This is a genomic window from Flavobacterium sp. 1355 (assembly GCF_017833415.1).
Taxonomy (GTDB): domain Bacteria; phylum Bacteroidota; class Bacteroidia; order Flavobacteriales; family Flavobacteriaceae; genus Flavobacterium.
Genome location: NZ_JAFICC010000002.1, coordinates 173,015 through 288,357, shown reverse-complemented (window position 1 = coordinate 288,357; position 115,343 = coordinate 173,015). Strand labels below are relative to the sequence as shown.

General features: G+C 32.9%; 112 protein-coding genes and 1 tRNA gene (1 of these 113 cut by a window edge). 49 read left to right on the top strand and 64 right to left on the bottom strand.

All coding sequences use genetic code 11. From position 1 onward, the window contains the following. Window positions 1–104 precede the first annotated feature (104 nt). On the bottom strand, window positions 105–1,205 hold the full coding sequence (gene dprA / locus JOD96_RS03705) for a DNA-processing protein DprA (protein ID WP_209562919.1): 1,101 nt from the start codon (window positions 1,203–1,205) through the stop codon (window positions 105–107). A gap of 227 nt (window positions 1,206–1,432) precedes the next feature. On the opposite strand from dprA, the gene JOD96_RS03700 reads away from it, so the two are divergent. Both JOD96_RS03700 and JOD96_RS03695 read left to right on the top strand, forming a co-directional pair. After that, entirely contained in the window at window positions 1,433–2,401 is a 969-nt protein-coding gene (locus JOD96_RS03700; protein ID WP_209562918.1) for an SPOR domain-containing protein, read from the top strand. 347 nt (window positions 2,402–2,748) lie between these two features. Next, on the top strand, window positions 2,749–3,222 hold the full coding sequence (locus tag JOD96_RS03695; protein WP_209562917.1) for a hypothetical protein: 474 nt from the start codon (window positions 2,749–2,751) through the stop codon (window positions 3,220–3,222). A 33-nt stretch (window positions 3,223–3,255) separates the two neighbouring features. Here JOD96_RS03695 and JOD96_RS03690 read toward each other — a convergent pair whose 3' ends face one another. From JOD96_RS03690 to JOD96_RS03655, 8 genes are all read right to left on the bottom strand, one after another. Next, window positions 3,256–4,020, bottom strand: coding sequence for a hypothetical protein (locus JOD96_RS03690; protein ID WP_209562916.1), 765 nt, complete (start codon window positions 4,018–4,020; stop codon window positions 3,256–3,258). Between the two features lie 137 nt (window positions 4,021–4,157). After that, a complete protein-coding gene (locus JOD96_RS03685) occupies window positions 4,158–6,437 on the bottom strand; it encodes a helix-turn-helix domain-containing protein (protein ID WP_209562915.1) in 2,280 nt (759 codons plus the stop codon). Window positions 6,438–6,534: 97 nt separating this feature from the next. Next, entirely contained in the window at window positions 6,535–7,110 is a 576-nt protein-coding gene (locus tag JOD96_RS03680; RefSeq protein ID WP_209562914.1) for an OmpH family outer membrane protein, read from the bottom strand. Between the two features lie 248 nt (window positions 7,111–7,358). Further along, window positions 7,359–8,207, bottom strand: a complete 849-nt coding sequence (locus tag JOD96_RS03675; protein ID WP_209562913.1) for a class I SAM-dependent methyltransferase — start codon at window positions 8,205–8,207, stop codon at window positions 7,359–7,361. Window positions 8,208–8,304: 97 nt separating this feature from the next. Next, window positions 8,305–8,769, bottom strand: coding sequence for a GNAT family N-acetyltransferase (locus JOD96_RS03670; RefSeq protein WP_209562912.1), 465 nt, complete (start codon window positions 8,767–8,769; stop codon window positions 8,305–8,307). A 281-nt stretch (window positions 8,770–9,050) separates the two neighbouring features. Beyond that, window positions 9,051–10,922, bottom strand: coding sequence for a tRNA uridine-5-carboxymethylaminomethyl(34) synthesis enzyme MnmG (gene mnmG, locus JOD96_RS03665; RefSeq protein ID WP_209562911.1), 1,872 nt, complete (start codon window positions 10,920–10,922; stop codon window positions 9,051–9,053). Between the two features lie 283 nt (window positions 10,923–11,205). After that, the gene (gene ybeY / locus JOD96_RS03660; RefSeq protein ID WP_209562910.1) at window positions 11,206–11,625 is read right to left on the bottom strand and encodes an rRNA maturation RNase YbeY; all 420 of its coding nucleotides are present in this window, start codon (window positions 11,623–11,625) and stop codon (window positions 11,206–11,208) included. Then, a complete protein-coding gene (locus JOD96_RS03655; protein WP_209562909.1) occupies window positions 11,622–15,035 on the bottom strand; it encodes a DUF4175 family protein in 3,414 nt (1,137 codons plus the stop codon). The genes ybeY and JOD96_RS03655 overlap by 4 nt, the downstream gene beginning before the upstream one ends. A 162-nt stretch (window positions 15,036–15,197) precedes the next feature. Here JOD96_RS03655 and gltX point away from each other — a divergent pair, with 162 nt between their 5' ends. After that, a complete protein-coding gene (gltX, locus tag JOD96_RS03650) occupies window positions 15,198–16,703 on the top strand; it encodes a glutamate--tRNA ligase (protein WP_209562908.1) in 1,506 nt (501 codons plus the stop codon). 33 nt (window positions 16,704–16,736) lie between these two features. On the opposite strand, the gene JOD96_RS03645 is transcribed toward gltX, so the two are convergent. Next, window positions 16,737–17,714: a hypothetical protein gene (locus JOD96_RS03645; protein WP_209562907.1), complete on the bottom strand. Its 978-nt coding sequence runs from the start codon at window positions 17,712–17,714 to the stop codon at window positions 16,737–16,739. Between the two features lie 142 nt (window positions 17,715–17,856). Here JOD96_RS03645 and JOD96_RS03640 point away from each other — a divergent pair, with 142 nt between their 5' ends. After that, window positions 17,857–18,840 (top strand): SPFH domain-containing protein, encoded by a 984-nt coding sequence (locus JOD96_RS03640; RefSeq protein ID WP_209562906.1) that lies wholly within the window; start codon window positions 17,857–17,859, stop codon window positions 18,838–18,840. 17 nt (window positions 18,841–18,857) lie between these two features. On the opposite strand, the gene JOD96_RS03635 is transcribed toward JOD96_RS03640, so the two are convergent. The 5 genes from JOD96_RS03635 to JOD96_RS03615 form a co-directional block, all read right to left on the bottom strand. Next, window positions 18,858–19,112 (bottom strand): DUF6327 family protein, encoded by a 255-nt coding sequence (locus JOD96_RS03635; protein WP_209562905.1) that lies wholly within the window; start codon window positions 19,110–19,112, stop codon window positions 18,858–18,860. A 4-nt stretch (window positions 19,113–19,116) separates the two neighbouring features. Further along, a complete protein-coding gene (locus tag JOD96_RS03630; RefSeq protein ID WP_209562904.1) occupies window positions 19,117–19,467 on the bottom strand; it encodes a competence protein in 351 nt (116 codons plus the stop codon). Window positions 19,468–19,537: 70 nt separating this feature from the next. Continuing rightward, entirely contained in the window at window positions 19,538–19,864 is a 327-nt protein-coding gene (locus tag JOD96_RS03625) for a YtxH domain-containing protein (protein WP_209562903.1), read from the bottom strand. Between the two features lie 90 nt (window positions 19,865–19,954). Beyond that, a complete protein-coding gene (locus JOD96_RS03620) occupies window positions 19,955–20,434 on the bottom strand; it encodes a hypothetical protein (protein WP_209562902.1) in 480 nt (159 codons plus the stop codon). Between the two features lie 852 nt (window positions 20,435–21,286). Then, a complete protein-coding gene (locus tag JOD96_RS03615) occupies window positions 21,287–23,404 on the bottom strand; it encodes a glutamine--tRNA ligase/YqeY domain fusion protein (RefSeq protein ID WP_209562901.1) in 2,118 nt (705 codons plus the stop codon). Between the two features lie 130 nt (window positions 23,405–23,534). Between JOD96_RS03615 and JOD96_RS03610 the strand changes: the two genes are divergently transcribed. From JOD96_RS03610 to JOD96_RS03595, 4 genes are all read left to right on the top strand, one after another. Continuing rightward, window positions 23,535–23,750 carry a hypothetical protein gene (locus tag JOD96_RS03610; RefSeq protein WP_209562900.1) on the top strand — a complete coding sequence of 72 codons (216 nt, stop codon included), beginning with the start codon at window positions 23,535–23,537 and terminating at the stop codon, window positions 23,748–23,750. Next, window positions 23,741–24,049 (top strand): type II toxin-antitoxin system RelE/ParE family toxin, encoded by a 309-nt coding sequence (locus tag JOD96_RS03605; RefSeq protein ID WP_209562899.1) that lies wholly within the window; start codon window positions 23,741–23,743, stop codon window positions 24,047–24,049. Before JOD96_RS03610 ends, JOD96_RS03605 begins: the two co-directional genes overlap by 10 nt. A 2-nt stretch (window positions 24,050–24,051) precedes the next feature. Then, a complete protein-coding gene (folB, locus tag JOD96_RS03600) occupies window positions 24,052–24,411 on the top strand; it encodes a dihydroneopterin aldolase (protein ID WP_209562898.1) in 360 nt (119 codons plus the stop codon). 93 nt (window positions 24,412–24,504) lie between these two features. Continuing rightward, a tRNA-Cys gene (locus tag JOD96_RS03595) sits at window positions 24,505–24,575 on the top strand. A 391-nt stretch (window positions 24,576–24,966) separates the two neighbouring features. Here JOD96_RS03595 and JOD96_RS03590 read toward each other — a convergent pair. Genes JOD96_RS03590 through rnr form a run of 3 tightly spaced genes read right to left on the bottom strand, consistent with a single transcriptional unit; the run spans window position 24,967 to window position 28,532 of the window. Then, window positions 24,967–25,644, bottom strand: a complete 678-nt coding sequence (locus JOD96_RS03590) for a LysE family translocator (RefSeq protein ID WP_209562897.1) — start codon at window positions 25,642–25,644, stop codon at window positions 24,967–24,969. Between the two features lie 14 nt (window positions 25,645–25,658). Next, entirely contained in the window at window positions 25,659–26,327 is a 669-nt protein-coding gene (locus tag JOD96_RS03585) for a head GIN domain-containing protein (RefSeq protein ID WP_209562896.1), read from the bottom strand. Window positions 26,328–26,351: 24 nt separating this feature from the next. After that, a complete protein-coding gene (gene rnr, locus JOD96_RS03580) occupies window positions 26,352–28,532 on the bottom strand; it encodes a ribonuclease R (RefSeq protein WP_209562895.1) in 2,181 nt (726 codons plus the stop codon). A 195-nt stretch (window positions 28,533–28,727) separates the two neighbouring features. Between rnr and JOD96_RS03575 the strand changes: the two genes are divergently transcribed. Beyond that, complete coding sequence (locus JOD96_RS03575) at window positions 28,728–28,961, top strand: DUF2007 domain-containing protein (protein ID WP_209562894.1); 234 nt, start codon at window positions 28,728–28,730, stop codon at window positions 28,959–28,961. A gap of 764 nt (window positions 28,962–29,725) precedes the next feature. Continuing rightward, window positions 29,726–30,157, top strand: a complete 432-nt coding sequence (gene rpiB, locus JOD96_RS03570; RefSeq protein ID WP_209562893.1) for a ribose 5-phosphate isomerase B — start codon at window positions 29,726–29,728, stop codon at window positions 30,155–30,157. 152 nt (window positions 30,158–30,309) lie between these two features. Here the strand turns inward: rpiB and JOD96_RS03565 are convergent, their stop codons facing one another. Then, on the bottom strand, window positions 30,310–30,579 hold the full coding sequence (locus tag JOD96_RS03565) for a DUF1294 domain-containing protein (protein ID WP_209562892.1): 270 nt from the start codon (window positions 30,577–30,579) through the stop codon (window positions 30,310–30,312). Window positions 30,580–30,753: 174 nt separating this feature from the next. On the opposite strand from JOD96_RS03565, the gene JOD96_RS03560 reads away from it, so the two are divergent. Next, entirely contained in the window at window positions 30,754–32,052 is a 1,299-nt protein-coding gene (locus JOD96_RS03560) for a Fic family protein (RefSeq protein WP_209562891.1), read from the top strand. Window positions 32,053–32,111: 59 nt separating this feature from the next. Beyond that, entirely contained in the window at window positions 32,112–34,235 is a 2,124-nt protein-coding gene (locus tag JOD96_RS03555; protein ID WP_209562890.1) for a Tex family protein, read from the top strand. A 167-nt stretch (window positions 34,236–34,402) separates the two neighbouring features. On the opposite strand, the gene JOD96_RS03550 is transcribed toward JOD96_RS03555, so the two are convergent. Beyond that, entirely contained in the window at window positions 34,403–34,585 is a 183-nt protein-coding gene (locus tag JOD96_RS03550; RefSeq protein ID WP_209562889.1) for a twin-arginine translocase TatA/TatE family subunit, read from the bottom strand. A 208-nt stretch (window positions 34,586–34,793) separates the two neighbouring features. Between JOD96_RS03550 and JOD96_RS03545 the strand changes: the two genes are divergently transcribed. The 8 genes from JOD96_RS03545 to JOD96_RS03510 are packed head-to-tail and all read left to right on the top strand — an operon-like array spanning window position 34,794 to window position 44,222. Then, complete coding sequence (locus JOD96_RS03545; protein WP_209562888.1) at window positions 34,794–35,297, top strand: peptidase; 504 nt, start codon at window positions 34,794–34,796, stop codon at window positions 35,295–35,297. Between the two features lie 11 nt (window positions 35,298–35,308). After that, the gene (locus JOD96_RS03540; protein WP_209562887.1) at window positions 35,309–36,793 is read left to right on the top strand and encodes a GH3 auxin-responsive promoter family protein; all 1,485 of its coding nucleotides are present in this window, start codon (window positions 35,309–35,311) and stop codon (window positions 36,791–36,793) included. Between the two features lie 42 nt (window positions 36,794–36,835). Then, complete coding sequence (locus JOD96_RS03535) at window positions 36,836–38,515, top strand: DUF6909 family protein (RefSeq protein ID WP_209562886.1); 1,680 nt, start codon at window positions 36,836–36,838, stop codon at window positions 38,513–38,515. Between the two features lie 9 nt (window positions 38,516–38,524). Further along, entirely contained in the window at window positions 38,525–39,517 is a 993-nt protein-coding gene (locus tag JOD96_RS03530) for a hypothetical protein (RefSeq protein WP_209562885.1), read from the top strand. A 36-nt stretch (window positions 39,518–39,553) separates the two neighbouring features. Further along, window positions 39,554–40,858 carry an MATE family efflux transporter gene (locus JOD96_RS03525; protein WP_209562884.1) on the top strand — a complete coding sequence of 435 codons (1,305 nt, stop codon included), beginning with the start codon at window positions 39,554–39,556 and terminating at the stop codon, window positions 40,856–40,858. A gap of 1 nt (window position 40,859) precedes the next feature. Next, on the top strand, window positions 40,860–41,888 hold the full coding sequence (locus tag JOD96_RS03520) for a glycosyltransferase family 2 protein (protein WP_209562883.1): 1,029 nt from the start codon (window positions 40,860–40,862) through the stop codon (window positions 41,886–41,888). Window positions 41,889–41,896: 8 nt separating this feature from the next. Further along, the gene (locus tag JOD96_RS03515) at window positions 41,897–42,961 is read left to right on the top strand and encodes a hypothetical protein (RefSeq protein WP_209562882.1); all 1,065 of its coding nucleotides are present in this window, start codon (window positions 41,897–41,899) and stop codon (window positions 42,959–42,961) included. Continuing rightward, window positions 42,933–44,222 carry an O-antigen ligase family protein gene (locus tag JOD96_RS03510; RefSeq protein ID WP_209562881.1) on the top strand — a complete coding sequence of 430 codons (1,290 nt, stop codon included), beginning with the start codon at window positions 42,933–42,935 and terminating at the stop codon, window positions 44,220–44,222. Before JOD96_RS03515 ends, JOD96_RS03510 begins: the two co-directional genes overlap by 29 nt. Here JOD96_RS03510 and JOD96_RS03505 read toward each other — a convergent pair. Next, window positions 44,172–45,281 carry a glycosyltransferase gene (locus JOD96_RS03505; RefSeq protein WP_209562880.1) on the bottom strand — a complete coding sequence of 370 codons (1,110 nt, stop codon included), beginning with the start codon at window positions 45,279–45,281 and terminating at the stop codon, window positions 44,172–44,174. The genes JOD96_RS03510 and JOD96_RS03505 overlap by 51 nt on opposite strands. Before the next feature lie 186 nt (window positions 45,282–45,467). On the opposite strand from JOD96_RS03505, the gene JOD96_RS03500 reads away from it, so the two are divergent. Both JOD96_RS03500 and JOD96_RS03495 read left to right on the top strand, forming a co-directional pair. After that, window positions 45,468–46,451: a UDP-glucuronic acid decarboxylase family protein gene (locus tag JOD96_RS03500; protein WP_209562879.1), complete on the top strand. Its 984-nt coding sequence runs from the start codon at window positions 45,468–45,470 to the stop codon at window positions 46,449–46,451. Window positions 46,452–46,534: 83 nt separating this feature from the next. Beyond that, the gene (locus tag JOD96_RS03495; protein WP_209562878.1) at window positions 46,535–47,302 is read left to right on the top strand and encodes a glycosyltransferase family 2 protein; all 768 of its coding nucleotides are present in this window, start codon (window positions 46,535–46,537) and stop codon (window positions 47,300–47,302) included. 123 nt (window positions 47,303–47,425) lie between these two features. Here the strand turns inward: JOD96_RS03495 and JOD96_RS22410 are convergent, their stop codons facing one another. The 3 genes from JOD96_RS22410 to JOD96_RS03485 form a co-directional block, all read right to left on the bottom strand. After that, window positions 47,426–47,590 (bottom strand): hypothetical protein, encoded by a 165-nt coding sequence (locus JOD96_RS22410; protein ID WP_245188338.1) that lies wholly within the window; start codon window positions 47,588–47,590, stop codon window positions 47,426–47,428. A gap of 69 nt (window positions 47,591–47,659) precedes the next feature. After that, window positions 47,660–47,869, bottom strand: coding sequence for an ORF6N domain-containing protein (locus JOD96_RS22405; RefSeq protein ID WP_245188337.1), 210 nt, complete (start codon window positions 47,867–47,869; stop codon window positions 47,660–47,662). A 41-nt stretch (window positions 47,870–47,910) separates the two neighbouring features. Further along, window positions 47,911–49,221: a phenylacetate--CoA ligase family protein gene (locus tag JOD96_RS03485; protein ID WP_209563019.1), complete on the bottom strand. Its 1,311-nt coding sequence runs from the start codon at window positions 49,219–49,221 to the stop codon at window positions 47,911–47,913. A 132-nt stretch (window positions 49,222–49,353) separates the two neighbouring features. Here JOD96_RS03485 and purD point away from each other — a divergent pair, with 132 nt between their 5' ends. Beyond that, window positions 49,354–50,628 (top strand): phosphoribosylamine--glycine ligase, encoded by a 1,275-nt coding sequence (gene purD / locus JOD96_RS03480; protein WP_209562877.1) that lies wholly within the window; start codon window positions 49,354–49,356, stop codon window positions 50,626–50,628. On the opposite strand, the gene JOD96_RS03475 is transcribed toward purD, so the two are convergent. Next, entirely contained in the window at window positions 50,620–50,850 is a 231-nt protein-coding gene (locus JOD96_RS03475; protein ID WP_209562876.1) for a DUF6341 family protein, read from the bottom strand. The genes purD and JOD96_RS03475 overlap by 9 nt on opposite strands. A 138-nt stretch (window positions 50,851–50,988) precedes the next feature. Here JOD96_RS03475 and JOD96_RS03470 point away from each other — a divergent pair, with 138 nt between their 5' ends. Further along, the gene (locus tag JOD96_RS03470) at window positions 50,989–51,918 is read left to right on the top strand and encodes a DUF6427 family protein (protein ID WP_209562875.1); all 930 of its coding nucleotides are present in this window, start codon (window positions 50,989–50,991) and stop codon (window positions 51,916–51,918) included. Here JOD96_RS03470 and upp read toward each other — a convergent pair. Beyond that, the gene (gene upp / locus JOD96_RS03465) at window positions 51,913–52,566 is read right to left on the bottom strand and encodes a uracil phosphoribosyltransferase (protein ID WP_209562874.1); all 654 of its coding nucleotides are present in this window, start codon (window positions 52,564–52,566) and stop codon (window positions 51,913–51,915) included. The two genes, JOD96_RS03470 and upp, sit on opposite strands and share 6 nt — an antisense overlap. 113 nt (window positions 52,567–52,679) lie before the next feature. Between upp and JOD96_RS03460 the strand changes: the two genes are divergently transcribed. Both JOD96_RS03460 and JOD96_RS03455 read left to right on the top strand, forming a co-directional pair. After that, entirely contained in the window at window positions 52,680–53,285 is a 606-nt protein-coding gene (locus JOD96_RS03460) for a DUF4254 domain-containing protein (protein WP_209562873.1), read from the top strand. A gap of 42 nt (window positions 53,286–53,327) precedes the next feature. Further along, on the top strand, window positions 53,328–54,335 hold the full coding sequence (locus tag JOD96_RS03455; RefSeq protein WP_209562872.1) for a glycosyltransferase family 9 protein: 1,008 nt from the start codon (window positions 53,328–53,330) through the stop codon (window positions 54,333–54,335). 103 nt (window positions 54,336–54,438) lie between these two features. On the opposite strand, the gene JOD96_RS03450 is transcribed toward JOD96_RS03455, so the two are convergent. Then, entirely contained in the window at window positions 54,439–55,491 is a 1,053-nt protein-coding gene (locus JOD96_RS03450; protein WP_209562871.1) for a ferredoxin--NADP reductase, read from the bottom strand. A 128-nt stretch (window positions 55,492–55,619) separates the two neighbouring features. Between JOD96_RS03450 and JOD96_RS03445 the strand changes: the two genes are divergently transcribed. The 18 genes from JOD96_RS03445 (at window position 55,620) to JOD96_RS03360 (ending at window position 74,473) form a co-directional block, all read left to right on the top strand. Continuing rightward, the gene (locus JOD96_RS03445) at window positions 55,620–57,089 is read left to right on the top strand and encodes a DUF5687 family protein (RefSeq protein WP_209562870.1); all 1,470 of its coding nucleotides are present in this window, start codon (window positions 55,620–55,622) and stop codon (window positions 57,087–57,089) included. Window positions 57,090–57,200: 111 nt separating this feature from the next. Then, on the top strand, window positions 57,201–57,896 hold the full coding sequence (locus JOD96_RS03440) for an ABC transporter ATP-binding protein (protein ID WP_209562869.1): 696 nt from the start codon (window positions 57,201–57,203) through the stop codon (window positions 57,894–57,896). An 87-nt stretch (window positions 57,897–57,983) separates the two neighbouring features. Then, window positions 57,984–60,593 carry a tetratricopeptide repeat protein gene (locus JOD96_RS03435; protein ID WP_209562868.1) on the top strand — a complete coding sequence of 870 codons (2,610 nt, stop codon included), beginning with the start codon at window positions 57,984–57,986 and terminating at the stop codon, window positions 60,591–60,593. A 4-nt stretch (window positions 60,594–60,597) separates the two neighbouring features. Next, window positions 60,598–61,008 (top strand): polymer-forming cytoskeletal protein, encoded by a 411-nt coding sequence (locus JOD96_RS03430; RefSeq protein WP_209562867.1) that lies wholly within the window; start codon window positions 60,598–60,600, stop codon window positions 61,006–61,008. Then, on the top strand, window positions 60,974–61,195 hold the full coding sequence (locus tag JOD96_RS03425; RefSeq protein ID WP_209562866.1) for an AtpZ/AtpI family protein: 222 nt from the start codon (window positions 60,974–60,976) through the stop codon (window positions 61,193–61,195). The genes JOD96_RS03430 and JOD96_RS03425 overlap by 35 nt, the downstream gene beginning before the upstream one ends. Window positions 61,196–61,712: 517 nt before the next feature. Next, entirely contained in the window at window positions 61,713–62,888 is a 1,176-nt protein-coding gene (gene atpB / locus JOD96_RS03420) for a F0F1 ATP synthase subunit A (protein WP_209562865.1), read from the top strand. A gap of 40 nt (window positions 62,889–62,928) precedes the next feature. Next, the gene (atpE, locus tag JOD96_RS03415; RefSeq protein ID WP_031453874.1) at window positions 62,929–63,129 is read left to right on the top strand and encodes an ATP synthase F0 subunit C; all 201 of its coding nucleotides are present in this window, start codon (window positions 62,929–62,931) and stop codon (window positions 63,127–63,129) included. A gap of 78 nt (window positions 63,130–63,207) precedes the next feature. Next, complete coding sequence (locus JOD96_RS03410) at window positions 63,208–63,699, top strand: F0F1 ATP synthase subunit B (protein WP_209562864.1); 492 nt, start codon at window positions 63,208–63,210, stop codon at window positions 63,697–63,699. A gap of 4 nt (window positions 63,700–63,703) precedes the next feature. Next, window positions 63,704–64,237, top strand: coding sequence for an ATP synthase F1 subunit delta (atpH, locus tag JOD96_RS03405; RefSeq protein ID WP_209562863.1), 534 nt, complete (start codon window positions 63,704–63,706; stop codon window positions 64,235–64,237). 37 nt (window positions 64,238–64,274) lie between these two features. Then, the gene (atpA, locus tag JOD96_RS03400) at window positions 64,275–65,852 is read left to right on the top strand and encodes a F0F1 ATP synthase subunit alpha (protein WP_209562862.1); all 1,578 of its coding nucleotides are present in this window, start codon (window positions 64,275–64,277) and stop codon (window positions 65,850–65,852) included. 89 nt (window positions 65,853–65,941) lie between these two features. Further along, a complete protein-coding gene (gene atpG / locus JOD96_RS03395; RefSeq protein WP_209562861.1) occupies window positions 65,942–66,802 on the top strand; it encodes an ATP synthase F1 subunit gamma in 861 nt (286 codons plus the stop codon). 577 nt (window positions 66,803–67,379) lie between these two features. Next, on the top strand, window positions 67,380–67,826 hold the full coding sequence (locus tag JOD96_RS03390; RefSeq protein ID WP_209562860.1) for a GNAT family N-acetyltransferase: 447 nt from the start codon (window positions 67,380–67,382) through the stop codon (window positions 67,824–67,826). 93 nt (window positions 67,827–67,919) lie between these two features. After that, window positions 67,920–69,380, top strand: a complete 1,461-nt coding sequence (locus tag JOD96_RS03385) for a lipopolysaccharide biosynthesis protein (protein WP_209562859.1) — start codon at window positions 67,920–67,922, stop codon at window positions 69,378–69,380. 52 nt (window positions 69,381–69,432) lie between these two features. Beyond that, window positions 69,433–69,867: a dUTP diphosphatase gene (gene dut, locus JOD96_RS03380; RefSeq protein WP_116752296.1), complete on the top strand. Its 435-nt coding sequence runs from the start codon at window positions 69,433–69,435 to the stop codon at window positions 69,865–69,867. A gap of 123 nt (window positions 69,868–69,990) precedes the next feature. Next, complete coding sequence (locus tag JOD96_RS03375; RefSeq protein WP_209562858.1) at window positions 69,991–71,007, top strand: sugar phosphate nucleotidyltransferase; 1,017 nt, start codon at window positions 69,991–69,993, stop codon at window positions 71,005–71,007. A gap of 42 nt (window positions 71,008–71,049) precedes the next feature. Further along, window positions 71,050–72,402, top strand: coding sequence for a tetratricopeptide repeat protein (locus tag JOD96_RS03370; RefSeq protein ID WP_209562857.1), 1,353 nt, complete (start codon window positions 71,050–71,052; stop codon window positions 72,400–72,402). A gap of 14 nt (window positions 72,403–72,416) precedes the next feature. Next, window positions 72,417–73,196, top strand: a complete 780-nt coding sequence (locus tag JOD96_RS03365; protein WP_209562856.1) for a DUF4292 domain-containing protein — start codon at window positions 72,417–72,419, stop codon at window positions 73,194–73,196. A gap of 23 nt (window positions 73,197–73,219) precedes the next feature. Then, on the top strand, window positions 73,220–74,473 hold the full coding sequence (locus tag JOD96_RS03360) for a murein hydrolase activator EnvC family protein (RefSeq protein WP_209562855.1): 1,254 nt from the start codon (window positions 73,220–73,222) through the stop codon (window positions 74,471–74,473). A gap of 46 nt (window positions 74,474–74,519) precedes the next feature. On the opposite strand, the gene JOD96_RS03355 is transcribed toward JOD96_RS03360, so the two are convergent. Further along, complete coding sequence (locus JOD96_RS03355; RefSeq protein WP_209562854.1) at window positions 74,520–74,939, bottom strand: CBS domain-containing protein; 420 nt, start codon at window positions 74,937–74,939, stop codon at window positions 74,520–74,522. A 228-nt stretch (window positions 74,940–75,167) separates the two neighbouring features. Between JOD96_RS03355 and rbfA the strand changes: the two genes are divergently transcribed. The 3 genes from rbfA (at window position 75,168) to JOD96_RS03340 (ending at window position 78,362) form a co-directional block, all read left to right on the top strand. Then, complete coding sequence (rbfA, locus tag JOD96_RS03350; protein ID WP_209562853.1) at window positions 75,168–75,560, top strand: 30S ribosome-binding factor RbfA; 393 nt, start codon at window positions 75,168–75,170, stop codon at window positions 75,558–75,560. A gap of 1 nt (window position 75,561) precedes the next feature. Next, window positions 75,562–76,761 carry an ABC transporter permease gene (locus JOD96_RS03345; protein ID WP_209562852.1) on the top strand — a complete coding sequence of 400 codons (1,200 nt, stop codon included), beginning with the start codon at window positions 75,562–75,564 and terminating at the stop codon, window positions 76,759–76,761. A gap of 173 nt (window positions 76,762–76,934) precedes the next feature. Next, on the top strand, window positions 76,935–78,362 hold the full coding sequence (locus JOD96_RS03340; protein ID WP_209562851.1) for an MATE family efflux transporter: 1,428 nt from the start codon (window positions 76,935–76,937) through the stop codon (window positions 78,360–78,362). A gap of 74 nt (window positions 78,363–78,436) precedes the next feature. Here the strand turns inward: JOD96_RS03340 and dusB are convergent, their stop codons facing one another. From dusB to hutH, 33 genes are all read right to left on the bottom strand, one after another. Next, window positions 78,437–79,429, bottom strand: a complete 993-nt coding sequence (gene dusB / locus JOD96_RS03335; protein ID WP_209562850.1) for a tRNA dihydrouridine synthase DusB — start codon at window positions 79,427–79,429, stop codon at window positions 78,437–78,439. A gap of 156 nt (window positions 79,430–79,585) precedes the next feature. Beyond that, window positions 79,586–80,875, bottom strand: coding sequence for an AMP-binding protein (locus JOD96_RS03330; RefSeq protein WP_209562849.1), 1,290 nt, complete (start codon window positions 80,873–80,875; stop codon window positions 79,586–79,588). 2 nt (window positions 80,876–80,877) lie between these two features. Beyond that, window positions 80,878–82,536, bottom strand: coding sequence for a C45 family autoproteolytic acyltransferase/hydolase (locus tag JOD96_RS03325; RefSeq protein WP_209562848.1), 1,659 nt, complete (start codon window positions 82,534–82,536; stop codon window positions 80,878–80,880). 9 nt (window positions 82,537–82,545) lie between these two features. Continuing rightward, complete coding sequence (locus tag JOD96_RS03320; protein ID WP_209562847.1) at window positions 82,546–84,063, bottom strand: phytoene desaturase family protein; 1,518 nt, start codon at window positions 84,061–84,063, stop codon at window positions 82,546–82,548. After that, window positions 84,047–87,745, bottom strand: coding sequence for a 1-acyl-sn-glycerol-3-phosphate acyltransferase (locus tag JOD96_RS03315; protein WP_209562846.1), 3,699 nt, complete (start codon window positions 87,743–87,745; stop codon window positions 84,047–84,049). The genes JOD96_RS03320 and JOD96_RS03315 overlap by 17 nt, the downstream gene beginning before the upstream one ends. Before the next feature lie 178 nt (window positions 87,746–87,923). Further along, window positions 87,924–89,102, bottom strand: a complete 1,179-nt coding sequence (locus JOD96_RS03310) for a DUF2062 domain-containing protein (protein ID WP_209562845.1) — start codon at window positions 89,100–89,102, stop codon at window positions 87,924–87,926. A gap of 16 nt (window positions 89,103–89,118) precedes the next feature. Next, window positions 89,119–89,604 (bottom strand): hypothetical protein, encoded by a 486-nt coding sequence (locus JOD96_RS03305; protein ID WP_209562844.1) that lies wholly within the window; start codon window positions 89,602–89,604, stop codon window positions 89,119–89,121. A gap of 2 nt (window positions 89,605–89,606) precedes the next feature. Further along, on the bottom strand, window positions 89,607–89,978 hold the full coding sequence (locus JOD96_RS03300) for a 3-hydroxyacyl-ACP dehydratase (RefSeq protein ID WP_209562843.1): 372 nt from the start codon (window positions 89,976–89,978) through the stop codon (window positions 89,607–89,609). 7 nt (window positions 89,979–89,985) lie between these two features. Then, window positions 89,986–90,600 (bottom strand): porin family protein, encoded by a 615-nt coding sequence (locus JOD96_RS03295; RefSeq protein ID WP_209562842.1) that lies wholly within the window; start codon window positions 90,598–90,600, stop codon window positions 89,986–89,988. Window positions 90,601–90,630: 30 nt separating this feature from the next. Further along, complete coding sequence (locus JOD96_RS03290; protein ID WP_209562841.1) at window positions 90,631–91,266, bottom strand: hypothetical protein; 636 nt, start codon at window positions 91,264–91,266, stop codon at window positions 90,631–90,633. After that, entirely contained in the window at window positions 91,232–91,858 is a 627-nt protein-coding gene (locus JOD96_RS03285) for an outer membrane lipoprotein carrier protein LolA (protein WP_209562840.1), read from the bottom strand. Before JOD96_RS03285 ends, JOD96_RS03290 begins: the two co-directional genes overlap by 35 nt. Before the next feature lie 108 nt (window positions 91,859–91,966). Next, window positions 91,967–92,749: a polysaccharide deacetylase family protein gene (locus JOD96_RS03280; protein ID WP_209562839.1), complete on the bottom strand. Its 783-nt coding sequence runs from the start codon at window positions 92,747–92,749 to the stop codon at window positions 91,967–91,969. Continuing rightward, window positions 92,746–93,807: a beta-ketoacyl synthase N-terminal-like domain-containing protein gene (locus tag JOD96_RS03275; RefSeq protein WP_209562838.1), complete on the bottom strand. Its 1,062-nt coding sequence runs from the start codon at window positions 93,805–93,807 to the stop codon at window positions 92,746–92,748. The genes JOD96_RS03280 and JOD96_RS03275 overlap by 4 nt, the downstream gene beginning before the upstream one ends. Next, complete coding sequence (locus JOD96_RS03270; protein WP_209562837.1) at window positions 93,804–95,006, bottom strand: beta-ketoacyl-[acyl-carrier-protein] synthase family protein; 1,203 nt, start codon at window positions 95,004–95,006, stop codon at window positions 93,804–93,806. Before JOD96_RS03270 ends, JOD96_RS03275 begins: the two co-directional genes overlap by 4 nt. A 137-nt stretch (window positions 95,007–95,143) precedes the next feature. Beyond that, a complete protein-coding gene (locus JOD96_RS03265; protein ID WP_017496902.1) occupies window positions 95,144–95,401 on the bottom strand; it encodes a phosphopantetheine-binding protein in 258 nt (85 codons plus the stop codon). A gap of 2 nt (window positions 95,402–95,403) precedes the next feature. Beyond that, a complete protein-coding gene (locus JOD96_RS03260; RefSeq protein ID WP_209562836.1) occupies window positions 95,404–96,021 on the bottom strand; it encodes a 3-oxoacyl-ACP synthase in 618 nt (205 codons plus the stop codon). Window position 96,022: 1 nt separating this feature from the next. Next, on the bottom strand, window positions 96,023–96,562 hold the full coding sequence (locus JOD96_RS03255) for a hypothetical protein (RefSeq protein ID WP_209562835.1): 540 nt from the start codon (window positions 96,560–96,562) through the stop codon (window positions 96,023–96,025). Beyond that, a complete protein-coding gene (locus JOD96_RS03250; RefSeq protein WP_209562834.1) occupies window positions 96,559–97,698 on the bottom strand; it encodes a beta-ketoacyl synthase N-terminal-like domain-containing protein in 1,140 nt (379 codons plus the stop codon). The genes JOD96_RS03255 and JOD96_RS03250 overlap by 4 nt, the downstream gene beginning before the upstream one ends. 232 nt (window positions 97,699–97,930) lie before the next feature. Continuing rightward, window positions 97,931–98,380 carry an acyl-CoA thioesterase gene (locus tag JOD96_RS03245; RefSeq protein WP_209562833.1) on the bottom strand — a complete coding sequence of 150 codons (450 nt, stop codon included), beginning with the start codon at window positions 98,378–98,380 and terminating at the stop codon, window positions 97,931–97,933. Beyond that, a complete protein-coding gene (locus JOD96_RS03240; protein ID WP_209562832.1) occupies window positions 98,355–99,638 on the bottom strand; it encodes an ABC transporter permease in 1,284 nt (427 codons plus the stop codon). The genes JOD96_RS03245 and JOD96_RS03240 overlap by 26 nt, the downstream gene beginning before the upstream one ends. Then, complete coding sequence (locus tag JOD96_RS03235; RefSeq protein ID WP_209563018.1) at window positions 99,628–100,326, bottom strand: ABC transporter ATP-binding protein; 699 nt, start codon at window positions 100,324–100,326, stop codon at window positions 99,628–99,630. Before JOD96_RS03235 ends, JOD96_RS03240 begins: the two co-directional genes overlap by 11 nt. A gap of 58 nt (window positions 100,327–100,384) precedes the next feature. Then, the gene (locus tag JOD96_RS03230) at window positions 100,385–101,383 is read right to left on the bottom strand and encodes a BtrH N-terminal domain-containing protein (RefSeq protein WP_209562831.1); all 999 of its coding nucleotides are present in this window, start codon (window positions 101,381–101,383) and stop codon (window positions 100,385–100,387) included. Next, complete coding sequence (locus JOD96_RS03225) at window positions 101,383–101,787, bottom strand: hypothetical protein (RefSeq protein ID WP_209562830.1); 405 nt, start codon at window positions 101,785–101,787, stop codon at window positions 101,383–101,385. Before JOD96_RS03225 ends, JOD96_RS03230 begins: the two co-directional genes overlap by 1 nt. 23 nt (window positions 101,788–101,810) lie before the next feature. Continuing rightward, complete coding sequence (locus tag JOD96_RS03220; RefSeq protein ID WP_209562829.1) at window positions 101,811–102,278, bottom strand: ABC transporter permease; 468 nt, start codon at window positions 102,276–102,278, stop codon at window positions 101,811–101,813. Window positions 102,279–102,285: 7 nt separating this feature from the next. Then, complete coding sequence (locus JOD96_RS03215) at window positions 102,286–102,714, bottom strand: hypothetical protein (protein ID WP_209562828.1); 429 nt, start codon at window positions 102,712–102,714, stop codon at window positions 102,286–102,288. Next, window positions 102,714–103,847 (bottom strand): beta-ketoacyl-ACP synthase III, encoded by a 1,134-nt coding sequence (locus tag JOD96_RS03210; RefSeq protein ID WP_209562827.1) that lies wholly within the window; start codon window positions 103,845–103,847, stop codon window positions 102,714–102,716. The genes JOD96_RS03215 and JOD96_RS03210 overlap by 1 nt, the downstream gene beginning before the upstream one ends. 14 nt (window positions 103,848–103,861) lie before the next feature. Beyond that, entirely contained in the window at window positions 103,862–104,764 is a 903-nt protein-coding gene (locus JOD96_RS03205; protein WP_209562826.1) for a dialkylrecorsinol condensing enzyme DarA, read from the bottom strand. A 130-nt stretch (window positions 104,765–104,894) separates the two neighbouring features. After that, window positions 104,895–105,776 carry a lipid A biosynthesis acyltransferase gene (locus JOD96_RS03200; RefSeq protein ID WP_209562825.1) on the bottom strand — a complete coding sequence of 294 codons (882 nt, stop codon included), beginning with the start codon at window positions 105,774–105,776 and terminating at the stop codon, window positions 104,895–104,897. Continuing rightward, window positions 105,776–106,030 carry an acyl carrier protein gene (locus tag JOD96_RS03195; RefSeq protein ID WP_209562824.1) on the bottom strand — a complete coding sequence of 85 codons (255 nt, stop codon included), beginning with the start codon at window positions 106,028–106,030 and terminating at the stop codon, window positions 105,776–105,778. The genes JOD96_RS03200 and JOD96_RS03195 overlap by 1 nt, the downstream gene beginning before the upstream one ends. Window positions 106,031–106,034: 4 nt before the next feature. Further along, entirely contained in the window at window positions 106,035–107,258 is a 1,224-nt protein-coding gene (locus tag JOD96_RS03190) for a beta-ketoacyl-[acyl-carrier-protein] synthase family protein (RefSeq protein WP_209562823.1), read from the bottom strand. A gap of 61 nt (window positions 107,259–107,319) precedes the next feature. Continuing rightward, on the bottom strand, window positions 107,320–108,051 hold the full coding sequence (fabG, locus tag JOD96_RS03185; protein WP_209562822.1) for a 3-oxoacyl-ACP reductase FabG: 732 nt from the start codon (window positions 108,049–108,051) through the stop codon (window positions 107,320–107,322). A gap of 89 nt (window positions 108,052–108,140) precedes the next feature. Continuing rightward, the gene (locus JOD96_RS03180) at window positions 108,141–109,370 is read right to left on the bottom strand and encodes a WG repeat-containing protein (RefSeq protein WP_209562821.1); all 1,230 of its coding nucleotides are present in this window, start codon (window positions 109,368–109,370) and stop codon (window positions 108,141–108,143) included. A gap of 33 nt (window positions 109,371–109,403) precedes the next feature. Next, a complete protein-coding gene (gene hutH, locus JOD96_RS03175; RefSeq protein WP_209562820.1) occupies window positions 109,404–110,924 on the bottom strand; it encodes a histidine ammonia-lyase in 1,521 nt (506 codons plus the stop codon). 101 nt (window positions 110,925–111,025) lie between these two features. Between hutH and JOD96_RS03170 the strand changes: the two genes are divergently transcribed. Further along, complete coding sequence (locus JOD96_RS03170) at window positions 111,026–112,276, top strand: NAD(P)/FAD-dependent oxidoreductase (RefSeq protein WP_209562819.1); 1,251 nt, start codon at window positions 111,026–111,028, stop codon at window positions 112,274–112,276. A gap of 134 nt (window positions 112,277–112,410) precedes the next feature. Next, the gene (locus JOD96_RS03165) at window positions 112,411–112,809 is read left to right on the top strand and encodes a helix-turn-helix domain-containing protein (protein WP_209562818.1); all 399 of its coding nucleotides are present in this window, start codon (window positions 112,411–112,413) and stop codon (window positions 112,807–112,809) included. A gap of 156 nt (window positions 112,810–112,965) precedes the next feature. Here JOD96_RS03165 and JOD96_RS03160 read toward each other — a convergent pair whose 3' ends face one another. The 3 genes from JOD96_RS03160 to JOD96_RS03150 all read right to left on the bottom strand — a co-directional run. Then, the gene (locus JOD96_RS03160; protein ID WP_209562817.1) at window positions 112,966–113,571 is read right to left on the bottom strand and encodes a hypothetical protein; all 606 of its coding nucleotides are present in this window, start codon (window positions 113,569–113,571) and stop codon (window positions 112,966–112,968) included. A gap of 117 nt (window positions 113,572–113,688) precedes the next feature. Further along, window positions 113,689–114,027, bottom strand: a complete 339-nt coding sequence (locus JOD96_RS03155; protein WP_209562816.1) for an L-rhamnose mutarotase — start codon at window positions 114,025–114,027, stop codon at window positions 113,689–113,691. A gap of 107 nt (window positions 114,028–114,134) precedes the next feature. Next, window positions 114,135–115,343 carry the 3' portion of a sodium/sugar symporter gene (locus JOD96_RS03150; RefSeq protein ID WP_209562815.1) on the bottom strand. The gene runs 477 nt beyond the window's last position, so the window shows 1,209 of its 1,686 coding nt (coding positions 478–1,686); its start codon lies beyond the right edge, outside the window — the gene reads right to left on this strand; its stop codon occupies window positions 114,135–114,137.

The window sequence follows — 115,343 nt, the reverse complement described above, 5'->3', positions numbered from 1 at the left end:
TTCAGGCTTTAAATATCTTTTTTGCATTGCTTGTATTATTTGTTTTATACAAATTGTATAAGCATTTTAAAGGAAAGCAATAAAAATAAGTAAGATTTTCTGCGTTAAATAGCTTCAAAAAGTTTTCCCGGTAGTGGGCGAATTACGCCCTTTAGCTCCATATTTATAAGAATTCCCGAAATTTTATAAATCGGGAAATTACATTGAAGCGCAATTGTGTCAAGCAATTCCTTGCCGTTTTTAAGGAGATATTCATAGATTATTTGTTCATCCTCTTCTAATTCTACGAATAACTGCTTTTGAATCGTTTTTGATTTGTTTTCAATGTCCCAATTTAGCATATATATTAAATCAGCGGCGTTTGTCAGTACATTGGCTTTTTGCATTTTTATCAAATTATTGCAGCCTTTACTGTACGTATCTGTAACGCGTCCGGGAACAGCAAAAACATCACGGTTATAATCGTTTGCAAAATTTGCTGTTATTAATGATCCTCCTTTATCGGCGGATTCTATTACAATAGTAGCCTCTGTCATTCCTGCTACAATACGATTTCTCCGTACAAATTTTTCTTTATCAGGATTAGATGAACTCCAGAATTCTGTGATAAATCCTCCATTTTCCATCATTCTCGCCACATATTTTTTATGAGTTCTGGGATAAATCTGATTTAGTCCATGCGCCAGAACACCAATTGTCTGCAGATTATTATCCATAGCAAACTGGTGAGCAACAATATCTACTCCATAGGCAAACCCACTTACTATCACAGGATTCAGTGGAGACAAATCTTCAATCAATGATCTGCAAAATTCTGTTCCGTAAGATGTTATTTGCCTCGTACCTACAATACTTATTATTTTTCTGTTTTTTAAATCTATGTTTCCGGATTTAAATAGTAATACAGGCGAATCAAAACAATGCTTAAGTCGATCAGGATAATGTTCATCCTGATAAAAAGAAACTTGTATATCGCCTGACTTTATAAACTCAAGTTCCTTATTTGCTTTTTCAAAAATTGTTTTATCCTTCAAGTTCTTTAACAGAAAAGATCCAACACCATCTATGGCAGCAAGCTGATTTGTTTTTGCTGAAAAAATTGATTCTGCATTTCCGCAATGGGTCAGTAATTTTTTGGCCATAATATCTCCTACTCCATCGACTTTTAATAAGGCTAATAAATAAAATAAATCCTGATCTGACATTGTTTGAAAATATTATGTAAAATAGAAGAAAGTTAGTTTCTGCAAATATCAATAAAATAAAGTAATTTCTTAATAAAATTAATAATTATAAAACGTTTGGTTTAGCTATTCAAATAATAAAAACAATTAACTATTTGGAAATTAATTGTCTATAAAATTATCCAGATTGTTAATAAAAATTGTGAATAAAATTTTGATAACTATATTCATTACATAACTTTGTTACTATGAAAATCGAAACTTATATATCGCAGTTATTGTACCGTTATCAGTGTGTAACGGTTCCGGGATTTGGTGCATTTCTTACCGAAACTCACCCGGCTAAGCTTAATGAAAGCTCGAATTCGTTTTTCCCTCCAAAGAAAACAATTGCTTTCAATAGTCTTTTAAAAAATAATGACGGGTTATTGGCAAATCATATTGCACAGGCAGAAAGCACTTCTTATGGTTTTGCTGTGAGTGCCATTGCATTTGAGATTTTGAATTGGAAAAAAACGTTGGAAGAAACTGGTATTCTGCATTTAAAGAATATTGGTGATATACGCTTAAATGCAGATCAAAACATGGTTTTTACCCCAAATGATCATGCTAATTATCTTTCAGCCTCTTTTGGTTTAAGCCCTTTTGTTTCGCCTTTGGTTAAAAGAGAACTATTTGAGAAAAAACTTGAGGAAATCGATCAAAGAGAAACGGTTAAATTATATGAAACCGAGGATGAAACAAGGCCTTCAAAATCATATTTGAAATATGCTGCCATTTTTGTACTTGGCCTTGGCATTACAGGTAGTATTGGATATCCTATTTATCAGCAACAATTAGCAAATGAAACACTTGTTGTTGAAAGTGCTGTTCAAAAAAAGGTTCAAAACAAGATTCAGGAAGCAACTTTCATGATTCAAAATCCGTTGCCGGCCGTAACTCTTTCTGTAGATTCATCTAAAACTGATTCTGTAGAAATTAAAAAAATGCCTTACCACATTATGGCAGGCGCTTTTAGGAGTGAGCAAAATGCAAGAAAAGCTTATAATCAATTGATAAAAGATGGTTATGAGGCCAGAATGCTGGGTGAAAATAAACACGGTCTTTTCCCTGTTTTATATGGAAGTTATGCCACAATGTCTGAAGCCGAAAAAGCTCAAAAAGAAATTCAAAAAGGAGAAAATCCAGATGCTTGGATCTTAGTGGAAGCACTATAAATTTCTTTTTTAATTACCAAAAAAAGCCTTTTTTCATTTGTTTGAAAAAAGGCTTTTTGTTTTTTTAAATAGTTAGGCTTTATAATAAAAAAGCTGTTAAAAATATTTTGCCGTATTAAAACATTAAAAACCTTCTTATTCCAAGCTTTTTCAATATAAAAAGGTTGAATACATAATTAGCGTAATAATGGCTTAAACGTAATAAAAATACGTTTTATACAAGTGCCCTACAACCTTCCAAAAGATAAACATTCAGTATAAATCGACATAAGATTATTTGTAATACAAATATTACAAAATGGAATACTATTTGCTATTGTTTCTGCAAAACATAAATAATTAGTACAATGAAACGCACGCAAAAATTAGTTTTATTTATTGGCCTGTTAATTTCATCACAGGTCTTTTATTCTCAAAAAATGGCTTTGAATAATGAAAATCAGGATATTGCCATTAGAAAAGAGAAAGCTATAACTGAACATTTGAGATTAGAAAAAGAGCAGACCGAGTTAAAAGATAGCAGCCAAAAATTAGAACAGCAGCAAAAACAACTGAAAGACGCACTGAAGAAAGTTGAAAAAAGAAAAGCTGAAATTGAAAAAGCTGAAAACAATATTGAAAAAACCACAAAAGATATTGCTAATAAACAAGATCAGACTCAGAGGTTGAGAAATGAAATAAGTACACGTGTGTTGCCAGAAGACAAAATTCGAAAAAATGAAATAAATTTGAAAGAGCAGGAAATAGAAATATTAAAACTCCAAAATAAGCTGGCCCAACAACAAAAAGATTTTGATAGCCTATTACAATCTAAGCAATAACCTAAAATCCTATTCAGATGAATAGGATTTTTTTTATTTTGAGATAATTTTTGCCTCTTGCGAAACGATTTTTTTGCCGTTTTGAGAAACCTCTAATGTTGCATCCGGAGAATTACTTTGGCCTAAAACTATGATGTAACATCTGTACAAAAAATTTCCTTTTTTAAAATCATAGTAATGGTTTCCCCCACTTCCATCAGCAAAGAATTTTCCTCTAGTAATAATCAAATCGGGCTTTTCGCTCATCTTCTGGTTTGGAGACCATGATGCGTATCTGTATGAATCATTACCCATATCATCGATTCTAATTTTGAATTTGGAAGTTTCCAAAACACAAACCGGCGTTTTGAATTTAGCTATTGAAGAATGCAGTTTACTTTTATCTGAACTTATTAATTTGGTTTTCAGATTCTTTTCATATTTCGATTGGTAATTGACAGCTGTCAAAAATCCGTCTTCATCTATCCAGATATCACCCTGATTGAGCATAATACCGCGCCAGCCAACTTGCGACCAGTCTTTTGCAGGATTAGAATCAATAATTTTATTTTTTAAGGCAGAGTCAAAAACCTGATCATATCTTTTTACAAATTCTGCTTTTGTCCTGATGGGAGGAATTGGATATTCCCTGTTCAAAGGATATTTAACAATCTTAGCAACAGCTTCTTTTCTGTTGTTTTTTATGCAATCAATAAAGTAAATAACCCCTTTTTGATATTCCTTTTTTAATTCCTGACCAACAGCAAGGTTTACAGAGAACGCAATTAGAACCAGATATATAAATTTAGCTTTTTTCATAAATAATAATTAATAATCCGTGTTTTACGTGGAACAATTCTCTTAAAGATACTGGTTATACTCGTTTAAAGACTATTGATTAAAATATATTTAACACGTTAATTACTTGACCTGATTTTCTAAAATAGAAGTTTGGATTAATTTATACTGGCTTTAAACATTTTTAGTTCGTCCCAGGTAAATTCGTCTCCGTGTTTTTCCTTCAGGCCGTTTAATGATTCTTCCTGATAAAACTCAAATGCTTCACGAAGTGCGAGGATTTTATCATACGGCAACACGTCTGAAATCTCGATTTTTTTAGCTTGAATTAATTTAATCAAATGTGTTTCAACAGTTTGTACGGTTAGTTTTCTAATTCTTGCAATTTCTTCGACAGAATTCTTTTCAATCCACAAATCGTACGTTTCTTCAACTGTGGTTTTTTTAGCCGCTTTCGGTTCGCTTTTATCCAGTTTCCTGGCTGTGTAACGAACTACAGGTTCATCAATGTTGAAAATATCAGTATTCGTCATTTTGTACTCTTCTCTGATCTTTTCAAGTTTATTTGATTTGAAATTTTTTATGGCCGGTGAAGTCAGTTTTTCTTTGCAGATCGTTTCTCCGGCAACGACAATTTCAATAAGTAATTTTGCTTTCATCAATTGCAAAACTGCTTTGGTCTGTAAATCATCCAGAAAAGCCAGTTCTTCATAAAACTCTTTTACCTTTTTAAATTTCTGAATTTCAGCCATTTTTTGCAGCAGATCTGTCACCAGTTTATCCATAGGCTTAAAGAAATAGTCATAGGCTGCTTCTACCCTTTCATTTACAAAAAACAGATCGACAGTTTCTTTATTGAAAATTTTATTTAGCTGATTAATGAATTTTTGCGAAGGATCTATAAGCTGCTCAATGGTGTCTAATCTTTTGTGAGCCCAAATGGCATGTTTTGCTTTTTCTGACGCTGCAGCATTTTCGTTGTAACTAAAGCGATGATTGCGCCATTCCTGAGCCAAATCTGTCCAGTTAAAACTATTAATCAAATAGTTATGAATAAAATTTTTAGTTTCAAAGTGCAATGATTTTTCCAGCGTGTCTTCTGTTGCCTTGTTCAGGGCATAATCCATCACATCCTGGTCATTAGAAATTCCATTCATCTGCATCGGAGAAAGCAAAATAAGCCCGTTTAAAGAACGCAAACGCGATAATGCTACATAGGCTTGTCCGGGAAGAAAAACTTGCGAAACATCCAGCGCAGCTTTGTCAAAAGTTAAACCCTGGCTTTTGTGCACTGTAATTGCCCAGGCAAGTTTGATTGGGTAATGGGCAAAAGTGCCCAAAACTTCCTCTTCTATTTCTTTTGTGAGCTCGTTTACTTTATAGCGTATGTTTTTCCATTCGTATTTTTCTACTTCAATAGTTTTATTCTCCTCTGGAAAATGTACAAAGATTTCTTCTGGCGAAAGTGATTTTATGACACCCATTTTTCCATTGAAATACCGTTTTTCAAAAGACAAATCGTTTTTCACAAACATCACCTGCGCTCCTACTTTTAACTTCAGATTTTCCTCGACCGGATAAATTTTTTCAGGAAAATCACTTACTATAAACGGCAGGTACAAATATTCATTTCCTGCTAAATCATTAATTGATTGTTCATTAATAGAATCTGCCTTGGCATTATGAGTGGTCAGAGTGATATAGCCTTCGTTGTTTTTTAAATCAAAATCAGGTTTTACAAACTGATTCAAAAACGCAACGTCTTGAGGAGAAATCTGGTTGTTGCGCAGGTTGTTTAAAACCGAAATAAAATCATCGTCGGTCTGACGATAGATCTTTGATAATTCGATATATAAAGGCGGGTTCTGCTGTATAACATGCGAATGAAAAAAGAATTTTCCTTTGTAATAATTACGCAAAGTTCGCCATTCTTCATCCCGAATTACAGGTGGTAATTGCAGTAAATCGCCAATAAAAAGCACCTGAACACCGCCAAAAGCATGTGAATTCCTTCGAACAGTCTGCATCATAAAGTCAATCGCATCAAGTAAATCTGCCCGTAGCATACTTACTTCATCAATAATCAGCAATTCCATGTTTTTGATCACATTTCGCTTGACATTATTCATTTTAAAATGCCTGCGTAATGTATCCTTATTTTCAAATTTTACAGTTTCTGTAAACTGAGGATTTGCCTCATATGATGGAATAAATGCCGAAAAAGGCAGCTGAAACATCGAATGTATGGTAACACCGCCCGCATTTAATGCTGCAATACCTGTAGGCGCCACTACGACAGTGTTTTTGTGTGTTGTTGCAATGATTTCTTTCAAAAGTGTGGTCTTTCCTGTTCCGGCTTTACCCGTAAGAAAGATAGACTTTTGTGTCTGATTGATGAATTGTAAAGTGTAAGCTGCTGCTTCTGAAACGTTTTGCATTGCGTAAAATTGAACTTTAAAAGTATCGCATTTTTATAAAATAAAAAACCTAAATCTGTAGTAGATTTAGGTTTTAAAATTTAGTTAGTTTGGTAGTTTATTTTTTAGCCTCTTCTTTTACAGGAGCTTTTTCTTCTGTTTTAGGTTGCGCTTTGTATTTGTCATTCAAAGCTTTGATGATCTCTTTTGTGATATCATATTTCTCTTCAGCATATAATACTGTTGCAGCATCTCCTGTTCCGTAAATATAAGAATAACCGTTTTTCTTACCGTAATCTTTAATAAATTTTTTAACTCCGCTTACAAGAGAATCCATTTCAACTCCACTTTCCTGCTGTAATTGTTGAGATAATTGTTGTTGGGCATAACCCAATTGTTGTTCTCTCTTTTGCAATTCAGCTCCTCTTTGTTGTGCCCAGGCCTGACCGTTTGCCTGTGCCTGACTTTGAAAATTAGCAGCGTCTTGTTTAAAACGAGTAATTTCCGCTTGTAACTGTCTTCCTTTTTCTTCTGCTTGCGCTTTGTATTTTGCTTCCAGATCTTTTGCTTCAGTGTACTCTTTCATTAAAACTGAAGTATCAACGTAAGCTGTTTTTACTTCCTTAACTTCTGCTGTTTTATTACACGAAACAACCAAAACTGAAAGTGCGATAATTACTAATGCTTTTTTCATTTTTAAATTTCTATTTTTTTTTAAATGTATTGAAGACAAAAATATAAAAAAATAAATAGCATCCACATAAAGTTTAAAAAATGAGACAATTTTATGATATTAGTTTTACTTATGATAGAAAAATGAGCCATAAGAAAACACTATTAAAACCGGCTTTAATAGCTCGTTTTAAAACGAATTTCTTAAAAAAAACGATATTTCTCCTCCTAAAGGCTGAAATATTAGCTTAAATAAGCTTAAAATACGTTTTAGCTGTTTTTAAGGACATAAATGTGTGATGAATACTCTTTTGTTGAAGATGCCTTTAAATTTGATTTTAAACCAATAAAAAACGCACGAATAAAATTCATTTTTCCGGTTTTATATTTTTCCGATAAAAGACTCACATAAAAAGAATCAAATTTCATCGGAAGCACTTTTTCTAATTTCATGCCTACATTTTCGAAAAGAGATTTTATGGCTTTTTTGGAGAAATGCCAAAAATGAATTGGCACATCATAAGCAGCCCAAAATTCATTATAATATTTTGCGTCGTAGGATTTAAAATTTGGAACAGCAATAATTAATGTTCCAGTTGGCTTTAATAAACGCTTTAATTCCTGAATCTGTAATTGCAAATTTGGAACATGTTCTAAAACGTGCCACATTGTAATTACATCAAAAGAATGATTTTCTAATTCGCTAATTTGTTCTACAAACGAGATTCCTTTTTTCTTTGCGATTTCTTTTGCTCTATCGCTTGGCTCCACTCCAACAGTTTCCCAGCCGTCATTTTTTGCAGTTAATAAAAAATCTCCTGTTCCGGCACCAATGTCTAAAATTTTTCCTTTTTGAGATTGCTGCTTATTGATCAGATTCAGTTTGTTTTTTAAGGCAATATTTTTTACAACATGATATGCTTTTTCAAATAAGGAACGTTTGTTATCAGTGTGCGAAATATAATCTTCGCTTTCGTAATATTTTCCAAGATTTTCTAAATCGGGTTGCGGAGATGTAATTAACATGTCCAAAGTTTCGTCATGATACAATTCGAAAATTTCTTTAGAGACAGAATGATCTTTTACAGTAAGAAAATGTTTTTTGTTTAAAACGTCCATTTTTTAATTTATAGGTATTTTGGTTTAATTTATGGCAAAACCCTAAAAGCTAAATTTTACTTTTAGGGTTTGATATTTTAGTTTTTATATTTTTATTTTAGCTTCTCCAATTTATTTTTACAGCCGACATTTTTTCATTTTCAATTCTTGTTTCTGTCAAAATTGTAAAACCATTTTTAATATAAAATGGCATCGGAGATTTATAAAATTCGTTGTTTTGTTTTACTTCGTTTTCCTGATCAATTACCCAACCATTCAAACTTGTTTTTTCTTTTTTAATTTCATTGATCAAAAGCGAACCATTTCCTTTTCCCTGAATTTTACTATTCAGAATTATCGCAAACCAATCTTCTCCATCTCTCAAAAAAGTGAATGTCCAACCAATAATTTTATCAGAATCATCAAACAGCAAATAATGTTTTGTATTCGAAATTCCGTTTAGATAAGACTCGAAATCTTCAATAGTTTTCAAATGTAATCTTGCCGGATATTCGTTATTCCAAAGTTCTCTTAAAACTTCTTTTTCTTCTAATGATAAAACTTCTTTTTCAACGATCTTCATAAAACAAAAATTTAGATTTCATCTTTTTTGTCATTCCGAGGAACGAGAATCTTCGCAAGAAACTCCACAATCAAAAACCAATCTTTGTAGATCTTACAACGGAGATTCCTCGTTCCTCGGAATGACAAACTTTATTGAATTCGTTTCACGTGGAACAAATATGATTTTTAGATTTCAAAATTTAGATCAAAACCTAAATACGTTTCACGTGGAACAATTTAATCATTTTATCTTTATTCACATTTTTATCGCTGAACACAACCTGAAACCTGAAACAAAATTTATCTTCCCATATAAATCAACAAAACCGAAATATCACTTGGTGATACTCCGCTGATTCTTGAAGCCTGAGAAATTGTTACGGGACGAATTTTGCTCAACTTTTGTTTTGCTTCAATAGACATTGATTTGATTTTATTATAATCGAAATTCTCCGGAATTTTTACTTCTTCTAAACGAGTTAGTTTATCTGCGTTGTTTCTTTCTTTTTCAATATAACCAGAATATTTGACCTGAATTTCGGCTTGCTCCAAAATTTCCTGATCAACATCATTCGCTTCAATATACTCTTTTACTTTTTCGAATTTCATCATATCCTCCAAATCAATTTGCGGACGAGAGAAAACTTTAAACATTTTATCGCCTTGTGTAATCGGAGCAGTTTCTTTTGCTTCTAAAATTGGATTTGTTTCTGCAACTGATACACTCGTCTCTTTAAAAAACTGAACCATTTTTTCTGACTCATTCAGTTTTTGTTCCATTCTTCGCAAACGCTTTTCAGATGCCAGACCAATTTCATATGACATTGGAGTCAGTCTGAAGTCGGCATTATCTTGTCGCAACAATGTTCTGTATTCTGCTCTTGATGTAAACATTCGATATGGTTCTTCTGTTCCTTTGGTAATCAAGTCATCAATTAAAACCCCTATGTATGCTTCATCACGTTTCAAAATTAATGGCGATTTCTCATGAACTTTTAAATGTGCATTTATTCCCGCCATCAAACCTTGCGATGCTGCTTCTTCATATCCAGTTGTTCCGTTAATCTGTCCTGCAAAATACAAACCTTCGATCAGTTTAGTTTCTAAAGTATGTTTCAATTGTGTCGGAGGAAAATAATCATATTCTATTGCATACCCCGGACGAAGAAATTTCACTTTCTCAAAACCGGCAACAGAACGCAAGGCTTTAAATTGAATGTCTTCTGGAAGTGAAGTTGAAAATCCGTTTACATAAACTTCACAAGTTTTCCATCCTTCTGGCTCAACAAACAATTGATGTCTTTCTTTATCAGCAAAACGGTTTATTTTATCTTCTATCGAAGGACAATATCTTGGACCAATACTTTTTATTCTTCCATTAAACATTGGAGAACGATCAAATCCTGATCTCAAAATATCATGAACATCAAGTGATGTATATGTCATGTGACAAGATCTTTGTTCAGTCAATGGAACAGTCAAATCAGAATAAGAAAATTTATCCGGTTTTGCATCTCCCTTTTCTTCATTCATTTTAGAATAATCCAAAGAACGTCCATCAACTCTTGGCGGTGTTCCTGTTTTCATTCTGCCGGATTCAAAACCCGCTGCAACCAAATCTTCGGTAATTCCGAAAGCGGCACTTTCGCCCGCTCTTCCTCCACCGAATTGTTTATCCCCGATATGAATCAATCCGTTCAAAAAAGTTCCGTTAGTGAGGACAACAGATTTGGACCGAATCTCAACTCCTAGCGAAGTTCTGATTCCTTTTATCTTTCCGTTTTCAATAATCAGTCCTTTTACCATTTCCTGATAGAAATCAAGATTTGGAGTTCCCTCCAACATCATTCTCCACTCTTCTGCAAAACGCATTCTATCACTTTGAACTCTCGGCGACCACATTGCCGGTCCTTTCGATTTATTCAACATCTTAAACTGAATCGCTGTTCTGTCTGAAACAATTCCGGAGTAACCTCCAAGTGCGTCAATTTCGCGAACGATCTGTCCTTTTGCAATTCCACCCATAGCAGGATTACAAGACATTTGTGCAATGTTCTGCAAACTCATTGTTACCAATAAAGTTTTTGATCCTAAATTTGCGGCCGCTGCCGCGGCTTCAGAACCAGCATGGCCAGCACCAACCACAATAACATCGTATTCTTCTAAAAACATTTGTTTTATTATTCTCTGGAAACCGGTTAAGTCAGCCTTCAGAATTAACTTCAATTCTTTTGTTCCACGTGGAACTATTTTATTTATTGTTTTTTTTACTTATAGTTACAGGTTAAAAAGATTAGCGTTCCACGTGGAACATCTAAACTTTCAATCTAAACTTATTGTTTCACGTGGAACAATATAAAAACTTTATATTAAATTTGTTTCACGTGGAACATATAATTACATCCTGTTAGAAAATTGTTTCACGTGGAACGTATCTTTAAATTTAAACAAACCTTTACTGTTCCACGTGAAACATCGCGATTTTTTCGTCTTCTTTTTGACGCATTAATTCTGCATCTTTATCAGTCTTGTCTTTGTATCCACAGTAATGTAAAATACCGTGGGCTAAAACACGTTTCAATTCTTCATCGAAAGAAACATTAAAATCTTTTGCATTATCTTCTACTCTCTCTACGGAAACAAAAATATCACCGCTTAATTCGTTTCCAACAGTGTAATCAAAACTAATTATATCTGTTAATGTATCGTGATCTAAATATTCAACATTGATTTTATGAAGATATTCATCATCACAAAATATATAATTTATCTCCCCTTCGTTTTTCTTTTCAGATACAATTACAGCACTCAGCCAATCAGAAAAGGCTTCCTCGTTATCTAAATTAAAATCTGTTTCGTAATTAAAATTGATCATTTTGTATTAAAATATTCTTGAACCTTTTGGTTAAAATTTGAGCGCAAAGGTAGTGATTGTCTATTTAAAATCTCTACACTGTTTAAATAATCCAATAATGAGCTTGGAAGCGCATTTGTTTTATTTGTAAATTCAGTCTTATTTGTTTCAGATTGACGCTTCGTATCTTGACCCTGCTGCTGAACTGCATTGTTTAGTTTTAATAATTCTTGTTGAATATTTAAGATTCTTTGTAGGTTCTCATTTTTAAATCCTTTGTTTAAAAGTTGTTTTTCTGATTGTTTCATTTGATCAATTACAGATCTTCCCTGAGAATCTAATCCTTTTTTTGCTAACTCTTTTTGCAAAGCTTCACGCAGTTTAACCTGCTCTTTGTAAATCTCCATTATAGCTTCAGCATCTCCTTCTCCATCCTCGCCTTCTTTTTCTTCTTTTTCCCCTTTACCATTCTTACCGTCTTTTCCAGAAGATCCTTTGTTTCCGTTTTTCCCCTGGCCTTCTTTTCCTTGTCCTTCTTTTCCCTGACCAGTTTGTCCTTGTCCTGATTTTCCGTCTTTTCCTTGTCCGGGTTTCTCGCCAGATTTATCTCCCGGTTTATCACCTGGCTTCATTCCATCTTTCATTTTATCAGCCAGACCTTTTTGTTTTTGAATAATATCCGGCAACTGCATTCCTTGTCCTTCTCCTTGTTTTGGTTTTCCTGCTCCTGGTTTAGACATTGACATTTGCATGTTGTTTAATAAATCGCTTAAAAAATCTGCCAACTTATTTGCAGAAGAAACTGCATACTGCTGGTGAGAAACTCCTTTTGGAACCTGAACATCTGTCAAAGACTCAATAGCTTTGTCTACGTTGTATTGTACATTTCCAATTTCTTTGGTTACATCTTCTGCCACTTTTGGGTTACGTAATGATAAAGCAAACAAACTATCATCTACATGTTTAAACTGTTGTTTTAGGTTTTGCTGTACTTTTATATTCTTTGTATATACAGAAGAACCAAGCTTCATAGATTTAAATTGTTTCATTACATCTTCCTGAGATAATGAATATGCCAGAAGATTATCCAGAATCTGACGAAGCATTGCTACATCTTCTTCTAGCTGCTCCTGCTCTCCACCTTCCATACTCGAATCCATTTGCTGAGCCATACTCTTCATTTTCTTTGAGGCACTTTTCTGTTTTGGTTTAGCCGAAGAAGTATTCTTTTTATTCAGTTCTTCTGATGCTTTTTGCAAATCATCTTTAAGATCTTTTTCTTTAGAAGCGTCTGAAGGAATATCTAGCGGAGACTTTAAGGTCTTATTTTCTTCTTTCAGGTCTTTTAAATCTTCCTGTATTTTTTCAAAAGCTTTATTAATTTCTTCCTGTTTGTCTGATGTGTTTTCTTTATCTTTATTAGAAAGCTCTTCTTGCTTCTCTGCCAGTTTATTTAATTTCTCTGCTACCTGTCCTGCTTTCTTTTCTACATAAAATCTTTTGGTCAATTCAACTAATTGTTCTAAATTTCTGGATTGATTTTTACTGATCTGTTTGAACTTTTCCATTTTATCAAACAGTTCTTCGCTGTTTAATTTATCATTCAGGTTCTTTAATTCTTCTAATAATTTCTGATTCTTTTCTAAATCCTTGTCTGCGTTCTCTAAACGCTTTTGCAAATCTTCGGCAGTTTTATCCTTTTTATCTTCTTTGAATTTATCCAAATTCTTGTTCATTTTCTCGGCAAACTGTTTCATCAATTCATCTTGCTGTTTCTGACGTTTGATAAATTCGTTAATCTTTTGCTGATCCTTAAACTCCAGATTATCTTTTTCTTTTCCTGTATTCTGGATCTTGTCCATTTCAGAAAATTGCTTGTTTTGATTCTTTAATGATTTTGCTAAACTATTGATGTTTTGATTTTGCTGTTGCAATTCTAAATCGTGAACTTCATCTGTAGTAGAAACTCTGTCTGAAAAAACAGAAGACTTTGTACTCTTAAAATGATGTGGGGCATCGTTATCAAAAACTTCAAAATAGTACTCATAAGACACTCCTTCTTCTACCGGCAGATTGCTTGGAAAAGAAAAAACAAATTGATCAAATACTGCCTGCTTTACCGGAACAGTTCCACGCTTTGCTGTTTGAGGTTTGTTACGTTCGTAGTAAACGATTTGCAATTTTGACAAACCATAATCATCTCCCAGTCTTCCCAAAACATAATTTTTATCCAGTTTCAAACTATCCGGTGCAGGTGCTACAGTAATTGTTGGGTGCTGATCTTTGATAACAGACAGCTGATAGTCTAGTTTTTCGTAATTTTTAACCTTATTATTAGAAGTAAGAATTTGATAATCTGTATTTTGAGCTATATTTTTACTCAATTTAAACTCATTTTCTGCTTTATTAAACTTTAAAGTTGTGTTTTCATCCTTCCAAACGATTTCCTGAGTGGCCTGTGTATTCATTTTCCAGGTTACCAAAGTACCTTCCGGAACAATCGCATTTCCGGTTCCCTGAATAGTTTCTGATTTCTTTTTTAAATAAGATGGAAAATTCAGAACCATTTCGAAGTTGGCAATTGATGGAACTGTGATCACTTTCAATTCGTATTCTGCAGATGAAACAGAATTTCCTTCAAAAGAAAATGAAATATTCTCAACCGGTTTTTCAATCTTGAATTCGAATTTTCCCGGTTGGGAAGATTCCATAAAATAACTTTCGTTACCAATATGGATCATGACATTTTCGGGAACGATGTTTCCAACAGATTCCATTTTTACAACAAAATCCTTATTTTGTTCTGTTTGCAAATTCTGATTTAAAACCACAAATTTGAAAGGTGCCGGAGGTAAAAATGTAGCATTGAAATGCACTACTCTATTTAAACTTTGAGAAATAATAGTACTGTTGCCCGAAATATAAAATACAGCAAAAAGCAAAACCGGAACAACTGCCAGCGGTAAATACTTTCTGTTTGAATTAAAATTAATGGCATTCCCAAACGGAATTGGCTGCAATGAATTTGCTTTTTGCTCAATCGAAGCCAACATTAATTCTGAACTTTCTGCTGAATTCTCAGTTGCCGAAAGCTGCAGGAAGTTTGTTAGCTTATCACTTACTTCTGTAAAATGATTTCCAATTATAGCCGAAGCCTGATTATAATCGATTCCTTTTTGAAGTTTGAATAACTTAAATATTGGAAACAGAATAAAACGGAACAAAAGAAAAACTTCTACTCCAATAAACAGCCAAAATAAAAGTGTTCTCCCAAGAGGTTTTAACCAAAGGAAATACTCAATAAAAAGCGTAATTAAAAAATACAAAAGTCCAAAACCGATAAAAAGAAGTACTCCTTTTATAAGTTCATTGGTGTAATATTTTTTAATAAAAGCTTCAAGCTTTAGATATATGGCAGACGTTGTTTTCAAAATAAAATCTCTTATGATTATAACCCATAAAAGTAGTAATTATAGTAATTGAAATTCCAAAAAAAAAAATTCCAAATTCCAACCTGAACTTCACCTTGTAGTTTGGAATTTAAAAAATTGGGATTTAACTAAAGTTGTATCTTTGCACCAAAATTTAAACAAATGTCAAAGCAAGTTCGTGTGCGTTTTGCACCAAGTCCGACTGGACCATTACATATTGGCGGAGTTCGTACTGCCCTATTTAATTATTTATTTGCAAAAAAGAATAATGGTATTTTCTATTTGAGAATTGAAGATACAGATCAGACTCGTTTTGTTCCTGGTGCTGAAGCTTATATTATGGAAGCTTTAGAATGGCTGGGAATTGCTCCTGAAGAAACCGTTGGGAAAAATGAAAAATTTGGTCCTTACAGACAAAGTGACCGTAAGCAATTGTACCAGCAATATGCTGATCAATTGATTAATTCAGGTTGGGCGTATTATGCTTTTGATACACCGGAAGCTTTGGATGCACATAGAAAACAACACGAGGCTGAAGGTAAAACGTTTATTTATAATCATCACAATCGTGAAAAGTTAGATACCTCTTTGGTAATTTCTGCAGAAGATGTTGCTAAAAGAATTGCAAATGGAGAACATTATGTAATCCGTTTTAAAACTCCCGTTAATGAAACTTTACACTTAAAAGATATCATCCGTGGCGATGTAAAATTTGAAACGAATCTACTAGACGATAAAGTATTATTTAAAAGTGACGGAATGCCAACCTATCATTTGGCCAATATTGTTGATGACCATTTGATGGAAACGTCACATGTTATTCGTGGAGAAGAATGGTTGCCATCGATGCCATTACACGTTTTATTGTACAGAGCTTTTGGCTGGGATGCACCGGAGTTTGCACATTTGCCTTTGATATTAAAACCAATTGGAAACGGAAAATTATCTAAAAGAGATGGTGATAAATTAGGTTTTCCTGTGTTTCCATTAGAATGGAAAACAGAAGAAGATGTTTTATCTGGCTACAGAGAAAACGGATTTTTCCCGGAAGCGGTTATCAACTTCCTTGCTTTGCTTGGATGGAATGACGGAACGGATAAAGAATTATTTTCTCTAGAAGAATTAGTAGAATCTTTTGATTTGAACCGAGTTCATAAATCGGGAGCAAAATTTGATCCGGAGAAAAACAAATGGTTTAATCACCAATACTTAATCAAACAAAATGATGCTGATTTAGCGAAAAGCTTCACTCCTATTTTAGTTGAAAAAGGCTTCTCGACTCCGCTCGAAGTGACAACAAGAATCGTTTCTTTGATTAAAGAAAGAGCACATTTCGTTTCTGAATTTTGGGATTTGACTGATTTCTTTTTTCAGGCTCCAAAATCTTATGATGAAAAAGCAAGCAAGAACTGGAAGGAAGAAACTCCGGCTTTAATGCAGGAATTGATTTCAACACTTGAATATATTGATGGATTTGATTCAGCAAATATCGAAGCAATCGTAAAAGACTGGTTAACCAAAAATGAAATTGGAATGGGTAAAGTGATGCAGCCTTTCCGTTTAAGTTTAGTTGGAGCTTTGAAAGGTCCTCACCTATTTGACATTGTTGAAATCATCGGAAAAGAAGAAACTATTTCGAGAATTCAGAAAGCAATCGCAACTTTATAAAAACAAAAAAGCTCCCAAATTGGGAGCTTTTTTTTATATAATTTTTAATTCTGCCATTACTTTAAATTCGCCTTCCGTTAATTGGTTTGACATATTTGCTCCCCAATTCATAGCTCCCGGCATATACAACCATAGAATTTCGTTTGTTTCACAATCTACAATAATTTTAAAATATACTATAGTAGACATCGAAACAAATGCTGCATTCGACTTCACAATACCATAAGGAGCAGTATATACAACAGCCGTGTTTTTAGCTTTATTAACCAACGCATCGTTTAATTCAGATTCAGATACAAACTTCAAATCTCCACCATAATTTTTTATCGCAGCTTCTTTTGTTCTGCCCTTCGCCAACATATTATCTTCTACTAATAATGTTTTCCCTTTTAATTTGGATACATTTTCTTTAGCCATTTTTTCAGCATACTTATCAAAATTCAAAACTTTATCATTGGCAATAATCCAATCAACATTAGCTTGCAAAATTGTTAAAGCATATTTATAATCTGCTTCCGATAAAGATTTATCATTATTTAAATTTCGTGATGGCAAATAAATCTTAGAATCTGTTTTAATAATATTACTTTCAATTCTTGTAAATGCTAATGCAGGAACGTTTTGATTTGTTTTAGTTCCCCAATAACCTTTATCATTTAACTGAACTAATCTTAGAACAGCATACGATTTATCCTTAGCTTTTTGCAAAGCCTTGATTTCAGTAACTGTTTTAAATTCCATTTTATCGGTAAATGACCAATACTTTTGCGCATAAATTTTAAAATCTTTATTAAAATCTACTACAAACTTTTTATAGTCTGCAAGATCTTCTGCAAATTTTGGTTTACTTAATTTCTTTAATACATCCTCATCTTCTTCAAGAACTTCAACAAGCAAAGGGCGTGTTTTTAATTGTTTTAGTTCATCAGGATCAGCATAAAAGCTAACATTAATCTGAGCTTTTGAAGCCAGAGAGCTTAATAATAAAAAATAAAATAGAATTCTTTTCATAAAATTTGTTTTTGGGTTAAAATTTAACCAAATGTAGACTAAATTTTAACAATTAAAATCTTCTAAAGAAATTAATAAGTAACCAATCTCATTATATTATTCGTATTTTTAAAAAATTAATAAAATCTAAATTAGTATCACCATGAACACAGCATTAATTATCCTTTTAGTCTTCGGATTTTTTATTTTTATGTCTTCATTTTTTACCGTAAAACAACAATCCTCTGTTGTAATCGAAAGATTTGGTAAATTTTTAAGCGTAAGAAATTCGGGTTTACAACTTAAAATTCCGATCGTTGACAGAATCGCCGGACGTGTAAATCTGAAAATTCAACAATTAGATGTTATCATCGAAACCAAAACCAAAGACAACGTTTTTATCAAAATGAAAGTCTCGGTTCAGTTTAAGGTTATTCAGGAAAAAGTATACGATGCTTTTTACAAACTGGAATATCCACACGACCAAATTACTGCTTATGTTTTTGATGTTGTTCGTGCCGAAGTTCCAAAACTAAAATTGGATGATGTTTTTGAAAGAAAGGATGATATTGCAATTGCTGTAAAAAGAGAATTGAATGAAGCCATGACTACTTATGGTTATGATATTATCAACACCTTGGTTACTGATATTGATCCGGATATCCAGGTAAAAAATGCAATGAACAGAATCAATGCTGCGGACAGAGAAAAAACGGCTGCCGAATTTGAAGCAGAAAGTTCAAGAATCAGAATTGTTGCAAAAGCAAAAGCTGAGGCTGAAAGTAAACGTTTACAAGGTCAGGGTATTGCAGATCAGCGTCGTGAAATTGCAAGAGGTCTGGTAGAAAGTGTTGAAGTCTTGAATAATGTTGGAATCAATTCCCAGGAAGCTTCTGCCCTAATCGTAGTGACACAACATTATGACACTTTACAGGCAATTGGTGCCGATGCTAATTCAAACTTAATCTTGTTACCAAATTCTCCGCAAGCAGGAAGTGATATGCTAAATAATATGGTTGCTTCATTTACAGCATCAAACCAGGTTGGTGAAATGATGAAAAAGAACAATAAAAAAGTAGAAAAAACAAAACCTATTCAACCACAATCTGGTTATGAAGATGACATTCAACCAGATGTACAACAATAATAAAACGAAAAAGAGGCTTAACTGCCTCTTTTTTTATTGATAAACCAACCGATAATATATGGTAAAACCGATTGCAAAATGCTTACATAAGAATTTGAGAAATAATCTTTATAAGAAGAAAAAATTCCATTAACAATGTTTTGAGGTGTTATGGACTCCTTAGTTCTCTGAAAACTTAAAACCAATTTCTGATAATTGATTTCCTTTTCAAGTTTTAAAATTTCAAGATCACGTTCGATCTCAGCATAAGAAGAATATTTTTTTGCTTCCATAAAATCAATCATTAAAAAATATTTCAGAAAATTTCTCCAGAATCGGGCCTTCAATCATTTTATCTTTTATAAAAAAAAGTAAAATGGTAAACACAAAATAGATTCCTCCTACTGCTAAAAACCCAAGCGCATTACTTTCAAACAAAGCACCAAAAGCATACGCTGCGGCAAAAGACCCAAAAATCATAACCATACTAAAACAAACCAAAATCAAAGTAAACTTAAAAATCAAGGTAGTAGATTTCATCGCCACTTTAAAACCCCATAGTTTATAATATGCCAAATGACTTTCTAAATAAACTCTAGCATTATCCTGAACAGCGTCTGTATTTTCCTTTATATCTTCAAAAGCCATATTTGTAATTTAAATTAAAAAGCACAAAACGCCCTTGTAAATAAGATTGTTTTGTGCTTTTGTGTTGTGATTATTTTTGCATTTTAGCGTTTTGCGCTTTTAATTCTGCTAATTTAGATTCTAAAAAAGTAATTACTTCTTCTGTCTTATGACTTACATTGGATAATAAATCATTTAAGGTTCCATCCAGATTTTGAGTGGCATTTGTGAATTTTTCACGAAGAACTTCAGAACTTGCTTCAAATGAATCTTGCAGATTGTGCTTCGCATCGTCAATTCCCTCTTTTAATTTTGCCCTTGTTTTAGATCCTTTGTCTGGTGCAAATAAAATTCCGATTGCTGCTCCGGCAGCTGCAGCAGCCAAAATTGCGGCCGCCGTATTTAAGTTCTTTGACATGATATTAAATTTAAATTGATACTAAAGGTAATCTTTTTTGAACTTATAAAATTCTCATTAATTGTAATTTATAAAAAATTAACAATATAATTAATACACATACGCTACAGCTTCATATCTGCCATTACCTTTTTCTACAATACTAACAAACGGATACCCACTAGATGCAGACTTGGTTTTGATTCTTAAAGCAGTCTGTTTTTGATTTGCAATAGGCGGCTCCCCTTTTGTCCTTGTCGAAACTCCTGTAAAACTAGCAGCCTGTTTTAATCCTATTGTCTTTTCCTGAGGCAAAACAGTAACCATTTTATAATCGTCTTTTGAATCTACAATTACTTTATCAGAAATTTTCTGAGTCTGTTTTGTTTGTTTATTGGTAATGGATGAAACGGCATGCTTACTGATTTTTATTTCTTCTGAACTTCCATTCAAAGAATAATAAACTAAACCATTTTCATTTTTAATGAAGTTAACATCAAGTTGTTCTCCATTGTGTTTTGTAATTTGATGTGTTTGGGAAATTGCAATATTTGCAAATAAAATAGCCAGAGTAAAAAATACATTTTTCATGATAATTAAATTTAAGGATTAAAAATTTCTTTGATCAAAATGAAAATCAAAATTTATAAATCACAAAACCAATTTCATGAAATTTGAAAATTATGTTATACTTTGAAAAAATGCTTTTACTAAAGTATTATCAAAATATAAACACAATTAGAATTGACCATAAAACCAATTTTCGGAATGCAGACTTAGAATAAAATCTAAAACAAAAATTGCATTTTTGCATTTAGAAAAAACTCAGATTTGATTCCTAAAGTGTCATTTTTAAAATTAAAAAATTTCAGATTGACCTTTGGATAAAAATAGCAACTTTATAAACAATTGTATGTTAATAACCCGTTAAACTGACAAAAATGACTTTAAAAATTAAAATAGAGACGTTATTTAAACAATAATTCAAAAAACGAGTTATATGTAGACAGAATTAAAATATTAGCTTAAAATCAATTTGTGACAGCTAATATTAATAATTAAAAACTATTAATTATATTTTTACTATCAATATTTATAATCATAATTAAAAACATTCCTTTCATGAAAATCATAGTTAAAATTGATTTATAATAAATTGTATGTTTATAGAAATGAATCTATTTTTAAAAAAATAGAAAAGTAAAAATTTGAATTTTTGTATTAAAATTTCATCTCAAAATATCAAAAAACTAAATAAAGCTTTCTGTTAAATGATTTTTAAAAAGATGAAAACTGAGTCGGAAGAATTAAAAAATTGTATTAAAATCAATTTATGAAAGTCACTTTTAATCTATAAAATTTATTAAAATTCAATATTAAATAGATAATGTAGATAATAAAAAAAAGCGCTTATAAAAGCGCTTTTAATAAATTTATCTGATATTACTTCTTTACCATTTCTGATAAAATTTCAATTTCTCTTTCTGATGCATTTTTTGGAGGATTTGAATATAATTTCAAAATTTCATCTTCAAATTGATTTCTGAAACTTTCGTTTTCAATATCTCTTAAATTTAAAAGTGCTTTCGATCGAACATAAGTCGATTCGCTTCTTAGAGACATAGTATATAATTTTTTAATATCGTCTTCTTCAAAATCTGTAGATTTCCAATTAGAATATTTTAAAAGAAATTGAGAAAATAACAACGAAGCCTTATTATTATTAATATTCTTCTTTAGTGAATTTTGTAATAAAGAAAAACTTGAAACATTTTTGATGCTCTCCCCTATTGCACTTTCAATTGCAATACGTTCTGGTTTTGTCTCAACTTTAAAATATTTATTAATTTCTTTTAAAGAATTATTAATGCTGTTTTCTTCTTTTTTACCTTTTTCTTCCCATGCATCTTTTAATCCAACAGTTTTGTTAAATACTAATTTTGAAGGAGTTGAGTCTTTATCAACAGTAAAATAACCTAAACGTTGAAATTGAAATTTATCTTCATTTTGAGCTGTTGCCAAACTTGGTTCAACAAATCCTTTGATAATTTCTAATGAATTTGGATTCACAAAATCTAAGAAATTTTTCTCCTTATAGCTGTCCGGTGCTTCATCTGTAAACAAACGATCGTACATACGAACCTCTGCTTCAATGGCATGAGCAATAGAAACCCAATGCAATGTTCCAGACACTTTTCTCTGACTTGCTTCTGTCCCGCTCCCGCTTAAAGAATCGGTATCATAAGATACATGAATTTCTGTAATATTACCTTCTGAATCTTTTATAACTGATTCTCCTTTAATGATATAAGCGTTTTTAAGTCGTACTTCTTTTCCTAAAGTTAACCGGAAATATTTAGCCGGTGCATCTTCTAAAAAGTCTTCTCTTTCTATATATAATTCACGGGAAAAAGGTACTTTCCTGAAACCAGCATTTTCATCTTCCTGATTATTTTCAGCTTCCAGCCACTCTTCTTTTCCTTCCGGATAATTTGTAATTACCAGTTTTACAGGATCTAAAACAGCCATTACACGAGGCGCAATTTTGTTTAAATCTTCTCTAATACAAAACTCTAAAACCGATACATTAATCAGATTATCACGTTTTGCAATACCAATTGTGTTAGCAAAATTACGTAAAGAAGCAGCAGTATAACCACGTCTCCTTAACCCAGAAATTGTTGACATTCTAGGATCATCCCAACCGTTAACATGCTTTTCCTTAACTAGTTGCTGTAATTTTCTTTTACTGACAACAGTATGTGATAAGTTACGTCTTGCAAATTCTCTTTGCTTTGGGCGAATCTGATTTTCATCAATAATTTGGTCTAAAAACCAATCGTACAATTCACGGTGAGGCAAAAATTCTAACGTACAAAATGAGTGTGAAATTTGCTCCAAATAATCACTTTGCCCGTGTGCCCAATCGTACATCGGATATATTTTCCATGCATCTCCTGTTCTATGATGATGCTTGTGCAAAATTCTGTACATAATAGGATCACGCATCAACATGTTTGTTGATTTCATGTCAATTTTTGCACGAAGAATATGTGTACCAGCCTCAAATTCACCATTTTTCATTCTTTCGAATAAATCTAAATTTTCTTCTACAGAACGATTTCTGTATGGACTATCAACACCTTCTGTGGATGGCGTTCCTTTTTGAATTGCCATATCTTCAGAAGACTGGCTATCAACATACGCTTTATCTTTTTTAATTAATAAAACTGCCCAGTCGTATAATTGTTGAAAATAGTCTGAAGCATAACATTCCTCAGCCCATTTATAACCCAGCCATTCCACATCTTTTTTTATAGCATCAACAAATTCCTGCTCTTCCTTTTCTGGGTTTGTATCGTCAAAACGTAAATTTACAGGAGACTGATAATCAATTCCTAAACCAAAATTCAAAGCAATAGAACTTGCGTGTCCTATGTGCAGATACCCATTTGGCTCTGGTGGAAAACGAAAATGAAGTTTGTTATTTGAAAGACCCGATTTTAGATCTTCTTCTATTATTTGTTCAATAAAATTGAGTGATTTCTCTTCTGATGCCATTATTTTATAGTAATTTTAGCAAAGATAAAAAAGTTTACAGTTTTCGGTTTACAGTTTACAGTTTTCTTTAGAAACTTCTCAGTAAACCTGAAACTAAATTAATTAGTATTTTTGTATAAATTTTAAAGTTATGAGACAATTAACTGTTACAATTCCAGACGATTTTTACGATACTTTTATCAGTTTTTTTAAACATGTTCCAGATGTTTCTATAAATGAAAACACTGAGAATGCAATTCCGATATGGCAACAAGAGATGGTTTTGGAACGATTGAAAAATGCTAAACCAGAAGATTTTATTAGCTGGGAAGATTTTGAAAAAGAAATGGATAAAAAATGGCTGTAAACAATTTTAAAATTAAAATTCTTTCACGAGCTAAACTTGAAATTGAAGAAGCAGCACAATACTATGAAACTAAAAGCAAAGGATTAGGAAAATTATTCTATTTAGAATTTAAAAGTTATCGCACAACATTAGAAAATATTCCTTTTTTCGAGGAAAAGTATAAAACGATTCGCACTTTACCTTTTAAAAAATTTCCTTATACAATACATTTTACAGTTGATGAAACAACAAAAATAGTTTGCATATTAGCTGTTACATCTAATTACCAAGATCCAAATATTACAAGAATAAAATTATAAAAATGGGAGTTATAAAACTAAAAAACATTCGAACTTTCTCCTACCACGGATGTTTAATCGAAGAGGGAAAAATAGGATCTGATTACACAGTTGATTTAAAAATTAAAACCAACTTACAGAAATCTGCCGAAACAGATCACCTTTTAGATACTGTTGATTATGTACATTTAAACAAAATTGTAATGGAAGAAATGGCAATACGTTCTCATTTATTAGAACATGTGGCCAAAAGAATCAACATTCGCGTCTTAAATGAGATTGAAACAGTAGTAAAAACTACAGTTTGGGTTTCTAAAATAAATCCTCCTATTGGTGGTGATGTTGAATCAGTTACTATAAAAATGACGGAAATCAGAAAATAATATTTTAATACAAAACACTAAATTTTTAAAATAGTTTACTTTAAACTTTTGAATTTTAAAGATTTTGGTTACTTTTGCCATCCGTTCAATTAAGGCGTCGTGGCCGAGCGGCTAGGCTGGGCTCTGCAAAAGCTCCTACTCCGGTTCGAATCCGGACGATGCCTCAAAACCTCTAAAGCAATTTAGAGGTTTTTTTTATGTTTAATTTTTTGAAAAAATTAGATAAAATATGTTCGAATCCGGACGATGTCTGTAAAACCTCTAAAGCAATTTAAAGTTTTTTTTATGTTTAATTTTTTGAAAAAATTAGATAAAATAATGTTCGAATCCGGACGATGCCTTAACACCTTCAAAGTAATTTTAGTGTAGTTTTTGCAATCTTGTCATTCTGAGGAACAAAGAATCACACAAGTGACTCGACAAAGATTGGCGACATTGTTTACGGAGCTTCTTGTGTGTTTCTTCGTTCTTCAGAATGACAAACTGTAACTTATAAACATAAAAAAACCTCTGAAATACAGAGGCTTAATTTATATTATCACAGTTATTAACAAACTACTTTTCAATTCTTTCAAAGGCATTTTTAACCATTTCTTTTTCTTTTGGAAACCATCCCTGAGTTATTAGTACTACTCCAAAAATCATTAATACAATACTAATAACTTTCTTAATTTTTAAAATATTATTAGGTGTCATTTTAGATTTTAATTGTTTAGCTAATAGAATCTTAATACAATCAACTAATAAATAAGTAATGATAACTGAAGTAAAAAAAGTAAACATTCTTGTATTTTGCATTTCTAATTTTGGTCCGACAGAAATAATTACCGCCAACCAAAAACCAAGAACCCCAATGTTGATAACATTTAATATAAAACCTTTTATAAATAAGCTTCCGTAATTTCTTTTAATGATATCACGATCTATTTCATCATCATCTATCTTTTCTTCATTTCTTAATCTTACAAAAGAAATTATTCCATAAACAAGCATAATAATACCTCCAAAAATAAATAAGGCAGGTTTATCTTTAAGACTCTGAATTAATCTGTAACTTCCTAAATAAGCAATTCCTATAAAAAAAATATCTCCTAATACTACACCAAGATCAAAAGCCATTGCTGCTCTGAATCCCTTTGTAATACTGGTTTCAAGAAGTATAAAAAATACCGGACCTACCATAAAGCTTAGGAAAAGTCCCCATGGCAGCCCAGTTAAAATATCATTTATCATTCAAATACAATTAGTTACTTAACCTGTTCAATTTTTCCGCCCAAAACTGTTTTTTGATTAATTTGTTTTGGTTTTCCATAAATGTAAATAGAGCCTCCTGCGCTCACTTTTGCATCAACAAGTGTAGAAGCATTCACATCTGCTTTTCCTCCCGCAGAAACGCTTACTTTAGTCTGAGAGGTTTCTAATTTACTTGCGAGCAAATATCCTCCAGCACCTAAACTTGCATCCTGATTAGAAGCTTTACCCGAGATCGTAATTTCACCTCCGGAAACAGAACTTACATTTAGTTTTTCAACGTGCAAATTTACGTTAATTTTTCCTCCTTCTTGCGCACTTACTTTAAAAGCTGTAGCTTTTATAGTTTCTTTACTGGTAACAATTGCACCTTCATTTACATCGATTAGTTCTATGTGTTTGTAATACACGGTAATATCTAAATCATCTCCGGATAAAAGTTTTGGGAAAGGCATTCTCAATTTTAGTAAACCTTTCTTATTAACAACTTCGACTTCAGATTCACGAGCACCTTTAATCACAATTTTGTTCTCTGAAGACTGAACTAATTTTACACTTAGTTTATCAAAAACTTTAACCGAATCAAAATCTCCCAACTCTTTGGTAACCTGACCAAAAGACAATTGTGCTACTAAAATTGCAGCTCCTATAATTAATTTTTTCATGTTTCTTTTTTTTAAAATTTAATACTATTCCGCTCTTCTTAAAAAATGAAAATCAAGCTGTTTTTTAACTAAATCTGCATTTTTTACCTTAACGAAAATTTCATCTCCTAATTGCAAAATACTGTTTGATGTCGCTCCTACCAAGGCATACTGCTTTTCATCAAAAGTATAATAATCATCTTTTATCTCTCTGATTCTAACCATACCTTCGCATTTATTAGAAACAATTTCAACATAAATTCCCCACTCTGTAACTCCTGAAATAACTCCCAAAAATTCTTCGTCCTGGTGATCCTGCATGTATTTAACCTGCATGTATTTGATACTGTCACGTTCAGCATTGGTTGCCAAACTTTCCATATTCGAACAATGCTGTGATTTTGTTTCATAAACTTCTTCATCTACAGATTTGCCTCCGTCAAGATAATATTGCAGCAAACGATGCACCATAACATCCGGATAACGACGAATTGGTGAAGTAAAATGGCTGTAATAATCAAAAGCTAAACCATAATGACCAATATTATCTGTAGAATATTTGGCTTTACTCATACTTCTAATAGCAAGAGTATCAATTAAATTCTGCTCTTTTTTTCCGTTTACTTCTTCCATCAAAGCATTTAATGATTTCGAAATATCTCCTTTATTTCTGAGATCAATTTTATAACCAAACTTAGAAATGACGGCTTGCATAGCAATTAGTTTATCTTCGTTTGGTTCATCGTGAATTCTATATACAAAGGTTTTCTTCTGTTTCCCAATATACTCAGCAACTTTTCTATTGGCCAAAAGCATAAATTCTTCAATAAGATGATTGGCATCTTTAGAAACTTTAAAATAAACTCCTTCTGGTTCTCCTGCAGCATCAAGGTTGAATTTTACTTCTACTTTATCAAAAGAAATAGCGCCATTGGCCATTCTTTTCTTTCTCAAAATCTTAGCTAATTCATCTAATTTTAAAGTTGCTTCAACAATTTCATCTGAAACAACATAAGATTCTCCTGTAATAGAAATATCAACCGGAATCGTATTGTCTTTTGTCTCAATAATATACTGTGCTTCCTCGTATGCAAAACGCTGATCTGAATAAATTACCGTTCTGCCAAACCATTGGTTAATAACTTGTGCAGCTGGAGAAACCTCAAAAACTGCAGAAAACGTATATTTCTCTTCATTTGGTCGCAGCGAACAGGCAAAGTTTGATAAAACTTCAGGAAGCATTGGCACTACTCTGTCTACCAAATACACTGAAGTCGCACGCTGATATGCTTCATCATCCAAAATAGTTCCTTCTTCAAGATAATACGAAACATCGGCAATGTGAATACCAATTTCGTAATTCCCGTTTTCTAACTTTTTGAAAGACAACGCATCATCAAAATCTTTTGCATCTTTTGGATCAATCGTATACGTAAGCGTATCACGCATATCACGACGTTTTGCAATTTCAGATTCCTGAATTGTTGTATCCAGCTTTTGAGCATAGACCTCTACTTCTACCGGAAAATCTGATGGCAAACCATATTCTGCCAGGATTGCATGAATCTCAGTATTATGTTCACCTGGTTTTCCTAAAACTCTAATTACAGATCCAAAAGGGCTATCTGCTCTTTTTGGCCAGTCTTCAATTTTAACTAAAACTACATCTCCATTTTCTGCTTCTCCAATTTTATCTTTTGGAATAAAAATATCCGTATACATCTTAGGGTTTGCAGTAGAAACAAATGCAAAATTGGCCTGAATGTCAATAACTCCGACAAATTCTGTTTTATCTCTTTCTATAACTTCAATTACTTCACCTTCAGGTCTTTTTCCTTTTCTTCTGTTATAAACATAAACCTTTACTTTGTCCTTATCTAACGCCCTGTTAAGATTATTGGTCGGAATAAAAACGTCTTCTGTAAATTCGTCACAAATAAAATATGCCGTTTTTCTGCTCGTCATATCAATTGTTCCTTCGTAATAATCCTGACTTACCGCTATTACTAAATATTTACCAGGCTCTGATTCAACTATTTTTTTAGAAGAAGCCAGAAGCTTTAAATCTTTTATAATCTGGTTTCTGCTTTTTGTATCGTCAAGTTCAAGCTTTGCTGCTATCTGTTTGTAATTAAATACTTTATTAGGGCTTTGCGATAAAATCTTCAGTATTTTTCCTAAAAAGTCCTTCTCATTTTTTATCGGCTTTCTAATTTTCTTATCCATATATCTTTTTCTTATAAAGTTTAAAATTACAAATAAGATATCAGATTACAGATTTTAACAATTAGAATTATTAAAATTATAACTTTCAATTGGAGATATTTACTGATTTTCAAAGGTCATTTGTAATCACATAGTAAAATAATACTCGAAACAAATTAATAATCCTCATTTCGTATCTTTACAAAAAGACCTTTTATGGAAAGCTTTAAAACGATAGCCATATTCAATTACGACCACGAAACGGTTATTCTTAAACACTTATTAGATCAGGAAGAGATTCCATACTACTTTGAAAACGAAATCACCTTATCAGTCGTTCCAATGTATTCTGCAGCGCTCGGCGGCATCAAACTCAAAGTTCATCCCAACGATTTCGATCAGGTTCAGGCAATTCTTGACAATCTTAACAATCCTCTCAAAATTGTCTGAATCCAAACTAAATTTAAATTCAAAAATATTTTTTTTGATTTTCAACTTTCAAAGTTTTCAACATATATTAAATACAACAAAAAAGAAATTTTAAATTTAATTAATTTTTGATGGTTATTATAGCGTGTTAATATGTCGAATAAATTTATTTTTTAATTCATTGAAATCTCGTTTTACTTATTTATTGGGAGTTATCAACATAGTTATTTTAGGTTAAAAGATTAATTTTTAAGCCTTTTCTTATTTTAATTAACAACGGTTAACAACCAAAAATGAATTCAAATTGTAGATAAGTTGACATGTTGATTTCTGTTGAAAATGATATTTTTGATATTGATAACTTTTCTAAAAATTCCTGAAACTTTATTAGGATTTTTAATTCCAATTTTGGATTAGGTTTTTTTCTGACACAACCAAAAAAAACTTCTAATTTTCTATCTGAACTTATTAACAAATAATGTTAAGTTAAAGTTAACTGAATATCAATGATTTATATTTCAGTATTAACAGTCCAAAATTTTAACAAAAATATTGTTTATTATTTATTGATTATCAGTATATTATGAGTTATCAAAATTGTTAATAACCAATAACGCTTTGATATGAAGTTAGTTATAAAAACATATTTTAAAACTCGAATTTTGGTAAAGCACATTAATTATAATTCTAAATAATAAAAAAAAATTTTGTGAAAATTAGTCAAATACATGGCGAACATTTATTATTTGAGTAAATTTGTATTACACAACTTAATAGTATATAAAATGAAAATTTCGATAGGAAACGATCACGCAGGACCAGAATATAAAAAAGCAATTGTTGAAATGCTAAAAGCAAAAGGATATGAAGTTACCAATTACGGAACAGACTCTGAAGATTCTGTAGATTATCCTGATTTTGGTCATCCGGTAGCAAACGATGTTTCTGAAGGAAAAGCTGATTTTGGAATTGTAATCTGTGGAAGCGGTAACGGAATTGCAATGACTGTGAACAAACATCCAAAAGTGAGAGCCGGATTATGCTGGACAAAAGAAATTGCATATTTGACCCGTTTACATAATGATGCTAATATTGTGAGTATTCCGGCACGTTTTACTTCTATTCATCAGGCTGTAGAAATTGTTGAAACGTTTTTAACAACTGCATTTGAAGGCGGAAGACACCAAAACAGAGTAAATAAAATCGCCTGTTCGTAAAAAGTCAAAAAAAAACGGGTGCTTCGCACCAATAAAATAGATAAGCCGGGCGGATTTTAAATTCATCCGGCTTTTTTTATGTAATAATTTAAAAATCAGCATGCTAATTTTTTAAAACATCCTGATTTCGGAGTTATTAACAATAAGATTGTTTAAATCTTGTGAGTTAATTTAAGATAAATCAATGCTATCTGAATCAATAAAATTGCGGAAAACTTCACAATAAAAGAAGTTTTACTCGTTTTATGATTAAAAAGTATCATGGCAAGTAATAAACCAATTGTACCGCCGATAGCTTCCAGAAAAAATAGTGTATTTTCGGGAATTCTCCTTTTATTTTTTCGTGCTAAATATTTGTCATAACCAGCAAGAACGAAAACGACGATGCTTATAAATAAAAAAAACAATAATAAAATATTCATTGGCTTAAAATTAGAGACAAAGATATTATTTTATCAGAATTATATTATAAAAATAGTATTAATTAATTTTCTAAAAAGGAGCAGTTATTGAAATATAAATTTAAAAGAAAGTAAATAACGCGAGATTCTCGTAAAATCTCGCGTTATTTATTACTTTAGCATAAAATTTTTTTTATGTTAGAACATCCACCAATATCGAAATACGATAATAATACGATAAGTTTACTTACTCAGCTTACATTGTCAGGTGAATTGAAAGAAATTAATGATGAATATTTATATTGGGATAAAGTTAAATATAAAACAAAAACTATTGAACCAGAACAATATTGGAATGCTGTTAAATTATCTCGATCACTAAATAAGCAAAATATTTTATTTGGAACATATTCTTTTAACTTTAATGTTACTGATTATATTCTTAGACTTTTACATCATTTTGATTTACATATTGGAGGAAATTTAGGAAGCAATATAGGTATAAATGATACCGATAAAAATAAATTCCTCATAAGTTCAATAATGGAAGAGGCTATTTCAAGTAGTCAAATGGAAGGTGCAAATACCACTAGAAAAGCGGCAAAGGAAATGATTCAAAAAGAACGTAAACCGAAAAATAAATCAGAACAGATGATTATGAATAATTATTTCACGATGAAATATATTGTTCAACATAAAAATGATAGTTTAACACCAGAGAATCTTCTTTACATTCATAAACTCATTTCTAATAATACGTTAGAAGATATTGAAGATGAAGGTAGATATAGAGAGAACAACGATATTTATGTTGTAAATTATTCAAATAGTGAAGTAGTACACACACCACCAAAAAACGAAGAAATACAAAAATTAATTAATGACTTATGTTTGTTTTTTAACGAAGAACAAAAAACTTTTATTCATCCAATTATTAAAGGAATTATAATCCATTTTATGATTGGTTGGATACATCCATTTTCTGATGGAAATGGTAGAACAGCAAGAGCTCTATTTTATTGGTATATGCTCAAAAATGGTTACTGGCTGACAGAATATTTAACGATTTCTACTATTATAAAAGATACTAAAGTGCAGTATGAAAAAGCTTTTTTGTATTCAGAAATTGATCAAAATGACCTTACTTACTTTATAACTTATCATATAAAAACAATGGAGAAGGCATTTACAGCATTGAAGGAATATATTGGTAGAAAACAAAATGAAGTAATTCAAGCAGCAAAATTTATTAAGATACCAAATGTGAATGAGCGTCAAGCACAAATTTTAAAAATCTTAAATGAAGATTCTGATAGGGTTTTAAGTAGTAAAGAAATGGAAAATAGATTTGGAATTTCAAATTTTACAGCTAGAACAGATTTAAATAATCTTGAAAATTTAGGTTTTTTAGAAAAAATACAAGTTAATAAAATAAAACATAATTTTATTAAATCAAAAAATTTTGCTAAAATTTTAAAATCTTATAAATTATAAAAATCGCGAGATTCTCGTAAAATCTCGCGATTTTTATGCATTTTTAAAAACAATAATAAATGACTAATATTCAATTCATTGCCAAGTCTGTACAGACAGCACCGATTAACATTCAAAACACGGTAAAACTTTTAGAAGAAGATTGTACGATTCCGTTTATTTCCCGTTACCGAAAAGATACGACAGGAAACCTGGACGAAGTTGTGATCGAACAGATTGCAAAACTTCAAAAAGAGTATGAGACGCTTATAAAACGTAAAGAAGCGGTTCTAAAATCTATTGAAGAACAAAAAGCCCTTACACCAGAATTGAAGAAAAAAATTGAAGATAGTTTTGACTTACAGGAAATAGAAGATTTTTATCTTCCTTATAAAAAGAAGAAAAAAACAAAAGCCGATGTCGCCCGCGAATTTGGTCTGGAACCTTTGGCCAAATTGATTATGTCTGAAAGTGATGTTGATATCGATTTTGTTTCGACGCAATACATCAATGAAAATGTAATCAATGAAGAAGCCGCAATGCAGGGAGCAAGAGATATCGTGGCTGAATGGATCAACGAAAATATTTATGTTCGTAAACAGCTTCGTAGATTATTTCAGCGTAAAGCAACTATCGGAACCAAAGTTGTAAAAAAGAAAAGTGAAGAAGAAGGCGCACAAAAATTCAGTCAGTATTTTGATTGGGAAGAACCTTTGACAAAAGCGCCATCGCATAGATTACTGGCAATGCTTCGTGCTGAAAATGAAGGTTTTGTTAAAATGAAAATTGATGTTGATATTGATGACGCCTATGATATAATTGATGAAATCATTATTAAAAAACAAAACAGTACAACAGCACATCTGCAACTGGCGATAGAAGATAGCTATAAACGTTTATTGAATCCGGCGATAGGAAATGAAACTTTGCAGGAAGCAAAAGCAAAAGCAGATGCTAATTCTATTCAGGTTTTTGCTAATAATTTAGGACAATTATTATTAGCTCCGCCTTTGGGCGAAAAACGAATTCTGGCAATTGATCCGGGTTTCAGAAGCGGCTGTAAAGTAGTTTGCCTGGACGAAAAAGGAGATTTATTATACAACGAAACCATCTATCCGCATGCGCCTCAAAATGAAGAAGGAATGGCGATAAAAAAAATTCGTTCGATGGTAAATGCCTATCAGATTGATGCTATTTCTATCGGAAACGGAACGGCTTCGAGAGAAACGGAATTTTTCATAAAAAAAATCGCGTTTGACAAACCGGTGCAGGTTTTTATTGTTTCTGAGGCTGGTGCTTCCGTATATTCGGCTTCAAAAATTGCGAGAGAAGAATTTCCAAATTATGATGTTACGGTTCGTGGATCAGTTTCTATCGGACGACGACTTTCAGATCCTTTGGCCGAGTTGGTAAAAATTGATCCAAAAGCAATTGGAGTAGGTCAGTACCAACACGATGTTGATCAGACTAAACTAAAAGAAGAACTGGATAATACCGTAATTCGTTGTGTAAACTCTGTAGGTATTAATATTAATACAGCAAGTAAACATTTACTAAGTTATGTGAGTGGAATAGGAGAGAAACTGGCAGAAAACATCGTGCAATACCGTTCTGAAAACGGACCATTTGAGGATAGAAAGCAATTGAAAAAAGTACCTCGTTTGGGCGATAAAGCCTATCAGCAGGGAGCAGCATTTATTAGAATTTCGAATGCAAAAAATCCGCTGGATAATTCTGCCGTGCATCCTGAGGCTTATCCGGTTGTAGAGAAAATGGCAAAAGATTTGAAAATTTCGGTAAACGACTTAATTGCAAACAAGGAAAAAACAGCCCTAATTAAGGCCGAAAACTATATAACACCCGAAATAGGTTTACTTACTTTAAAAGACATCATAAAAGAGCTTGAAAAGCCTGGATTGGACCCAAGAAAGTCTGCAAAGGTTTTTGAATTTGATGCGAATGTAAAATCAATTAAGGATCTAAAAACCGGAATGATCTTACCAGGAATTGTCAATAACATAACCAATTTTGGCTGTTTTGTTGATATCGGAATCAAAGAAAGCGGACTGGTTCATATTTCGCAGCTAAAAGCCGGATTTGTGAGCGATGTAAATGAGGTAGTAAAACTCCATCAGCATGTTGATGTAAAAGTTACGGAGGTTGATGAAGACAGAAAACGTATTCAGCTGACGATGGTACTTTAAAATTCCAAAAAATAAATTCCAAATTCCAAAATTTGAAACTATAAAAGGAGCTTCCAGGGTTACAATTGGAATTTTTGAAGCTCCTTTTTAAACGCTTAAATGGTATAAAAAAATTCCAGGTTAAATCATTGATTTAACCTGGAATTTTAATTAAGACGAAAAAATTATTATTTAACTTCTTGCTCTTCTTTTTTAACTGCAGGAGCAGATTGATCGTCTTTAGCAGCGTTTTTAAATTCTTTAATTCCACTTCCTAAACCTTTCATTAATTCCGGAATTTTTTTACCTCCAAAAAGTAATATCACAATACCTACTATTACGAGGATTTCTGTAAGACCTAATCTTCCCATGACTGTATATATTTATGCCGAAGCAAATTGTTTTCTAATTTTACCGCAAAGGTATATAGAAATATACGAACAAAAAGTGTTTTTGGTTTAAAATCTTTGTTTTAAGGTACGTTAAATATTTTATAAAATCAAAAATTTAGCAGATTGATAAAATACTGACCGGCAGTAGCAATACTATTAATTACTATATTTGCTTGTATAATCAGATATGAAGAAGAAGAAAAAATTCAATTTTAGAAAAAAACTATTCATCAAAAACCGCTTGGTAATTTTGAATGAAGATACCTTTGAAGAAATTTTTTCGTTTAAACTTACTTTAATGAACGTATTCGTAACCTTTACGTTGGGTGGAATATTTCTTATTTTAATTACAACTTACATTATCGCTTTTACGTCTTTACGCGAATTTATTCCCGGATATTCTTCCTCACAATTAAAAAAAGATGCGACAGAACTGGCAATAAAATCTGACTCATTAGAAAGAGCTTTACAAAAAAATGAAGCTTATATAAAAGGGGTTCAAAAAGTATTGTCGGGGCAGCTGGAATATGCCAAGTTTAATAAAGATTCTATTTTGTCTGAAACCCGCGAGGCTCCCGATCATGATATGAAGGCGTCTGAAAAAGAAATCGAATTGAGAGAAGAAGTAGATAAAATCGAAAAAGAGTCGGATGAAAATTCCCGAAGTAAAAATAAAAGTGACAAAAAATAATACCACTAAAAATGTCAATTAAGTCAATTGCGGCAAAAATATTTGCTCGGAAAATATACAACCAAACACTCCACTGGGCTAACAAACCAGTCGAAAGTCAATTGAAGGTTTTTAAAAATCTTATAAAAGATGCCAAAGAAACCGAATTTGGAAAAGACCATCATTTTGATACTATAAATACGATTAAAGATTTTCAGAAAAATGTTCCTATCCGCGATTACGAAGATTTGAAGTCTTATATTGAAAAAGTTAAAATCGGCCATGAAAACATTCTCTGGAAAGGAAAACCGCTTTATTTTGCCAAAACATCGGGAACAACTTCTGGCGCAAAATATATTCCGCTGACTAAAGAATCAATGCCTTCGCATATTAATGCAGCGCGAAATGCAATTCTGCATTATGTAAACGAAACAGGAAATGCTGATTTTGTTGATGGAAAAATGATTTTTTTGCAGGGAAGCCCCATTTTGACCGAAAAACACGGAATCAACTTTGGAAGACTCTCAGGAATTGTAGCCCATTTTGTTCCAAAATATTTGCAGCGAAACCGAATGCCATCGTGGGAAACCAATTGTATTGATGACTGGGATACCAAAGTAAATGCAATCGTGAGCGAAACCATAAACGAAAATATGTCGGTGATTTCCGGAATTCCGTCCTGGGTGCAAATGTATTTTGAGCGTCTGCAGGAAAAGAGCGGAGGAAAGAAAATTGGCGAAATATTCAAAAACTTTAATTTGTTTATTTACGGAGGCGTAAACTACGAACCCTATCGTGCTAAGTTTGAGCAGATGATTGGCAGGAAAGTAGACAGTATTGAGCTGTTTCCGGCTTCTGAAGGTTTTTTTGCTTATCAGGATTCTCAAAAAGAAAAGGGAATGCTTTTGTTGCTGAATTCGGGAATTTTCTACGAATTCATAAAAGCCGATGAATTTTTTACCGAAAACCCAAAACGAAATACAATTGGTGAAGTAGAATTGGGAGTAAATTATGCTTTGATTGTTTCTACAAATGCCGGGCTATGGGGTTATAATATTGGTGATACCGTTCAATTTACATCTTTGGCTCCATATCGTGTTATTGTTTCGGGACGTATCAAACATTATATTTCTGCTTTTGGAGAACATGTTATTGCCAATGAAGTAGAAAATGCCATCAAAGAAGCAATGGCCAAAACAAATATTGTAATAAACGAATTTACGGTTGCGCCGCAAATTACGCCTTCAGCCGGATTACCATACCATGAATGGCTGATTGAATTTGAAAATGAGCCTGAAAATTTCGACGCTTTCGCGGAGGCGATAGACAACGCCATGCGAAAGCAAAATATCTATTACGACGATTTAATTACCGGAAATGTTTTAAGAAAAGTAGTAGTAACCAAAGTTTCTAAAAACGGTTTTCAGGAATATATGAAATCGCAGGGAAAATTGGGAGGTCAGAATAAAATCCCGAGATTGTCTAATGATAGAAAGATTGCAGATAATTTGAAATAGAAAAAACAACTTATATTTATAAGTTCGAAAATATAGAATAGCATGAAAGAAACCAAACATATATCAAGATCAAGAGCGCAGGAATCATCTGCAGCAATCGAAAAAATGTACATTACAATGCGCCATTTATTCAACCGTGGTTTTTATAAACCCATGGGAGTTTCCGGCGATAGTTTACGTGAATCCTTATTGGCATTGCGCCCTGAGATTTATGGTAATATTGGAGAAGAAAAGGTAGAATTAAATGGGCTTTTATATGTAATAGAACGACTTCCGATAGGAATTGAACAATGCCGTTTTATTAACCTAACCTCAGATGAAGGATATTCAAAATCACATTTTCAACCTATTGTTCCTCCAAAGAGAAGAAGAAACTGTTACAGAATTGATGAAGAGCAGATGAATGTTGAAATCACCCGCGGGCGATCTGACATTTATGATATCCTGACCCACTTAACGTTTATTTTTATAGAATCCCATAAAATAAAAAACAGGGTTCTGGTAGATGATGGCGGCGAAGTTTCACGCGACTGGCTGAAACTGGAGCAAGCTGTTATGCAGACAAAAAAACTGCCTCAAATAGAGAAAGAAAAAGCAATTTCGCATGTTGCCAATATTTTAGCCAGAACATTCGAAGAAGTTTTAGACATTTACGATGCATTTGGTTCTGAGAACGAACCGGATCGTTTCTTAAATGTAATTTATTGGCTCGGAAAACTAGCAATCGAAGAGGTAATCGAGAATAGCAAACGAACAATTACTTTTAGTCCTGTTTTAAGAGAGCGTTTAGGGCATCATATTCATGGAGAAATCTGGGCAACAAATATCAAAGAAGTTTTAAAAGCCAATAATCTTTTAAAACGTCCGATACATGTGATCAGTGCAAACATGCATAGTGTGATGAACTCTATTTTTGCAACTCCGTTATTGAAAACCAAATTCAAAGACAAGTCTGACTTTTTTATTTATGAAGAGTTAAGCAAAGCAGGGGCGAAGGAGACAAGAAGCCTGGTGGAAGAACTGGCACTGAAAAACGGAATGATTTCTTTACCGGATACATCAGGAACAAACATCGACGTTCAGATTTTTGATACGGCCAAAATTGACTGGGCAAAAACGGCTTTTGCAAAAACAATAATAACTGATGAGAAACCAGTCATTATTGTAATGGACTATGCTTTTGGAGAACAGGCTTATGAGACTATCGATGAGCTCTTAAAACCATACAAAAAAGATACTTTGCTCAATGTAAAATCAGTTTCGATAATGGGTAAAGCCGGAATTCTGGAAGGCGGAAAAGGAGATATTATGATCCCTACAGCACATATAAACGAAGGAACCGCAGATAATTATTTCTTTGAAAATGAATTGACCGGTGCCATGTTTGAAGGAAATGATATTGCCGTTTTTGAAGGTGCAATGGTGACCGTTTTAGGAACATCATTGCAAAACAGAGATTTATTAAAATTCTTTCATGAATCGACCTGGGGAGTAATTGGTCTTGAAATGGAAGGATCATATTACCAAAAAGCAATACAGTCAGCATCAAAAATCAGAAAAAGTGTGCCTCACGATATCAAAGTTCGTTATGCTTATTATGCTTCAGATAATCCGTTGGAAACCGGAAGTACTCTGGCATCGGGTGGATTGGGAACTACGGGTGTAAAACCAACTTATCTGATTACTATTAAGATTTTGGAACAGATTTTCAACGAAAAATAAAACGTATCAATGAGTACAAAAGTACCCCATAATCACGATAATCAGGAAATTGATATTTTCCAGCTGTCAAGAACTGTTGGCAATTTCTTTGATCGAGTCAACACTTCTGTTTTTAGGTCGATTCAGTTTTTTGTGCGAAACTGGATTTTGGTCCTAATTTTAGTTATTCTCGGGTTTGGATTAGGATGGTATTTGGATTCAAACAAACAAACCTACCAAAATCAGGTTGTGGTAACTCCAAATTTCGGAAGCGTTGATTATTTATACTCAAAAATTGACTTAATCCAGGCTAAAGTTGCTGCAGGAGATGCCGAATTTTTGAAAAATGTAGTGGGAATTTCAAATCCGGAAACTATCAACAAAATTGAAATCAAACCAATTGCAGACGTTTATAAATTTATTGAAGACAAAGAGCAAAACTTCGAACTTATAAAATTAATGGCTGAGGTTGGTGAGGTAAAAAAGGTCTTGGAAGATAATGTGACAAGTAAAAATTACAGTCTTCATACCATTTCTTTTGTTTCGAAAAGCATGATAAATGAAAAAGAAGTTATTCAGCCGTTATTAAAATATTTAAACGATTCGGAATATTTTACTACTGCTCAAAAAATAGGGTACAAAAATCTCCAGCAGGAAATTACTCAAAATGATACAATAATTGCCCAGATTGACAATGTTTTGAATGGGTTTTCGAGTACAGCAAAAAACAATTCAAAAAGTGATAAGCTGGTGTATTACAGTGAAAATACGCAACTCAATGATATTATTAAGACCAAGCAGACTCTGGTTATTGAACAAGGAAAAAACAGATTGAAACTGATAAGTTCAGACAAAACGATTAAAGAAATAAGCACAACACTGAACATGAATGATAATAAAATTGTGAATGGAAATTTCAAATTTTTATTACCTGTTTTGTTTCTTGTTCTTTTCGTCTTTATTAGCTTGTTTCAGAAATTCTATAAAAATCAGCTTTTAAAATCTCAGGTAAATAAAGGTTAAAATATATATTTTACTTGTTAAGCATCATGAAACCAATTGAAAACAAATAATATTTTTGACAAAATCAGAAACAATTCTTTTGTAAAACAAAGTATTGTTACCTTGTTTTTGAGAGTTTCGGGAGCCCTTCTTTTATTTGGTTTTACTGTTTTTTTGACAAAATCCTTCAGTCCGAAAATTGTGGGCCAATATGATTTTTCACGCACATTTCTTTTGGTTGTAGGGAGTATATGTTTATTGGGATTTGACCAGTCGATTTTGTACTTTAAAGGACGGTTGGCCAGCAAAAAATCTTTAGAAGAATTAAAAAATATATATTCAAAAATGGTCTTCATGCTGTTTTTGTCATCATTAACGGCTTTTTTAATTATTCTGATAATTGATAAAAAAACAATAAATGACTATTTTTCTGATGATGAGGTTTATTCCATAATTCTTAAGTCATCGATAACCTTATTCTTCTCGGGAATATCGATTTTAAATACAGAGATTTTCAGAGCATTAGATAAATTAATCGTTGCCGAACTATTCAGAAATATTATTAAATACGTTCCATTAATTTTAGGCTCGACTGCCTTATTTTATTACCAAAAAGAAACTTATCTGGTAGATGTTTTTTTAATTGGATTTGTTGTGCTTGCCATTATCAGTTCCGTTTTTGTTTTTATTTATTTTAACAAAATAAAAAAACAAAATTCGACAGAAAAAATCTCACACAAAGAGATTTTTTTAAAATCATATCCAATTGCGATTAGCGGAATGGCACTGTTTTTACTGATGAGTTTTGATATCCTTTTTTTAAAAAAATACCGAAATGATGAAACAGTTGCCTTTTATTCAGTGGGAATCAAAATAATGACCATTGTTTCGATTATTATCATTACAATTAATATTACAGTTTCTGCCAAAATTTCTGAACATTTTTCGGGCCGGAACAGAAACGAATTAGCTAAGATTTTAAAGAACAGTTCCCGTACAATTTTTGGTATAACGTTTCCGGTAATTGTGCTGCTGAGTATTTTTTCAGGCCATATTTTATCTTTATTTGGTGAAGAATACATTGCAGCCAAACAAGCTTTTTTGATTTTGATAATAGGCCAGGGAGCTTGCTCTGCATTTGGCTCATCTTCTGTTTATTTGAATATGACTGGCAGACAGCACATTTACCAGATCATTTTGATCATTGCTGTGATCATTAATTTTGTTTTAAACCGATTATTAATTCCTGTTTATGGAATGACGGGAGCGGCTATTGCTTTTGTTTCGAGTTCTTTTTTCTGGAATTTTGTTTCGGCGGTAGTTATATACAGGAAAGATAAAATGAAAGTTTTTTTGAATTAATATGAAAGAAATAAATTCTAATAACGAAACCATTTTTTTCAGCATTATTGTTCCTGTCTATAATGTTGAACGTTATTTGGACCAATGTTTAGAAAGCATTTTGACTCAGAATTACTCTAATTTTGAGGTTTTACTAATTAACGATGGTTCAAAAGATTCATCATTAGAAATCTGTAAAAAGTATAAGCAAATCCATGATAAAATCATTCTGATTGATAAAGAAAACGGAGGAGTATCTGATGCAAGAAATACAGGTTTAAAAACAGCAAATGGAGAGTATATTTTTTTTTGTGACAGTGATGATTACTGGGTTGGAAGCGATACATTGTTAAACATTAATAATTTAATAAAAGAGTCAAAAGCAGATTTAATAATACACGAAGAAAGCCGTTTTTTTTCAAAAAGAGATATCGTTTATAAGCACAATCAAAAGTTTTTGAAGAATAAAAAAGGAAATTTTACGGATGAAATTATAAATTTGGTTTATTATGATTTGTATGCTCCTTCTCCATGTGATAAAATTATCAAAAGATCAATTTTGATTGAGAATGAATTGTTCTTTCCAACAGATAAAAGGTCAGAAGATATTGAATGGACTGGGAAATTAATGTATCATATTGAAACATTTAGTATTTATTCAAAATCCTTTTACTTTTATCGTCAGGCAAGAAAAGGCTCATTTACGACGAATATAGACGAAAAAAATGTAATTGATATTTATACAATGGTCAAAAATGGCCTGAAAAATCAACAGACTAATTCTGAAAAAATGAATCTTGCTGTAGAAAATTATTGGGCTTGTATCTATGTTATAATTTTAAAAGAATTTTATGTATTATCTCCAAAGTGGCGGAAAGAAATCTGGAACGATTTGTACGACTGGAAATATTTACTTCAATGGAATCGAAATTTAAAAGTAGATAAAGTAATGTTTTTTTATAAGTATCTATCGTTTAGATTTTTAATCTTTTTTTTAAACGGATACAGAATAAAAACGTCTTTTTATAAAAAACACAGGGCATCTAAATAATTTTTATCATGCAAATTTTAATTAAAAAAAGTACAGCTGCATTTTTGCTTATTGCGATGGCCAATCTGGTCGTTGCATTTCTTACTTTTTTTATATTGCCGCCAAAGTTTTTTTATGATTCTGCTATAATTATTTACGACAGATGGAATGAAGCAGGCTATCTCGGAAGTTATCCATTGACAATTTTGTTTTATAAAATTACTGGCTTGCGTTACCTTCCTTTCCCTGTAATTGCACTTTTACAATTCCCTGTTTTAATGTTCGTTCTATATAAAATTGGGATTCCTGAAAACTTCGAAAAAATAAATGTAAAAAATATTCTGGTCTATTTGGGAATTTTTATGATGGCTGTTTTTATTTCGATGCCATCAAAAGAGTTTATAACTTTTTTATTCATTACGCCCATAGTTTTTTTGTTTTCAAACAGGAGATATTCATTCAAAAAAACGGTATATATATCATTTTTGCTATTAATTGTTTTTGGCGTTTTTTACAGACCGTATTTTGCGTTGATCCCTATAATTGCTTATGGAATGTATTTAATTAGTTTCATTAATTTTAAAAACCAGGTTTTAACCACAATTTTTTACGGCTTGCTAATTGCTTTTTTTCTTTCCTTAAGTTATGGTTTAGTAAAAGGAGAATATTTCTCTGAGATGAGTCGGGAAGTAGTAAATAATGCGAGAATGGGATCAGCAGATGCAAATTCAATGATTGTTCCACCTCTAAAACCAGATACCTGGTATGGAGAAGCTATTGCTGTTTTCTATGGGTTTTTTAGTGTAAACGTTCCGGTAAACGGATTAAAGCATTTATTGTCGCCTCAAATTCTTGTCTTTGTAATCTGGCAGCTTTTCCTTTCCTATATTTTATTAGTACGTTTTTCAAAATGTTTAAAGAACAGGAATGATATGCAGTATGAGCTTTTCGTATTCTTTATTCTGTTTTCTTTTTTTATTATTCAGGGAGTTTTTGAGCCAGATTTAGGTTCTGCGGTTAAACATAAAACGGGTATTTTTCCTTTAATTTATTTTGCATTATACTATGAATATTTCCGAAAAAAGCTTCAATAAAATATTTCATGTTTTTTTATGTTTGATTGCTGTTGCCATGATTTTTAGGAAACCATGTTCGCTGCTTATTATTTTGTTTGCAGTATTTAATCTGATTTTCTTCAGGAAACTAAAATATACCAGAACATCTTTGATTTTAATGATTTGTATAGCTTCTCCGCTCTTACTCGAATTATTGCTTTTTTGGAATAATGATTCATTTGAAAAAGGGCTGAAAGCAATAGAAAAAAGCACCTCATTACTGATTTTTCCATTATTTATAATTGGCAATTATCAGCGTATCAATTTTTTAAAATTAATTGAAACATATGTAATTGCAACGACTATAGTTTTATTGTTTTTCTTCATCAGATTCAATGTTGTGTTTCCTGAATTAATGGATAAATATTTAATTGGAGTTGATTTATGGGAAATGGGTTATGAATTTTCAAAAACAATCGGAATTCATGCACCGGCACTCAATATGCATTTGGCTTTTGTGTCGGTTTGCGCATTTTATTTTGTTTTATATAACTTTCGTAATTATCAAAAACTACTAATTAAAACGGCTTGGATTGTTATTTTCCTGCTTTCATTTTTCTTTGTTCTTTTTGTCAATACCAGATTGGCATTGGCAAATATTTTTATTGGATTCTTACTTGTTCTGTTTGTAGAACTTAGGACTAAAATTGATTTAAAGAAAATGACTTTTATTGCAGTTTCAGTTTTGGTAATCCTATTTGGAATTTTATATCTTTTTATTCAGAAGGATCCGTACATGAAAGAAAAATATTCAAAGGTAACTTTTGCTTATATGGATAAAGTAGGCAAACTGGATGAAATTGAGCATCCTGAAGTTAAAGTTTTTAATTCATTGGTAACAAGAGTTTCAATTTGGAAATGTGCTTGGGAATTGTCTTTAAAAAATCTTCCTTTTGGAGTTGGTGCTTCTGATGGAAAACCGGAACTAAATGAATATTACAAGCAAACAAATCAAAAATTTCTGGCCAAATATGAATTTCCAACGCACAATCAGTTTCTTGATTTTTTGCTAAAGTTTGGAATCCTAGGACCCTTGGCTGTTATGCTTTATATTTTTACAATCGGTTATTTAGGATATAACTTAAAAAATGCCTTGATATTTTCTTTCTTTATAATTTTCTTCACTTCAAATCTTATAGATGATTTTTTGCTCCGTTTTGATGGAATTGCTTTTAGTGGATTTTGGTTTTCAGTCTTTGGAAGCTTTTGGCTGCAGAAAAGACTGACTGTAAATCTCTGATAATTGTTTGAAGTTTTTGTTTTTATCAAATAAGTTTTGACATCTCACAAAAGCATTTTCTCCAAAAGAAGTTCTTGTTTCCTCATCTTTCAAAATTTCAAAATAATTTTTCAATTCGTCAATATTTTCAAAAAGGAATCCGGTTTTTCCATGTAGAACAGCATCTTTATTTCCAATTATATTATTAGCAATTGCAGGTTTTTTAAAAGCCATTGCTTCTAATATGGAAATTGGCAAACCTTCCCAAAGTGATGTTTGCATGTAAATATCAATGTTGTTCAATTCTTTTAAAACTTTTTTGCGATCTAAGATCCAGCCTGTTATTCGTATGTTTGGCGCTGTAATTAAATGATTTAGATCCCCATCTCCAATCCATACAAAATTCAGGTTCGGAAAACGTAATGCAATTTCATTAAATAACTGAGGGTTTCTGGCGGCAGTAATTCTTGCCATAATACCAATAGTTAGTTTTTCATTTCTATTATCAGTAGCTAAATTTGAGGTAACACCAGGAATATCAATCCCATTCCGTACTAATTTTGATTCTCCAATTGTTTTAGCAATTTCATATTCGGTATCTCCGCAGGCAATTGTAGTTCCGCCAAACAGTTGTTGAATTCCCTTTTCAACCAGCCAGTATAATTTCTTTTTAAAAGTAGAGATATCCGTTCTCAGAAAAGCATATCCATGCGGCGTGTAAAACAGTTTCTTCTTTTTAAACAGAAAAAAATGTGCGATTCTGCCCAATACACCAGCTTTTGAAGAATGAAGATGAATAATGTCAGGATTGATTTTTTTGAGTTCCTGCCACAATTTATAAGTTGATTTTAAATCCTGAACAGGAGAAAACTCCCTAACCATATTGATTTTAATAAGATCAACTCCGTCAGAAAAATCTTTTTTTATATTTTCAGGATCAATTTCTTTTCGGTTTCCGCTGTAAATGATTGTGGTGTGGATGCTTTTATTTTGTTCTTCATCTCCAAAAAAAGTAGATAAATCTCTAAAATAAGTATAAACGCCACCACCAAGAGCTTCAATAATATGTACAACTTTCAAAACAGAAATGTTTAATTATGAGTAAAAATAGAGAAATATGCTTAGATACAATCGGTAAATAGTAAAGTTATTTCAAAAAATATGATTTTATATGACATTCAAAAGGCCAGATATTTTATTACATTTGTGGCTATTTCTTAGGATTTTATAAGAAGATAATCCAAAAAAATATTCAACAAATCAAATATGAAAAGAATACTTATCACCGGAGCAGCAGGATTTTTGGGATCGCATTTGTGCGACAGATTCATTAAAGAAGGCTATTTTGTCATTGGAATGGACAACCTGATTACCGGAGATCTTAAAAATATTGAACACTTATTTAAGCTAGAACACTTTGAATTTTATCATCATGATATTACCAAATTTGTTCATATACCCGGTGATTTAGATTATATACTGCATTTTGCATCACCGGCCAGTCCAATCGATTATTTAAAAATTCCAATTCAGACTCTAAAAGTTGGATCATTGGGAACACATAATTTGTTGGGATTAGCGCGAGTTAAAAAAGCAAGAATTTTGATTGCCTCTACGTCCGAAGTTTACGGAGATCCACTAGTTCATCCGCAAACAGAAGAATATTACGGAAACGTAAATACAATCGGCCCGCGCGGTGTTTATGACGAAGCAAAACGTTTTCAGGAATCTATAACAATGGCGTATCATACTTTTCATGGAGTAGAAACCAGAATCGTTCGTATTTTTAATACGTATGGCCCAAGAATGCGTTTAAATGACGGACGTGTAATTCCGGCTTTTATCGGGCAGGCACTTCGAGGAGAAGACTTAACGATTTTTGGGGATGGAATGCAAACGCGTTCTTTCTGTTATGTAGACGATCAGATAGAAGGTATTTTCAGATTACTGCATTCTGATTATGTGTATCCTGTAAATATTGGAAATCCGGACGAAATCACGATTAAAGATTTTGCCGAAGAAATCATAAAACTGACTGGTACAAACCAGAAAGTAGTATATCATCCGTTACCAATAAATGATCCTTTGCAACGTCAGCCGGATACAACAAAAGCAAAAGAATTATTAGGATGGGAAGCCAAAGTAAGCCGTTCTGAGGGAATGAAAATCACGTACGATTATTTCAGGTCATTATCTAAAGAAGAGCTTTCAAAAGAAGAACATAAAGATTTTTCAAGTTATATAAAATAACAATCTTCAACAGCCCGAATTTGTTAATCAGGTTCGGGCTTATTTTTAGTTTCAACATACATTCAGAAAGTAGTCAGCATCAGATGAACGAATTAGTTTCTATTATAATACCCACCTATAATACTGAAAAGTTCATTAGGACAACTTTGCAGTCAGTTCAAAATCAAACGTATCAAAACTGGGAAATGATTTTGGTTGATGATGCTTCAACAGACCGAACAGTTTCTGTTATTGAAGAATTTGAAAAAAACGACGACAGGATTAAACTATTCAAATTAGAAAAAAATTCCGGAAATGGTTTCGCAAGAAACATAGCTTTAGAAAAAGCGACTGGAAAATATATTGCTTATTTAGACGCAGATGATTTATGGTTTCCCAATAAATTAGAAAAGCAGATTGGGTTTTTAAAAGCGAATAATCTACACTTCACCTTTAGTTTTTACGATTGTATCGATGAAGAAGGAAATTCTTTAAACAGAAGAGTAAAAGCACCAATAAGTTTAACTTATGACCAACTGTTTTTTTGTAATTACGTTGGTAATTTAACTGCCATTTACGACGCTGATTATTTCGGAAAAATCATTTTAGAAGCTACACAAAAAAGACAAGACTGGCGTTTATGGCTCACGATTTTAAAACAAATCCAGGTTACAAAACCAGTTCCTGAACCGTTGGCATTTTACAGAATTAGGAAAGATTCTATTTCGTCATCAAAATTCAAATTGATAAAACACAACTTTGGTGTTTACAGAGAATTTCATGGATTTAATTTTGTGTTTTCTGTTTTGTTGATGGTGCGATTTTTATTCACACAGTTGATTATAAAACCTCGATTTATAAAGAAGATTTAAGATTCTTCAAGGTCACAAATTGTGACCTCCAATTATTTTTTATATCCAATTTTAACTCTTTCACTATCGTTTTCTTTTTTCTCTGTCAATTCATCCAAATAAGAGAAAACCAATTCTATATTTTTATCTTGATTCTCTAATTTCTTTTTGTCCCGAGGCTTCGGGATGAAGAATATCAACTTTAATTTCTGTTGTATCCAAAAGCATTTGTCTCACTTTCGTGAAAATTCGCATAATTCGCATATTGGTCTGAATTGCTTTGTCGCTTTTTAATACACTTGACAACATTAAAACGCCATGTTCAGTAAAAGCATAAGGTAATTTTCTGATTCCTCCCCAACTTGATGTCGCAATTTGCTACATCAAGTTTTCAAGTTCGATTTCGGTAAGTTGAAACATAAAATCAGATGGAAATCTCGATATATTTCTTTTGACTTGTTCGTTTAATCTTCTGGTTTCAACTTCATAAAGTGAAGCTAAGCCAAAATCAAGCATCACTTTTTGATTACGAATAAAATATATTTTGTTTGAAATAGTTTCTTCAGAAAGTAATGATTGATCGTTCATAAGTTTTTAAATAAAAAACAAATGTAAGATTTTATTTATATTTACAAATAAGATTTAAATTGCTTTAATTTCCCACGATTGGTTCTTTCTAAAACCTTTTTTCGGATAAAAGTGAAGTTTAAATTGGGTTCAAGATATAAGGAAATAGCTTCTTCAATTTTTTGAATTTGCTCTGCATTTAATTCTTTTTCAGAAACATATTCAATTTCGAAAGTATCCAGTTTGGTTTGTTTAATAATGAATTCTTTGACATTTCCGTCATCTTCAATAATGCTTTTGGTAACATAATAAAAAGTCAATCCGGGCGATTTTTTTCCACTTGGCAAAATGGCAATATCGTTGGTTCTTCCAATTAATTTCTTTAAAATCGGTTTTTGAGGTGTGCTTTTTTCATCCAAAATTCCGATGTCGCCAATTTCATATCTTATAAAAGGATTTGCTTTATTAAAGAGAGAAGTAATCACAATTCGGCCCTCTTTTCCGTAAGGAAGAATTTGATTATTTTCATCTAAAATCTCTACAAATAATGTTTCGGCGTTGACCTGCCATTCGCCTTTAGGATTTTCAAACGCAATTAAATCCAGTTCTGAAGCGCCATATTCATTGATAACCGGGATGCCAAATTGTTTTTCCAGGAGTTTTTTATCCGATTCAAAAAGCATTTCCGAAGTAACAAAACAAGCTTTTAGCGTTGGGCAGATTTCGTTTAGAATTATATTTTTTTGTTCTAAATATTTCGCAAACAAAACAATCGAACTCGTATATCCGTTGAGGTAATCAAATTTTTTTGTTTTGAATTTCTGTAAAAATTTCTCCAAAACAGTATCCGATAAATCAAAAACAGGAAATCGAAAGCGACGACTCAAAAAATCTTTAAAACGCTCTTTCCGGTATCCAATAAAATCCATTGGAATTCCATAAAAACGTGCTTGGTAAGAATGATTAAAATCTATCCCAAACCAGCCAAAACGCATAATATTAGATGCCCATGTTAAGGCATGAGAATATTTATCTTTAGCAAAAACAAACGGAGTTCCGCTTGAACCAGAAGTTTTATTGAGGTATACATTTTTTAAGGTATAACCTTTTGAAAGTCTTTCTTTGAGAGGTTTTTGTAGATTTTGCTTATTTAAAACAGGAAGATCTTCCCATTTTGGAGCAATTTTATCACCAATTAATTCGTTATAAAAGAAGTTATTTTTTAAATGAAAATTAACAATCTCGTCTTTTTGCTTTTGAAGAAACATTAAAAATTCTTCTTCTGATAATTTAGTAATTGCATCCAGATCAGTTTTTGCTTTCTTAATTGGAAAACCATTTAATTGAAGCGAAATATCAAAAAGAGAAATCATTAGCAGGTAAATTTTCATCAAAAATAATATTATACAATTACTAACTGTACAGAATCCAGAACTTTTTAAGATTTAATTATTTTTTACGTGCAAAAGCAATTATTTTTGCACCACAACTAAATATAACAACACATGACAATTTTACTATTGGGATCAGGCGGAAGAGAACATGCATTTGCATGGAAAATGACTCAAAGTCCGCTTTGCGAAAAACTTTTTGTTGCACCGGGAAATGCAGGAACCGCGGCTATTGCCACAAATATTGCAATAGCTCCAACTGATTTTGATGCAATTAAAACACTTGTACTCGAAGAAAAAATAAGTTTAGTAGTCGTTGGGCCGGAAGATCCATTAGTAAAAGGAATCTATGATTTTTTTAAAAATGACGAAGCACTAAAAAATATTCCGGTTATTGGCCCATCAAAATTAGGGGCACAATTAGAAGGAAGTAAGGAATTTGCAAAAGAATTCCTGATGAAACACAACATTCCGACTGCGGCTTATGACAGTTTTACTGCCGAAACTGTAGAGAACGGATGTGCGTTTCTGGAAACTTTGCAGCCTCCATATGTTTTAAAAGCTGACGGATTAGCAGCAGGAAAAGGCGTTTTGATCATTCAGGACCTTGAAGAAGCTAAAACAGAATTGCGAAACATGCTCGTTCACCAAAAATTTGGAGCTGCAAGTTCTAAGGTTGTAATTGAAGAATTTCTGGATGGAATCGAATTAAGCTGCTTTGTTTTAACGGACGGGAAAAGTTATAAAATTCTTCCAACGGCAAAAGATTACAAAAGAATTGGTGAAGGCGATACAGGATTAAATACAGGTGGTATGGGAGCAGTTTCTCCGGTTCCTTATGTTGATGCTGTTTTGATGGAAAAAATTGAAACCCGTATCGTAAAACCAACAATCGAAGGTTTTCAAAAAGACGGAATCGAATACAAAGGTTTTGTTTTTATTGGTTTGATCAATGTAAAAAATGAACCAATCGTTATCGAATACAACGTAAGAATGGGTGATCCTGAAACTGAAGTTGTGGTACCGAGATTAAAATCTGATTTGGTAGAATTATTTTTATCTGTTGCAGATCAGAAATTAGATTCTTTTGAATTGGAAGTTGATCCAAGAAGTGCTACAACGGTTATGGTTGTTTCCGGCGGGTATCCTGAAGATTTTGAAAAAGGAAAAGTAATCACAGGTTTAGAGAACATTACAGATTCTATTGTTTTCCATGCCGGAACAAAATTAGAAGAAGGAAATGTTGTAAGTAATGGAGGACGTGTATTGACGGTAACATCATATGGTGATGATTTCCAACAGGCCATAAAAAAATCTTACCAAAACATAGATAAACTAAGCTTTGATAAGATGTATTTTAGAAAAGATATTGGCTTCGACTTACTTTAAAAAAGAGTGAGCAGTAGTATCTTGGTTTTCTGTTCCTGCGTCATCAAAAATGCGTAATTGTTTTATCCAATAAACGATTGCGCATGCACAGATGATCATAAAAATCCAGTTAATTGTATTTGCACCAAACCATGTAATTAATTCCAAACGACGTAAAAAGTCAAGCGGAGCAAACAAAATATCAACGAATAAGTATTGTATTCCTTCAAAAAAAGCTTTCATAATTTATAAAATTATATGTTATTTATTATTTTGTAACGCATTGAAAACAAAATTCAATTGACAGAATCTTTTTCAACTTGTTGGGTTTCCTTTTAAACAAGTATTATATTTACAATCACAAAAGTATAAAATATCCTTATGATAACAAGTCTTTTTAGAAAATCTACACCATTAAATTATTCCTTGATTGTAATTTTGATACTGGTTTTCTTTTTTCTTTATCAAATTCAGGAACCTTCATGGGTAAGTTCTTCATTTTTGGCATTTCAAAAAATAAGTCTTTTGTGCTTCGTTTTTGCTTTATTTTTCCTGATTAATTTTATAGTAAAAAAGAACGGGCTCAGTAAAGACAACGGTTATTCGATATTTTTCTATTTATTGTTTATATTGTTTTTCCCGACAATATTTAATAATCCAAATGTAATTTATGCCAACTTTTTTATTTTACTGGCACTTCGAAGATTGATTTCACTGCAGTCACTAAAAGCTTCAAAAGAAAAAATATTCGATGCCTCATTTTGGATTTTAATAGCTTCTTTATTTCAATTTTGGTGCATTTTGTTTTTGATACTGGTTTTTATATCCATTATTTTTCACGTTTCACGCGATTATAGAAACTGGGTTTTGCCATTTATTGCGCTTATGGCAGTCGCAGTGATCTTTTTATTGATATCACTCATCTTCCATATCGATGCCATTAGTTTTTTTGAAAAGCGTGCTGTTGTAGATTTTAGTATCGATTATTTCAAAAACAATTATGAAAACGGCGCACTTTCAATTTACGTTGCAATTGTCTTGTTTTTTGTGTTTTCAATGCTGACCACCTTATCAAACAGGCCACAAATCGTCCATTCATCATACAAAAAAATTATAGCCTGCTTTTTTATAGCCGTCTTTGTTTATCTTATTTCTCCCAATAAAAGCAATGATTTATTATTATTTAGCATTGCACCATTAACGATTATGGCAGCAAGTCATGTAGAATATACGCAGAAAAGACTAAACAACGATATTGTTTTTTATATAGTGATTGCCTGTAGTTTATTTACTTTTTTCTCCCAATTATAATTTACTTCCGTAAGCAAGATCACCTGCATCGCCGAGGCCTGGAACGATGTAATTTTTTTCATTTAGCTTTTCATCCAGGGAAGCCACCCATAAATGGCAATTTTCGGGAAGATTTTTTTCCAGGTGTGCAATTCCTTCCGGGGCAGCAATAACCACAACGATATGAATTTCTCCTGGAGTTGCATTCTGAACCAGTTTTTCATGAACAGCAACTATAGACTGACCAGTTGCCAACATGGGATCGAGAAGCAAAACTGTTTTATTATTGATGTTTGAAAGTGCCTGATATTCAACCAAAATTTCAAAATAATCATCATTGTTTGGATGATGTCTGCAAGCCGAAACAAAGCTGTTTTCAGCATGGTCAAAATAATTTAAAAAACCATTATGAAGAGGCAAACCTGCGCGCAGAATAGAACACAAGACCAAATCATCACTTATTTCGGTAGTTCTTTTAATACCAATCGGAGTCTGAATTTCGACATTTTTATAAGACAATGTTTTGCTGAGTTCATAAGCCATTATTTCACCAATCCGTTCTATATTTTTCCGAAAACGCATGCTGTCGTTCTGTATATGAATGTTTCTGATCTGGCCCAAAAAATGATTTAAGATGCTGTTATTTTCAGAGATATAATGGATTTTCATAATGAGTTTTTATAATTATTTTTGTCTAATCTTTGTTGATAACGAAAAATTAAAGGATTTTTTCCCACTATAAAAGTATAAAAAGTATCTTTGTGTCTATAAAAAATAAAGACATGTTTTCAAAATTAGCATATTCAGTTTTCGAACAAAGTATAAAAGATTATCATAAATTTGATAATGTAGATCAGCCAATAAATAATCCTTATCCAAAAGATAAGTTTGAACATTTGTTATATTTAAAGAATTGGATTGATACAGTACAATGGCATTTTGAAGATATAATTCGTGATCCGCAAATTGACCCTGTTGCAGCACTGACTCTTAAAAGAAGAATTGATGCATCTAACCAGGAGCGTACAGATATGGTTGAATATATTGACGGTTACTTTTTACAAAAATACAGTAATGTAAAAGCAAAAGACGGCGCAAAAATCAACTCAGAAAGTCCGGCTTGGGCTTTTGACAGATTATCTATTCTGGCTTTAAAAATTTATCACATGCAGGAAGAAGCTACACGCGCTGAGGCTTCTCAAGAGCACAGAGATAAATGCCAGGAAAAATTAAATATTCTTTTGGAGCAAAGAAGTGACTTGTCGACAGCAATTGAAGAATTACTTACAGATATCGAAAATGGAGAGAAATTCATGAAAGTGTACAAACAAATGAAAATGTACAATGATGATGATTTGAATCCGGTATTATATCAAAACAAAAAATAGTTGGTTACAAAATTGTCCAGGACTATTCAACATATAGCCGTCATGAGACTTTCCGCAATGGGAGATGTCGCCATGACGGTTCCTGTTTTACGCGCTTTTGTAAAACAATATCCAACAGTAAAAATCACTGTAATTTCACGTCCGTTTTTTAAACCTTTTTTTGAAGGAATTCCAAATCTCGAGTTTTTGGCCTTTGATGAAAAAAAACGTCATAAAGGATTTCCAGGCCTTTTGCGTTTATATTCAGATGTAAAAAAATTAAAAATAGATGCTTTTGCAGATCTTCATAATGTATTACGATCTAAAGTTGTGAGTCTGCTTTTTGCTTTAAGCGGAAAAAAAAGAGCAACGGTTGACAAAGGACGTGATGGAAAAAAAGAATTGACACGAGTCGAAGAAAAGATATTCAAACAATTGCCAACCATGTTCGAAAGACATGCAAAAGTGTTTGAAGAACTTGGTTTTACTTTAGATCTGACGAATCCTGAATTTCCAAAAAAAGCAGTTTTAAGCGCCGAGATTACAGATTTAGTTGGAGAAAATTATCAGAAGTTAATTGGGATTGCACCTTTTGCGCAATATGATTCAAAAGTTTATCCTTTGGATCTTATGCAGGAAGTTATTGCAAAACTAGCCGAAAATAAAGATCAGACCATATTACTTTTTGGTGGAGGAAAGAAAGAGATCGAAATTTTAGATTCACTTTCTGAAGCTTTTAAAAATGTGATAAATGTTGCCGGAAAAATTAAATTTCAACAGGAGTTAAAACTGATAAGTAATCTTGATGTCATGCTTTCCATGGATTCAGGAAATGCTCACATTGCAGCAATGTTAGGAGTAAAAGTGATTACACTTTGGGGTGCCACGCATCCGTATGCAGGATTTTTGCCATTCAATCAAAGTCTTGATAATGCACTGGTTTCAGACAGACATATATATCCAAAACTGCCAACTTCTGTTTACGGAAATAAAATAGTAGAAGGATATGAAGATGCTATGAGAACTATTTCACCAAAGAAAGTTGTAAAAAGAATTCAAAATTTACTATAGAAATCCCAACTTGATAGTTGACGATATTATCAATAAAAAAATTCCAAATCCCAATATTAAAATTGGAATTTGGAATTTTTTTATTTTGGAATTTAATTAACGTCTAAACATCATCAAAATCTACATAAATAGTTTCTGAAGTTGGATGCGCCTGACAAGTTAAAACTAATCCGTCGGCAATTTCTTTGTCTGTTAAAATGGAGTTTTTGGTCATTTCTGCCGTTCCTGCTGTAATACGGGCTAAACAGCTGCTGCAAATTCCTCCCTGGCAAGAATATGGAGCATCAATTCCTTTTTTTAATGCTGCATCAAGAATAGTTTGTTTTTGAGACATTTCAAAAGAGACTTCTTCATCATCTACCAAAACAGTAATTTTTGTATGCCCTTCTAAAGAAGCTGAGATTTCGTGTTCTTCTGTAGAAGAAGTAAAAAGTTCAAACTTGATAGCCGATTCTTTTACATTTTTCTCTTTCAGAATAGCCGAAACAGTATTAATCATTTCTTCTGGCCCGCATAAGAAAAATTTATCAAATTCTAATTCTTTGTGCTTGTTGTTAAGTACAAAATTTACCCCCGATTTTTCTATTCGTCCAAACAAAGCATTTTCAGCTTTGGCCTGACTAAAAACATAATGTATAAAAAAGCGTCCTACATATTGCAGCTGTAAGTCATGCAGTTCCTGATAAAAAATAGTTTCGTCAGGAGTTTTATTTCCATACACTAATACAAATGAACTTTTTGGCTCACTTTTCAAAACAGATTTTATGATAGAAAGCACAGGAGTAATTCCGCTTCCTGCCACAAAAGCAGCATAATTTTTTTGTCTTTCTGCGTCTGGTTCAAAGGTAAATTTTCCTTCAGGATGTCCTACTTCAAGAACATCTCCCGCTTTTAATTTGGTATTTGCAAATTGCGAAAACAAACCATTTTTTACAGCCTTAACAGCAATTCTCAATTCACCGCTTTCAGGAGCCGAGCAAATAGAATAAGCGCGTCTGATTTCTTGATTATCAAGAGTTAATTTTAAATTTATATATTGTCCGGCAATAAATTTATAGTCCGGTTTTAGTTCTTCAGGAACATTAAAAAGAACAGAAACAGCATCGGCGGTTTCGCGTCTAACCTCTTTAATTATTAGTTTTAAGAATGAAGGCATGATATTATATTTTCTGCAAAAGTAGCAAACAAGAGCTAATTGACACTTACTAATTATTTTTTTTTAACTTTTTTTGTAACGTTTCCATACATTTGGTCTCTTACTATAAAACTGAAAACCAAAGAACCATGATTAAAAAGTTTATTTATCTCGAATGGAAAGCCTTTACCAGATCTGCGTCGTTTGGAACAAACCTGGCCATGAAAATTTTAATAGGTTTTCTGATGATTTATTTTTCGATTGTTTTTATCGGAATGGGAGTAGGGGCGTTTTATATTCTAAAAGAAATGAATATGGAGCCGTTGATCACGATCAACAAGTTTTTGATTTATTACTTTTTATCAGATTTGGTACTTCGGTTGCTCATGCAGGCCATTCCTGTTTTAAATATAAAACCGTTGTTGGTTTTTCCTTTCAAAAAACCAACAATTGTTCATTTCTCACTGGGCAAAACAGCTTTGTCTTTTTTTAATTGGATTCATGCCTTTTTCTTTTTTCCGTTCTCTGTGGTTTTACTTATAGAAGGCTATGATAGTATTAGTGTTGTCTTGTGGCTTGTGGCTGCTTTTTCATTCGTTTATATCAATAACTTTCTAAATATAATTTTGAGCAATATTGACAAATTGTTTATAGTTTTCATCGGGTTAATCCTGGCTTTGGGAGCAGCACAATATTATAAAGTTTTTGATGTAACCATTTTTACGACACCTTTTTTCGAAGGGTTTTATGACACAAAATGGATGTTTCTTATTCCGGTTCTGGCCTTGATCGGGTTGTATGTCTTTACATTCAAATATTTTAAAAACAATCTGTATCTGGATGCCGGACTTTCTAAAAAAGAAGATATTGCCACAACAGAAAATCTTTCGTGGTTAAACCAGTTTGGGACTTTGGGAACATTTCTTAAAAACGATATTAAACTAATTAAAAGAAATAAGAGATCAAAAATGACCATATTGATGAGCGTGGTTTTCTTGTTTTACGGATTTTTATTTTTTTCAGGTGGTATAGAAACATATGACAACCCTACGATGCATATTTTTGCCGGCATATTTGTTTCAGGCGGATTTCTATTTACTTTCGGACAATTTGTACCAAGTTGGGACAGTTCTTATTACCAGCTTATGATGACTCAAAACATTCCATACAGAGGATACATTACTTCAAAATGGTGGCTGATAGTTATTGCAACCGTTATATCTACAATCGCTGCATCCTTTTATATTTATTTCGGATTACATTATTATATCATAATTGTTGTAGGTGCGATTTATAATATTGGCATCAATTCACATTTGGTGCTTTTAGGCGGTGCATACACAAAAACTCCAATTGATTTATCTTCGGCCAGTGGTGCTTTTGGAGACAAAAAAGCGTTCAATATAAATGTAATGTTACTTACGATTCCTAAGTTGTTACTTCCTATAGTTTTATATTGGATTGGTTTTAAAATTAGTGGTCCAAATCTTGGTTTAGCGTTCGTTGGTTTGGTGGGAGTTACTGGTTTTGTATTAAGAAACAAAGTCTTTTCATTAATAGAAAAAAGATATAAAATAGAAAAATACAGTACAATAAGCGCTTATAAACAAAAGAATTAATTACAAGATGTGCCAATTTGATAATAAGATAATTTTTATCAGATAGAATCAAATATCAAAATAAAGAATTGATTTTTTAATCTAAAATCACCATTTAAAATCTAAAACATTATGATACAAGTAACCCAGCTTTCAAAAAAATATAACGACATAACAGTTTTAAACATTGACAATCTTGAAATTCCAAAAGGGCAGAGTTTTGGATTAGTAGGCAATAACGGAGCAGGAAAAACAACTTTTTTCAGCTTGCTTTTAGATTTGATCCAGCCTTCTACAGGATATATAAAAAACAATGATATTCAGGTAAACACAAGTGAAAACTGGAAATCTTTTACCGGCTCTTTCTTAGATGAAAGTTTTCTTATCGGATATTTAACCCCTGAAGAATATTTTTATTTTATTGGAGATCTACGCCATCAAAACAAAGCCGATATTGATGCTTTACTGGCAAAACATGAAGAATTTTTTAATGGAGAAATTTTGAAAAACAAAAAATATCTAAGAGATCTCTCCAAAGGCAACCAAAAAAAGGTAGGTATAATTGCAACACTTATTGGTAATCCCGAAGTGGTTATTCTAGACGAGCCATTTGCAAATCTGGATCCGACAACAGTTAGCCGACTAAAAAAAATTATCAAAGAACTAGCTGAAGATCCTAATGTTACGGTTCTCGTTTCAAGCCATGATTTGCAACACACAGTTGAGGTTTGTGACCGAATTGTTGCACTCAATAAAGGAGAAATTGTAAAAGATATTCAGACATCAAAAGAAACGCTGCAGGAACTGGAATTGTTTTTTTCAGTTTAAGTTTATATATTACAAAAAGAAGCGTATTTTTACAAGTCATTATACTAAAATTCTTATTTTGCAGTTAAATGACTTAAACTCTTTCTATTGAAAAAGATTACTCTAAAATATAGTTTTTTCTTTGTGTTTCTATTCCTTTTGATAGCTTGTTCTACCAAAAAAAACACATTTTTGTCTCGTAATTCGCATGCGTTAAGTACGAAGTATAATATTTTGTATAATGGCGGTATTGGGTTAGACAAAGGTTTACAGTCAATTCAGGGTAATGACCAGGATAATTTCTGGAAAACATTACCCATTGAAAAAATGCAGTTCGATGAAAGTTTTCCTGACGAAAACAAAGCAAAAAACCCCGATTTTGAAAAGGCGGAAACAAAAGCCACAAAAGCCATTCAGAAACACTCCATGAACATTGGCGGAAGAGAAAAAAATTATCAGATCGATGAAGCGTATTTAATGCTCGGAAAAGCCCGTTATTATGATCAGCGTTTTATTCCTGCCCTAGAAGCATTTAATTATATTTTATACAAATATCCAAACAGCAGTAATATATACACAGCAAAAATCTGGCGCGAAAAAACCAATATGCGTTTAGGAAATGATGCTATTGTTGTAAAAAACATCAACCTTTTATTAAAAAAGACAGACTTAGACAAACAAACTTTTTCTGACGCAAATGCTTTGCTGTCTGAAGCATTTATAAATCTAGAAGAAAAAGACAGTGCAGTTGCCAAGCTCAGAATTGCCGAAGAGTTTAGCCGTGTAAACGAAGACAAAGCCCGATACCGTTTTATTCTGGGACAAATGTATCAGGAGCAGGGAAAAAAAGATAGCGCAATTTATTTTTACGACGGAGTTATAGACATGAATCGAAAAGCCGATCGTAAATATATGATGCACGCTTACGCGAAAAAAGCCCAGTTGTATGATTATGAAAATGGCAATGATACTATATTTTTAAAAACGTATAACAAACTGACCGCTGATAGGGAGAACAGACCTTATTATGATGTTTTGTTTTATGAAATGGGAGTCTTTTATGATAAAAAGAAAGAAAAGGAAAATGCTTTAAAATTTTATAACAAATCGTTAGGCAGAAAACCAAAAGATCCATATTTGGCTGCTTCGACTTATCGTAATATAGGTAACATGTATTTTAAAGAGACAAATTACTCAATGGCCGCCAAATATTACGACAGTACATTAGTAAAATTAGATCCGAAAACAAGAGAGTTTGCCTTCATAGAAAAAAACCGAAAAAACCTTGATGACGTTATAAAATACGAAGCAATTGCGAAACGCAATGACAGTATTATTATGGTATATGGTTTAACTGTTCCTGAAAGAAAAATTTATTTTGAAAAATACATAGCAGAATTAAAAAAGAAAGATGAGGCCAAACGCATCCTTGAAGAAAAGGAAAAAGAAAGACTGGCAAATATTGACCGCAACTCAAAAGCCGATGAGCCAATAGCTGTAAATCCGCAATCACAGCCAGGCAGCCCTCCGGGAGTTGGAGCATTTAACCCACCAACAGGAAATGATCCGGTAAGTACATTTTATTTCTATAATCCAACAACGGTTGCTTATGGTAAATTGCAGTTTAAAAAAATGTGGGGCAGCAGATCTTTAGGAAGTTATTGGAGAATGGCTTCGGCAAAAGCTGCAAACGATGATGCAATGTCAAAAGAAACGGAGGCCAATCAGGATTCTTTAAACATTGTAAAAGATTCAATAGTTATAGAAAAGTATACAACAGCATTTTACGAAAATCAACTTCCGACTGCACAAACAGCAATGGACAGTATTGGCAAAGAACGCAATTTTGCTTATTATCAGTTAGGCCTTATTTATAAAGAAAAATTTAAGGAAAACAAATTAGCAAGTGATAAACTGGAACAGTTATTAAAGAACAATCCGGAAGAAAAACTGGTTTTGCCGGCCATGTATAATTTGTACAAAATTTACGAAATCACAGATCATGCAAAAGCACAGGCTATAAAAGCTAATATTACATCGACATACCCAAATTCAAGATATGCCCAAATTTTAAATAACAGCAATAGTGAAGATTTGGCATCTCCCGAAAAAGAATATCAAAAATGGTATAAGTTATTTCAGGAAGAACAATTTAATATGATTTTGGATAATATTGATAATTTAATCAATCAGTATTCCGGAGATGATATTGTTTCTAAGTACGAATTATTGAAAGCCAATACTTTAGGAAAAGTAAATGGTTTGGCGGCTTATAAGAAAGGTTTAGAAGGAGTAGCAGACAATTATCCAAATAGTGTTGAAGGAAAAAATGCCCGCGAACTTTTAGAAAAACAAGTTCCAATTTTAGAGCGACTTAGCTTTACCACAAATGACAATAAAAATTGGAAAATTATATACCCGGTTTCTAACAGCGATACTAAAACGGTTCAAAAGATTGAAGAAGCAATCAGAGTATTTTTATTAGTTGAAAACTTTGAAAGGTTAACAACTTCTTTCGATAAATACAATAAAACTGAAAGTTTTGTAGTTATACATGGTTTAAAATCTGAAGCTTACGCGAATGACATTGCCGGTGTTTTTAGAGATGACAAAAAGTATAAACTCTCTAATCAGGCGATTATAATTTCTGCGGAAAACTATAAAACCGTTCAAATCAAGAAAAATCTTGATGCCTACTTAGTCCCCAAAAACCCATAATATAATGTTTGAAAAAGTTAAAAAACCCGGTACAGAACTGTTAGGAAAAACTAATAGAATTGTTGAAGGAACATCAATTGTCGGAGACATTGTCTCAAAAGCTGATTTTAGATTAGACGGAGAGTTGATAGGAAATTTTACTTCACAAGGTAAGCTCGTAATTGGAGCAAAAGGAGCTGTAAAAGGAGAAATAATATGTAACAATGCAGATATAGAAGGAGAATTCCACGGAAAAATAAAAGTGCTGGAAATCCTTAATATAAAAGCTACTGCAAAAATACACGGCGAAGTTCTGGTAGGAAAACTTTCGATCGAACCAGGAGCTGAGTTTACAGCAACCTGTACCATGATTACAACTTCGAAAGAAATCCCGGAAAAAAATGGAAAAGGAACCGAACAAAAACCAACGGAATAAATGGATCGCACTCATTAATATCCCATTTCAAATGGGTATTATTATTCTTGCATTTTCTTATTTCGGAATGTGGCTTGATGAAAAATACTCAAACGGATCTTCTGTCTGGACAATAGTTCTATCTTTGTTCTCAGTTTTTTTGGCACTTTATAATGTCATAAGGCAAGTTAAAAACTTAAACAAATAATGAATAGAGTTGTAGATTTTTTAAAATATTTCATTCCTTTTTCAATTGTACTATTTGCATCACAATATTTTGTGATGCAATCCCTATCTTCACAATTTAGTTTCTTCTACTCCGCATGGAGTATTTATATTTTCAATATTGTATCTACTTTCGTGGTTTATCTCTTATTGATTTATGTAAACAAAACCTTCCCGACTTACACTGGATTAACTTTTCTTGGAGCGAGTCTTTTTCGGATGATGGCAGCAGTCGTTTTTCTAATTCCATTTATAAAATCTGATATCAAAGATCCGATCACAGATGTCAGCACGTTTTTTATCCCCTATTTTTTATTTTTACTTTTTGAAACATACTTTACAATTAGACTAATTAATAAAAGTTAATTAACTCATTATTAATTAAATTGTAGTTAAAAAAATGAAATATTAAAAATTACATCGATATATTTTCGATTTTCAATTTTATATGTACCTTTGCAAAAAATTTTTGAAACCTAAAATTAGATACAGATTTAATAATGATAAGTTCAAATAAACCAGTTCAGTACTTACTAGTTGCCTTATTCGCATTTACATCGTCGATCAATTTCGCTTCAACTCCTATTGGTAGCGTTTCTGCTGAACACGAAAAGGTTGTGGTAACAGAGGAGAATCATGCAGTAGCAAACGGTCACGGAGAAGGTGTTGGACACGAAAAAGAAAAGGAATTTAATGCAAGTGAATTGATTAATTCGCACATTGGAGATTCTCACGATTTCCACATTGCTGATTGGGATGGTCACCCAATTTCTTTTAGCCTTCCGGTTATTTTGTGGACTAATAATGGATTGGAGATTTTTTCATCAGAAAAATTTCATCACGATAATTTAGGTCATCATGTTATTGATGTTAATGGTCAAAAATTAGTTCGTTATAAAGAAGTTATTTTTTATGCTGACAAATTTGAAGCAATGACAGCAGAAGAAAGAGACAATGGAGCTTTTGCATTTAATGCAAGACCTTTGGATTTTTCAATTACAAAGAATGTATTCTCAATGTTAATGTCTGCAATTATTTTATTTTTGGTATTTTTTGCAGTAGCAAGATCATATAAGAAAAATAGAAATGCACCAAAAGGATTAGCAGGTTTCTTAGAGCCTCTTGTAACTTTTGTAAGAGACGAAATTGCAATACCAAATATAGGTACAAAAAAATATGCTAAATATATGCCATATCTTTTGACTATCTTTTTCTTTATCTGGATCAACAATCTTATCGGTTTAATTCCTTTTTTCCCATTTAGTTCTAACCTTACAGGAAATATATACTTTACATTTGTAATGGCATTTATTACTTTCGTTGTTACAACTTTAAGCGGAAACAAAAATTACTGGGGACACATTTTTAATACACCGGGAGTTCCTGTGTGGTTGGCTCCAATTATGATTCCTGTAGAAATTATCGGGATGCTTACAAAACCTTTTGCTTTAATGATTCGTTTATTTGCAAACATTACAGCAGGTCACATTATTATCTTAAGTTTAGTTTCTTTGATTTTTATTTTTAAAACAGTTGCTATCGGACCAGTTTCTGGAGCGTTTGTTTTATTCATGTCTGTTTTAGAAATGTTAGTTGCTGCTTTGCAGGCGTATGTATTTACATTGCTTTCAGCACTATTTATTGGTCAGGCCGTTGAAGAGCACGATCATCATTAATCAGAGTTTTATTAATTATTAACTATATAAATTTATTATTATGGTATTAGCTGGAATCGGAGCTGGATTAGCTGTAATCGGAGCAGGTCTTGGTATTGGAAAAATTGGTGGTTCTGCAATGGACGCTATTGCTCGTCAGCCAGAAGCTGCTGGAAAAATCCAGACTGCTATGATTATTGCTGCTGCACTTATCGAAGGTGTTGCACTTTTCGCAGTAGTTGTTGCGTTAATCGCAAAATAATTAAAATCTAAAACTTCCTGTAGCGGTTGGCTTCAGGAAGTTTTTTTAAAGACAAAACAATTTTAAATATATAATGTTATGCAATTAACTTCACCAGAAAGTTTAATTTTTTGGACAACAATTATCTTTATTGTTTTCTTCATTCTTTTGGCAAAATTTGCCTGGAAGCCTATTTTAGGAGCTGTAAAGAGCCGTGAAGAATCTATTAACAATGCTTTGGCATCTGCAGAAGCGGCTCGTAGAGAAATGCAAAATTTAACTGCAGATAACGAACGTATTCTACAGGAGGCAAGAATGGAACGCGATGCTTTATTAAAAGAAGCCCGTGAAATGAAAGAGCAGATTATTGCTGATTCTAAAAAAGAGGCACAAGAGCAAGGTTTAAAAATGATTGAACAGGCAAAAAATGCTATTCAAGTTGAAAAAAATGCAGCAATGGCAGATTTAAAATCTCAGGTTTCTTCATTGTCTCTTGAAATTGCTGAAAAATTATTGAAAGAAGAATTATCTAACAAAGATTCTCAGGCTAAATTGGTAGAGAAAATGTTAGGTGATGTAAAGTTAAACTAAGACTATGGCAAGTACAAGAGCAGCAATTCGTTATGCAAAAGCAATTCTGGACTTGGCAAACTCTAAAGGTATTGCCGAAGTTGTCAATAATGACATGAAGTCTATTGCTTTGGCAATTAGCACTAATGAAGAATTGAGTGCATTTATTCTAAATCCAACAATAAAAGGTGAGGTGAAGGAAAGTGCTCTTTTGGAGGTTTTTTCAAATGCAAATGGTGTTACTAAAGGTTTATTCCGTTTGTTGTTTGAGAACAAAAGATTTGAAATTCTAGAAGCAATTGCTGTAGAATATAATAAATTATTTGATGAAAGTAATGGAATTGAAGTAGCAAAAGTTACAACAGCTATTCCTATGGATGCAGCTTTAGAAGCTAAAGTTCTAGCTAAAATTGCAACATTGTCAAATAAAAAAATAACAATTGAGAATATTGTAGACCCTTCAATAATTGGGGGATTTATTTTAAGAATTGGAGATAAACAATACAATGCATCAGTTGCAAACAGATTACAAGTATTAAAAAGAGAGTTAAGTAATTAGTTTTATTACACATAAAGTGTCTAAATTATAAATTAAGATGGCGGAAATCAAACCTGCTGAAATTTCAGCAATATTAAGAAAGCAAGTAGAAGGTTTTGAATCTGGTGCTACGCTAGAGGAAGTAGGAACAGTACTTCAGGTTGGAGACGGTATTGCTCGTATTTACGGGTTATCTAATGTACAATATGGTGAATTAGTTGAGTTTGAAAACGGACTTGAAGCTATTGTATTGAATCTTGAAGAAGATAATGTTGGGGTTGTACTTTTAGGACCATCAACAGGAATCAAAGAAGGATCAATTGCAAAAAGAACACAACGTATCGCTTCTCTTAAAGTAGGTGAGAAAATGGTTGGGCGTGTAGTTAATACACTTGGTCTTCCGATTGACGGTAAAGGTCCAATTGAAGGAACTTTATACGAGATGCCATTGGAAAGAAAAGCTCCTGGAGTTATCTTTCGTCAGCCAGTTACTGAACCATTACAAACAGGAGTAAAAGCAGTTGATGCTATGATCCCGGTTGGTCGTGGACAACGTGAGCTTGTTATTGGTGACCGTCAAACAGGTAAATCAACTGTTTGTATCGATACTATCTTAAATCAAAAAGAATTTTACGATGCAGGAAAACCTGTATTCTGTATATATGTTGCAATTGGACAAAAAGCTTCAACTGTAGCAGGAATCGCAAAAATGTTAGAAGAAAAAGGTGCAATGGCTTATACAGTTATTGTTGCTGCAAATGCTTCTGACCCAGCTCCAATGCAAGTATACGCTCCATTCGCTGGTGCTGCAATTGGAGAATATTTTAGAGATTCTGGTCGTCCTGCACTTATTGTGTATGATGATTTATCTAAACAAGCTGTTGCTTACCGTGAGGTTTCTCTTTTATTAAGAAGACCACCGGGACGTGAGGCATATCCTGGAGACGTTTTCTACTTACACTCTCGTTTATTAGAGCGTGCTTGTAAAGTAATTGCAGATGATGGAATTGCTAAAAGCATGAATGATTTACCAGATTCTATCAAGTCTATCGTAAAAGGTGGCGGTTCATTAACAGCATTGCCAATTATCGAAACTCAGGCTGGTGACGTTTCTGCATATATCCCAACAAACGTAATTTCGATTACAGATGGTCAGATTTTCCTTGATGGAGATTTGTTCAACTCTGGAGTTCGTCCTGCGATCAACGTAGGTATCTCTGTATCTCGTGTTGGAGGTAATGCTCAGATTAAATCAATGAAAAAAGTTTCTGGAACTTTAAAATTAGATCAGGCTCAATTCCGTGAATTAGAAGCTTTCGCTAAATTTGGTTCTGACTTGGATTCAGTTACTTTAAACGTAATTGAAAAAGGAAAAAGAAACGTTGAAATCTTGAAACAAGGTTTGAATGATCCTTATCCTGTTGAAAACCAAGTAGCTATTATTTATGCTGGATCTAAAAACTTATTAAGAAACGTTCCTGTAAATAAAGTAAAAGAATTTGAAGCAGATTTCTTAGCTTACTTAAACAGTAAACATAAAGATACGCTTAACGCGTTGAAAGCTGGTAAGTTGGATGACAACATTACTGATGTTATCGAAAAAGCAGCAAAAGAAATTTCAGCAAAATATAACTAATTAGATAATTAGTAAATTAGATAATTAGAATGTCTTAGGATTACTTCTAATTATCTAATTTTCAAATTATCACATTTTCTAATTAATAGATGGCAAATTTAAAGGAAATCCGTAATAGAATTACTTCCGTTTCATCGACGATGCAGATTACATCGGCTATGAAAATGGTTTCTGCTGCAAAGCTTAAGAAAGCACAAGATGCAATCACTGCAATGCGCCCTTATGCCGAGAAATTAACGGAGTTACTGCAAAATCTTTCCGCTTCACTTGAAGGTGAAGTAGGAGGTGCATACACCACACAGCGTGAAGTAAAAAAAGTATTACTTGTTGCTATAACTTCAAACAGAGGTTTATGTGGTGCATTTAATTCAAACGTAATTAAAGAAATTAAAAACCGTACTGAATTTTACGCAGGAAAACAGGTTGATGTTTTTCCTATTGGTAAGAAAGGAAATGATGTTTTAGCAAAAACGCATAAAGTTCACGGTCATCATAATGCAATTTTTGATCATTTGACTTTTGATAATGTTGCTGGAATTGCAGAAAATCTAACTGAAAAATTCTTGTCTGGTGAGTACGATAAAATTGAATTGGTTTATAATCAATTTAAAAATGCTGCTACTCAAATTGTACAAGTAGAACAGTTTTTACCATTAGCTCCGATTCAATCAGACAAAACAGTTACTGCCGGAGATTATATTTTCGAGCCTTCAAAAGAAGAAATCGTGTTAACTTTGATTCCTAAATCATTGAAAACACAATTATATAAAGGCATTCGTGATTCGTTTGCTTCTGAGCACGGAGCGCGTATGACAGCTATGCATAAAGCAACTGACAACGCAACTGAATTGAGAAATCAATTGAAGTTGACTTACAATAAAGCACGTCAGGCAGCTATTACTAATGAAATCCTTGAGATTGTTGGTGGAGCAGAAGCTTTGAACGGATAAATAATATATTAAGAATAAAAAGAAAAGGGTCAACAATTGTTGACCCTTTTCTTTTATATATAAGTTTTTTTGAAAATTTTTTGATTTTAAAATGGTGATTCTCGATCAATTCAAAAACCGAGAATCAATACCATTTTAAGATTTATTGGCAGATCGTAGACACCTGCAGTGCTTTGTCTTTTATGGGAACAAACTAGCTTTATTAATCCCAATGCTCTGTTTTTTTGAGGGTTACATTTCAGCAGAATCAATCCCTTGTGCTTTGTCTTTTATGGGAACAAACTAGCTTTATTAGTCCCAATGCTCTGTTTTTGTAGGGTTACATTTCAGCAGAATCAATCCCTTGTGCTTTGTCTTTTATGGGAACAAACAAGCTTTATCAGTCCCAGTGCTATGTTTTTTTAAGGGTTACAAATCAGCTCTTTCTCAATCCCTATGTAGCAAATTTAAGAAGAGTTTAAGAAAAAAATCTTACATAATTTTTGACATTAATTTACATATTTCACATGTTTAGTTTTAAAATTGTATAAATGCAAGAAGAAAAATTGAGTATTTTTGCTATTTATTTTTATAAACAATGGAATTACAAATTCAGGAATTTACTACTATCCCAGAGATGCTGGCTCAAATTGAGACCATTCGATTTCTTTATCCCAACCTTTCTGCTGAAAAATATGAAAAGTATCTTTCTGCGATGGTTCCCCATAATTATACTCAAATTGTGGTTTTTGAGAATAATATTTGTTTGGGTATTACAGGCTGTTGGTCTGCAACAAAGTTATGGACAGGCAAATATCTTGAAATAGATAATTTTGTTGTTAATCCGGAGCACCGTTCAAAAGGGATCGGAAAGTTATTAACCGATTATATAGAACAAAAAGCTTTGGCTCTGGATTGCAGCAGTATTGTCTTAGATGCATTTACAGGAAATTTTGCAGCACACCGTTTTTATTATAATCAGGGTTATGGACCAAAAGGATTTCATTTTGTTAAAGTATTAGATGAAAATAAATTAACGTTATAAATTTACAATTACGTTTTTATTGAATCAACAAAACAATAATTAACCAAAGAAATGGTTATTTTTGTTGTATAAACTTTTATTACAAAAAAAATTTTGGGATTATATAAAAATCTATTCAAACAAACCGCTATTTACGGGCTCGCAACGGTTTTACCTCGCATGCTCAGTTTTTTATTGGTGAGATTATATACAGGTATTCTGCCAACAGCAGAATATGGAGAAGTGTCGATTGTTCTTTCCTGGATGGTTTTCTTTAATGTGGTACTTTCTTATGGAATGGAAACTGCTTTTTTTAGGTTTTACAGTGCTGAAGATGATAAGAAAAATGTTATTGCAACCTCTACAATATCTATTTTTTGGTCCTCAATTGGTTTTCTATTTGCAGCGTTAATTTTCAGAAATACACTGGCAAGCTGGGCCGAGGTCGACGCACAATATGTTACTTATTCTGTTTGGATTTTAGTTTTAGATGCTTTGGTTTTAGTACCATTTTCTAAACTTAGGGCCAATCAGAGGCCAATGGTTTATGCGGCAATTAAAATTGGAAATGTGGTAATCAATATGTTACTGAATTTTTTCTTTTTAATATATCTCCCAAAACTTGCAGCTTCACATCCTAATTCTGTTTGGGATAATTTATATGTAGAGAATTTCCAAATTGCCTATATTTTCATTGCGAACCTACTGGCTAGTTTGGCTACTTTTATTGTTTTGTCTCCAAATTATCTTTCGCTCGGGCGAAAATTTGACCCTGTACTTTGGAAAAAAATGATGAAATATGGTTTGCCTATTTTGGTCGCCGGTCTTGCGTTTGCAGTAAATGAGCACTTTGATAAAATTTTATTAGGTTATTTACTGCCTGAAAATTTGGCGAAGTCAGAAGTAGGTGCTTATTCTGCATGTTATAAACTTGGATTGTTTATGGTTTTATTTGCAACTGCCTTTAGACTAGGTATTGAACCTTTCTTTTTTAGCCATGCCAAAAACGAAAATGCGCCCCAAACGTATGCAGTTATTACCAAATATTTTGTGATTTTTGGTTCACTGATTTTGCTTGGAGTAATTGTTTTTGCAGATATTTTAAAATTTCTTTTACTGGACAACAAATCCTATTGGGAGGCCATGAAAGTAGTGCCTCTTATTATACTTGCCAATTTCTTTTTGGGGATTTACAATAACTTGTCAGTTTGGTATAAACTTACAGATAAAACAAAAATTGGGGCTTATATCTCAATTGTCGGCGCTATAGTAACTCTGGTTTTAAATTATATTTTAATACCAAAATATAGTTATTACGGATCTGCAATTGCGACTATTTCAGCATACGGTTCAATGATGTTAATATCTTATGTTTTAGGAAACAAATACTATCCAATACCATATGACACAAAGAAAATTGGGGCATATCTGGGTATTTCGATTTTATTTTCTGCTATTTCTTTTTACGGATTTAGAGAAAAATATTATGTTGGAATTCCGCTGCTTTTAATCTTTATTTATTTTGTTTATCATAACGAGAAAAGTACAATAAAAGGAATTATGAATAGAAAATAAGATTGGGTTTTTGTGAATCCAATCTCTACATTTTAAGAATTTAAAAATAAAAATGAAAATACAAATTATCAATAAATCACAACACGATTTACCAAACTACGAAACAATTGCTTCTGCAGGAATGGACTTGCGTGCAAACTTAACAGAATCTGTAACCTTAAAACCTTTGGAGAGAACAATTGTAAAAACAGGGCTTTTTATTGAATTACCAATTGGTTATGAGGCACAAGTTCGTCCAAGAAGTGGTTTAGCAGCCAAAAAAGGAGTAACAGTTTTGAATTCACCCGGAACAGTTGATGCTGATTACAGGGGAGAAATTGGAGTAATTTTGGTAAATTTATCTAATGAGGATTTTGTAATTGAAAACGGAGAAAGAATTGCGCAATTAATTATTGCCAGACACGAAAGAGCAGAATGGATTGAAGTTGAAGAACTTTCTGTTACATCCAGAGGAGAGGGAGGTTTTGGAAGCACGGGAGTGAAATAATTTTCAATCCCATCTTTATAAACCTTAGAATAAAACACTTTCGTAACAGGTGAATTGCGGTAAACTAATTTGAACCAAACCAACACTTGAAGATTTTAAATCTTCCCATAAAAATAAAATCAAATGAAAATAATCGTTCCAATGGCAGGTCGTGGATCACGACTGAGACCACATACATTAACAGTTCCAAAACCATTAATTCCTGTTGCAGGGAAATCTATTGTTCATCGTTTAGTCGGGGATATCGCTAAAATTCTAAAAGAACCTATCGATGAAGTTGCTTTTATATTAGGAGATCCTGCTTTTTTTGGTGATGACCTTGTAGAAAGTTTACAAGAATTAGCCGGAAGTTTAGGAGCAAAAGCATCAATTTACCGTCAGGATTTGCCATTGGGTACGGGACACGCCATTATGTGTGCAAAAGAATCTTTGTCAGGTCCGGCAGTTATTGCTTACGCAGATACTTTGATCAGAGCTGATTTTGAATTGGACCCTTCCGCAGATGCTGTAATCTGGGTTAAACAAGTAGAACAGCCAGAAGCATTTGGCGTTGTAAAATTAAACCCAAATAACGAGATTATAGAATTGGTCGAAAAGCCAAAAGAATTTGTAAGCGATTTGGCAGTAATCGGAATCTATTATTTTAAAGAAGTTGGCGACTTAAAAAAAGAACTTCAGAATGTGTTAGATAATAATATTCAAAATGGTGGTGAGTATCAAATCAATGACGGAATTAAGGCCATGATGGCAAACGGAAAGGTTTTTAAAACCGGAAGTGTCGACGAATGGATGGACTGCGGAAATAAAGATGTTACTGTTGAAACGAATTCAAGAATGTTAGGCTTTTTACACAATGACGGAGAACATTTGGTTGATTATAATGTAAAATTAGAAAACGCAACAATTATTCCTCCTTGTTATATCGGTGAAAATGTAGTATTAAAAAATGCGACAGTAGGACCAAACGTTTCATTAGGAAAAGGATGCCATGTAATTGACAGTACTGTTAAAAATAGCTTAGTGCAGACTTATTCTCAAATAAAAAATGCTAACTTAGATAATGCAATGATAGGAAATCACGTTGTTTATGATGGTAAGTTTACCAGCATCAGCATTGGTGATTATTCAGTTTTGGAATAAAACAATAATTTAAGATTCACATTGTTTAAATAGAAAATAAAAATGATCAAAAAAGGAGTTTTACTATTTTTATTTATCACTTTGCTTGGCAATATGCCATCGGTTATGGCTCAGACTGAACCGGAGGATATAGCAATGGCAACAGATGAATATCAGGACTCTTTTTATGAATCATTAAAACAAAAAGGAATCGAAAATTATGACAAAGCAATTGTATCATTGGAGAAATGTATTAAGTTAAAACCTAATGATGCTGTAGCTTATTTTGAATTGGGAAAAAATTATCTGGCATTAAAAGAATATAGAAATGCGCAGGATGCTTTTGAAAAAGCAACCCAACTAAATCCAAAGAATAAATGGTTCTGGCTTGGAATTTATGATGTAAGCTTCGAAACAAAAAACTACCCTTTGGCAATAGAAACAATTCAGAAAATTATTGTTTTTGATGAAGAATATAAAGACGATCTGATTTCGTTATACATGATTACCAATCAATACGATAAAGCTCTTGTTGCTATTAATGAGATGAACGAAAAATTTGGAAAATCTTCAGATCGTGAGATTTATAAAAACCAAATTTTGTCTCAGGGGAAATACCAAAAGGCAGAAATCGGTAATTTGATTGATCAGATTAAAAAGAATCCAAAAGAAGAATCGAATTATGTGAATCTGATTTTTTTGTATTCAAAAGGAGAGGAGACAGATAAAGCGTTGGAAGTTGCGAAACAACTGGCAAAAGAAATTCCAAATTCTGAATGGGGACAGGTAAGTTTATTTAAAGGATATTTGGACGATAATCAAGCAGATAAAGCTATTAAATCGATGAATGCAATTTTGTCAAGTGCAAAAATTGATTCAAAAATAAAACATCGCACGCTTAATGAATTTCTGCTTTATGTAAATAAAAATCCGCAATATGCTCCTGATTTAGAAAAAGCAGTTTCCTATTTTGATAACGATAAAGAAATCAATGTAGCCAAAGAAATTGGTAAATTTTATCACAATAAAAGCCAATTTGAGAATGCAATTAAATATTATGAAAAAGCTTTAAAAGCAAATTCAGATACAGATCGTGAAACCAATTTGCTTTTGCTTGAAGCTTATACACAGGCAAAACAATTTGAGCCGATGACAAAAAGAGCAATGAATATGATTGAAGTTTATCCGAGCCAGCCTCAATTTTATTACTATGCAGGTCTGGGAAACAATCAATTACAGCAGTTTAAAAACGCAAAAACAGTTTTGGAAATGGGACTGGATTATGTTGTTGATGACACAAAACTTGAGGCAAATTTTAACATACAATTAAGTGAAGCTTATAATGGATTGGGAGACGCTAAGAAAAAAGAGGAATACTTTTTGAAGGCAAATGAGTTATTAAAGAAAAAAAAGTAAAAGACTAAATGCAGATGAAAAAATATATAGTGATATTATTGGTTCCGGTTTTTATGATTTCGTGTAAATCTAAAGCTGTTGCCGTGCAAAACAATACAAATGAAGTTGTTGAAGCAAAAACAGACAAAAAAGCAGTAGAAAAGCATTACGAAAACAAACTGGATTTTTCGACATTATACATAAAAGCAAGTGCAAAATATGTTGATGAAAAACAAAGTCAAAATGTTACAGCCGAAATCAAAATCGAAAAAGACAAACAGATTTTAGTAAGCGTTCGTTTTTTGGGAATTACAATGGCCAAAGCATTGATTACACCAAATTCGGTAAGTTATTACGAAAAGATAAACAGTACTTATTATGACGGTGATTTTACAAGTCTTAGTAAATGGCTTGGAACGGAACTGGATTACAGCAAAGTTCAGAATCTATTGGTCGGAGAAGCATTGGATGATTTGAGAAAAGGAAAATATACGCAGACAATTGTAGAAAATCTTTTTCGTTTAGAAGATGAGAAAGATACCAAACTGAAAAAAACTTTCTTTCTGGAACCAGAAAAGTATTTGTTGCAAAAAGAACAAATTTCCCAGCCTGCAGAAAACAGAATGCTAGAGATTAGATACTCTGACAACAAAGTTTTTGATCAGGGAACAATCCCGACAACAATTGAAATTAATGCTGTTCAGCCTAAAGGGAAAACAGATATTAATTTAAATTACACTAATATTTCATTCAACGAAGAACTTTCTTTTCCTTATAGTGTTCCAAGTGGCTATAAAAAGGTTATAATTAAGTAAATTTGCAAAAAGAAAATAGAAAGATGCCAAAATTTCTCCTAAGCCTAATTTTTATATGTACCACAACATTTATGTGGGCACAAGATTCGCAACAAGAAAAACTTGAACAGCGAAAAGCTCAGATTCAGCAGGAAATTAGAGACAACGAAAAAATGTTGCAATCTGTAAAGAAAAAAGAAAAATCGGCGGTTAATGTAATTTTGATTCAGGCAAATAAAATCAAACTGAAAGAAAAACTAATCAATACGACAGCAAAACAAGAAAAGCTGTTGACTAATGATATTTATATTAATCAGCTTAAGGTTAATAAGTTAAAAAGAGAATTAAAAATTCTGAAGGAGGATTATGCTAAAATGATCTTAAAATCATACAAAAGCCGATCAGAACAAAGCAGGGCAATGTTTATTTTATCTTCAGAAAGCTTTTTGCAGGCTTATAAAAGAGCACAATATCTAAAACAGTATACCGCTTTTAGAAAAAATCAAGGTTTGGAAATTCAGTCAAAAAGCTCCCAATTATTAGATTACAATGCAAAATTAGACGGCCAGAGACAAGTTAAGAAAAAGATTATTGCCGAAAATAATAAAGAACGTATCGCTTTAGAAGCTGAGAAAAAAGAACAGCAAAAACTTGTTAATTCGATCAAAAAAGATAAAAATAAAATTATTGCCGATACAAGAAGCAAGCAGCAGGAAGCAAAAAGAATTGACAGACAAATTGATCGTTTAATTCGTGAAGCTATTGCAGAAGCAAACAGAAAAGCTGCTCTTGAAAAAGCGAAAGACAATCCTGGATCAACTGCTTCTACAGGACCGGTTTCTTCATCAAAAATTGCTTTAACTCCGGAGGGAAAGATTTTAGCTGCTGACTTTAAAGCAAACAGAGGAAAATTACCATGGCCGGTAGAAAAAGGATTTATATCACTTGGTTACGGAGATCAGCCACATCCTCTTGTTCCTTCTTTAACCGTTCACAATTCGGGAGTAGAAATTACTACAGAACAAGGAGCAAATGCCCGGGCGGTATTTGAAGGAGAAGTGTCGAGTATCATTGTCTTATCACCAATCAACAGAGCGGTTATGATTCAGCATGGAGATTATTTTACCGTTTATCAAAACTTAAGCCAGGTATTTGTAAATAAAGGGGATAAAGTAAACATCAAACAAAGTATTGGAAAAGTAAGAACGAGTGGAGACACAGGAAAAACAATTATTAAGTTTTTGATTCTTCAAAATACATCAAACAATAATCCGGAAGGATGGTTACAAAACAGATAACAAAAAAGGGAGCAAATTTTGCTCCCTTTTTTGTTGAAAAAACTAATTAATCATATTGTTCTAATAAATAACGGATAACATCGGTAGTGGTGACAATTCCTTTTAAGACACCATTATCAACCACCGGCAAAGCATGAAACTCTTCCTTCACAAAAATTTCTGCTAAATCTTTGATAACAGTTTCCGAGGATACAGTTTTTGGTTTTGAAGTCATAATTTGAGAAATAGTAAGCATATCCAGAATAGCTTCATCAGCTCCGTCCTGACCATCAAACAGAGCGCCAAAAGTTAAGCGATTTATATCAGTGCGGCTTATTATACCAATTACCTCTTTCCCATTCACGACAGGAATATGGCGGATAGAATTTGATTTTAATTTTGCTACAACTTCTTTAAGGTCATCATTTTGATTTACTGTAACTACACTTTTAGTCATTATATGACTGATTGGTTCTCTTTTTTTCATAATAGATAGTTGTTATATTTTATATCAAATTTGTATAATATTTCTGATAAAAAATATGACTTATATCATTTTTAAAACATTAATTCTTAGAATTCTAATTATAATATTTTTTTTAATTTTATAGTATCATAGAAATTTAGATAATGATAAAAACAAATAACAATGTAAAAATCATCCTTTGTTTATTTGAAATTGTATGATTGAATTTTAAAATAGTATTTTTGCACTATGGAAACAAACAGACAGAAAAAAATAGGCGGTGTCATCCAAAAAGATTTGGTTGATATTTTGCAAGGTGAAGTGCGAAAAAACGGAATCAGTAATTTGGTAATTTCGGTATCCAAAGTTAGTGTGACTTCAGACTTATCAGTAGCAACAGTATATTTAAGTATTTTTCCTCAGGAAAAAGCCAAGGAAACTTTAGAAGGAATAAAATCCAATACAACTTTAATCAAACATGACTTATCGCAACGTGTAAGATTACAATTGCGTCGTGTACCAAATTTGGTTTTCTTTATCGATGACTCTTTAGATTATATCGAAAAAATAGACAATGCTCTTGCCGGAAAAGAAAACCCAATAGAAAACAGAGATCTTTTAGAAAAAAGAAGAAAATCATAAATTGAATTTTCCCCTTTACATAGCCAAACGATATGTTTTTAGCAAAAGTAAAAACAATGCTATAAATATTATCAACTACATTGCCAGCATGGGAATTATTGTTGGTACAATGGCTCTTTTTGTGGTATTATCCGTTTTTAGCGGATTAAAAGTTTTTAGTCTTTCGTTTACAAATGAAATTGATCCTGATCTAAAATTGACCAGTACTTACGGGAAATCATTTTTGATTACTCCTAATCAGGAAAAAGAAATTAAAAACCTTGAAGGCGTTGCTTCGTACACCAAAATTATCGAAGAACGCGTATTATTTTTGTTTAAGGATAAACAACAAGTTACTAATTTAAAAGGAGTTGACAGTAATTATGTTGTTGTAAATGACATTAAGAAAAAACTGTTTAATGGACAGTGGATAAAACCCGATACTTATCAGGTGGTTGTTGGTTATGGAATTGCAAGGGATTTTTCTATGGGAATTTTGGATTTTGAAAATCCATTACAAATATTTGCACCCAAACCCGGAAAAGGAGCTTTTGAAAATCCTGAGGAAGCATTCAATAAAACAGATGTACTTCCTGTCGGAATTTATTCGATAAGTGAAGATCTGGATTCTAAATATGTATTTGCTGATTTAAGTTTAGCGCAGGAATTATTGATGTACAAATCAAATCAGATTTCGGGAATCGAATTTAATCTAAAAGAAAATGCAGATGAAAAATCCATTAATTCAGAATTAAAAAAGATTTTCAGAAACAAAATCACATTAAAAAACAGAGCACAGTTAAATGAGTCTTTATACAAAATGCTCAACACCGAAAATATTGCGGTTTATCTCATTTTTACTCTGGTAATCATAGTAGCTCTTTTTAATTTAATCGGTGCATTGATTATGATGATCCTGGACAAAAAAGGAAATCTCAAAACGCTTTTTAACCTGGGGACAGATATTAGCCATTTGCGAAAAATATTTCTGCTTCAGGGAACTTTGCTAAGTATATTTGGCGGAATTATTGGCCTTGCCCTTGGTATAATCTTAGTGCTGCTTCAACAAAAATATGAACTAATTATGATAACGCCGACTTTGGCTTATCCTGTAGTTTTTACTTTAGAAAATGTATTTGTGGTAATGGGAACTATTGTTTCTCTTGGCTTTGTGGCTTCTTTAATAGCCAGCAGCAGAGTAAGTGAAAAGCTGTTAGATTAAAATTTTCTGTTAAAAAATTATTACTTATATTTATCGTCTCAAAACTTTAAGCATATGATTGTTTCTGTTTAATCCTAATTAATTTTTATTAATAATTAGGATACTTACAATTTTTTCTTCTGTTCAGACACTAAATGAGTCTGGACCATTTCTATCATTTATCCTATTATATCATGTCAGAGACAAACATAAAAGAAAGTTTATTTTCTAAAATTTTTACCACTTTACAATCAGCAATCATAGGAGACAAATCTTTTGATTATACAACCGGGAGCATAAAAAAAGCTGTCATTTTACTGGCCATTCCGATGGTTTTAGAAATGATGATGGAATCTGTTTTTGCACTTGTCGATTTATATTTCGTCGGACATCTGGAACACAGTAGTTTTGCCATACAAACTGTTGGTTTAACAGAATCTGTAATTACAATTGTTTATTCGGTTGCAATAGGAATCAGTATGGCTGCAACAGCTGTTGTAGCAAGACGTATTGGTGAAAAAGATCCTATTGCAGCTGCAAAAGCAGGTATGCAGGCCATTATTATAGCGTTTGCAATAAATAGTGTAATGAGTATTCTTGGTTTTATTTACGCCAAAGATATTCTTATCCTAATGGGAGCATCTGTTGATGCTGCAGAGCACGGTTATATTTTTACGCAAATTATGCTGGGAGGAAGTTTGTGTATCATGCTTCTATTCTTGATTAACGGAATTTTTCGTGGAGCAGGAAATGCTACTATAGCAATGGAAAGTCTTTGGCTGGCCAATATTTGCAATATCATTTTGTGTCCGGTTTTGATTAACGGTTTCGGTCCTGTTCCGGCTTTTGGATTAACGGGTGCTGCAATAGCAACTACTTTAGGAAGAAGCATCGGAGTTTTATATCAATTGTATCATTTGTTTTTTGGAAGAGGAGTTTTAAAAATTATTACGTCATATTTTATTCCCGATTTTAAACAAATAAAAGCATTGATAAAAATTGCTGCGCCCGGTGTTCTGCAATTTGTAATTGCATCCTGCAGTTGGATCTTTCTTGCCCAATTGGTGGCAACAACCGGAGGCGATCATGGGTCTGCCGGATATCAGACAGCACTTAGAATTATGATGTTTTTTATTCTTCCTGCTTGGGGATTAAGTAACGCCGCGGCAACTTTGGTTGGACAAAATTTAGGTGCCAAACGAATCGACCGTGCTGAAAAATCTGTTTACACAACAGCAAAATATAATGTTATTTTTATGGCTTCAATCATGATCATCACATTGTGCTTTGGTAAGTATATTATTTCCTTTTTTACCAATGACGAAATGGTAAGAATAATTGCCGTTGAAGCTCTGCAAATTATGAGCGTTGGGTTTGTTTTTTACGGAATTGGAATGGTATTGATTAATACTTTTAATGGAGCCGGAGATACCTGGACACCAACAGGAATCAACTTCTTCGGATTCTGGTTGTTCCAGATTCCGTTAGCTTATGTCCTGGCAAAACATTTTAATATGGGACCAACAGGAGTTTTTATTGCAATTCCGGTTGCAGAAACGGCGATAACACTTACGGGAATTTTCTTTTATAAAAGAGGAAAATGGAAACGTACTCAAGTATAATTATAATAAAAAAAGGATCTTCAATCTGAACTGCCCCCAAAAAGTTAGACACTATTTGGGGGCTTTTTTTATTTTTATACAAATTCGTATCCTGCATAAACTTTTTTAATTTCATCCATTATAGCGAACAAAATTTCTGGTTCATCAGTAGTAACAAGTTTTTGTTTATATTCTTTAAAAGAATGAATTCCTTTGAAATAGTTGGTATAATGACGGCGCATTTCTACAATTCCCAAACGTTCGCCTTTCCAGTCCATCGACCATTGCAAATGATTTCTTGCGGCATCAACACGATCGCTGACAGTTGGCGCAGGTAAGTGCTCTCCGGTTTTAAAGAAATGTTTGATTTCGTCAAAAATCCACGGATAACCAATCGCGGCACGGCCAATCATGATTCCGTCAATCCCATATTCATTTTTATATTTTAGTGCTTTTTCAGGACTGTCGATATCACCATTTCCAAAAATAGGCATAGTAATTCTTGGGTTGTTTTTTACACGTGCAATGTGAGACCAATCTGCATGACCTTTGTACATTTGTGCACGGGTTCTGGCATGAATTGTCAAAGCCTGCACACCAATATCCTGAAGTCTTTCTGCAACTTCATCAATATTAATAGAGCTTTCGTCCCAGCCTAAACGTGTTTTTACTGTAACGGGTAAATCAGTACTGCGAATAACAGCTTTTGTTAACCGTACCATTAAGTCGACATCTTTTAGAACTCCGGCTCCGGCACCCTTACACACGACTTTTTTTACCGGACAGCCAAAATTAATGTCCACCAAATCTGGTTTTACAGTAGAAACAATTTTTGAAGAAAGTGCCATTGCTTCTTCGTCACCGCCAAAAATCTGTATTCCGACAGGGCGTTCATAATCAAAAATATCAAGTTTCATTCTGCTTTTGATAGCATCACGAATCAATCCTTCCGACGAAATAAATTCTGAATACATTAAGTCAGCGCCATGCGTCTTGCATAATTTGCGAAACGGCGGGTCGCTCACATCTTCCATCGGTGCGAGTAATAAAGGAAATTCGGGTAATTCTATGTTGCCAATCTTGACCATCTTCAATATTTTGTGCAAAATTACAACATTTAGTTTAATTTGTACCAAATTGAGGTTCAAAGGTTCACAGCAACAAAGGAACAAAGGTTTTTATCAGACAATTAGAAAACCTTTGTCCCTTTGTCCGAGGCTTCGGGATTGCTACTTTGTACCTTTCTAAACTCTATAATCAAAAAACCGAATTGGTTTTCGGCTCATTGGGTTAAAAACCAATGGATTTAAAATTTCTTTGGAGGAGAACTCAATTTTTGGAGTGACTCTTAGTTTAGCTCTAAAGTGATCTTTTATTTCTTGCAAAAATTCAGGAGTTTGATTTTTTACGGCAATTTTTATCACAATTTCATCAGTACCTAAATCATTGGTGGAAATCTCGATAATATGATTTTCAATATTGTCGAAATCACTCAGAACATCGTTCATCGCAGGTGGATAAAGCGTTGTTCCTTTATACTTAATCATTTGCTTTTTGCGGCCAATAACAGGACCAACACGAAAAGTATTTCTTCCGCAGGCGCATGGCCCGTCATGAAGCTGCACGATGTCTCCGGTTTTAAAACGTAATAGCGGCATCGCTTCAATGCCCAAAGTTGTAAAAGTTAATTCTCCTGCCTCACCATTTTTTACCGGATTATTATTTTCATCCAAAACTTCGGTGATGATTAATTCAGGATGGTGATGACCTCCAATTCCGTGTTCACATTCAGTAAAAGCGGTACTCATTTCTGTTGAAGCATATGTTGAAAACAACTTGATATTCCACTTATCTGTTATTTTTTTAGATAAAGTATTCATTGAAAAATCCTGATTTCTCAAAGATTCCCCAATGCAAATGGCACCTTTTATACTCGAATTATTGTAATCAATTCCGTGGATTTCGGCGTATTCAATTAACTTTAATAAAAAAGAAGGAACGGTAATTAAGTAAGAAGGTTTGTACTTTATAATAGAGTCCCATTGCAATTCAGGAATTCCGGCACCTACCCGAATAACGCCCACTTTTAATTTTCGAAGCCCTAAAAAATAAGCTAAACCAGCCATAAATTTCCGGTCAATTGTTGTCATTAACTGTACAACATCACCTTCTTTTATGCCAGCACAAGCAAACGAAATCGCTTCATTATAAGCTAATCGATCCAAATCAGAATCGGTTAAACCAAAAGTAACTGGATCTCCCAAAGTACCTGAAGTAGAAGCGTAATCAATAATTTTATACTGTGGCACACACACAAAATCATCATTGTATTTTTGTAAATCTTCTTTAGTCGTTACCGGTAAATGCTGTAAATCTTCGAGAGTTTTAATCTTAGAAATATCTATATTCTGTCCTGCAAAAAGTCTCTTGTAAAAAGGAGAATTATTACTGATATATTGTAAAAGTTCGGTTAATTTTTGCTCCTGAAAAATTTTAATCTGTTCTAAAGAATCCTTTTCTATTGATGGAATCATGTTTATTTCCGTTTGATTTTTTTTAAATATTTTTCAATTGCTTCTTTTTGAGGAACAGTTGTAATTTCTTTGGTCATTGCTTTTTCAAAATTTTCCTTAGCAAGAGCAAAGTTTTTCTTTTGGTAAAAATACAATCCTGCTTTATAATATACAACCCAATAATCAGCGTTTAAAGATTGGTAGTTCTGAATAAAATCAGCAGGTATTTCTGTTTTGTTTTTTAGAAAAAGGTCTATTTTATTATCCTCTTTTTTAAATTTTTGATAATTTTTGAATGCTGCCGTTTCTATAAAAGGATCTTTGGCAATAGTAAGGTTGGCATCTTCAAATGAAATCAAAGGATTTTTTCTTTCACCAAAAACAGAGTCTAAATTATAACACACAAATTCTCCCAGCTGATACGGATTTGCCGAAACCCAAACCCGTTTTTCTTTTGGTTTAAAAATAATTCCATGATGCGCCATCAACTGGTTTAGAGCTTTTTCATTTCCATAACCCAATTCTATATCTTGCAGCCCCTCTTTGTTTCTGAGAATTTCTGAAGCAATTTGAGGATTTATTTTTTGATTTTCCTGAAAAAGCTCCTGCATTCTTTCAAAACGATATTTCGAATGACTGTTCATGATTTGCGATTGGTTTCGTTTATCGTTCTTAAAAGCATCACTCTGAAAATGATTAGAACAAATTAGCTCATTGCTGTTTGGAACAGTATAAACATCCATTTTATTTGGAGAAACTTCAATCAAAACAGCTTTATTATCATTCGCACTTCCGACCATTATAGATTCAGAAACAAAAACTTTTCTTTTTTTGGCAATGGCAATTGCCTCCTCAATGTTTTTTGCATGCTCTAAAATTTCTCTCGTAAGAATAGAAATCGGAGTTTTGGCCACCAGCGGAATTTTTGATTTCCCTGCATTTATGGTGACTGTCAAGCCTTCTTTATTCATTCCCGAAACTGCGCCGCTCATCCCTGGCCAGGTAACCATCATAAAAGGATATCCCGTTTTTGATTTTATAAACGCTACGATTTTATTTTCCGCGAAAGCGTCACTAATATAAAAATCAAAATTACGACCCAGAATTAAATTACCATTTTCAGATTTTTCACCCCAAGCTGCAAAAGAAGAACAGCCAACCAAAGCCAAATCCTGTAACGCATGACCAATATCGTGCGCTCCATGCAAATACAAATTGCGTTGGTATGGGGGGGCTAAATTGTCAAACTCATGAGAAGTATATTGTGAAACACCATAAATTTCTGCCTGATATTCTTTGGCAACATTCTGATATAACTTTCTGTTGTACCATCTTAGAAAATTCCGAAGTAACTTTTGCTGAAATTTTGACGGAACAAAATCTTGTACTTTGGAGAAAAAAATCTGTTGTTGTTTTTTTAAAAGAGAATCAGTCAGCGCGCCTGTAGTAAGCCCAATTTCGAGCGGATCACCTTCGACATACAATTCCCAAAGACCATGTTTATTTTTTAAAAACGAATTTTTTCCTGAAACAAAAACAGTGTCAGAAATTTTTGTAACAACTGGTTTTGTTGTATTGTAATGGGTTATGTCCGGCAAATGACGATTTGATTTTGAGATGCCGCAAGAAACCAACATCAACAGGAAGCCTAAAAAGAAAAGTATTTTAATTCGATTCTTCATTTTGCTTTTTTATTCAGATGCCTTATTAATTTTGGTTACCAGATATTCTTTTCCGAGAATTTCTGAGCAGGTTACAACAGCTCCGATCGTTACGCCCAAAACACCATGCATATTGATACTCTGACCAGTAAGATACAAATTATCTAATTTTGTTTTTGATGCAATGAGGGTTTTCATCGGATTATTTGAGTCCTTGACATAACCATACATATTGCCTCTGTCCCCGCCAATATAATCCCGATAAGAAAGTGGTGATGAAGTATGTACAGATTTTATGCAATCTCTGATTTCAGGAAATTTTTTTTCAATTTCATTTAAAAAAACAGTGGCTTTTCTGGACTTAAATTCTTCATAACTTTCTCCACGGTCATTTTCTTCAGCAGCCGTATTAAAAGTATCTGCCCAGGGCAAAACATCGTCATATTTCATATACGTGATAAAAGTCATCCCTTCTGCCCATTCTTCATCTTGTTTATAAGCGTTCATAGACGCCATATAAGCTTTGGGCCAGGAATTTTCATCATAGTCATGCGCAGTCCAGACATCATTACTATCTTTAAAATGATAATAATTATGGTTGATATATTTGAAACATTTTGGTTTAAAAACAATATAAAGGCTAAAAGCAGAGATTACACCCTCCAGACTTTGGATCCGACTGTAAAATGATTTTCTGAAACACTCTTCACCCACCATTTTTAATGTGGTTTTTGGTTCAATATTCGAAATAAAATAAGTTCCCGAAACTTCAGTTCCGTCTTTCATTTTTACAGAAGTCACTTTATTATTTTCTACAGAAAAATGAATTACTTCCTTGCGTTTATAAAACTCTCCACCATGTTTTTTCAGTTGCTTTAAAAGCTGTTTTGTAATCTGGCTTCCACCATTAAGGCAGCGCCAGGAGCTTTGAATATAGGAGTTTACAGAAAGGGCATGAACATAAAAGGGAGATTTATCGGGAATTCCGGCATACAAAAAGTTAGAGCCTCCCAATACAGCTCTTAGTTTTTCATTCTCAGTAAATTCATCAATTGTGCTTTTGGCATTTAATTCTAAAATAGCATTATCATATTTGCCCTGCCAGTTTAAATTATACAGCGGAAAAGAGTCGCAGATTAACCTTATTTTTTGGCAGTATTCTTCAAGATTTGTTTTTTCGTCGGGAAAATAATTTTCTAATTGTTTTACAAAATTTTCATAACCCTGCGCGTGCGGATATTCGGTTTTATCATTACCAAAGGAAATAATATCAAAACCATTTTCGTCCATTTTTTTTAAATTCAAATGATCAATTATGTCCAGATATTTAAAATATTTATAAAGATTCTGTCCTTCACTCAAACCGCCTATGTAATGAATTCCGGTATCAAAAATGGTTTTGTCACGCACAAAAGTCTGCAGGTTTCCGCCATATTGATTGTTCTTTTCGAGCACACAAACGCTGTAGCCTTCTTTAGCCAGAATTACCGACGAAACTAATCCGCCTAAACCGCTGCCGACAATTACAACATCATAGTGCTCTTTCATTCTGGTTTTTCTTTAAAATGATTATTGAATTTTCATCTAGAACAGACTCAAAACCAAAGTTTATCAAAGTCGTTTTTAAACCCGGACAATCAATTAAAATAAACGATGATGACACCGAAATAATTTTCTCAAGATCATGTTTATAAATTTCATCAGAAATCAAAACGGTATCGTATTGATTTTCCAATGCAGTTTCCGGATTTTCAAGATAATAAATTTTTCTTTTTCTAACGACATAATTGGTTTTGGCAACAGTGAGTTTTTCTTCATCTGCAGTATAAGAATATATTTTTCGCTGTGGTTCCTGTAAAGTAAGCAAGACATCCAACTGACCGTAATCATTAAATAAATGTAATATTCTGGCTTTCGCCGAAAGATATTTATTGAGTTTATAATAAGTTTCTAAATGGGTTTTGAGATTGTCTTTTACGCTATGTATTATTTCAGTTTCCTTGTAATCATAACTGTGAACAAGCATTTTTTTCCAATATTCGACACCTTCCAGCTCCTGACGAATTTTATGAAATTCTTCTTTAAAAAACGCTCCAATCTGTTTTGTTCTTTCGGCGTAATTTTTTCCAAAAGAAAGATTTTCAGGAGTAATTCGTTCTAAAATAGAAACAGTAAGAGTACTGCTGTGAATAACAAAATCTCCTTTAGGAATTGCTTCTGAAGCGCCATGAATCAAGACCGGAACAATATCCAGATTAAATTCCTGGGCAAGATAGAAAGCACCTTTATGAAAACGTTTAACCTGATTGCTTTCTGAACGTGTTCCTTCCGGAAAAATCATTATCGAATAACCTTCGTTTACTTTCTGGCGCAAATGTTCAACACCGCCTTCAATTCCTTCAGAAACAGGATAAAAACCTGCTTTTCTTACTGCACCTCCAAAAATAGGGGAGTTATAAACCCAGTCATTTACCAAAAATATAATTTTAGGACTCAGCATTCCCATTGCCAGAATGTCTATAAAAGAAGAATGATTGGCAATTATGATAGCAGGTTTATCAAAATTTTCATTGAATTTATTAATGACTTTTTTATGAAGAAAAGGATTTGAATACAATACAGATTTCATGAATTTGGAAATCACATATCGAAACCCTTTCATTTTCTTTTGTTCGCTAATTGGCAGAATCGGCATAATGATCAGACTGAAAAGCGACATTAAAAATCCACCAAGCCCATAGTACGCAAATGAAATAATTCCGTGTATTAAACTACGTAATTCAAACGGTGCATTTCCTTTTTTAGAGCGGTTTGATAAAAATAATTTAAACAAAATTGGATAAAAAATAAACGTAATAATCAAGGCGGCAAAAACCCCAATTAGCGAAACCGACGAAATAGATCTCAAAGCAGGATGCTTGGCAAAAATCATCGCACCGATTCCTAAAATAGTTGTAATTACAGCCAGAATTATGGATGTTCTGTAAATCGCAATTTCATTTTTTCCGTTAGTATATTCTTTTTGAAGTGCACTTGTCATGAAAATACTAAAATCGACACCGTGACCAAAAATCAAAGTACAGACAATCATACTGAAAATATTCATCTGAATGCCAAATATTCCCATAATTCCGGCAGTTACAATTCCGGTTAAAGCAATTGGAATACAGCTCACGATTACCAGTTCGATTCTTCTGAAAAAGAAAAACAGAATCAGGATAACGGCAACAAAAGAATAATTTACTAGCGAATTGAAATCGGTTTTTAATGTGCTGAAAAAAGTTTCATTCATTTGCTGACGGTCAATTGCAATCACATTCTTTTTGGTATCAGCCGATTTTACAAAAGAATCGCGTTGTTCCGGCGTTACTTTTACCAAAGTCAAAATCGTATAAAAACCATTTTTTTGAGTTACAAATTCATGCAGTTGCAAAGCCTTAATTTTTAAATAATCATCAGCTGAAATGGGTTTAAACTCAAAATCCAGATGATCAAAAAAACCGGAGTAAGTTGTTGGTTTAAAACCGAGTTTTGAACCTTCAGAAATTAATTGTGATTTTAAAAGTTGCTTTTTATTAGCATCCCAAAATGAATTCCACTTATCGATTTTTTCTTGTTGCGCTGCCTGCGAAAGCATAATACCACCAACGGAACTGAAATTTAAAATTTTGTTTTCCTGTTTTGCTGCAGACAAATCAGAAAAAAGATGACTGTTGTTTTGCAAAACTTCCTCCATGCTTTTTCCGTACGAAGCAACATAAATAGTTTTTGACGTTAAACTCGAGCTTTCTTCAAGATCTTTCTCGGCGGCTTTTATTTCTTTTGGAACAAAATTTAGTTGAGACAAATCATTATTAAAACCGACATTATTATAAGTGAAAAAGCATATAATTGTAATCAGGATACAAAAACCAATCAGGAACTTATTATTATGAAATGAAAAATGCGCCAGTTTATCAATCACATTTTTTTTGTGTTCTTCAGGATTTTCTGTTGGCTTATACAAATGGGGAACAATCAAAAGAGAGAAAAATGCGGAAGCCATCACAATTACGGCAGCAAAAATTCCTAAGTCATTTAGTGCATCAGATTTTACAAAAAGAAGACATAAAAAAGCAACAGCAGTAGTCGAGCTGCTCATAATGACAGGCATCGTAATGTCTTTGTACAATGTTTTGACATCACTGTTATGTTTGTAATGCGTCAGGATATGAATCGAATAATCGATTGTAATGCCCAGTAAAATAGATCCGATTCCCAAAGAAATGGCAGAAATTTGTTCTTTTACAAAGTATAAAAATGCCACAGCAAACAAAGCACCGAAAACAGTTGGAAGAAAAATAATTAACGGAATTAATACTTTTTTATAAAATAAAATCAAAATCAACATCAGTGTAAACATTGCAATTGATGTTGTTAAAATAATATCGCTTTTAATCTGATTGGCGTTTGCAACAGCAATAAGGGCAGAGCCAAAATAACTGATTGAAGTTTTATTTTTGAATTTCTGATTTAAATTTTCCTGAATTGATTTTAGTCTGGCAGCAAAAAGAGTGTTTTTTTCTGTTTCGCTCGATGGAAGACTGGAGGTAATAAAAAGCAATAATTCCTTTTTGTTTTTTGTCATTATGAAACCATTGCTGAGCGTAAAATCGTCTCCTACATTGAGTTGTTGTAATTTTTTTAAAGCAATAAAAGAAATCCCAAGCGGATCCTGAAGAATAAAATCTTTGGTTACAAATCCGGAAGGCGAGATAATCGATTTATAATTTCCCTGAACGGTTGCCGCAATACTGTCTTTCTGAAGTTTATTCTGAATTGCAGCATAATCCTTGTTTTCCAGAAAAAGAGGAAGATTGTTATAGACAAAATCAATCGTTTCCTGAATATTTTCTTCGTCAATTTTTCCCTGAACTCCTGTGATATATGGTTTGCAGGACAGAGCAACACTATCAGAAAAAATAGTTGCCATTTCTTTTAAATCTTCTTCTGTACCATTTTTTTCCAGTTTGAAAATAACCGTAGTTTTATCAGCAAAATTAAGTTGTTTCAAAACTTTTGCCGTAACATCAGACTTATCGTTTGTTGGGATAAGTTTGGTAATGTCTTCTTCAAATTTAAGCTGTGATGCAAAAAAGCCAAAAAGAATAAGCATAAGTAAAGCCAGTAAAACCGATAACGATTTTCTGCGGTTTACAAATAAATGAGTGACATAGAAATAACGATGCATTATAATTTTTTTTTGCCACGAATTAACATCAGTTTTATTTCAGGTTTTATAATGAAATAATCGTAATGCTTACAATTTAACGGCCAGATTCAAATTTTACTATCCATTATGATAACCACGAATTTATAAAAAAAAAATCGTGTGAATTCGTGTAATTCCTGGCTAAGATAAACAGATTTTATGGTATACGCTTTTTACTAAATGCAGTTAAAAGCAAATAACTTAAGAGTCCGACAGTTATGGCAGAAACTGATGCTAAAATAAGACTTCCGACGATATATTGTGTTGCATTTTTCTGAATATCGTCAAACGTAAGAGAACTATCTAATACCAAGGTACTTTCGTTGGATACAAAATAGCTTCCCATTTTTAGTGATCCATAGATAATAAAAGGGATAAAAGGAGGAAAACTCACATTAGAAGACAAATAAGCAATGACTTTATTGAGCCTGAGTATGGTGGCAAAAAACAAAAGTAATACCGTTTGTAATCCCCAAAAAGGAGACATTCCGATAAAAATTCCCAATGCAATTGCAGCAGCCTTTTTGAAATTAGAATCATTGCTTTCTAAAATATCTTCCAGAAAGAATTTTTTAAAACCTTTTTTTTTTGCTTTCCTAAAGAAATCCCTGGGCTTGATATATAAAATTGCATTTATGACCAGAACAGTATTTAAGATGCTGATTCGGGTAAAATCTTTGAATGGACGAAAATGTGAAACCCTTTCTGCCGGATCGTATAAAATCTGAATCGGAATGTTTTTGACAACAACTCCTTTCCAGGCAGAACGCACAATTACTTCAATTTCAAACTCGAATTTATTGGTATAAAATAATTTTGGGATTAATTTTAAAGGATAAAGCCTAAAACCGGATTGCGTGTCACTAAGTTTAATTCCCGTTTCGAATTTGAACCAGAAATTTGAAAATTTATTGCCAAAACTGCTTTTTTTAGGCACGTTTTCCTGTGCCATATTCCGGCTTCCAATCAACAATGAATTTGGCTGCTGCTGAATTTCAGCAATAAAATTCGGAATGTCAGAAGGAAAGTGCTGACCATCTGAATCAATGGTAATCGCATATTCAAAACTAAGTTCAATTGCTTTTTTGAAGCCATTTCGCAAAGCCATCCCTTTACCCAAATTTTTGGTGTGATGAATTTGAGTTAAATACGCATATTCATTTAAGATTTCACCTGTCCCATCGGTTGAGCCATCATTAACAATAATGACATTTTTGGTAAATTCTAAAACAGAATCCAAAACTCTTTTTAGCGTTTTGTGATTATTGTACGTGGGTACAATAACGCAAAAATGTGTTGAATTTAATAATTCCTGCTGAGATAGAGTAGGGTTCATAGATAGCTTTATTTACCTACTTTACGAATTGTTTTTCTTTTTCGGAGAAACTTTTAGACTGTAATACAAAGTCTTTCAAATATTCTTTCAAAGGGCCGCTTTGTTCAGCATAATGGGCCGTAAGGTATTTTTTGTCTTCTTTTATATTTTTTTTATAGCCTGTAATTCCGGGAACATTTTCCTGAATACTCAGGCGAATCATTCTGATTTCGATATTGTTTGGTTCACTTGCAATTGTAGCTTCAAGCAATTTTGCACCTTCTTTAAAACGGCTGATTTTTTCGCCTAGTTTTTTCTCATATTTTGAGTCCAGTAAAATTGAGGCAGCTTTGTAAGCCACCATAATTTTATCATCATTATTTGAAATACCCGAAAGTTTTTCTACAAAATCTTTGGCACCAGCTTCAGACTTAGGAGCCTCAGTATACATTTTGCGTATGCTCGCCAGATCGGGAACAGCCGTAAAATTAATCCATATAAACAATGTCAGTAATAGTTTCATAATTATAATTTTTTATAAGTGTTGCTTAACTTCAAAGCAACAGTGTCGTTAAAATAAGTAGTGTTTTTCACTTTAACCAAATTATCTTCACTAATAACAACATCAAGTTCTAAACGCAATTCCGGAGTAGCTTCAGGATTAATAAGCGCCATGAATTTTACATTTGAAAGTGTCTGAATCATCAGCGTACTTTTTGTAATAGATTCAGTGAGTTCCTTAATTATCTGAATCATGCATACGCCAGGCATAATAGGGTTCCCAGGAAAATGGCCTTTAAAAACATCATGTTTTTCATTGACCAAAATCGTAATGGCATATTTAGAATCGGATATTTTTTCTTCCGAAAGTATTTTGTAAAAATCGTGTAGAACCATTCGTTTTTTATTTCATTTTAAAAGTATAACTAATACCAATTTGAAAAACCTGATTCAGAATAATATCATCGTAATAATAATCTCCATTTTCATCATAATCAAGACCATCGTAACCATAAATATCAATTAAACCTTGTTTAATTCTTGCTTCAAATGTTAACCCGTTTGGTAACGTGTACCCAAGGCCGCCCACAAAAGCTAAATCAAAATTAACAGGTCTGTACCCAAAATCGCCAAAGTTATCATCTGTTTTAAAATCAAATGAAGGTCCGGCTAATACATGAAATCCACTTCCCTTAAAATTAAACTTTGCCAGCGCTCCAAGCGTTATATAATTTAAATCGTAATTTACATTTCGGTATGCGTTACTTCCAAGAGCATATTCTCTTCCTTCTGAACCTTGTCTGGAATAATTTAGCTCTGGCTGAAGAGAAACATATTTGTTGAATTTTATGTTTACAAACCCTCCAATATAAAAATCAGATTTAGTATTGTTATAATCAATGTTTGTTAATCTCGAAAGATTAAGACCTCCTCTAAGACCCGGATTTACACTAACTTGCGCCTGGGCAGCAATGATTCCGATATAAAAAGCGAAAGCAATTAGAATTATTTTTTTCATCTTGGTTTGATTTAATGGTTTGCTTAAATTTTACTCTGGCTTAAAATAATTTAACTCAATTTTCAATTTAATATTTTGATGCACAATCTGAATTCTTTCGGCAAAAATATTGTTTTCTGAACTAAATGTAAGTGTTATTTTTTCTTTTGTTGCTGAAGCATGAATGAGTTTTTCAAATTTTTGATCTTTTTTGGACAAAAACAGATAATTATCACGTTTTCCATCTGCTGATTTATAAATGTTATCTGATTCATTTTCAAATTGTTCCTGAATCAGATATTCTTTTTTAAGCAATAATCTAAAATCTTCTTTTAAGGTATTAATCAGGATTTTTCGGTCTAATTCTGATACGATGGAATTGACTTTAAAACTTTTTTCGGAAATTTCAAAATCAAGTAATTTATTACCGAATTCAGTGGTAAAAACAACGCGGTGAATCGTATCATTTATTTTTTTGGCAATAAAAATTCCAGACAATTCATTGCCATAAACGGTAATATTTGTTTTGTAAACGTAATCGGTTTTTGAATCTGAAAAATACGGCGATTGATAAGACGTTTTGTCTAATTTTTTTGGTGTATAATTTTTTGTGACTGAGCCACAAGAAACTAAGACAATTGCCAGAAAGCAATTAATTAGTAAAAACTGAATCGTCGATTTTTGCATTGATTACTTTATTTTTTAGTACAATTCGGGTATAATCTTCAGAGGATTCTAATAATTTTACCTGAAGAACGGTTGCTTCTTCTTTATCAAAAGTCAACTCAATTTGTTTGATGTATTTTTTCAATGTCGCATCTTTGGGAACAAATTTTGCCAGATTCTGACCTTTTAATTTAAAATACGAAATCGTAAATTCTTTGTCGTCAAACATATTGCCGCTCACGCTTCCGACAATTAATTTGTTGATTCGCGCAAAGATTTTGCTGTTTCCAATATCAACTGCGCTTTTCTTTCCCTCGTCATTAATCAGAATTTTTCCGTTCTTGAAAACAATGCTGTAATTGTATGGTTTTTTATATTGCCATGAAAGCAGCGAAGGCTCTTTAAAAAGCATTTTTCCAGAGGTTTCAATATCTTTCGACAAAAAATCCAAATGTTTATACTGAACAAAATCGGTACTTAAGGTTTTGATTTTTTTAGAAACCACATTTACATCTTCTTTAAAAGAAGCAATTTCTGCAGCAGTCATTTTTTGTTCCTGAGCAAACAAATTGCCTGAAAGAAATAGAATTAATAGTGCTATTTTAGTTTTCATATTTTTAAAAGTTGTGCTTTGAAATATTTTGCCACAGATTAAATGATTGCCACAGATCATAAAAAAATCCGTTTTTATCCGCGTTTTCGCTTTAGCGAATCAGCGTTATCAGCGTTCAATTTCATAAGCTTTAAGATTCAAAAGTTCTTCAATCGAAATCACTTTATAATTGTTTTGCTGTAAAAATTGCAAAAACTGTTCCAATACCAAAACAGAGTGTAAAGCCGTATCGTGCAAAAGTACGATTCCGCCCGGAGAAACCCGTTTTATAATTCGGTTCAAAATTAATTCCTGATTTTTTGTTCCCCCATCAAGAGAACGAATATTCCAGCCAATTGTTTTATGGCCGGTAATTTTCAAAGCCCGTCGAATCGATGGAGTTGTAACACCGTAAGGCGGACGAAAAAAATTTATTTTTTTTGAAGTGAATTTTTCCAGGAGTTCATCTGTTTTCTGAATTTCTTCTTTGATTTGTCTGGCATTATAAAAATCAAAAAATTTAGAATGAGAATAGGAATGATTTCCGACCAAATGACCTTCAGCAATAATTTGTTTTACAATTTCGGGATGCTTTTCGATGTTTTTTCCAATGCAGAAAAAAGTAGCTTTTGCATTGTATTTTTTCAGAAGCTCTAACACTTCCAAAGTAAATTCACTCGGGCCGTCATCAAAAGTAAGTGCAATTTTTTTTTCTGTTTCTAATGAATTATTGCAGAAAGCTTTTACATGATAATCAGAAGAAATTCTTGAAGAACCAATTGCGTTTATTCCTATCCAGATTAAAATTACAACAAAAAAACACCACACATTTATTGCCACATAGAGATTCAAAAGAAGCAGTAAAAGCAACAATAAAATAAAAAATATTGAGATGTTTTTATGCGTTATCATTTTGAAAGTAACGTAAAACTATGATTTTTTCCATTTAATTGATTGTACAATAAAATGGTTCTGTAAGCTGGTTTTTCAGCAGAATTTACTTTTACGATTTTTGGAACTTCCTGTGTTTTCAAAATTTTAGCTGCCATCCAAAATGCAAAAGCAGATGCGGTATCATATTCTCCACTCAAATGTTTGTAGTATAAAACAGGAGTTTGGGCAAAAGCATTATCAGCCAGATTTTTATAATAATTTTCAAAATCAGTATTTCCGTCAAAACCTAAAACCAAGGCATCGACAGCTGAAATTTCCAGATTATTTGATTTTAAAAAAGAGGTAATTTCTGTTTCAATTTCATTTTCCTCCAGTGTATTTACAATGGCGATATCCAAAAGTTCTGCATATGTATTATCTTTTCGTTCATTTTCTAAAACAAAAAAACTGGCACCTTCACCATAAACCGCTCCGCTTGTTGTAGAATTTAGAACATCATAAGGAGCAGTGTTATCTGCTTTTATGCGTCCATTTAGTTTGAAAAGCGAAGTGGTATACTCTCCGTTTTCATCAACACCTCCAACTAAAATTGAATTGGCTTCCTCTTCTTCAATCTGCATTTTGGCATCAATAAGTGCCGATTCAAAAGAAACTGCACCGTTTACATACGTAAAATTATAACCTTTACATTGCTGTAAAAGTGCAATCTGTGCGCCAACTGTATTATGGGTAGACTGAATAAAAGAAGTTGGTGTCAAAAACTCTTCCTTATTATCCAAAATACTTTTCAGAAATTTTTCAGAATCTTCGATGCATCCCAAACCAGTTCCGGTAATAATGGCATCGACTTTTTCAACATTGGCATCTTTCATGGCCAAAGCCGAAGCTACAATTCCGTTTTTCACGCCTTTTGCCATGCGTCGGCTTGCGGCAGGCGAAATGTATTCTTTGTAAGCCGGCGGTATAATGGCCAGTACATTTTCGTCGTGATTTACAGCAGCAGCTTCCAAAAAAACAGTATCAAATGTTTTTTGAGTCGAAATACAGCCTACTCCATTTATATACGTCTTTTTCATTTGCTTTTTGAAAATATAAGAGTAGAACAATTTCCTCCAAAACCAAAAGAGTTGGACAAAACGTGTTCGATGTTTTTATTTTTTAAAGAAGTCTCCGGTTTCAAATCAAACTCTTCCATTGGCGTTTTAAAATTCAAATTCGGATACACCACATTATTCTGAATTGCCAAAATGCTGTATACGGCTTCAATCGCAGCAGCGGCCGCTAAAGTATGACCTGTAAAAGGTTTTGTCGAACTAAAATCCGGAACAGTTTCATTTTTATAAATTCGGAGTAAAGCTCTTCCTTCAGATAAATCGTTATTTGGCGTTGCAGTTCCGTGAACGTTGATATAATCAATTTCAGAAGGTTTTAAACCCGAAACCTCAAAAGCTTTTTTCATTGCAAGGTAAGCACCGTCTCCATTTTCTGAAGAAGCCGTTTGGTGAAAAGCATCATTGGCATTTCCGTAACCGGAAACTCTTGCCAACACTTTTTTATTTTGTTTTGCTACAATTTCATCCGATTCTAAAACCAAAAAAGCAGCTGCTTCTCCTAAATTTAATCCTTTTCTGTTATTGTCAAAAGGCTGATTATAATCGTCAGATAAAATCATTAAAGTCTTAAATCCGTTGATGGTAAATTTTGACAGGGCATCGGCACCGCCCACAATTACACGGTCTAATTTTCCGGTTTTAATCAATCTCGCGCCAAGCATAATTGCATTCGCAGCAGAAGAACAAGCCGTACTAATAGTCGAAACCATTCCTTTTAAGCCCAGTTCTTCGGCAATTTTATCAGCAACATCTCCGCCGTCATGGCAGGCAATATATTTTACAAGTTCCGGTTTTTCAAAATAATCGTAATAATGTTTTTCCGTCATGTCCATTCCACCCACACTGGTAGCAGAAATAAGTCCGGTTCTAAATTCGTTGATTGATGTAATGCCGGCATTTTCAACAGCTTGTTTTGCTGCCAAAGTACCAATCATAGCGGTTCTCGAAAAATTATTATCGCTGTTTAATTGCAGTTCATTGATAAGATCTTCATTGGTTTTTTTGATTTCACCCACCTTAATAACATCCGCATGAACTGTAGAAATATTAGCGATACGGGAAATCCCGATTTTATTTTCGATTAACGAATGGTAGTTTTCTTCCACCGAATTTCCGATCGAAGAGATAATTCCCATTCCCGTTATTGCAACACCTTTAGTCATTTTAGATTTATGATTTTAGATTGTAGATTATTCAATCTTTGTCAAAGTTTAAAACTTTGACAAAGATTCTTGAAATTTTAGATTTTTTAGAATTTGATTTTGAATATTTCTATGTAAGAAATCTAAAATCTACAATACTATTTAGTTCTATTAGCGCTAATATAAGCCGCCATAGTTTCGATCGACTGGAAAATGGTTTTTCCTTCTTTCGGATCTACTAATTTAATTCCGTAATCTTTATCTAAAATCACGATCAATTCAAGTGCATCAATCGAGTCTAAACCTAAACCGTCTCCAAACAAAGGATCGTTATCTGCAATGTCTTCGATTGCGATATCTTCAAGATTTAGAGTGGTAATAATTTTATTTTTTAATTCTTCTTTTAATGCTTCCATGATTATTTATTATATAATGTATTGATATTTTCGTTTCTATATTTCTCGTTTTCCTCTTTGCTTATAAGGCAAAGAAAAGCTTTATAATTGTCATTAAAATACTCCACCCAACCGCACAAAACAGAATCAGCTTTATTTGTGTTTAACAGAATCTCCGAATACTTAGACAAAAATTCGGCGTTTAAAACATCAAATATAAAGAAAGAATTCTCACTTTTCAGCTGATGGCGAATACTTATTTCGCCCAGACAAATATTTGGCAGCGTATAAACAAAAACCGCCGGACTCGGAAAATAGTTTTCTTTGTCTGAAATCGATTCCTGATATTTTACATCGGTATCTAAACTGGATGATTTATTGGCCAAAACCAAAGCGATATTATTTTCCTGCTCAGTCAAAATTATCGGACTCAAAAGCAATTCAGAGCCTAAAAAAGCCAGTTTGCTCAAAGCATCCATTTTGAAAAACTTTGGATACTGTATTTCAAAATTACGATACGCTTGTTTAGAGAAATCACCAAAATCGGTTGGTTCAATTTTGAATAGAGAATTTCCGTTCAAAACAATTTCGTTGTTTTGGATAGTGATGTAGGATTGTATGTAGGTTTTGTTTTGAGTCATTTTATTTCTGACAGAGATTTTTAATATCTTTCTTTAAACTAATTTGTGAAAAAAGAACAGGAATATTCATTTTTTGATTTTCTTTAATCATTGTAAAATAAATGTCGTTTTTGTGTAAAATAAATATTCTACTTGTTTGAAATCTTGGATTAATAGCCAAATGATTAAGACTATTATAAATGATTAAATTTCCAGAATTTTTATGTTTTTCAAAACCTTTTTTTTCACAGTATTGATTAATGAGTAATTTATTTTCTTCTGCATTGTATTTGCTCACAATTTTACTTAGCCATTTTTCAGTTGCTTTTCTGTAAATTGTAAAGGCACAATATAAACTAAAAATAAAAAGCAGGTAAAACTCAATTCCAGTTTTTGAATAATCACGATAAGGATTAAAATAAACTACAAAAGGCATTAGAAATCCCCAGCTAAAAAATAGATATAAAGTTATTGTCCCAAATTTCTCAAGCCAATCTTCAGAATAGACTAATTTATTTTGTTCAATACTTTTTCTAATATTTAAATTTTTTAAACTTCTCATTTCAATTTCTCAAAAACAACCGCCGTATTACAACCTCCAAATCCAGAAGCCGTCTTCAAAAAATACTCAATAGTTGCCTCTTCATTTTTCTCAATAATATTTATTGTTTCGCTCACCCCAATTTCATCAAAACCTTTCGATTCAAAAAGTTTATTTTGATGGGCAGATTCAATCGCAATTACCGTTTCTAATAATCCCGAAGCGCCTAAGGTATGGCCGTAAAAACCTTTTAAACTATTTACCGGAACATTTTGTAAACCTAGGCGACTAAACGCAATAGCTTCCATTTCATCATTAAACGGAGTTGCCGTTCCGTGTGCAGAAATATAATCTAATTTATCGGCTTCAATCTGAGCTTCTTTCAAAGCATTCTGAATACTTCTGAACAAACCTTCACCGGTTCTGGACGGACCCGAAATATGATTTGCATCGTTTATTGAGCTGTCGCCGATTACTTTAATTTTAGCGTTTTTGGCTTCCGCCGAAATTAAAACGGCTGCCGTTGCTTCGCCCAAACTTACTCCGGTTCTGTTTTTAGAATACGGTTTGCAAGGCAAATCGCTCATGGCTTGAAATGCATTAAAACCGGATAAAACAAATTCTGAAACTTCGTCACCAGCCACAATAAAAATAGAGTCGTAAAGCTCTGACTGAATCATTCTTTTAGCAATAGAAACCGCTAAAATTCCGGAAACACAAGCATTTGAAACGACAATTGGCTGTGTCTGAAACTTGAAGAAATCTGAAATGTTTTTTGCCAGAACATCTAAATAGGCATTATTAAAATTTTCTTCAGAATCGTTTTTCAAAGCAGTAACATTTCCTTTTGTGGTAGAAAGTATAAAAGCCGTTTTAGAGTTTAATTCAATTCCTGAATTTTTGATAATCGGCTCCAAAGCCAAAATCATCATTTTTTCTAAACGTGAATATTTGGTTTCGGTGCTGATTTTAGCAAAAGCACTGTTTATTTTTTCATCATGAATAATCGAAGCATAAAATGAACTTGGCATCAAAGAAATATCATTATGAAGCTGAATACCAGAATCACCACGAAGAATCGCTTCGATGTTGGTTTCGACATCAAAACCCAAAGGCGTGATACAATTTGTTTCGGTTATGTATATTTCTCTTAACATTTATGATTTCTATTTCTCTCCTGCCAGGTTTCCAAAACCTTGTAGGCATTTATTTTAAAAACTTTATCTGAAAAAAATTTCACACAGATTTTGCAGATTAAGCGAATTTATATTATTTATTCGTGCAAGGTTTCCAAAACCTTGTAGGTATGCTTGATTTCATTTTACTAGTTTCTTTAAAACTTATACCTACAAGGTTTTGAAAAACCTTGCAGGTAATGAATTTAGTGTTCTATTTCGATAACCCGACTTTTCGTTTCCATTCCTCATAAAAAGGAGGATTTGTCAGCATTAAATTTCCTTCTTTATCTAAAAAAACCTGAACAGTTTCGCCTGTGCAGGCTACTTCGCCTTTCACATCTATAATTTTAAAACGGTAAATCATTTTTGCAGCCGGAGTGTCTACAACAGTTGTTTCGATTGTCACGACATCGCCGTAACGCAAAGACAATTTATGCTCGCATTTCGATTTTACGATTGGCGTTGTATAACCTGTATTGCCAATATCCAGATAAGTAAGTCCGTGTTTGCGTCCAAAGGCTTCACGCCCATCTTCAAAATAGGTGATATAATTGCCATGCCAAACGATTCCAAGCGGGTCAGTTTCGTTAAAACGAATTCTGATTTCGTGAGAAACGGTCAGGTGAGTCGCCTCGTTAAACTGTTCTTTTTTTCTTGTCATAAAATAATGCGATCCAGGTTGTAATTATAAAAAACAAAAACAATAAACTTATTTTCGGAATGATTTCTAATAGAGATGCGTTACGCAATAAAACATCATAAAAAGCGTCCAATCCCCAGTTCATTGGTGACGATTTTGCGATTATCTGCATGATTTTTGGCATGGCAAAAACCGGAACCCAAACTCCGCCCACAGCGGCTAAGATAATAACGCTTGTTGCGCCAAAAGGAGCCGATTGTTCCTGTGTACTGGCAACGGTTCCCAACAAAATTCCGAATCCGATTGCAGCAAAACCAGAAAATAACGCTACGACACTCATTAAAATCAAATGCCCTTCGATATTTAAGGAAGGCAAACCAATATGCGGAAATAGAAAAACAGCAACGGCAACCATCATATAAAACTGAATCATACAGATTACAGCATACGTAATCGTTTTTCCGATAATGACAATCAGATTAGAAACCGGATTGGTTAATAATCGAACAAATGTTCCTTGTGATTTTTCTTTTACTATATTGATAGACAACGGAAGTACGATAAAAAATATTGCAAAAAGCGTCCAGGCCGGTACATTATGCTGTACCGAATTTGGAAGAACTTCTTTGTCGTTTATTTTCGGAATTATTTCTTTAAAAGTAATAAAACTCTTTTGCTCGAATGAAGTAGTTCCTTCGCCTAACTGATTCTGAAAAGTCGTGTAAATAGATTTGGTTTCGATCTGCGAAATCATTTTGTCGATCGAACTCATCACAGCATTTTTAAAACTCATCTGAACCGCCGGGTCAAAATATAATTTCACTTCCTTTTCTTTGATTATTCGAGAAGGTGTAACTATTGCAGCACTGTCTGTCAAGCCCATACTGCTGACAATTTTTTCGACATTCTGGTCAATTTTGGCCTGCAAATCAGTACTTAAATGTTGCGGAATTACAATTGCTAATTGAAATTTTCCTTTGTAAACAGCTTCTTTTGCAATTTCTTCGGTAATTGGTTTGTCGTCAATTTGAGTAACTACATTAAATAAGCTGCTTTTTTCTAAATTGTCAAAAACGGTTTTAGAAACAGAACCTTTGTCATTATCAACCAATAAAATAGGAATTTTAGAATCACTAACGGTTTTAAAAGTACTGTCCTGAATTAAAGTAACAGTGATAACCAAAACCAAAGGCATGATAAATAAAATGATCAATCCGCCTAAATCTCTTTTTAGCAGAAGAAATTCTTTTACAACCGACATCCAAATTTTATATATCATCTCTAAAGTCTTTACCGGTTAATGAAATAAAAACATCTTCGAGATTTCTGGCTTCTTGTGTTGAATGAATTAAGCTTTCCGGTGATCCTTGTGCAAAAATTCTGCCTCTGTCTAAAATGGCTATATTGGAACAAAAATCTTCGGCTTCGGCCAAATGATGCGAAGTATAAATAATTGTTGTTCCGTTTTGGTTCAATACTTTCAGATAATCTATTATAGCATTTTTTGACTGAACATCAACACCAACGGTTGGTTCGTCCAAAAATAAAATTTTTGGATTGTGCAGAATTCCGGCAATAAGATTTACTCTGCGTTTCATTCCGCCCGAGAAGGTCTCAATACGCTTGTCTGCAAATTTCAGCAATCCTAAAAGGTCTAAAGTTTCAACTACTTTATCTTTTAAATCAGATCCTTTCAAGCCGTACATGCTACCAAAATACTGCAGGTTTTCTCTGGCAGTTAGTGTTGGATATAAAGCATATTCCTGCGGCACAACGCCAATAATTTTTTTGATTTTTTTAGAATGATTTGCATAGTTCAGATCATAAATAGTAAAATGACCGGCAGTCGGTTTTACCAAACCGCAAAGCATAGAAATCAAAGTTGTTTTTCCGGCACCATTTGGGCCTAGTAGCCCAAAAATTTGTCCTTCGTATATGTTTAGCGAAAAATCATTCAAAGAATACATTTCTGCATTTTTGTATTTTTTCGAAAGGGATTCTATTTTAATAATGGGATTCAAAATATTAGCTGATTGCTTTTTTTAATTTCTTAAAAAAGATTTCTTCTCTGTTGGCAATGTCCAAAAGTTCATCGGCAATAGTGTTGTAAGCATCTTCTTTGGCACTTCTGTTTTTGTAGATTCTAGAAGCTTCAACGGCAAAATCTCTCCATGAATCTCCAATTTGTGTCATTTCTTTAGAAAGTATTTTTAGTTCTTCATTATTTAAAATAACTGAAGCTTCCTGTAAAAATGCCGCATAAATAAAACGGAAACCTCCGCCGCCGGTACCGATTTCTTCCTGCATCCGAACCATTTGTGCCAGATAATGGTTGGCTTTTTTTGTTCCGTGTTTTAATGGCCATTTTCGAATTTGTCTCGATACGAATTTGATTCCCCTTACACCGACAATTGGCATTGGGGCGAGCATATCGCGACACGTATTTTTAATTCCTTTAATGATGGCACTTTTCAAATCTACGGTTCCCGGAATCTGAATGGGATAATACATTTGTCCGCGTGGTGCAAAAGCACCTTTTGCAAAACGTACTTTGTCTAATTCATCATGCGTTAAAGTAGTAACGGTTTCCATAACCGGGTCACTTACCAAATAATCTGTTTCTGTTTTGCCATAAACGACTAAATTGTGTGCATTGAAATGAAAACGGTATTCATCGGGAAAATAACTCAAATGATAAACCCCAACCTGCAATCCCGTTGGGATATTGTTTTTTAAATTTTCGTCTAAAGCTTTATTTGCATTTGAAACCGAAGAAAATTTTTGTCTTTTTATTTTTAAATTTAACCGGCTTGCCAGTTTATTAAAGATTTGTCCCGGCAATGTTCTGTAACTAATTGCAGGAGCATGGTTTACTTTTATAAAAGGGAGATACACGAAAAAAAGTCCGGAACCAATACCAAAAACCATCGGTTCACTGATATTCAGTCCGCTGTTTTTTAACAAATTCGAAGCCACCCCGTTTTCGCAGTGAGCAGATTGATGGTGCGTAAAATTTAATTGCATTATTCTGTTTTGATATTTTTTAGTTCAGCTATTGATATTTCAAAAGCGTCGGCATATTTCTGTAAAATTTTATCACTTAAGGTAGCAAAATTTTTTGGTTTAAAATGTCTTTTTACACGCCATTTCCACAATCCAACATAACTTGCCAAAATCGTCAGATCCATTTTGTTGACTTCCATAAAATAAACAATAGGACTTACTTCGCCGTTTAAAACTTGTTGTCTGGCTTCGGCAATTCGCTCATTTATTTCATCAATAGAATTTGCAAGCGCTATTGTTTTGGGCTCCCATCCTGTACTTAACGTTGTGGTATAATTGCCATTTTCGTCAGTTGCGTATAAAAGTTCTTTTACGTTGTTTTTCGTTAAATTGCTCGTGTCTTGTGGTACTTTATCTTTTTCCATAAAGGTTTGGTTTTCGAGTGGAATTATTTTAATATAGCCGAAATTGTCTTTTGAATAAACAAATTAATTTCGCACTCCAGAAGTATTTTTTCTCCGAGGAAACTTTCGCAGCTCATTGTGCATAAAGTATAATCACCGCCATCAAATTTAGAAACCAAATTTGCTCTGGTTATAATCGTATCATAAGCTTTTGGCAGTTCGTGTATTTTGAGGTTTTTTATTGCGCTTATAAAACCAATTATATTGATGTCTTCATTTTCTGTTCCGTTCTCGTTAAAAAAATATTTTTTTCCGACTATAGCAGAACAGGTTTGTGCTGTATTTTCTATTAAACCAGCTTCGATAAAAACATCATTATTAACAAAAATATTGTCTTCTTTTATCAGGAAAACTGTTTCTACAAAATTGGCTTCTATATTCAAAATCAAATCTACCATAAGCAACGGTGCTCTGTGCGGCAGGTAATTCTGAATATCAACAGCAGTTCTCATACAAATATTATTTAGCTATAACGGTTTTCATTTGTCCGTTTGCAATTTCTTCATTGTTTAAAGTCGTTACGATATCAACCAAAGTAATTCCGGCAAATTCCTGAATAATAGTTACTGTAGACTGGATCGTATCATTTATTTTTGGTAATTTTTTAATCTCAATTTCTTTTATCGAACCAATATAGCCTGTTGGAGCTTTTTCATTTCGTAAAAAAAACTCATACCCGGTATGCAAGGCAACAGACTGTGCCATATGCTCAATTAAACCTGCTTCCAGAAAAATATCATTATCAAAAAATATATTATCGTTCTGAATTTTTAAACCTGAAACTAATGTGTTTTTAGTAAACGAATACATTTTGTCTACCATCACAAAAGGAAACTTTTGCGGCAGTAAATTTTCGACAGCTTCTTTTTCCAGTAAAGATATTTCCATTAGCAAACGGTTAAATACGCATATGCAAAAGAGAATCTTCCGCTTTCCGGAACTGATAAAAGAATTTTTTCTCCCTTTTTCAACTTTCCGGAATTCATTAATTCTTCTAAAGCCAAATAGATAGAAGCAGACCCAACATTTCCAACTCTCGAAAGGTTCATGAACCATTTTTCATCAGCCATTTCAATTCCTTTTTCAATTAATCCTTTTTTCAGCCCTTCTACAAAAAAATTTGAAGAAACGTGAGGAATAAAGTACTGAATCTGGTCAGGGGTAATATTGTTTTTACTCATGGCATCTCTCATACTTTCCGCTCCTTTAGCAAGTATAAATTCATCCAATAATTTTACATCTTGTTTTATGGCAAAAACAGATTCGTTTAGCCATTCTTCCGGAGCATAATCACTCCATGATTTAATTTCACCGTTTTCTAATTTTTCACCTCCGGCATACATGCAGGTCTCTAATTCATAAGCATATGAAAAAGCCTCCATCCATTCTATTTTTAATGAAAATTCACCTTTAGGTTTATTTTCCAATAAAAAAGCACCGGCGCCGTCAGAGAGCATCCAACGCAAAAAATCTTTTTTGAAAGCAATAATTGGCTGTTCTTCAAGGTTTTTTAGATTCGTTGCTTCGTGATTGTATTTTTGGGCCAAAAGCCATGTCGATACTTTTTCAGATCCTGTGCAGATAGCATTTTTTGAATTTCCGGATTTCACAGAAAGGAAACCAAATTTTAATGAATTCATTCCGGCGCAGCAAACTCCTGTTGATGAGTTTAATTCTACCGATTTATTTTTTAGTAGACCATGTACCATCGCTGCATGCGATGGAAGGAAAATATCAGGTGTTGAGGTTCCGCAGGAAAGTACTTCAAGATCCTGGGCTGTAAAGTTTTCATCAAATAATTGTTCAACAGCATTTCGGGTTAATTCCGCATTGCTGTGTGTACTTTTTCCTGTTTTATCGACTGCGTAATATCGGCTTGTAATTTTATTATTGCGCAAAATAATACGTCGTGCTTTTGACGCAGTATCGTTGATAAGGCCTAAAAAACTTTCCATTTCCTCATTTGAAACAGCTTCGTTGGGCAAATATTTTGCAGCTTTGGTAATATATACTTCAAACATAATCTAATTTCCTTCTAAACTCCCTGATAATATTGAGTTTCTCTTTTTATGGTTTTTAACTTAATGGGATATGTAATAAGGTGCAATATATATACTATTGGTGAGATTAACCATATTGCGAGGAATAAATAAACATTAAATACTTTAAGAAGTGTTTTTCTGTTTTTTTGATTTTTATAAATAAGGTTTGACCATTTATTAAAAATTTTATTCGCCGTTTTATCTACTGTCACCAAATACGAACTTATATAGACGCCACCGAGCGCTACTAATTTGGGCTGTAACTCACTTAATTTATTTTGTTTAAAAGCAGAAAGCATTGCTTCTCCAAATTTATCCGATTCCTGAATGTCCTTGTCTGAAACGCCGGGAAGTGGAAAAATACCTAAATATTTTTTCTTAACCCCAGAAAACATCCATTCTACAATTGTAATAACGCTGATTAAATTTCCTACACGATCAACCAAAGCTACATTTCCTACCAATTCGGCGTTGGCCTCTTTTAATAAAACTTTGATTTTTTCCTGCGCCATAATCCACATGTTTCTCGAACCGCTAATGGTTATAACAGGTGTATTATTCAGTATTTTTTTTGCGGAATCACTTTTTAAAAATGAGTTTATCGGAATAGACGGTGACAAATACCAAACCTGATAATGAAATAATACTAAGTCAAATTTTGTATTTACTATTTCTTCAGGCACAGGTTTTAATTCTCTTGGAATCTGAAGAAAAGATTCTGGAAAAGCATCAAAAAATGACGTTTTGTCCCACGGAAACGGAAATGGTTTTTCTAATTGTATTTCGTAAAAAGTTACATTTATTTCATCAGAATTTAAGAATGGTTTTGCAATATTTTTTGCAATAGATTCTAATTGTCCGGATTGGGAATAATAAATAACAAGAACATTTTTCATTTAGGTTTCATCTTTGGTGGAAAGCAAAAATAGGTATTTTTTTTTAACGGACTTTTGATTTTAAGATTCGTTTACTTATTGTTGTTTTACAAAAAAGTGATCTTACGGCAGATTTAACTAGTTGAAGAAATTATGATTTAAAGTGGTTCCAGAAATCAAAATAATTGAACCACTGCAAAGGATACTTATGTATAATGTTTTCTACACTTTGTGTGTATTCTTTGAGTAAACCCTTTTCGTCACGATGTTTCACGGCTGCTTCTCTGGCATATAAATGATAATGTAAATTTGGCTCTTTCATTACATAAACAAAAACAACAGGAACTTTTAGTCTCGAAGCAATCAAAAATGGTCCGGCCGGAAAGTTGGCCTCTTCGTTCAGTATTTTTTCAGAAAGAGATTTGGTGCCTTCAAAGTAGCGATCTCCTGTAAAACAGACCAATTCATTGTTTGCCAAAGCCGCATTGATTTCAAAAATATGAGATAAGTCGTCTTTTATGATAATAAATTTTACGGTAGGTTTCTGAGTGATCGTTTCGAGATATTTTTTGATATCAGAATGTTCTAAGTCTGTGGTAACAAGATTGATTTGGAAATCAAGATCTATATCGCCAAGAAAATGTTCTGCAATTTCAAAATTTCCAACATGTGCACTGATCAAAACGCCCCCTTTTTTTTCGGCTAAGAGATTTTTCAGAATTTCTATTCCATCAAATTCATAAGTAAATCTGTTTCGCATTCCTGCAGAAATAGAAATTTTGTCAATAATAGTTTGTCCAAAAGTGTAGTAACTTCTGAAAACCATTTTTTTGGATTTAAAATAGGAATATCCGAGCCTTTCTTTGAAATAATAAAAAATGACGCGATTGCTTTTCTTTAGGAATAAAAAATAATAGGAGGCAACAAAATAAAGTAAAACATACGCCGATTTGATACCCGCTTTTTTTATTAAAAAAACAAATATTCTATAGCCTAAAACGGTACCTTTTGATTTGCCATCCCATTGGTTCATTAAGCAGTTTTAGCTTTTAGTTTGGCTTCAATAAGATCATAGAAATTTTGAAAAGTAGCGATTCCGACAAAATCAGCTTCAACCAGTTTTACACCAAAATTAGATTCAATAGAAACCACCAAATCTACATAATCCAAGCTATCTAAACCTAGTGTATCTTTTAAATTAGCGTTTGGTTCAATATCATCGCCATCAACCTCAAATTCTTCAACCAAAAAACTATTAATTCTTTCTATTATTTCTTCTTTATTCATCACTTCATTTAAACTTTTTAACTACCAACGCAGAGTTGGTTCCTCCAAACCCGAAGGAATTGGACAAAAATATGTCAAATTTTTTGTTTAACGTAGTTTTAACTAAATTTAATTTCGAAGCGTCTTCGTCAGGATTTTCCAAATTTATGTTAGGTGCAATGAAATCATGCTGCATCATAATTATTGAGTAAATTATTTCGCTTGCTCCAGCCATCCAGCATTCGTGTCCGGTCATAGATTTTGTAGAACTAATGTGAGGATTTTCTTCGCCAAAAACTTCAAAAATTGCTTTTGCTTCGTTAGCATCCCCAACAGGAGTTGATGTGGCGTGTGCGTTTATGTAGCCAATGTCTGATGCTTTTAGGTTGGCATCATCAAGTGCTCTTTGCATCGCGATAGAAGGGCCTTCTACATTTGGGGTCGAAATATGGCCGCCGTTTGATGAAAAACCGTAACCGGCAACTTCTGCAATAATATTGGCGCCGCGGGCAATTGCAGATTCATAACTTTCTAAGATCAGAGTTGCTCCTCCGCCACTTGGGATTAATCCGTCACGTCCTGAATCAAAAGGCCTTGAGGCTTTTTCAGGACTGCTTTCACGATTAGAGAAAACGCCTAAACCATCAAAACTGGTCATGGAATATTTGTTGGTCTCCTGCGAACCCCCACAGATAATAATATCCTGAAAACCGCCTTTAATTAAAAAATAGGCCAATCCGATAGAATGCGAACCGCTGGCGCAGGCAGCACTTACTGTCAAATTGATTCCTCTAAGTTTAAATATCGTAGATAAATTCATGGTTACCGTAGAATTCATCGATTTAAAAATCGCACCTGAACCAATCAGTGCCGTGTCTTTTTTCTCACGGACAATATCTGTAGCATCAATAATAGCTTTAGAAACACTATCATTGCCATACATAATTCCAACTTCGCGGCTTTCAAAAAAAGCATCATCGATGTTGGCGTTCTTCAGGGCTTCTATAGTAGCCATATAAGCATATTCGGTTTCTTCACCTATGCTCATACGTTGTCTGCGGGTCAATAAATTTTTCAGATCGACTTTAGGAACTACTCCGGTTAAGGCAGACTGAAAACCAAATTCTTTTCTTTCAGGATCAAACTGAATTCCGGATTTTCCATTATATAAAGATTCCTTCACTTCATCTAAAGAAGTTCCGATACAAGAATAAATTCCCATTCCAGTAATTACAACTCTCTTATTCATCGTCTTCAAAGTAATTTTTTAATCCATTAAATGTAAATTTTAATATTTACCTAATGGTTATTTAAGAATATATTCCTCCGTTTATATTGATAATTTCGCCAGTAATGTAGCTTGCTTTTTTAGAAATCAAAAAGCTTACCAAATCTGCGACTTCTTCGGCTTCTCCAAAACGGTTGACCGGAATAAGTTTTAGTAATTCTTTCTCGTCTAACTGGCTCGTCATATCTGTTCTGATAAAACCGGGCGCAACTGCATTTACCGTAATATTTCTTTTGGCAACTTCCTGAGCCAAAGCTTTTGTAGCAGCAACAATTGCTCCTTTTGCAGCAGAATAGTTGGTTTGGCCGGCTGTACCTTTTACTCCGGAAACAGAAACCATGTTTACAATTCGCCCGTATTTGTTACGCAGCATTTTCTGAATGAAAAACTGTGTTACATTAAAGAAACCGTTCAGACTTGTATTTACAACCCCATTCCAGTCTTCGGGGGTCATCCACATAAAAAGACCGTCTTTTGTAATTCCTGCATTGTTTACAATTGCTTCAACAATGGCATCCGGATTTGCTTCCTGCCATTTTATTAAAGTTTGTTGTACGTCATCGAAATTCGAAACATCAAAGCCTAAAATTTCTCCTGTTGCTCCCAGTTTCTGGATTTCCTGAAGTGTTTCTTCGGCAGCAGTTTTATTAGAGTGATAATTAATCAAAATATGATAATCGGCCTCAACGGCTAATTTTTTACAAATAGCACTTCCAATTCCTCTTGAACCGCCTGTTACTAATACACATTTCATTTATCAGGTTTATTTTTTATAGGTTACAAATAATATCGTCTTTTTTTGGCTTGCAATAAAGTCGACTTTTATTTATGTAAATTTATTTTTTACTTCTTTTTTGCAGCTGATTTTTTTACTGTTTTAGCAGTTGGTTTTGCTTCTTGTTTTGTTTCCTGTTTAGGTTTTTCAGCAGCAATTTCAGCAACATAATTTTTTTCTGATTTCGAAAATACTTCTGCGTTTTCAAACCACTGGTTGCCCAGAACAGTTCCGTCAGGTTTAAGAAACCCCCATTTACCTTCATTTTTCACACGGGCAATACCATTGATAAAACCTTTGTCCTGTTGCACAAAAAGAGCAATTACAAATCCGTTTGAAGTTATGCCGTATTGTGTTGGAATTACTAATTTTCCTGCTTCATTAATAAAACCCCAATTACTTTCTTTTACTGGTGCTAAACCATTTGAACTGAAAACTTCTGCATCACTGTAGGTTGGCTCAATCACAAATTCTGCTTTTGGATTGATATATCCCCATTTTGAACCTACACAAACCGGAGCTAAATTTTTCGAGAAAGCTTTTGCTTTATCATATATAGGAGTAATTACCCAATTTCCTTTTAAGTCAATGAATCCAATTTTTCCGTTCTTTTTGGCAAAAGTCAAATCTTGTGTTTCAAAATCCCAGATTTTTTCTGCTCCGTCAACCGGAATAAATTTTCCGGCACTTACAATTCCAAAAGTTTTGTCTTTTCTGGCCCAGGTTGTGTTTTTAAAATAATTTCCGATTTCAGAATAAGCAGGCTCAACTAATTCTTTTCCTTCGGTATTTATAATTCCCCAGTTTTTATTAAGTTCAACTCTTGCAAAACCATTCTCAAACGGTTTGATCTGATCGTACTTTGGTTCTAAAACAATGGACATTTTGTTGTTAATTAATCCAACTTTATTGTTTTGTCTGATGAAAGCAACACCGTTATTAAAATCAAATAACTTATCAGAAGCAGGTGCTTTTTGAATTTCTCCTTTTGTGTTGATATAAACCCACTCCTTATCTTTTTGTACAATTGCTATTCCGCTGTTAAAATCTTTCGCATCTTTAAAATCTGCCGGAATTGCCCAGGCACCTTTTGTATCAATGAAACCCCATTTTCCGCCGTTTTCGACAGCAGCCAGACCATCAGAAAAACTTTTGGCAGATTTGTATTGAGGCTCAATTTTAAAAGAACCGTCTTTGGAAATATATCCAAATTTTGAATTCTTTTTAACTAATGCCAGTTCTTGACTATTAACAAATTGAATACATACCAGCAACAAAAAAATAAGTGTTTTTTTCATGATTTAAAATTCAATTAATAATGTGATAAAAGCTTAATTATTGATCAAATGATCTTTTACTTTCTGAACAAAAGGATACATTACCTGATCTTCCTTAAATTCCGGAATAATATTTCGTACATCATCGTACCATTTTCTGGTTACTGACGAAATTTTATCTTTCTGATTTAAATAATCAATTGCCTGAACGATTGTAATCATTTCGATACTCAAAACTTCAAATGCATTTTCGATTACTTTTGAGGTAATTACCGCTGCATTTGTCCCCATACTTACAATGTCCTGATTGTCATTGTTATTAGGAATACTGTGTACATACATTGGGTTGGATAACATTTGGCTTTCTGCAGTTGTTGAGGTTGCTGTAAACTGAACGCCCTGCATTCCGAAATTAAATCCTAAAGTTCCTAAGTTTACGAACGGGGGAAGAATTTCGTTGATTTTTGAATTCAATAAATAATTCAACTGACGTTCTGCCAACATGGTTAATTTCGTAATCACGATTTTCAGTTTGTCCATTTCAAGCGAAATATAATCGCCGTGGAAATTTCCTCCGTGATAAACATGTTTGTTTTTTACGTCAATAATCGGGTTGTCATTTGCCGAGTTAAATTCGTCTTCTAAGATAGACGCAACGTTATTTATGGTTTCTAAAACCGGTCCCAATATCTGAGGCACGCATCTTAGTGAATAATATTCCTGAACTTTTTCCTTGAAAATTTCTTCTGTATTTTCTCCGGAATATAAATGGTCTTCTCTTTTACGGATCAAGGTACTGTCAGAAAGATTCTGTCTCATTTTTGCAGCTACTTCCTGTTGTCCTTTATGACGTTTTGTTTGGTTTAATTCTTCAGAAAAATGATCATCATACGCCTGAACCAATTCGTTTATAGCACAAGAACATTTTAATGACCAGTCTAATAATTTATTGGCATGGTAAACATTTACCACTCCAATTCCTGTCATAACCGAAGTTCCGTTGATCAGGGCAAGACCTTCTCTAATTTCAACCTGAATAGGTTTTAATCCTTCGATTTCAAAAACTTCCTGGGTTGGTCTTCTGTCTCCTTTGTAAAAAACTTCACCTTCGCCAATTAAAACCAGGGCTAAGTGTGATAATTGTACTAAATCTCCACTGGCACCCACTCCGCCATGCTCGAAAATTAATGGCGTAATATCTCTGTTTATAAGTTCTGCCATCAAATGAATAACAGAAGGGTGCACGCCTGAATTTCCTAATGAAAGCGTATTTAATCTTGCTAAAATTGCTGCTTTTGCACAAACAGGGCTCAAAGGTTTTCCTGTTCCTGATGAGTGGCTTCTGATTAAATTATATTGTAATTGTATCTGGTCAGATTCTTTAATACGATATTGAGCCATTGGCCCGAAACCTGTATTTACGCCATAAATAACTTTGTTTCCTGAAAATTCTTTTAAGAAATTAAAGCTTTCATTTACTCTGTTTAAAACAATATCGCTGACTACAACCTTATTATTTCCAAAGATAATAGACTCAAATTCTGATAAACTTAAATATTCATTAATTGTATTCATTAAATCGTTTTTGATTGTGCTAATTTAATTTTATTTATCAAAATAAATGTAGTTATTTTGATGATGGCAAATGTAAGTTAATAAATTATAACATTTCTAATATGACACAGGAGTTTGTAGATGTTTTAATCATAGGCGCAGGACCTTCTGGATGTGTTTCTGCATCATATCTTCATAAAAATAATGTTAAGATAAAAGTTGTAGAAAAAACAAAATTTCCAAGGCTTGTTGTTGGGGAAAGCCTTATTCCGCGGGTTATGGATCATTTTGCTGAGGCTGAACTGTTTGAAAGCCTTGATGCGATGAATTTTGAAAAAAAACTGGGCGCACGTTTTATAAGGAAAGAGGAAATTTGTGTTTTTGATTTCAGCAAAAAATTTGGTGAAGGCTGGGACTGGACCTGGCAGGTGCCGAGAGCCGATTTTGACAACACAATGGCTCAGGAAATAATTAGAAAAGGAATTGATCTGGAATTTGAAACAGAAGTTCTGGAAGTTTCTTTTGAAGGGAAAAATTCAAAAACTATTGTAAAAGATAAAGACGGAAATTTAAAGGAAATCCACGCTAAATTTATAATTGATTCCAGCGGATACGGACGTGTTTTGCCACGACTTCTGGATTTGGATACGCCTTCTAAATTAGATCCTCATTCTTCTATTTTTACGCATGTAAAGGATATAAACAGACCAGAAGGAGAAGAAGGAACTCAAATTTCATTTGATATTTTAGAAACCGAAGTCTGGTTATGGGTAATTCCGTTTTCTAACGGGAACACAAGCCTGGGTGTAGTAGGGCCAACCGATTTCATCAATTCACTTTCAGAAAATAAAGATAATGCGGAGGCTTTAAAAAATGCTATTCAGTTATCCGATTATTATATTAAAAGATTTAAAGGCACCGAATTTTTATTCGAGCCGGTCAAATTAGAAAATTATTCGAGAGCCGTAAAAAGAATGTACGGTGATGGTTTTGCCTTAACGGGAAACAGTTCTGAATTTTTGGATCCTGTTTTCTCTTCCGGAGTTGCTTTTGCAACAGAATCGGGAATGCTTGCAGCCAAATTATACCTAAAAGAGTCGCAGGGAATTCCTGTTGACTGGGAGGTTGAATTTACAGAATATATGAAACGCGGTATCGCTGTTTTTACTACTTACGTGAAAGAATGGTACACCGGAAATCTTCAGACTTTATTTTTCCATCAGCCGGAAAATCCCGATGTAAAAGAAAAAATTTGTGCTGTTCTCGCAGGTTATGTCTGGAATGAAGAAAATCCTTTTGTAAAAAAACATGACCATGTAATCCAGAATATGGCCTATTTACTCAATATGCAAAAAGAACAAAGCCCTGAATAATCAGGGTTTTTTTGTCTGAAAAATTGTATTTTTGTTGAACCATTATTTTTGGCAAAAGTATTAATCCGTATTTTACACTACCATTAGGTGTGATACCTATTCTATTTTTATTCCTTAATTATTATCTTTGAGCTATGAGTACAGTAATAAAACCAAATCATATAGGGCGAAAAATAAGCCGTATTCGTGAACTAAAAGACATGAAACAAGAAGCTCTTGCACAAGCTTTAGGAACAAATCAACAAGCTATTTCGGCAATGGAAAACAGTGAAAGTGTTGATGAAGAAAAACTAATTCAAGTTGCAAAAGCACTTGGCGTAAGCGTTGAAGCAATTAAGAATTTTTCAGAAGAAGCAATATTTAATATTATTGGAAATACAATCAATAATAATGATAATGCATCAATGAATTCAAATATTCAATATCAACCAACATTTAATCCCCTTGATAAAGTTGTTGAATTATATGAAAGATTAGTTCAGTCGGAAAAAGATAAAGTGGAATATTTAGAAAAATTAATGAAACTGAAATAAGATTATAGATCAAGAAGCACGATTACTTTCTGCTATTAGGCTTCTTTTTATCTTTAGATGCAAGAAGTAAAAGGTAAGATAATATATCAAGAATTAGTTCTATCATGAAATCAAATATAAAAGACCCTAAAATTTAGGGTCTTTTTCATTTATATATTATTTGTAAGCTTTTTTCAGAATCATTTTTGAAAGCGATTTTGCTGTTTTGGCGTATCCTTCTCCAATTCTGGTTTCGTTGTTAAAGTTATTTCCCCATTGATCTCCTGGAGCATCAACACTGGTAATTTCAAGTAATACATTTGATTTGTTTGCAGTTTCAACAAACTTCAAATTGGTCGTTACTTTTGCATGCTGTTTCATAATTCCCGCATCCCAGCCCGGATAAATCCAAACGGTTTTTACAATTAAAGTATAAGGTGTGTTTAATCCTTCCTGAAAATTTATCTCTTTACCCGCTTTTGTCATTACAATGTTTCCTATCTCTAAAAATTTTGGAGTCCAGATTTGATCCTTAGCAACAATCCATCTTTTCTCCCAAAGATTTCCGTTTCCTTTTGCTTTTTTATCTAAATCAGCCTTATGTTCTTCAACATATTGTGCTTCAGCTTTGTTTTCTTTCATCATAGTAAAATTACTATAATCAAATTCGGTGTTGATTTCTTTTTGATCTTTTAAAAAGTCGAAATTTCCATGAACAATATTCATTTCCTGGGCAAATAGTGCTCCTGAAAAAAAGAAGCATGCAATAATTAGTTTTTTCATTTTTTTATTAAGGTTAATTTTTGGGACTAAAATAAATTAAAACAATCGATAAAAAGCTTTTTATTCTTGTTAAATTTTAATTATAAGATTATTACGCTGGAGGTCTGTATAAAATAATTAAAGCAATCCAAATATCTTATCCATTACAACCCATTTCTCACCCGGTTTTGCCCAGGGCAATGCCTGCTGAAATTTCCACATTAAGGTTTCCCATTCCTGGACTTTTTCATTGTTGGCATCCATTTTTGATTTTTTATCAAATGTAAAATCAGCATCGGCTTCAATTATCATGAATAATCTATTTCCGGAGCAATAAATATCCAGAACAGTAATTCCCGAGTCTTTAATACTTTTTACAATTTCAGGCCAGACATTTTGATGAAGTTGTTTATACTCCTCAATTAATTTTTGGTCCTCTTTTAGATCTAAGGCTAAGCAAAATTTTTGTGTGGACATAAAAAAAGTTGGATTTTGTTTTTTCTAATAAATGAAATAAGACAAAAAAGACCGTCGTTTACAGACAGTCTTTTATGCTTCAAAAAATAATATAGTAAAAAATTATACTACCAGAATTTAACGTACAACGCTACAATAATCAATAATGTAATTACGATTAAAACTGTAGTTTGTGGTTTTACTTTAAACATTTCAGAGTCAATTTCAAACGCTTTAGGATTTACTTTTGGACCAGCAAAACTGATTAAGATCATCGCCAGCATAGTAAAGAAGAATGATAATCCCATACAAATATGGAACGGAATTTCGAACGCACCTTTTCCATTAGGATAAGCTGTGTATAATAAAGTTTCGTTTCCGAATAAGGCAGGTGCATATTCGTTGAATAATACAGATAAAACAAATCCTAAAATTACACCAACGATTGCAGCAGTTCCTGTTGTTCTTTTCCAGAACATACCAAGGAAGAACATTGCAAAAACTCCAGGGCTAATAAAACCTGTATATTTTTGGATGTAAGTGAATCCACCAACACCGCCAATTCCTAAAACATCATTCCATGTAAATAATACAGCTAAAAGCATTGCAGCAAAAACGGCAATTCTACCAATATTTACCTGTTGTTTTTCTCCGGCTTCTTTCTGGATGTATTTTTTATGAATATCTAATGTATAAATCGTAGAGATACTGTTTACTTTTCCGGCCAATGAAGCTACAATTGCAGCCGTAAGTGCCGCTACAGAAAGTCCTTTTAAACCAGTTGGCAAGAAAGTCAATACGGCAGAATAAGCTCCGTCTTTTCCTCCAACCAATTGAGGTAAATGCCCGTTTTGGTATAAAACATAAGCAGCGATACCAGGTAACATTACGATTAATGGCATTAATAATTTTAACATACCGGCAAATAAAATACCTGTACGGGCAGTTTGCAAGTCGGCACCCAAAGCCCTTTGTGTAATGTATTGGTTACATCCCCAATAGTTTAAGTTGATGATCCAGATACCGGCAACATAAGACATTAAACCAGGAAAAGTTAAATATTTATCGATATCCAGCTGCGATGAATTGGCAGTTGGTCTTGGTATAATCATTTTGAAATGCTCAGGAGCTTCTTTCATTAAAACCTTAAATCCTGCAATTGCATTTTCTCCAACTCCAAAATACTGTCCAACAGTTGTTAAAGCGATGTATGAAGTTACCAAACCTCCGATAATTAAAACCGCAACCTGAATAACGTCAGTATAAGCCACAACTTTCATACCTCCTAAAGAGATGATTAAAGCAAATACAGCCAGACCAACCATAATTACGTGAAG

Excerpts from the sequence above, each read along its gene's own strand:
- JOD96_RS03560 (WP_209562891.1), top strand. The coding sequence starts at position 30,754 with ATGTTAGAACATCCACCAATATCGAAATACGATAATAATACGATAAGT.
- JOD96_RS03370 (WP_209562857.1), top strand. The coding sequence starts at position 71,050 with ATGATCAAAAAAGGAGTTTTACTATTTTTATTTATCACTTTGCTTGGC.
- JOD96_RS03220 (WP_209562829.1), bottom strand. The coding sequence starts at position 102,278 with ATGAGAACTGCTGTTGATATTCAGAATTACCTGCCGCACAGAGCACCG.
- JOD96_RS03190 (WP_209562823.1), bottom strand. The coding sequence starts at position 107,258 with ATGAATAAGAGAGTTGTAATTACTGGAATGGGAATTTATTCTTGTATC.
- JOD96_RS03225 (WP_209562830.1), bottom strand. The coding sequence starts at position 101,787 with ATGGAAAAAGATAAAGTACCACAAGACACGAGCAATTTAACGAAAAAC.
- JOD96_RS03495 (WP_209562878.1), top strand. The coding sequence starts at position 46,535 with ATGAACGAATTAGTTTCTATTATAATACCCACCTATAATACTGAAAAG.
- rpiB (WP_209562893.1), top strand. The coding sequence starts at position 29,726 with ATGAAAATTTCGATAGGAAACGATCACGCAGGACCAGAATATAAAAAA.
- mnmG (WP_209562911.1), bottom strand. The coding sequence starts at position 10,922 with ATGTTTTTAGAAGAATACGATGTTATTGTGGTTGGTGCTGGCCATGCT.
- JOD96_RS03605 (WP_209562899.1), top strand. The coding sequence starts at position 23,741 with ATGGCTGTAAACAATTTTAAAATTAAAATTCTTTCACGAGCTAAACTT.
- JOD96_RS03535 (WP_209562886.1), top strand. The coding sequence starts at position 36,836 with ATGAAAGAAACCAAACATATATCAAGATCAAGAGCGCAGGAATCATCT.
- JOD96_RS03315 (WP_209562846.1), bottom strand. The coding sequence starts at position 87,745 with ATGCATCGTTATTTCTATGTCACTCATTTATTTGTAAACCGCAGAAAA.
- JOD96_RS03500 (WP_209562879.1), top strand. The coding sequence starts at position 45,468 with ATGAAAAGAATACTTATCACCGGAGCAGCAGGATTTTTGGGATCGCAT.
- JOD96_RS03585 (WP_209562896.1), bottom strand. The coding sequence starts at position 26,327 with ATGAAAAAATTAATTATAGGAGCTGCAATTTTAGTAGCACAATTGTCT.
- JOD96_RS03540 (WP_209562887.1), top strand. The coding sequence starts at position 35,309 with ATGTCAATTAAGTCAATTGCGGCAAAAATATTTGCTCGGAAAATATAC.
- JOD96_RS03485 (WP_209563019.1), bottom strand. The coding sequence starts at position 49,221 with ATGATTTCTCTTTTTGATATTTCGCTTCAATTAAATGGTTTTCCAATT.
- JOD96_RS03545 (WP_209562888.1), top strand. The coding sequence starts at position 34,794 with ATGAAGAAGAAGAAAAAATTCAATTTTAGAAAAAAACTATTCATCAAA.
- JOD96_RS03180 (WP_209562821.1), bottom strand. The coding sequence starts at position 109,370 with ATGAAAAAAACACTTATTTTTTTGTTGCTGGTATGTATTCAATTTGTT.
- gltX (WP_209562908.1), top strand. The coding sequence starts at position 15,198 with ATGTCAAAGCAAGTTCGTGTGCGTTTTGCACCAAGTCCGACTGGACCA.
- dusB (WP_209562850.1), bottom strand. The coding sequence starts at position 79,429 with ATGGTCAAGATTGGCAACATAGAATTACCCGAATTTCCTTTATTACTC.
- JOD96_RS03630 (WP_209562904.1), bottom strand. The coding sequence starts at position 19,467 with ATGGCTTTTGAAGATATAAAGGAAAATACAGACGCTGTTCAGGATAAT.
- JOD96_RS03590 (WP_209562897.1), bottom strand. The coding sequence starts at position 25,644 with ATGATAAATGATATTTTAACTGGGCTGCCATGGGGACTTTTCCTAAGC.
- JOD96_RS03510 (WP_209562881.1), top strand. The coding sequence starts at position 42,933 with ATGAATATTTCCGAAAAAAGCTTCAATAAAATATTTCATGTTTTTTTA.
- JOD96_RS03555 (WP_209562890.1), top strand. The coding sequence starts at position 32,112 with ATGACTAATATTCAATTCATTGCCAAGTCTGTACAGACAGCACCGATT.
- JOD96_RS03375 (WP_209562858.1), top strand. The coding sequence starts at position 69,991 with ATGAAAATAATCGTTCCAATGGCAGGTCGTGGATCACGACTGAGACCA.
- folB (WP_209562898.1), top strand. The coding sequence starts at position 24,052 with ATGGGAGTTATAAAACTAAAAAACATTCGAACTTTCTCCTACCACGGA.
- JOD96_RS03355 (WP_209562854.1), bottom strand. The coding sequence starts at position 74,939 with ATGAAAAAAAGAGAACCAATCAGTCATATAATGACTAAAAGTGTAGTT.
- JOD96_RS03330 (WP_209562849.1), bottom strand. The coding sequence starts at position 80,875 with ATGATTCCATCAATAGAAAAGGATTCTTTAGAACAGATTAAAATTTTT.
- JOD96_RS03320 (WP_209562847.1), bottom strand. The coding sequence starts at position 84,063 with ATGAAAGAGCACTATGATGTTGTAATTGTCGGCAGCGGTTTAGGCGGA.
- JOD96_RS03635 (WP_209562905.1), bottom strand. The coding sequence starts at position 19,112 with ATGGAAGCAAAAAAATATTCTTCTTATGCTGAGATCGAACGTGATCTT.
- JOD96_RS03390 (WP_209562860.1), top strand. The coding sequence starts at position 67,380 with ATGGAATTACAAATTCAGGAATTTACTACTATCCCAGAGATGCTGGCT.
- JOD96_RS03360 (WP_209562855.1), top strand. The coding sequence starts at position 73,220 with ATGCCAAAATTTCTCCTAAGCCTAATTTTTATATGTACCACAACATTT.
- JOD96_RS03305 (WP_209562844.1), bottom strand. The coding sequence starts at position 89,604 with ATGAAACTATTACTGACATTGTTTATATGGATTAATTTTACGGCTGTT.
- upp (WP_209562874.1), bottom strand. The coding sequence starts at position 52,566 with ATGAAAATCCATTATATCTCTGAAAATAACAGCATCTTAAATCATTTT.
- JOD96_RS22405 (WP_245188337.1), bottom strand. The coding sequence starts at position 47,869 with ATGAACGATCAATCATTACTTTCTGAAGAAACTATTTCAAACAAAATA.
- JOD96_RS03245 (WP_209562833.1), bottom strand. The coding sequence starts at position 98,380 with ATGACAAGAAAAAAAGAACAGTTTAACGAGGCGACTCACCTGACCGTT.
- JOD96_RS03565 (WP_209562892.1), bottom strand. The coding sequence starts at position 30,579 with ATGAATATTTTATTATTGTTTTTTTTATTTATAAGCATCGTCGTTTTC.
- JOD96_RS03290 (WP_209562841.1), bottom strand. The coding sequence starts at position 91,266 with ATGCAAAAATCGACGATTCAGTTTTTACTAATTAATTGCTTTCTGGCA.
- dut (WP_116752296.1), top strand. The coding sequence starts at position 69,433 with ATGAAAATACAAATTATCAATAAATCACAACACGATTTACCAAACTAC.
- JOD96_RS03160 (WP_209562817.1), bottom strand. The coding sequence starts at position 113,571 with ATGAAAAAACTAATTATTGCATGCTTCTTTTTTTCAGGAGCACTATTT.
- JOD96_RS03170 (WP_209562819.1), top strand. The coding sequence starts at position 111,026 with ATGACACAGGAGTTTGTAGATGTTTTAATCATAGGCGCAGGACCTTCT.
- JOD96_RS03215 (WP_209562828.1), bottom strand. The coding sequence starts at position 102,714 with ATGGAAATATCTTTACTGGAAAAAGAAGCTGTCGAAAATTTACTGCCG.
- JOD96_RS03340 (WP_209562851.1), top strand. The coding sequence starts at position 76,935 with ATGTCAGAGACAAACATAAAAGAAAGTTTATTTTCTAAAATTTTTACC.
- JOD96_RS03155 (WP_209562816.1), bottom strand. The coding sequence starts at position 114,027 with ATGTCCACACAAAAATTTTGCTTAGCCTTAGATCTAAAAGAGGACCAA.
- hutH (WP_209562820.1), bottom strand. The coding sequence starts at position 110,924 with ATGAATACAATTAATGAATATTTAAGTTTATCAGAATTTGAGTCTATT.
- JOD96_RS03250 (WP_209562834.1), bottom strand. The coding sequence starts at position 97,698 with ATGTTAAGAGAAATATACATAACCGAAACAAATTGTATCACGCCTTTG.
- rbfA (WP_209562853.1), top strand. The coding sequence starts at position 75,168 with ATGGAAACAAACAGACAGAAAAAAATAGGCGGTGTCATCCAAAAAGAT.
- JOD96_RS03610 (WP_209562900.1), top strand. The coding sequence starts at position 23,535 with ATGAGACAATTAACTGTTACAATTCCAGACGATTTTTACGATACTTTT.
- JOD96_RS03520 (WP_209562883.1), top strand. The coding sequence starts at position 40,860 with ATGAAAGAAATAAATTCTAATAACGAAACCATTTTTTTCAGCATTATT.
- JOD96_RS03700 (WP_209562918.1), top strand. The coding sequence starts at position 1,433 with ATGAAAATCGAAACTTATATATCGCAGTTATTGTACCGTTATCAGTGT.
- JOD96_RS03255 (WP_209562835.1), bottom strand. The coding sequence starts at position 96,562 with ATGAGAAGTTTAAAAAATTTAAATATTAGAAAAAGTATTGAACAAAAT.
- JOD96_RS03445 (WP_209562870.1), top strand. The coding sequence starts at position 55,620 with ATGATTAAAAAGTTTATTTATCTCGAATGGAAAGCCTTTACCAGATCT.
- JOD96_RS03365 (WP_209562856.1), top strand. The coding sequence starts at position 72,417 with ATGAAAAAATATATAGTGATATTATTGGTTCCGGTTTTTATGATTTCG.
- JOD96_RS03430 (WP_209562867.1), top strand. The coding sequence starts at position 60,598 with ATGTTTGAAAAAGTTAAAAAACCCGGTACAGAACTGTTAGGAAAAACT.
- JOD96_RS03515 (WP_209562882.1), top strand. The coding sequence starts at position 41,897 with ATGCAAATTTTAATTAAAAAAAGTACAGCTGCATTTTTGCTTATTGCG.
- JOD96_RS03460 (WP_209562873.1), top strand. The coding sequence starts at position 52,680 with ATGTTTTCAAAATTAGCATATTCAGTTTTCGAACAAAGTATAAAAGAT.
- JOD96_RS03425 (WP_209562866.1), top strand. The coding sequence starts at position 60,974 with ATGGAAAAGGAACCGAACAAAAACCAACGGAATAAATGGATCGCACTC.
- JOD96_RS03200 (WP_209562825.1), bottom strand. The coding sequence starts at position 105,776 with ATGAACCAATGGGATGGCAAATCAAAAGGTACCGTTTTAGGCTATAGA.
- atpE (WP_031453874.1), top strand. The coding sequence starts at position 62,929 with ATGGTATTAGCTGGAATCGGAGCTGGATTAGCTGTAATCGGAGCAGGT.
- JOD96_RS03210 (WP_209562827.1), bottom strand. The coding sequence starts at position 103,847 with ATGTTTGAAGTATATATTACCAAAGCTGCAAAATATTTGCCCAACGAA.
- JOD96_RS03670 (WP_209562912.1), bottom strand. The coding sequence starts at position 8,769 with ATGAAGATCGTTGAAAAAGAAGTTTTATCATTAGAAGAAAAAGAAGTT.
- JOD96_RS03195 (WP_209562824.1), bottom strand. The coding sequence starts at position 106,030 with ATGAATAAAGAAGAAATAATAGAAAGAATTAATAGTTTTTTGGTTGAA.
- atpH (WP_209562863.1), top strand. The coding sequence starts at position 63,704 with ATGGCAAGTACAAGAGCAGCAATTCGTTATGCAAAAGCAATTCTGGAC.
- JOD96_RS03530 (WP_209562885.1), top strand. The coding sequence starts at position 38,525 with ATGAGTACAAAAGTACCCCATAATCACGATAATCAGGAAATTGATATT.
- JOD96_RS03450 (WP_209562871.1), bottom strand. The coding sequence starts at position 55,491 with ATGCCTTCATTCTTAAAACTAATAATTAAAGAGGTTAGACGCGAAACC.
- JOD96_RS03300 (WP_209562843.1), bottom strand. The coding sequence starts at position 89,978 with ATGGTTCTACACGATTTTTACAAAATACTTTCGGAAGAAAAAATATCC.
- purD (WP_209562877.1), top strand. The coding sequence starts at position 49,354 with ATGACAATTTTACTATTGGGATCAGGCGGAAGAGAACATGCATTTGCA.
- JOD96_RS03575 (WP_209562894.1), top strand. The coding sequence starts at position 28,728 with ATGGAAAGCTTTAAAACGATAGCCATATTCAATTACGACCACGAAACG.
- JOD96_RS03440 (WP_209562869.1), top strand. The coding sequence starts at position 57,201 with ATGATACAAGTAACCCAGCTTTCAAAAAAATATAACGACATAACAGTT.
- JOD96_RS03295 (WP_209562842.1), bottom strand. The coding sequence starts at position 90,600 with ATGAAAAAAATAATTCTAATTGCTTTCGCTTTTTATATCGGAATCATT.
- JOD96_RS03675 (WP_209562913.1), bottom strand. The coding sequence starts at position 8,207 with ATGGACGTTTTAAACAAAAAACATTTTCTTACTGTAAAAGATCATTCT.
- JOD96_RS03240 (WP_209562832.1), bottom strand. The coding sequence starts at position 99,638 with ATGATATATAAAATTTGGATGTCGGTTGTAAAAGAATTTCTTCTGCTA.
- JOD96_RS03455 (WP_209562872.1), top strand. The coding sequence starts at position 53,328 with ATGAGACTTTCCGCAATGGGAGATGTCGCCATGACGGTTCCTGTTTTA.
- JOD96_RS03690 (WP_209562916.1), bottom strand. The coding sequence starts at position 4,020 with ATGAAAAAAGCTAAATTTATATATCTGGTTCTAATTGCGTTCTCTGTA.
- JOD96_RS03615 (WP_209562901.1), bottom strand. The coding sequence starts at position 23,404 with ATGGCATCAGAAGAGAAATCACTCAATTTTATTGAACAAATAATAGAA.
- JOD96_RS03270 (WP_209562837.1), bottom strand. The coding sequence starts at position 95,006 with ATGACTAAAGGTGTTGCAATAACGGGAATGGGAATTATCTCTTCGATC.
- JOD96_RS03550 (WP_209562889.1), bottom strand. The coding sequence starts at position 34,585 with ATGGGAAGATTAGGTCTTACAGAAATCCTCGTAATAGTAGGTATTGTG.
- atpA (WP_209562862.1), top strand. The coding sequence starts at position 64,275 with ATGGCGGAAATCAAACCTGCTGAAATTTCAGCAATATTAAGAAAGCAA.
- JOD96_RS03620 (WP_209562902.1), bottom strand. The coding sequence starts at position 20,434 with ATGAAAAATGTATTTTTTACTCTGGCTATTTTATTTGCAAATATTGCA.
- ybeY (WP_209562910.1), bottom strand. The coding sequence starts at position 11,625 with ATGATCAATTTTAATTACGAAACAGATTTTAATTTAGATAACGAGGAA.
- JOD96_RS03685 (WP_209562915.1), bottom strand. The coding sequence starts at position 6,437 with ATGCAAAACGTTTCAGAAGCAGCAGCTTACACTTTACAATTCATCAAT.
- atpB (WP_209562865.1), top strand. The coding sequence starts at position 61,713 with ATGATAAGTTCAAATAAACCAGTTCAGTACTTACTAGTTGCCTTATTC.
- JOD96_RS03260 (WP_209562836.1), bottom strand. The coding sequence starts at position 96,021 with ATGACTCAAAACAAAACCTACATACAATCCTACATCACTATCCAAAAC.
- dprA (WP_209562919.1), bottom strand. The coding sequence starts at position 1,205 with ATGTCAGATCAGGATTTATTTTATTTATTAGCCTTATTAAAAGTCGAT.
- JOD96_RS03165 (WP_209562818.1), top strand. The coding sequence starts at position 112,411 with ATGAGTACAGTAATAAAACCAAATCATATAGGGCGAAAAATAAGCCGT.
- JOD96_RS03235 (WP_209563018.1), bottom strand. The coding sequence starts at position 100,326 with ATGTATTCTTTGAATGATTTTTCGCTAAACATATACGAAGGACAAATT.
- JOD96_RS03265 (WP_017496902.1), bottom strand. The coding sequence starts at position 95,401 with ATGGAAGCATTAAAAGAAGAATTAAAAAATAAAATTATTACCACTCTA.
- JOD96_RS03695 (WP_209562917.1), top strand. The coding sequence starts at position 2,749 with ATGAAACGCACGCAAAAATTAGTTTTATTTATTGGCCTGTTAATTTCA.
- JOD96_RS03325 (WP_209562848.1), bottom strand. The coding sequence starts at position 82,536 with ATGAAGAATCGAATTAAAATACTTTTCTTTTTAGGCTTCCTGTTGATG.
- JOD96_RS03475 (WP_209562876.1), bottom strand. The coding sequence starts at position 50,850 with ATGAAAGCTTTTTTTGAAGGAATACAATACTTATTCGTTGATATTTTG.
- JOD96_RS03275 (WP_209562838.1), bottom strand. The coding sequence starts at position 93,807 with ATGAAAAAGACGTATATAAATGGAGTAGGCTGTATTTCGACTCAAAAA.
- JOD96_RS03680 (WP_209562914.1), bottom strand. The coding sequence starts at position 7,110 with ATGAAAAAAGCATTAGTAATTATCGCACTTTCAGTTTTGGTTGTTTCG.
- JOD96_RS03645 (WP_209562907.1), bottom strand. The coding sequence starts at position 17,714 with ATGAAAAGAATTCTATTTTATTTTTTATTATTAAGCTCTCTGGCTTCA.
- rnr (WP_209562895.1), bottom strand. The coding sequence starts at position 28,532 with ATGGATAAGAAAATTAGAAAGCCGATAAAAAATGAGAAGGACTTTTTA.
- JOD96_RS03230 (WP_209562831.1), bottom strand. The coding sequence starts at position 101,383 with ATGCAATTAAATTTTACGCACCATCAATCTGCTCACTGCGAAAACGGG.
- JOD96_RS03205 (WP_209562826.1), bottom strand. The coding sequence starts at position 104,764 with ATGAAAAATGTTCTTGTTATTTATTATTCCCAATCCGGACAATTAGAA.
- JOD96_RS03310 (WP_209562845.1), bottom strand. The coding sequence starts at position 89,102 with ATGAACCCTACTCTATCTCAGCAGGAATTATTAAATTCAACACATTTT.
- JOD96_RS03625 (WP_209562903.1), bottom strand. The coding sequence starts at position 19,864 with ATGTCAAAGAACTTAAATACGGCGGCCGCAATTTTGGCTGCTGCAGCT.
- atpG (WP_209562861.1), top strand. The coding sequence starts at position 65,942 with ATGGCAAATTTAAAGGAAATCCGTAATAGAATTACTTCCGTTTCATCG.
- JOD96_RS03285 (WP_209562840.1), bottom strand. The coding sequence starts at position 91,858 with ATGAAAACTAAAATAGCACTATTAATTCTATTTCTTTCAGGCAATTTG.
- fabG (WP_209562822.1), bottom strand. The coding sequence starts at position 108,051 with ATGAAATGTGTATTAGTAACAGGCGGTTCAAGAGGAATTGGAAGTGCT.
- JOD96_RS03410 (WP_209562864.1), top strand. The coding sequence starts at position 63,208 with ATGCAATTAACTTCACCAGAAAGTTTAATTTTTTGGACAACAATTATC.
- JOD96_RS22410 (WP_245188338.1), bottom strand. The coding sequence starts at position 47,590 with ATGTTGTCAAGTGTATTAAAAAGCGACAAAGCAATTCAGACCAATATG.
- JOD96_RS03470 (WP_209562875.1), top strand. The coding sequence starts at position 50,989 with ATGATAACAAGTCTTTTTAGAAAATCTACACCATTAAATTATTCCTTG.
- JOD96_RS03640 (WP_209562906.1), top strand. The coding sequence starts at position 17,857 with ATGAACACAGCATTAATTATCCTTTTAGTCTTCGGATTTTTTATTTTT.
- JOD96_RS03280 (WP_209562839.1), bottom strand. The coding sequence starts at position 92,749 with ATGATAACGCATAAAAACATCTCAATATTTTTTATTTTATTGTTGCTT.